At 47.5% G+C, this 115,343-nt stretch carries 110 protein-coding genes (1 of these 110 cut by a window edge); 47 read left to right on the top strand and 63 right to left on the bottom strand.

Annotated elements, in window-relative coordinates; genetic code table 11:
* The first annotated feature begins 253 nt into the window (after positions 1–253).
* Together DVO77_RS03155 and DVO77_RS03150 are read left to right on the top strand one after the other, a co-directional pair.
* Positions 254–661 (top strand): curlin, encoded by a 408-nt coding sequence (locus DVO77_RS03155; RefSeq protein WP_119977247.1) that lies wholly within the window; start codon positions 254–256, stop codon positions 659–661.
* Positions 662–680: 19 nt separating this feature from the next.
* Positions 681–2,177, top strand: coding sequence for a curlin (locus tag DVO77_RS03150; protein WP_119977245.1), 1,497 nt, complete (start codon positions 681–683; stop codon positions 2,175–2,177).
* Positions 2,178–2,307: 130 nt separating this feature from the next.
* Here DVO77_RS03150 and DVO77_RS03145 read toward each other — a convergent pair whose 3' ends face one another.
* The 6 genes from DVO77_RS03145 to DVO77_RS03120 form a co-directional block, all read right to left on the bottom strand.
* Positions 2,308–2,973 carry a response regulator transcription factor gene (locus DVO77_RS03145; RefSeq protein ID WP_110455811.1) on the bottom strand — a complete coding sequence of 222 codons (666 nt, stop codon included), beginning with the start codon at positions 2,971–2,973 and terminating at the stop codon, positions 2,308–2,310.
* Positions 2,974–3,260: 287 nt separating this feature from the next.
* Positions 3,261–4,061: a CsgG/HfaB family protein gene (locus DVO77_RS03140; protein WP_119977244.1), complete on the bottom strand. Its 801-nt coding sequence runs from the start codon at positions 4,059–4,061 to the stop codon at positions 3,261–3,263.
* Positions 4,062–4,448: a curli assembly protein CsgF gene (locus DVO77_RS03135; RefSeq protein WP_110455809.1), complete on the bottom strand. Its 387-nt coding sequence runs from the start codon at positions 4,446–4,448 to the stop codon at positions 4,062–4,064.
* Positions 4,449–4,459: 11 nt separating this feature from the next.
* Entirely contained in the window at positions 4,460–4,858 is a 399-nt protein-coding gene (locus DVO77_RS03130; RefSeq protein ID WP_162599159.1) for a curli production assembly/transport protein CsgE, read from the bottom strand.
* Between the two features lie 322 nt (positions 4,859–5,180).
* Positions 5,181–5,861, bottom strand: coding sequence for a single-stranded DNA-binding protein (locus DVO77_RS03125; protein ID WP_119977242.1), 681 nt, complete (start codon positions 5,859–5,861; stop codon positions 5,181–5,183).
* 77 nt (positions 5,862–5,938) lie between these two features.
* On the bottom strand, positions 5,939–7,306 hold the full coding sequence (locus DVO77_RS03120) for an MFS transporter (protein WP_119977241.1): 1,368 nt from the start codon (positions 7,304–7,306) through the stop codon (positions 5,939–5,941).
* A gap of 227 nt (positions 7,307–7,533) precedes the next feature.
* On the opposite strand from DVO77_RS03120, the gene uvrA reads away from it, so the two are divergent.
* From uvrA to DVO77_RS03105, 3 genes are all read left to right on the top strand, one after another.
* Complete coding sequence (gene uvrA, locus DVO77_RS03115; protein ID WP_119977239.1) at positions 7,534–10,359, top strand: excinuclease ABC subunit UvrA; 2,826 nt, start codon at positions 7,534–7,536, stop codon at positions 10,357–10,359.
* A gap of 144 nt (positions 10,360–10,503) precedes the next feature.
* The gene (locus DVO77_RS03110) at positions 10,504–11,541 is read left to right on the top strand and encodes a M20/M25/M40 family metallo-hydrolase (RefSeq protein ID WP_119977237.1); all 1,038 of its coding nucleotides are present in this window, start codon (positions 10,504–10,506) and stop codon (positions 11,539–11,541) included.
* A 234-nt stretch (positions 11,542–11,775) separates the two neighbouring features.
* Positions 11,776–13,584 carry a DEAD/DEAH box helicase gene (locus tag DVO77_RS03105; protein ID WP_110455803.1) on the top strand — a complete coding sequence of 603 codons (1,809 nt, stop codon included), beginning with the start codon at positions 11,776–11,778 and terminating at the stop codon, positions 13,582–13,584.
* A 224-nt stretch (positions 13,585–13,808) separates the two neighbouring features.
* Here DVO77_RS03105 and DVO77_RS03100 read toward each other — a convergent pair whose 3' ends face one another.
* The 4 genes from DVO77_RS03100 to metF all read right to left on the bottom strand — a co-directional run bounded on the left by DVO77_RS03100 (position 13,809) and on the right by metF (position 17,013).
* Positions 13,809–14,066, bottom strand: coding sequence for a cysteine-rich CWC family protein (locus tag DVO77_RS03100; protein WP_119977235.1), 258 nt, complete (start codon positions 14,064–14,066; stop codon positions 13,809–13,811).
* 101 nt (positions 14,067–14,167) lie between these two features.
* The gene (locus tag DVO77_RS03095; RefSeq protein ID WP_110455801.1) at positions 14,168–15,235 is read right to left on the bottom strand and encodes a c-type cytochrome; all 1,068 of its coding nucleotides are present in this window, start codon (positions 15,233–15,235) and stop codon (positions 14,168–14,170) included.
* Positions 15,236–15,246: 11 nt separating this feature from the next.
* Positions 15,247–15,807, bottom strand: coding sequence for a c-type cytochrome (locus tag DVO77_RS03090; RefSeq protein ID WP_249038099.1), 561 nt, complete (start codon positions 15,805–15,807; stop codon positions 15,247–15,249).
* A gap of 315 nt (positions 15,808–16,122) precedes the next feature.
* Positions 16,123–17,013 (bottom strand): methylenetetrahydrofolate reductase, encoded by an 891-nt coding sequence (metF, locus tag DVO77_RS03085; RefSeq protein ID WP_119977232.1) that lies wholly within the window; start codon positions 17,011–17,013, stop codon positions 16,123–16,125.
* 96 nt (positions 17,014–17,109) lie between these two features.
* Here metF and DVO77_RS19345 point away from each other — a divergent pair, with 96 nt between their 5' ends.
* Positions 17,110–17,235, top strand: coding sequence for a hypothetical protein (locus DVO77_RS19345; RefSeq protein WP_259650879.1), 126 nt, complete (start codon positions 17,110–17,112; stop codon positions 17,233–17,235).
* 151 nt (positions 17,236–17,386) lie between these two features.
* Here DVO77_RS19345 and DVO77_RS03080 read toward each other — a convergent pair whose 3' ends face one another.
* Positions 17,387–19,780 carry a bifunctional aspartate kinase/homoserine dehydrogenase II gene (locus tag DVO77_RS03080; protein ID WP_110455798.1) on the bottom strand — a complete coding sequence of 798 codons (2,394 nt, stop codon included), beginning with the start codon at positions 19,778–19,780 and terminating at the stop codon, positions 17,387–17,389.
* A 19-nt stretch (positions 19,781–19,799) separates the two neighbouring features.
* Entirely contained in the window at positions 19,800–20,966 is a 1,167-nt protein-coding gene (metB, locus tag DVO77_RS03075; RefSeq protein ID WP_119977230.1) for a cystathionine gamma-synthase, read from the bottom strand.
* Positions 20,967–21,189: 223 nt separating this feature from the next.
* Here metB and metJ point away from each other — a divergent pair, with 223 nt between their 5' ends.
* Both metJ and DVO77_RS03065 read left to right on the top strand, forming a co-directional pair.
* Positions 21,190–21,504: a met regulon transcriptional regulator MetJ gene (gene metJ / locus DVO77_RS03070; protein WP_110455796.1), complete on the top strand. Its 315-nt coding sequence runs from the start codon at positions 21,190–21,192 to the stop codon at positions 21,502–21,504.
* Between the two features lie 106 nt (positions 21,505–21,610).
* Positions 21,611–22,348 (top strand): sulfite exporter TauE/SafE family protein, encoded by a 738-nt coding sequence (locus DVO77_RS03065; protein ID WP_119977378.1) that lies wholly within the window; start codon positions 21,611–21,613, stop codon positions 22,346–22,348.
* A 59-nt stretch (positions 22,349–22,407) separates the two neighbouring features.
* Here DVO77_RS03065 and traF read toward each other — a convergent pair whose 3' ends face one another.
* Both traF and DVO77_RS03055 read right to left on the bottom strand, forming a co-directional pair.
* Positions 22,408–23,442: a conjugal transfer protein TraF gene (traF, locus tag DVO77_RS03060; RefSeq protein ID WP_110455795.1), complete on the bottom strand. Its 1,035-nt coding sequence runs from the start codon at positions 23,440–23,442 to the stop codon at positions 22,408–22,410.
* Positions 23,443–23,568: 126 nt separating this feature from the next.
* Complete coding sequence (locus DVO77_RS03055; protein ID WP_119977228.1) at positions 23,569–23,835, bottom strand: hypothetical protein; 267 nt, start codon at positions 23,833–23,835, stop codon at positions 23,569–23,571.
* 195 nt (positions 23,836–24,030) lie between these two features.
* Between DVO77_RS03055 and DVO77_RS03050 the strand changes: the two genes are divergently transcribed.
* The 4 genes from DVO77_RS03050 to DVO77_RS03035 all read left to right on the top strand — a co-directional run bounded on the left by DVO77_RS03050 (position 24,031) and on the right by DVO77_RS03035 (position 28,937).
* Entirely contained in the window at positions 24,031–24,360 is a 330-nt protein-coding gene (locus DVO77_RS03050; protein ID WP_110455794.1) for a c-type cytochrome, read from the top strand.
* Between the two features lie 48 nt (positions 24,361–24,408).
* Positions 24,409–26,121, top strand: a complete 1,713-nt coding sequence (locus DVO77_RS03045) for a DUF3373 domain-containing protein (RefSeq protein WP_119977226.1) — start codon at positions 24,409–24,411, stop codon at positions 26,119–26,121.
* Between the two features lie 79 nt (positions 26,122–26,200).
* Positions 26,201–27,568: a tetrathionate reductase family octaheme c-type cytochrome gene (locus tag DVO77_RS03040; protein WP_249038098.1), complete on the top strand. Its 1,368-nt coding sequence runs from the start codon at positions 26,201–26,203 to the stop codon at positions 27,566–27,568.
* A 211-nt stretch (positions 27,569–27,779) separates the two neighbouring features.
* The gene (locus tag DVO77_RS03035; RefSeq protein ID WP_119977223.1) at positions 27,780–28,937 is read left to right on the top strand and encodes a putative sulfate/molybdate transporter; all 1,158 of its coding nucleotides are present in this window, start codon (positions 27,780–27,782) and stop codon (positions 28,935–28,937) included.
* Positions 28,938–28,942: 5 nt separating this feature from the next.
* Here DVO77_RS03035 and DVO77_RS03030 read toward each other — a convergent pair whose 3' ends face one another.
* The 10 genes from DVO77_RS03030 to zapE form a co-directional block, all read right to left on the bottom strand.
* Positions 28,943–29,791, bottom strand: a complete 849-nt coding sequence (locus tag DVO77_RS03030) for a DMT family transporter (protein WP_119977221.1) — start codon at positions 29,789–29,791, stop codon at positions 28,943–28,945.
* 212 nt (positions 29,792–30,003) lie between these two features.
* Positions 30,004–30,414, bottom strand: a complete 411-nt coding sequence (locus DVO77_RS03025; RefSeq protein ID WP_249038095.1) for a DUF1090 domain-containing protein — start codon at positions 30,412–30,414, stop codon at positions 30,004–30,006.
* Between the two features lie 269 nt (positions 30,415–30,683).
* Positions 30,684–31,424 (bottom strand): 23S rRNA (guanosine(2251)-2'-O)-methyltransferase RlmB, encoded by a 741-nt coding sequence (gene rlmB, locus DVO77_RS03020; RefSeq protein WP_119977219.1) that lies wholly within the window; start codon positions 31,422–31,424, stop codon positions 30,684–30,686.
* Positions 31,425–31,453: 29 nt separating this feature from the next.
* Positions 31,454–33,907 (bottom strand): ribonuclease R, encoded by a 2,454-nt coding sequence (gene rnr / locus DVO77_RS03015; RefSeq protein ID WP_119977217.1) that lies wholly within the window; start codon positions 33,905–33,907, stop codon positions 31,454–31,456.
* 43 nt (positions 33,908–33,950) lie between these two features.
* A complete protein-coding gene (locus DVO77_RS03010; protein ID WP_110455788.1) occupies positions 33,951–34,571 on the bottom strand; it encodes a tetratricopeptide repeat protein in 621 nt (206 codons plus the stop codon).
* A 173-nt stretch (positions 34,572–34,744) separates the two neighbouring features.
* Positions 34,745–36,040, bottom strand: coding sequence for an adenylosuccinate synthase (locus DVO77_RS03005; RefSeq protein WP_110455787.1), 1,296 nt, complete (start codon positions 36,038–36,040; stop codon positions 34,745–34,747).
* A gap of 66 nt (positions 36,041–36,106) precedes the next feature.
* Complete coding sequence (locus DVO77_RS03000; protein ID WP_110455786.1) at positions 36,107–36,295, bottom strand: DUF2065 domain-containing protein; 189 nt, start codon at positions 36,293–36,295, stop codon at positions 36,107–36,109.
* A 114-nt stretch (positions 36,296–36,409) separates the two neighbouring features.
* On the bottom strand, positions 36,410–36,802 hold the full coding sequence (rpsI, locus tag DVO77_RS02995) for a 30S ribosomal protein S9 (protein WP_028762637.1): 393 nt from the start codon (positions 36,800–36,802) through the stop codon (positions 36,410–36,412).
* A gap of 14 nt (positions 36,803–36,816) precedes the next feature.
* On the bottom strand, positions 36,817–37,248 hold the full coding sequence (rplM, locus tag DVO77_RS02990; protein WP_110455785.1) for a 50S ribosomal protein L13: 432 nt from the start codon (positions 37,246–37,248) through the stop codon (positions 36,817–36,819).
* Positions 37,249–37,583: 335 nt separating this feature from the next.
* On the bottom strand, positions 37,584–38,690 hold the full coding sequence (gene zapE, locus DVO77_RS02985; RefSeq protein WP_119977215.1) for a cell division protein ZapE: 1,107 nt from the start codon (positions 38,688–38,690) through the stop codon (positions 37,584–37,586).
* 562 nt (positions 38,691–39,252) lie between these two features.
* Between zapE and degQ the strand changes: the two genes are divergently transcribed.
* Entirely contained in the window at positions 39,253–40,605 is a 1,353-nt protein-coding gene (gene degQ / locus DVO77_RS02980) for a Do family serine endopeptidase DegQ (protein ID WP_119977214.1), read from the top strand.
* A 150-nt stretch (positions 40,606–40,755) separates the two neighbouring features.
* On the top strand, positions 40,756–41,826 hold the full coding sequence (gene degS, locus DVO77_RS02975) for an outer membrane-stress sensor serine endopeptidase DegS (protein WP_119977212.1): 1,071 nt from the start codon (positions 40,756–40,758) through the stop codon (positions 41,824–41,826).
* 235 nt (positions 41,827–42,061) lie between these two features.
* Here the strand turns inward: degS and DVO77_RS18985 are convergent, their stop codons facing one another.
* From DVO77_RS18985 to DVO77_RS02940, 8 genes are all read right to left on the bottom strand, one after another.
* The gene (locus tag DVO77_RS18985) at positions 42,062–42,226 is read right to left on the bottom strand and encodes a hypothetical protein (RefSeq protein ID WP_162599129.1); all 165 of its coding nucleotides are present in this window, start codon (positions 42,224–42,226) and stop codon (positions 42,062–42,064) included.
* Between the two features lie 233 nt (positions 42,227–42,459).
* Positions 42,460–43,719, bottom strand: coding sequence for a UDP-N-acetylglucosamine 1-carboxyvinyltransferase (gene murA, locus DVO77_RS02970; protein WP_119977211.1), 1,260 nt, complete (start codon positions 43,717–43,719; stop codon positions 42,460–42,462).
* Between the two features lie 9 nt (positions 43,720–43,728).
* Positions 43,729–43,986, bottom strand: coding sequence for a BolA family protein (locus tag DVO77_RS02965; RefSeq protein ID WP_110455780.1), 258 nt, complete (start codon positions 43,984–43,986; stop codon positions 43,729–43,731).
* 13 nt (positions 43,987–43,999) lie between these two features.
* Positions 44,000–44,293, bottom strand: a complete 294-nt coding sequence (locus DVO77_RS02960) for an STAS domain-containing protein (RefSeq protein WP_119977210.1) — start codon at positions 44,291–44,293, stop codon at positions 44,000–44,002.
* Positions 44,293–44,949, bottom strand: a complete 657-nt coding sequence (locus DVO77_RS02955) for an MlaC/ttg2D family ABC transporter substrate-binding protein (RefSeq protein WP_373317376.1) — start codon at positions 44,947–44,949, stop codon at positions 44,293–44,295. Before DVO77_RS02955 ends, DVO77_RS02960 begins: the two co-directional genes overlap by 1 nt.
* A gap of 8 nt (positions 44,950–44,957) precedes the next feature.
* Positions 44,958–45,431, bottom strand: a complete 474-nt coding sequence (gene mlaD / locus DVO77_RS02950; RefSeq protein ID WP_110455777.1) for an outer membrane lipid asymmetry maintenance protein MlaD — start codon at positions 45,429–45,431, stop codon at positions 44,958–44,960.
* Positions 45,432–45,502: 71 nt separating this feature from the next.
* On the bottom strand, positions 45,503–46,288 hold the full coding sequence (gene mlaE, locus DVO77_RS02945) for a lipid asymmetry maintenance ABC transporter permease subunit MlaE (RefSeq protein WP_110455776.1): 786 nt from the start codon (positions 46,286–46,288) through the stop codon (positions 45,503–45,505).
* Positions 46,275–47,102, bottom strand: coding sequence for an ATP-binding cassette domain-containing protein (locus DVO77_RS02940; protein WP_110455775.1), 828 nt, complete (start codon positions 47,100–47,102; stop codon positions 46,275–46,277). Before DVO77_RS02940 ends, mlaE begins: the two co-directional genes overlap by 14 nt.
* Positions 47,103–47,268: 166 nt before the next feature.
* Here DVO77_RS02940 and DVO77_RS19105 point away from each other — a divergent pair, with 166 nt between their 5' ends.
* The 12 genes from DVO77_RS19105 to mgtE all read left to right on the top strand — a co-directional run bounded on the left by DVO77_RS19105 (position 47,269) and on the right by mgtE (position 56,575).
* Entirely contained in the window at positions 47,269–48,228 is a 960-nt protein-coding gene (locus DVO77_RS19105; RefSeq protein WP_204165081.1) for a calcium/sodium antiporter, read from the top strand.
* Positions 48,229–48,270: 42 nt separating this feature from the next.
* A complete protein-coding gene (locus DVO77_RS19100) occupies positions 48,271–49,248 on the top strand; it encodes a KpsF/GutQ family sugar-phosphate isomerase (protein WP_204165080.1) in 978 nt (325 codons plus the stop codon).
* A gap of 1 nt (position 49,249) precedes the next feature.
* On the top strand, positions 49,250–49,801 hold the full coding sequence (gene kdsC, locus DVO77_RS02930) for a 3-deoxy-manno-octulosonate-8-phosphatase KdsC (protein WP_110455774.1): 552 nt from the start codon (positions 49,250–49,252) through the stop codon (positions 49,799–49,801).
* On the top strand, positions 49,798–50,355 hold the full coding sequence (gene lptC / locus DVO77_RS02925) for an LPS export ABC transporter periplasmic protein LptC (RefSeq protein ID WP_110455773.1): 558 nt from the start codon (positions 49,798–49,800) through the stop codon (positions 50,353–50,355). The genes kdsC and lptC overlap by 4 nt, the downstream gene beginning before the upstream one ends.
* Positions 50,342–50,878 carry a lipopolysaccharide transport periplasmic protein LptA gene (lptA, locus tag DVO77_RS02920; protein ID WP_110455772.1) on the top strand — a complete coding sequence of 179 codons (537 nt, stop codon included), beginning with the start codon at positions 50,342–50,344 and terminating at the stop codon, positions 50,876–50,878. Before lptC ends, lptA begins: the two co-directional genes overlap by 14 nt.
* Positions 50,878–51,609, top strand: a complete 732-nt coding sequence (gene lptB, locus DVO77_RS02915; RefSeq protein WP_110455771.1) for an LPS export ABC transporter ATP-binding protein — start codon at positions 50,878–50,880, stop codon at positions 51,607–51,609. Before lptA ends, lptB begins: the two co-directional genes overlap by 1 nt.
* Before the next feature lie 130 nt (positions 51,610–51,739).
* Complete coding sequence (locus DVO77_RS02910) at positions 51,740–53,224, top strand: RNA polymerase factor sigma-54 (protein ID WP_119977203.1); 1,485 nt, start codon at positions 51,740–51,742, stop codon at positions 53,222–53,224.
* A 30-nt stretch (positions 53,225–53,254) separates the two neighbouring features.
* Positions 53,255–53,542: a ribosome hibernation promoting factor gene (gene hpf, locus DVO77_RS02905; RefSeq protein ID WP_110455769.1), complete on the top strand. Its 288-nt coding sequence runs from the start codon at positions 53,255–53,257 to the stop codon at positions 53,540–53,542.
* A gap of 2 nt (positions 53,543–53,544) precedes the next feature.
* Positions 53,545–53,988 (top strand): PTS IIA-like nitrogen regulatory protein PtsN, encoded by a 444-nt coding sequence (ptsN, locus tag DVO77_RS02900; protein ID WP_110455768.1) that lies wholly within the window; start codon positions 53,545–53,547, stop codon positions 53,986–53,988.
* Positions 53,985–54,839 (top strand): RNase adapter RapZ, encoded by an 855-nt coding sequence (gene rapZ / locus DVO77_RS02895; protein ID WP_110455767.1) that lies wholly within the window; start codon positions 53,985–53,987, stop codon positions 54,837–54,839. Before ptsN ends, rapZ begins: the two co-directional genes overlap by 4 nt.
* Entirely contained in the window at positions 54,826–55,101 is a 276-nt protein-coding gene (locus DVO77_RS02890; RefSeq protein WP_110455766.1) for an HPr family phosphocarrier protein, read from the top strand. Before rapZ ends, DVO77_RS02890 begins: the two co-directional genes overlap by 14 nt.
* A gap of 106 nt (positions 55,102–55,207) precedes the next feature.
* A complete protein-coding gene (gene mgtE, locus DVO77_RS02885) occupies positions 55,208–56,575 on the top strand; it encodes a magnesium transporter (RefSeq protein ID WP_110455765.1) in 1,368 nt (455 codons plus the stop codon).
* Positions 56,576–56,649: 74 nt separating this feature from the next.
* Here mgtE and DVO77_RS02880 read toward each other — a convergent pair whose 3' ends face one another.
* A complete protein-coding gene (locus tag DVO77_RS02880; protein WP_119977202.1) occupies positions 56,650–58,188 on the bottom strand; it encodes an FG-GAP repeat domain-containing protein in 1,539 nt (512 codons plus the stop codon).
* A 362-nt stretch (positions 58,189–58,550) separates the two neighbouring features.
* Here DVO77_RS02880 and rarD point away from each other — a divergent pair, with 362 nt between their 5' ends.
* Positions 58,551–59,462, top strand: coding sequence for an EamA family transporter RarD (gene rarD / locus DVO77_RS02875; protein WP_119977201.1), 912 nt, complete (start codon positions 58,551–58,553; stop codon positions 59,460–59,462).
* Here rarD and DVO77_RS02870 read toward each other — a convergent pair.
* Positions 59,430–60,032: a lipase family alpha/beta hydrolase gene (locus DVO77_RS02870; RefSeq protein ID WP_110455762.1), complete on the bottom strand. Its 603-nt coding sequence runs from the start codon at positions 60,030–60,032 to the stop codon at positions 59,430–59,432. The genes rarD and DVO77_RS02870 overlap by 33 nt on opposite strands.
* 117 nt (positions 60,033–60,149) lie before the next feature.
* On the opposite strand from DVO77_RS02870, the gene DVO77_RS02865 reads away from it, so the two are divergent.
* Positions 60,150–61,157, top strand: coding sequence for a class I SAM-dependent rRNA methyltransferase (locus tag DVO77_RS02865; RefSeq protein WP_119977200.1), 1,008 nt, complete (start codon positions 60,150–60,152; stop codon positions 61,155–61,157).
* A 209-nt stretch (positions 61,158–61,366) separates the two neighbouring features.
* Here the strand turns inward: DVO77_RS02865 and DVO77_RS02860 are convergent, their stop codons facing one another.
* A complete protein-coding gene (locus tag DVO77_RS02860; RefSeq protein WP_162599122.1) occupies positions 61,367–61,597 on the bottom strand; it encodes a hypothetical protein in 231 nt (76 codons plus the stop codon).
* On the opposite strand from DVO77_RS02860, the gene DVO77_RS02855 reads away from it, so the two are divergent.
* A complete protein-coding gene (locus tag DVO77_RS02855) occupies positions 61,545–62,714 on the top strand; it encodes an MFS transporter (RefSeq protein WP_119977199.1) in 1,170 nt (389 codons plus the stop codon). The genes DVO77_RS02860 and DVO77_RS02855 overlap by 53 nt on opposite strands.
* A 148-nt stretch (positions 62,715–62,862) precedes the next feature.
* On the opposite strand, the gene DVO77_RS02850 is transcribed toward DVO77_RS02855, so the two are convergent.
* The 3 genes from DVO77_RS02850 to DVO77_RS02840 form a co-directional block, all read right to left on the bottom strand.
* Entirely contained in the window at positions 62,863–65,265 is a 2,403-nt protein-coding gene (locus DVO77_RS02850; RefSeq protein WP_119977198.1) for a zinc-dependent metalloprotease, read from the bottom strand.
* An 85-nt stretch (positions 65,266–65,350) separates the two neighbouring features.
* Positions 65,351–69,046 carry a response regulator gene (locus tag DVO77_RS02845; RefSeq protein ID WP_119977197.1) on the bottom strand — a complete coding sequence of 1,232 codons (3,696 nt, stop codon included), beginning with the start codon at positions 69,044–69,046 and terminating at the stop codon, positions 65,351–65,353.
* A gap of 455 nt (positions 69,047–69,501) precedes the next feature.
* Complete coding sequence (locus tag DVO77_RS02840) at positions 69,502–70,896, bottom strand: PhoH family protein (RefSeq protein ID WP_119977196.1); 1,395 nt, start codon at positions 70,894–70,896, stop codon at positions 69,502–69,504.
* Positions 70,897–71,275: 379 nt separating this feature from the next.
* On the opposite strand from DVO77_RS02840, the gene rapA reads away from it, so the two are divergent.
* Together rapA and DVO77_RS02830 are read left to right on the top strand one after the other, a co-directional pair.
* Positions 71,276–74,182, top strand: coding sequence for an RNA polymerase-associated protein RapA (gene rapA, locus DVO77_RS02835; protein WP_119977195.1), 2,907 nt, complete (start codon positions 71,276–71,278; stop codon positions 74,180–74,182).
* Positions 74,183–74,691: 509 nt separating this feature from the next.
* Positions 74,692–75,507 carry a DUF3530 family protein gene (locus tag DVO77_RS02830; RefSeq protein ID WP_162924131.1) on the top strand — a complete coding sequence of 272 codons (816 nt, stop codon included), beginning with the start codon at positions 74,692–74,694 and terminating at the stop codon, positions 75,505–75,507.
* Positions 75,508–75,525: 18 nt separating this feature from the next.
* Here the strand turns inward: DVO77_RS02830 and DVO77_RS02825 are convergent, their stop codons facing one another.
* The gene (locus tag DVO77_RS02825; RefSeq protein WP_110455753.1) at positions 75,526–76,023 is read right to left on the bottom strand and encodes a YqhA family protein; all 498 of its coding nucleotides are present in this window, start codon (positions 76,021–76,023) and stop codon (positions 75,526–75,528) included.
* A gap of 136 nt (positions 76,024–76,159) precedes the next feature.
* A complete protein-coding gene (locus tag DVO77_RS02820) occupies positions 76,160–76,966 on the bottom strand; it encodes a crotonase/enoyl-CoA hydratase family protein (protein WP_110455752.1) in 807 nt (268 codons plus the stop codon).
* A 396-nt stretch (positions 76,967–77,362) separates the two neighbouring features.
* Between DVO77_RS02820 and DVO77_RS02815 the strand changes: the two genes are divergently transcribed.
* Positions 77,363–78,358 (top strand): response regulator, encoded by a 996-nt coding sequence (locus DVO77_RS02815; protein WP_110455751.1) that lies wholly within the window; start codon positions 77,363–77,365, stop codon positions 78,356–78,358.
* A gap of 12 nt (positions 78,359–78,370) precedes the next feature.
* Positions 78,371–79,345, top strand: a complete 975-nt coding sequence (locus DVO77_RS02810) for a GGDEF domain-containing protein (protein ID WP_110455750.1) — start codon at positions 78,371–78,373, stop codon at positions 79,343–79,345.
* Between the two features lie 76 nt (positions 79,346–79,421).
* On the opposite strand, the gene rraB is transcribed toward DVO77_RS02810, so the two are convergent.
* The 6 genes from rraB to DVO77_RS02780 all read right to left on the bottom strand — a co-directional run bounded on the left by rraB (position 79,422) and on the right by DVO77_RS02780 (position 84,111).
* A complete protein-coding gene (gene rraB, locus DVO77_RS02805) occupies positions 79,422–79,823 on the bottom strand; it encodes a ribonuclease E inhibitor RraB (RefSeq protein ID WP_119977193.1) in 402 nt (133 codons plus the stop codon).
* Between the two features lie 34 nt (positions 79,824–79,857).
* On the bottom strand, positions 79,858–80,589 hold the full coding sequence (locus tag DVO77_RS02800; protein ID WP_119977376.1) for a 1-acylglycerol-3-phosphate O-acyltransferase: 732 nt from the start codon (positions 80,587–80,589) through the stop codon (positions 79,858–79,860).
* Between the two features lie 207 nt (positions 80,590–80,796).
* The gene (locus DVO77_RS02795) at positions 80,797–81,591 is read right to left on the bottom strand and encodes a metal ABC transporter permease (RefSeq protein WP_110455748.1); all 795 of its coding nucleotides are present in this window, start codon (positions 81,589–81,591) and stop codon (positions 80,797–80,799) included.
* A gap of 67 nt (positions 81,592–81,658) precedes the next feature.
* Positions 81,659–82,573 (bottom strand): metal ABC transporter solute-binding protein, Zn/Mn family, encoded by a 915-nt coding sequence (locus DVO77_RS02790; RefSeq protein WP_119977192.1) that lies wholly within the window; start codon positions 82,571–82,573, stop codon positions 81,659–81,661.
* Positions 82,557–83,753, bottom strand: a complete 1,197-nt coding sequence (locus tag DVO77_RS02785; RefSeq protein WP_119977191.1) for a hypothetical protein — start codon at positions 83,751–83,753, stop codon at positions 82,557–82,559. Before DVO77_RS02785 ends, DVO77_RS02790 begins: the two co-directional genes overlap by 17 nt.
* Before the next feature lie 79 nt (positions 83,754–83,832).
* Positions 83,833–84,111 carry an ABC-type zinc uptake system zinc chaperone gene (locus DVO77_RS02780; protein WP_119977375.1) on the bottom strand — a complete coding sequence of 93 codons (279 nt, stop codon included), beginning with the start codon at positions 84,109–84,111 and terminating at the stop codon, positions 83,833–83,835.
* A 279-nt stretch (positions 84,112–84,390) separates the two neighbouring features.
* Between DVO77_RS02780 and DVO77_RS19340 the strand changes: the two genes are divergently transcribed.
* Positions 84,391–84,516 (top strand): hypothetical protein, encoded by a 126-nt coding sequence (locus tag DVO77_RS19340; protein ID WP_259650878.1) that lies wholly within the window; start codon positions 84,391–84,393, stop codon positions 84,514–84,516.
* On the opposite strand, the gene DVO77_RS18980 is transcribed toward DVO77_RS19340, so the two are convergent.
* A complete protein-coding gene (locus DVO77_RS18980; RefSeq protein WP_162599127.1) occupies positions 84,513–84,662 on the bottom strand; it encodes a hypothetical protein in 150 nt (49 codons plus the stop codon). The two genes, DVO77_RS19340 and DVO77_RS18980, sit on opposite strands and share 4 nt — an antisense overlap.
* Before the next feature lie 421 nt (positions 84,663–85,083).
* Here DVO77_RS18980 and DVO77_RS02770 point away from each other — a divergent pair, with 421 nt between their 5' ends.
* Positions 85,084–86,775 carry a mechanosensitive ion channel family protein gene (locus tag DVO77_RS02770; protein ID WP_119977189.1) on the top strand — a complete coding sequence of 564 codons (1,692 nt, stop codon included), beginning with the start codon at positions 85,084–85,086 and terminating at the stop codon, positions 86,773–86,775.
* A 140-nt stretch (positions 86,776–86,915) separates the two neighbouring features.
* On the opposite strand, the gene DVO77_RS02765 is transcribed toward DVO77_RS02770, so the two are convergent.
* Positions 86,916–88,637: a formate--tetrahydrofolate ligase gene (locus DVO77_RS02765; protein WP_119977188.1), complete on the bottom strand. Its 1,722-nt coding sequence runs from the start codon at positions 88,635–88,637 to the stop codon at positions 86,916–86,918.
* Between the two features lie 555 nt (positions 88,638–89,192).
* Positions 89,193–90,065 carry a MaoC/PaaZ C-terminal domain-containing protein gene (locus DVO77_RS02760; RefSeq protein WP_162924130.1) on the bottom strand — a complete coding sequence of 291 codons (873 nt, stop codon included), beginning with the start codon at positions 90,063–90,065 and terminating at the stop codon, positions 89,193–89,195.
* A 163-nt stretch (positions 90,066–90,228) separates the two neighbouring features.
* On the opposite strand from DVO77_RS02760, the gene DVO77_RS02755 reads away from it, so the two are divergent.
* Complete coding sequence (locus DVO77_RS02755; protein WP_119977186.1) at positions 90,229–91,014, top strand: methyltransferase domain-containing protein; 786 nt, start codon at positions 90,229–90,231, stop codon at positions 91,012–91,014.
* Here DVO77_RS02755 and DVO77_RS02750 read toward each other — a convergent pair.
* The gene (locus tag DVO77_RS02750; protein WP_119977185.1) at positions 91,011–91,895 is read right to left on the bottom strand and encodes a TraB/GumN family protein; all 885 of its coding nucleotides are present in this window, start codon (positions 91,893–91,895) and stop codon (positions 91,011–91,013) included. The two genes, DVO77_RS02755 and DVO77_RS02750, sit on opposite strands and share 4 nt — an antisense overlap.
* Before the next feature lie 49 nt (positions 91,896–91,944).
* Between DVO77_RS02750 and DVO77_RS02745 the strand changes: the two genes are divergently transcribed.
* The gene (locus DVO77_RS02745; protein WP_110455739.1) at positions 91,945–92,256 is read left to right on the top strand and encodes a prephenate dehydrogenase; all 312 of its coding nucleotides are present in this window, start codon (positions 91,945–91,947) and stop codon (positions 92,254–92,256) included.
* A gap of 47 nt (positions 92,257–92,303) precedes the next feature.
* On the opposite strand, the gene DVO77_RS02740 is transcribed toward DVO77_RS02745, so the two are convergent.
* The gene (locus DVO77_RS02740) at positions 92,304–92,840 is read right to left on the bottom strand and encodes a DUF3016 domain-containing protein (RefSeq protein WP_119977184.1); all 537 of its coding nucleotides are present in this window, start codon (positions 92,838–92,840) and stop codon (positions 92,304–92,306) included.
* Positions 92,841–93,128: 288 nt separating this feature from the next.
* Here DVO77_RS02740 and DVO77_RS02735 point away from each other — a divergent pair, with 288 nt between their 5' ends.
* Entirely contained in the window at positions 93,129–93,431 is a 303-nt protein-coding gene (locus DVO77_RS02735; protein WP_308444022.1) for a hypothetical protein, read from the top strand.
* A 304-nt stretch (positions 93,432–93,735) separates the two neighbouring features.
* On the top strand, positions 93,736–94,050 hold the full coding sequence (locus DVO77_RS02730; protein WP_119977182.1) for a hypothetical protein: 315 nt from the start codon (positions 93,736–93,738) through the stop codon (positions 94,048–94,050).
* A gap of 96 nt (positions 94,051–94,146) precedes the next feature.
* On the opposite strand, the gene DVO77_RS02725 is transcribed toward DVO77_RS02730, so the two are convergent.
* A complete protein-coding gene (locus DVO77_RS02725) occupies positions 94,147–94,656 on the bottom strand; it encodes a DUF4240 domain-containing protein (protein WP_119977181.1) in 510 nt (169 codons plus the stop codon).
* 146 nt (positions 94,657–94,802) lie between these two features.
* Here DVO77_RS02725 and DVO77_RS02720 point away from each other — a divergent pair, with 146 nt between their 5' ends.
* The 8 genes from DVO77_RS02720 (at position 94,803) to DVO77_RS02690 (ending at position 101,349) form a co-directional block, all read left to right on the top strand.
* Positions 94,803–95,216 (top strand): hypothetical protein, encoded by a 414-nt coding sequence (locus tag DVO77_RS02720; protein WP_119977180.1) that lies wholly within the window; start codon positions 94,803–94,805, stop codon positions 95,214–95,216.
* Positions 95,217–95,274: 58 nt separating this feature from the next.
* On the top strand, positions 95,275–96,072 hold the full coding sequence (locus DVO77_RS02715) for a response regulator (RefSeq protein WP_119977179.1): 798 nt from the start codon (positions 95,275–95,277) through the stop codon (positions 96,070–96,072).
* Positions 96,073–96,219: 147 nt separating this feature from the next.
* Positions 96,220–96,492, top strand: coding sequence for an HU family DNA-binding protein (locus DVO77_RS02710; RefSeq protein ID WP_119977178.1), 273 nt, complete (start codon positions 96,220–96,222; stop codon positions 96,490–96,492).
* A 412-nt stretch (positions 96,493–96,904) separates the two neighbouring features.
* On the top strand, positions 96,905–97,597 hold the full coding sequence (locus DVO77_RS02705; RefSeq protein WP_119977177.1) for a TorF family putative porin: 693 nt from the start codon (positions 96,905–96,907) through the stop codon (positions 97,595–97,597).
* Between the two features lie 373 nt (positions 97,598–97,970).
* The gene (locus tag DVO77_RS18975; protein ID WP_162924129.1) at positions 97,971–98,144 is read left to right on the top strand and encodes a hypothetical protein; all 174 of its coding nucleotides are present in this window, start codon (positions 97,971–97,973) and stop codon (positions 98,142–98,144) included.
* Between the two features lie 205 nt (positions 98,145–98,349).
* Positions 98,350–99,297 (top strand): HlyD family secretion protein, encoded by a 948-nt coding sequence (locus DVO77_RS02700; protein WP_119977176.1) that lies wholly within the window; start codon positions 98,350–98,352, stop codon positions 99,295–99,297.
* On the top strand, positions 99,297–100,262 hold the full coding sequence (locus tag DVO77_RS02695) for an ABC transporter ATP-binding protein (protein WP_119977175.1): 966 nt from the start codon (positions 99,297–99,299) through the stop codon (positions 100,260–100,262). Before DVO77_RS02700 ends, DVO77_RS02695 begins: the two co-directional genes overlap by 1 nt.
* The gene (locus DVO77_RS02690) at positions 100,255–101,349 is read left to right on the top strand and encodes an ABC transporter permease (RefSeq protein WP_119977374.1); all 1,095 of its coding nucleotides are present in this window, start codon (positions 100,255–100,257) and stop codon (positions 101,347–101,349) included. Before DVO77_RS02695 ends, DVO77_RS02690 begins: the two co-directional genes overlap by 8 nt.
* Positions 101,350–101,441: 92 nt before the next feature.
* Here DVO77_RS02690 and DVO77_RS02685 read toward each other — a convergent pair whose 3' ends face one another.
* From DVO77_RS02685 to arsB, 11 genes are all read right to left on the bottom strand, one after another.
* On the bottom strand, positions 101,442–102,899 hold the full coding sequence (locus DVO77_RS02685) for a methyl-accepting chemotaxis protein (protein WP_119977174.1): 1,458 nt from the start codon (positions 102,897–102,899) through the stop codon (positions 101,442–101,444).
* Between the two features lie 227 nt (positions 102,900–103,126).
* Positions 103,127–103,690, bottom strand: coding sequence for a chalcone isomerase family protein (locus tag DVO77_RS02680; RefSeq protein ID WP_119977173.1), 564 nt, complete (start codon positions 103,688–103,690; stop codon positions 103,127–103,129).
* A 135-nt stretch (positions 103,691–103,825) separates the two neighbouring features.
* Positions 103,826–104,686 carry a hypothetical protein gene (locus DVO77_RS02675; protein ID WP_119977172.1) on the bottom strand — a complete coding sequence of 287 codons (861 nt, stop codon included), beginning with the start codon at positions 104,684–104,686 and terminating at the stop codon, positions 103,826–103,828.
* Positions 104,687–104,759: 73 nt separating this feature from the next.
* Entirely contained in the window at positions 104,760–105,947 is a 1,188-nt protein-coding gene (locus tag DVO77_RS02670) for a DUF5692 family protein (RefSeq protein WP_249038093.1), read from the bottom strand.
* A gap of 60 nt (positions 105,948–106,007) precedes the next feature.
* Entirely contained in the window at positions 106,008–106,913 is a 906-nt protein-coding gene (locus DVO77_RS02665; RefSeq protein ID WP_119977171.1) for a hypothetical protein, read from the bottom strand.
* Between the two features lie 806 nt (positions 106,914–107,719).
* Positions 107,720–109,093, bottom strand: a complete 1,374-nt coding sequence (locus tag DVO77_RS02660; RefSeq protein ID WP_119977170.1) for an alanine/glycine:cation symporter family protein — start codon at positions 109,091–109,093, stop codon at positions 107,720–107,722.
* 1,529 nt (positions 109,094–110,622) lie between these two features.
* Positions 110,623–110,964 (bottom strand): hypothetical protein, encoded by a 342-nt coding sequence (locus DVO77_RS02655; protein WP_119977169.1) that lies wholly within the window; start codon positions 110,962–110,964, stop codon positions 110,623–110,625.
* An 8-nt stretch (positions 110,965–110,972) separates the two neighbouring features.
* Positions 110,973–111,266, bottom strand: coding sequence for a DUF3467 domain-containing protein (locus DVO77_RS02650; RefSeq protein WP_119977168.1), 294 nt, complete (start codon positions 111,264–111,266; stop codon positions 110,973–110,975).
* A gap of 1,225 nt (positions 111,267–112,491) precedes the next feature.
* Positions 112,492–113,739, bottom strand: a complete 1,248-nt coding sequence (gene arsJ / locus DVO77_RS02645; RefSeq protein ID WP_119977167.1) for an organoarsenical effux MFS transporter ArsJ — start codon at positions 113,737–113,739, stop codon at positions 112,492–112,494.
* A gap of 15 nt (positions 113,740–113,754) precedes the next feature.
* Entirely contained in the window at positions 113,755–114,765 is a 1,011-nt protein-coding gene (locus DVO77_RS02640; RefSeq protein ID WP_119977166.1) for an ArsJ-associated glyceraldehyde-3-phosphate dehydrogenase, read from the bottom strand.
* A 32-nt stretch (positions 114,766–114,797) separates the two neighbouring features.
* A protein-coding gene (arsB, locus tag DVO77_RS02635) for an ACR3 family arsenite efflux transporter (protein WP_119977165.1) crosses the window boundary here: on the bottom strand, positions 114,798–115,343 show its 3' portion. It continues 498 nt past the right edge of the window; the window shows 546 of its 1,044 coding nt (coding positions 499–1,044); its start codon lies beyond the right edge, outside the window; it ends in the stop codon at positions 114,798–114,800.

Here is a 115,343-nt window from a genome sequence, read left to right as displayed (position 1 = left end):
AGCCTTTAAGCCTTAAATATCAACAACTAAAAATCATTAAACGGTAAGGTATCGACGTTGTAGCCTGCCACAATAAGTAGACCTTTTTCTGATTGCAGCGCTCTGGCAGCCCTGTACCTTGACTATCTAACGCTGAATAGGATGCCTAGCTAGCAGCTAGCTATGTATTTCATCAGTGAACGTAAATAAAGAAGCTGCTTTTCTTTATTTATATCGAAAGCTTAAGGAGTGTTACGTGTCAGTAGTTAACCGAATGGGAGCCACGATTGCCCTCATATTGATCTCAGTCGCTAGCCAAGCAACTGAGCTTGATAGTGGGCTAAACGCCCTTCCAATAACACTGCAAACTCTACTTGAAAGCTCTGGACGAGAAAATGCCATCAAGCTAACCCAATTAGGTGTATTAAACCATGCATACCTAAATCAGTCGGGTGAAGGCAATATCACCAACCTACTCCAGGTGGGGAGCGGTAATCAGGCTCAGGTGATGCAATACGGTCAAGATAATGAGGTAGAGCTTCTGCAGGCCGGATTCGATAACCAAGCCAACATCACCCAAATTGGTAACGAGAATGTAGTACAGCTCAACCAGCTAGGAAGCGCTAATTTTTCAATTGAACAGATTGCCGATGGTGCAGCAATCACAATAACGCAATATTAAATACAGGGAGCGTCAAATCATGACACCGCAAATCAAAAAATCGTTAATCGCATTAGCTATCACCGCAAGCTTAAGTACTCAGGCTTTTGCAAGCACTAGCAATGAAGCTACCGTCAAGCAAAACGGTGTAGAACAAGACGCAATTGTACTGCAAACGGGTGATCTTAATATCGCCGATGTCAATCAAGAAGGGGCAGCACAAGCGGCCAGCGTCACCCAAAACGGTGATTGGCACGAGTCTTATATTGATAGCCGTGGTAATGACAACACAGTGGCGACAGAGCAAACCGATGACTGGCACGTATCGGATATCACTATAGAGGGCGATGGCAACGACGCCAGTGTGACTCAGTCGGTTTTTTGGAACCAAAGTACCATTGAAATCACCGGAAATGATAACCAGACCACAGTCTCTCAAACTGGCTCATTAAACGAATCGAATATTGAGCTCATTGGTGATAATAACAGCACAGATGTGAGCCAAGACGGTGACGAAAACTTCAGCGTATTTCGCGTTCAAGGTAACGATAACGATGGCACCATCATTCAGAACGGTAGCTCAAACCAAGCAGGGATGATCGCGCTCGACTTCAGCCCTAATATCGGCAATAACAATGATGTAAGCCTGACCCAAAATGGTGATTTAAACCTAGCCGGTGTTCGTGGTATCAACGGCGATGATAACACCATTGAAATGACTCAAGAAGGTATCTTCAACACTGGCTTTATCTATGCTTTAGAAGGGTCTGACAACGACATCGAGTTTGACCAAAACGGGGCTTTCAACAACGTGGTACTGCAGTTCAGCACGGGTGATGATAATAATGTATCTGTCCGCCAAGAAGGCTTTGGTAACTCAGTAGGTGATTCCTATGTCGCGGTTATCGATGGCAGTGACAACCGCATTGATATCATTCAAGAAGGTGATAACAACTTAGCTGAATTTGAAATCACGACAGACAGTAACGACGTTGATTTAGACCAAAAAGGGGATAACAACTATGCCGCTTTTGGTGCTTATGCTGGCGATGATAACGACTTTGATCTCTCTTCTACAGGCAATAACAACCAAATCCATGCGTTTGCTGCTGGCGAAGATAACGACATTGAAGTGTCTCAAGAAGGTGACGACAACTTCGCCTTCGTAGAAACCATTGGTGATGATAACGAAGTCGATGTGAATCAAGATGGTATTGGATTTAATGAAGCTATTGTTTCAGTTGCGGGTTTTGAAAATACCGATGTTACTGTGTCGCAAGATGGTGAACTTAACTTAGTTGATTTGATCATCACAGGTGATGAAAACTTTGCCTCAATCACTCAAACAGGTAGCGGTAACTGGGTTGGTGGTAACGAGGGGGTGAGTTCTTTCAAGGTATCGGGTGATGCAAACAGTCTCACCATTGCACAAACCGGTAATGACAACTTAGTAGAAGGCTCACAAACGGGTATGAATAACGTTATCAACGCAACCCAAATTGGTGACTTTAACGTAGCCACTATCGTACAAAACTAAAGTAGTTGTATCGGCTAACCTAAAAAGGAGCCTTTAGGCTCCTTTTTATTATCGCTGAATACTTTTTTATACCTCAATAAATAGAGATACCTAGCAACCAAAATGGGTTATTTATTGTGGGTTAAAATGACTAAGTTCTAAACTCAAAATGTGCTTGATGACTCTGTGCCCAACGCAAGAGTTCTACGCGATTGCGCGACTGGGTTTTTCTAAAAATAGAAGAGATATGAGCCTTAACGGTATGTTCGCTAATGCAAAGTTGATGAGCAATCTCTTTATTCCGCGCTCCACTAGCCACCAACTGAATGATCATACGCTCGCGCGCCGTTAGCATTTGCAACATAGATACTGTATCAGCAGGCATTTCATCACGAGAATCTAGCTTCTTAACTAGATGATTAAACGCCTCACTAATTAACACTCTGTCATACCAAAGTTCATTATCTATCATCTTGTTTAAACCCGTTAATAATAGATCCATGCCTTGATCATCAAACAGCAAACCTTTAATGCCTAATAACAGCGCCGATCTGGCATCTAAGGTTTGCCGATCAACTTGATATAACGCCACAGGGCCTTGAGAAATTAACCGAGCGGCCATTAACGGGATACCTTTACTGTCAAGTGCAGCCCCTTTTTGTGACACCAAAAACAAGCGGCGACGATCTTGAGCTACAACCAATTCGGCAGGCTTTTTGATCACTTGGGTATTGATACCGATAGACTCGGCTAAAACGGCTAAATGACACGGTGCAGCTACTTGATGAATAAAAACAAGTTCATCGATATTACTCATTAAATTCTCTCCCTGAATTAACACAGCCTAACAAGGCTTATTGGATCACTGATGCCCAAGTTAACATTAGCTACCGCCACAGATGATACATAACGATACAGAAAACACCAACGGTTAACAATCATGCAACACGGATACATCTAACCTTGCCTGACACGATATAGCGATACTCAACTAAGCCCCAATTAGATAAGATTAAAGATAAAAGAAGAAGTTAAGTTGAAGTGAAATGATAAACAATGGTGTGGCAAACAATATGTATCTGCCGCACCATTTTAATAAAAAAATCAAGAAGATAACGGATTGGCATCCGCTATTGATGCTTCCGACGGACTCCAGTAGCCCATTTTAATCCCTTTATCGACTAACTCTGACACTGCCAACTCAATGGCTTGTAAGACACAAAACTGTACAGGTTCATTGGTCGTAAAACCCACCTCAGCCTCTGCCAAACGATTTAAGCTGGTAAAACGCATCAAGCCTGCACGCATCTCCTGCGAAAACACTCGCTTAGTGGTCGACACCGACATCATCACTTTTCCTGTATGCACATCGACGGCTCGAAGATAAATCGTCACTTGATCTTCACGGTACATTTCAGAGGCACCAATACCGTAATATTCGACCCCTGCGCCACCGGTACTAATGTTAGTCTCGTAACTGATGATCCCCCCCTCTAAGAGTAACCGGGCATTGGTCAATTGCGGCACATCATCATTACTCACTTTGGGCGCTTGATTCTTAGTGATTTTACGTTCGGTTAACAGGTTCTGTAACCCCTCTCGCTCGACAGGCATAAACCACTTAGAGTCTAACAAGGTCTGTACCAACATTGAGGTGGCCCCCTGAGTCACCGCCGTAGAGAATGAGCTGACATTTTGCTGTGGCTTATATTGTCCCGTCTGATCTCGAAACGAGTAAACTGCTACTGGAATGGTGTATTTAGGGCCTGGTTTGGCGATTAAATCCTGCATCGTGCTACTAATGGGATTAATTTCAGCTTCAGTAATATTCAGCTCAGGTTTAGGCAGTAAGCTGCATGCCGATAGACTTAAACTCAAGAGTAAGATACTAACTTGTCTCATCATCTATCCCCCGTAAACTGGCATTTCAATCACGGTAACCTCACCTGTCGTTAAGTTGGTGATGGTCAACATCACCCCACCACCGATTGAGGCCACCTCAATCCTAAACTCACCAGTATCGTATGTACCATCGGTGATATCACCATTAGCAACTCCACGGGTAATGGTATTGAGAATATTACGCTCCAATGATTCTTTAAAGCGCGTGATAAAATCCTTTTCGTTACTGCCAGCCGTATTATCATTTTGTGCATTGGCTTTATTAAGCAGGTAAGAGCCATTCAATGCCGAGCCGCCAAAACTCGGATTAATCGGGGTATAGACCAGTTCAGTCGCCGAAACTGAACTAGATAAAAGTAGTATAGAAGCTATTAACATCCTGTTATTCATTATGATTATTCCTAATATCCTTGATTTTTATCAGCCAGTTCACCGGTGATAGCATTTGCTCTTGCCTGCGCAAGATAATCGATTGTCAACAAAATGGCCTGCTCAGCCCGCTCTTTAATTGGGCTAGCTCTACGACCAAAATGGGTTTTGTAGATGGTAACGCCATTAACTTCCAGCGTAAGTAAGGTCCCAGCCTGAGGGAATACCGTTTCATACAAGGTGACATTGAACCCTTGAGTGAAAGGCAGATCACGCCAATAACTGGCGTAGTAAAATACAAAGTCCTTCCCGAAACGAGTTACCGTACGGTCAATCACTAAACCACTAATCTCTATATCATTGTCTTGCGCCTGAATAGGTGTAACACAGCACAATATTAATAGTAGTAGCGCCGAAAACTTGGTTCGCATCATCATACCGCCCCTGTAACATCGCAACTTGACATTGGCTAAGGGCTACAGCAGCGCACATGCCCAACACCTACGCAAAATACGTTTTAAGGGGCTTACGCTAGCAGCAATTATCATTTTTTGGCAGCCCAAAACCTTACCAATGGGCTACCTGATAAAAATCTAGCATAAAGGAGTAATACTTTCGGGTAATGCAGGAAAGTCGATAACGACTAGGGTTGTGGCTAACTGCCGTAAAATTTAAGCAATAAAAAACCCAGCTTTTATGCTGGGTTTAGGTTACTTATACTAGTTAATCTTACATAACTATAATAACTGGGATCTAAAACGGGATATCGTCATCCCAACCATCATCCAAATCTGGAGTAAAGTTTTGCTGTGGCTGCGGCGCTGGACGCTGCTGTGGCGCCTCTTGCTGCTGCGGAGCCACTTGAGGCTTAGGAGCATAAGCGGGTGTTGCTGGAGCCGTTTGCTGCTGTGGCGCACCGTAACCTTGCTGAGGAGCGGCTTGTTGCGGTGCTCCATAACCTTGTTGCTGCGGCGCAGCTTGCTGAGGTGCTGGACGAGCAGCCGGGGCACCTTGAGCTTGCGGTGCATATTGATTTTGCTGTGGCGCATAACCACCTGCACTTTGCCCCATACCGCCTTGCTGACCACCTTGACCACGGCTGTCTAACATCTGCATTTCACTGGCATTAATTTCAGTTTTGTAACGATCTTGGCCAGTTTGCTGATCTTGCCACTTGCTGGTTTGCAGTTTGCCTTCGAGGTAAACTTTAGAGCCTTTCTTTAGGTACTCGCCCGCGATCTCCGCTAAGCGGCGATACATGACGATGTTGTGCCATTCTGTACGCTCTTGCACTTGACCCTGCTGGTCTTTCCAAGACTCACTGGTCGCCACTGTAAAGTTGGCTACGGCATTGCCATTTGGCATGTAGCGTACTTCAGGGTCTTTCCCTAAGTTACCGACCAAAATTACCTTATTGACACCACGACTGGCCATTGAAATCTCCTGCGATATTCTTACAAATCTAATATAAATACTGCTTAACGGGTGAGGTCTACTCAAGTCCCAAACAGTTAATTGACAGAGCCTAACACAGCTCGCGCTTGTCTCAAATCGAAATGCTCATCAACTTTCAAATAAGCGACTTTCTCCTCAAGTACCACGATAGCTTCAACGACGCCTGGAAGCTGTGACAGCTCGGTCGCCATGGATCTAGCCTGCTCTTTACCTTCAACTTCGGCTTCTAATGTATAGCTCTTTAACAGCACGGGATTCTCCATGCCTAAGGTTAATAGTAGCCAAATAAACATCAAGCCGAATGCTACGGCAAACACCCCCGCCGCGCCGACCCACTGGTAAGCACCGCCGCCGAGTAAACCACCACAAAATGCCCCTAAAAATTGGCTGGTCGAATACACGCCCATGGCTGAGCCTTTATCCCCTACCGGGCAAAATTTAGCAATCAAGCTCGGCAGTGAGGCTTCAAGATAGTTAAACCCAGTAAAAAACAGCACGATCGCAGCGCTTAGCACCACTAAGCTATTAGCAAATAATGCCATGGAAGCAAGTGCTACCATCATGATTAACAGGGCAATTTGAAAGGTGGCCTTGGTGTTTTTCTTTTTCACGCCAATGATGATCAGCGGCACCATAAGGAAAAACGCGCCGATAAAAGCAGGAAAATAGAGCATCCAGTGCTTTTCTTTGACTAACCCCGCATCGACTAAATCCAGCGGTAAGGCGACAAACACTGCAGTTAACACCAAATGCAAAATAAAAATACCAGCGTCAAGCCTAAACAGCTGTGGATCTTTAAGCATGGCTTTAAGCTTGGCCGGCGCGGCAACCGTATCGCCTTTTGGCGCTTGGCTAATGGGATTGGGCACTAATAACTGCACTATCACCATGCCCAGTAACGCCAAACCTGCTGTCATGGCGAATAACCCTGATAATCCAAGGTGCTGCGCGACAATCGGGCCAACCAGCAAAGAGAGCGCAAAAGAGAAACCGATACACATACCAATAATCGCCATCACTTTAGTGCGCTGTTCATCGCGAGTTAAATCGGCTGCTAAGGCTAAAACGGCCGCAGCAATTGCGCCCATCCCCTGCATAGCGCGCCCGGCAACCACCCCATAAATAGAGTCCGCCATGGCTGCAACCACGCTGCCGATAGCAAATACCAACAAGCCTATTAAAATAATTGGCTTACGCCCATATTTGTCTGACAAGATCCCCATAGGGATCTGCAACACGGCCTGAGTTAAACCATATGCCCCTATGGCTATCCCCACCCATAATGGCGAAAAGCCCTGTAAGTGTTGTCCATAAAGCGCAAACACAGGCATGATCATAAACAAGCCCATCATGCGCAAACCAAATACACTGGCTAACGAAAATGCGACTTTTTTCTCAGTCTTAGACAGTCCATTATTGGCCATTTTTCGCCCTGATATGAATACAAAAATAAGTCGCGCATGTTATCACGAAGCGTGGATTTAGCTCAAAAAGAAAAATATAAGATGCGATGTATATGTAGCTATTCAATCACAAAGCTATAATTGCTCGTCAACATTTCCCCTAGCGCTTTTGTGTGAGCTGGCTATGACCTGAGACAATTTTTATGCGATAATCAGTCTCTTTTTTATTCGGCCAATCAGAGAGACAGATGGACAAGATTGAAGTTCGTGGCGCCCGCACCCACAATCTAAAAAACATCAACCTGACAATCCCAAGGGACAAGCTGATCGTCATCACCGGCCTATCGGGCTCGGGTAAATCATCATTAGCCTTCGATACCCTGTATGCAGAAGGACAACGTCGTTACGTCGAATCCCTCTCTGCGTATGCTCGTCAGTTTTTAAGCTTGATGGAAAAGCCCGATGTTGATCATATTGAAGGCCTAAGCCCGGCCATCTCTATCGAGCAAAAATCCACCTCTCATAACCCGCGTTCAACCGTGGGCACTATTACCGAAATCTACGATTACCTAAGATTACTGTTTGCCCGTGTCGGTGAGCCAAGATGCCCCACCCACAATCAGCCATTGGCGGCGCAAACCGTTAGCCAGATGGTCGATAAAGTATTAGAAATGCCAGAGGGCAGCCGCTTGATGCTGCTCGCACCTGTGATTAACGATCGCAAGGGTGAGCACGTAAAGTTACTCGAGAGTCTAGCGGCACAAGGGTTTATTCGCGCCCGTATCGATGGTGAAGTGTGCGATCTGTCCGATCCGCCAACGCTTGAATTGCACGTTAAGCACACCATTGAAGTGGTGGTTGATCGCTTTAAGGTACGTGACGACATAGGTCAACGCTTAGCCGAGTCATTTGAAACGGCCCTTGAGCTTTCTGGCGGTATCGCCACTGTCGCCTCTATGGACGGTGATCTAGAAGAGCTGTTGTTTTCTGCCAATTTTGCCTGTCCACATTGTGGATACTCTATGGCCGAGCTCGAACCACGTATCTTCTCATTTAACAATCCGGCTGGTGCCTGCCCCACCTGTGATGGTCTAGGGGTGCAGCAGTTTTTTGATGCCGAGCGCGTGATAACCAACACTGAGTTATCCCTTGCTGGCGGTGCGATCCGCGGCTGGGATAGACGCAACTTTTACTATTTCCAGATGCTCAGTTCATTGGCCGAGCACTATAAGTTTGATGTCGAAGTGCCCTATGAGCAGCTCAGCGATAAAATTCGCCGTATCGTGCTACATGGATCAGGTAAAGAGAGTATCGCGTTTAAGTACATCAATGATCGCGGTGATGTCGTGGTGCGCAACCACCCTTTCGAGGGGATCTTAAACAATATGGACAGACGCTATCGCGAGACCGAATCAAATTCGGTGCGCGAAGAGCTGGCCAAATACATTAACACGCAGGCCTGTAATAGCTGTGGTGGTTCGCGTCTGCGCGAAGAGGCGCGTAATGTATTTATTGAAGATCTTAATCTGCCAACACTCACCGAATGGTCAATTGGCGAGGCGATGAGCTATTTTGAGCAGCTATCTCTTACAGGTCAGCGCGCGCAAATTGCCGAAAAGATCTTAAAAGAGGTGCGCGATCGTTTAGGCTTCTTGGTCAATGTCGGGCTTAACTATTTGAGCCTATCACGCTCTGCCGACACCTTGTCTGGCGGGGAGGCACAGCGTATTCGTCTCGCTAGCCAGATTGGCGCCGGTCTTGTTGGGGTGATGTATGTTCTCGATGAGCCCTCCATAGGTTTGCATCAGCGTGATAACGAACGCTTACTGCAAACCCTGATTCATCTTAGAGATCTAGGTAATACCGTTATCGTGGTCGAACATGATGAAGATGCAATCCGCATGGCGGATCACATCATAGATATTGGCCCAGGCGCGGGGGTTCATGGTGGCCAAGTGATTTGTGATGGCAGCTTAGATGACATCATCAACTGTAAAGACTCGATAACCGGACAATATATCTCTGGCACTAAGCAGATCCACATCAGCGAAACGCCAGCTCAATATAATCCAAAGCAAGTCATCGAGCTGTTTGGCGCAACTGGCAACAACTTAAAAAATGTTGATTTAACCATACCCGTAGGTCTGTTTACCTGCGTGACCGGGGTATCTGGCTCTGGTAAATCAACGCTTATCAACGACACCTTTTATAAGATCGCTCATCGTCAACTAAATGGTGCCACCGTCGATGAACCCGCCCCTTACAAACGAATAGAGGGGATGGATCATTGCGATAAAGTGGTCGATATCGATCAAAGTCCCATTGGCCGTACACCACGATCGAACCCAGCCACTTATACCGGCATCTTTACCCCTATTCGTGAGCTATTCGCCGCGACCCAAGAAGCCAGAACCCGTGGCTATAAACCCGGGCGTTTCTCCTTTAACGTCAAAGGTGGACGCTGTGAAGCCTGTCAGGGCGATGGTCTGATCAAAGTCGAGATGCACTTCCTCCCCGATGTGTATGTGCCGTGCGATAGCTGTAAGAGTAAACGCTATAACCGTGAAACCTTAGAGGTGCGTTATAAGGGTAAAAATATTCACGAAGTGTTAGAGATGACCGTTGAGGAAGCCCGCGAGTTCTTCGATGCCGTACCCGCCATTGCCCGTAAGCTACAAACCTTAATGGAGGTTGGTCTGTCTTATATCGGCCTTGGCCAGAGTGCAACCACCCTCTCAGGTGGTGAGGCACAGCGTGTCAAACTGGCCAAAGAGTTGTCAAAACGCGACACAGGCAAGACCTTGTATATCCTAGATGAGCCGACCACAGGCTTACACTTTGCTGATATTCAGCTCTTACTCGATGTACTGCACCGTCTCAAGGCTCACGGTAACACCATAGTAGTGATTGAACACAATCTCGATGTGATCAAAACCGCCGATTGGATCATCGATCTTGGCCCTGAAGGGGGCTCTGGCGGCGGCACCATTTTGGTCAGTGGTACACCTATGCAAGTAGCTGAGCATCCAACCTCCCATACCGCGCGCTTCCTTAAGCCTTTGCTCGAGGCTTAAACCTGCTCGCGTCCTTGTTATAGATAATTGCTCTTGATAAGCGCCAAAGCCAGAATGATAAAATTCTGGCTTTGGCTGTCTTTACCAATGGATTACGGCTAAGTTATAGCCTAGACCACCACCCAAGCTAGGTGTCCAGTGCCCATGAGAGTGCTCAATCCTGCTCGCATCATTACGCTCATCTCACTCTATTTCACCTTTACGCTGCTCCTACTCGGATGTAGCAGTACAGGCAACACTTGCCGCCGCCCTTTACCACTCACCTGGAGCAATCAGACTCTGCTACTCGAGGATGTCACCAGATTAAGTTCGCCCGCTTTTGCAGGGCGCAAAACTATGACTCCCGGTGCGGCGTTGACTCGCGACTATCTTATCTTACGTATGCAACAGGCGGGATTACTCCCCTGGTCAAGCTCCCTCGCTCCACTCACCATGGCACCAGCCAAACACCACAACCCGTTCGAACAGCACTTTAGCTATCAATATCAGTTTACTGAACGCCAAGGTGTCAACCTCATCGGTATGCTGCCTGCAACTCATGCTAGCGGTCAATGGCGGCTGATTGTCGCCCACTATGATCATTTAGGCATGAGAGGCAGTAAGCTTTACCCGGGCGCCGACGACAATGCCTCGGGGATCGCAGCCATGCTGGCGCTGGCTGAGCACGCCAAAAGCCAACAACGGCCCACAAATTTACTCTTTATCGCTACCGATGCAGAAGAGCAAGGGCTATATGGCAGCCAAGCCTTAGTCGCCATGCTACAAGATAACAACAGCCAACCTTCGATGTCACAGATTGAATTGGCAATTAACTTAGATATGGTTGGACGCCCCGACCGCTATCACACCATCTATCTAGAGGGGCGCAGAAACTTTAGCCAATTTGCAGCACTCCAACAACATTTAATGCAAGCGGTAGGCTTATGTATCAGAGCCAATCACCCGCCCGAAGCAGGCAAAACAATACAAAGGATAGACTGGTTAAGATCGTCAGATCATTATTCGTTTCATCAGGCCAAGCTTCCTTGGCTCTATTTTGGTATACCACCCCATAGCGATTATCATCAGACCAGTGACATCGCATCGAAGATAGATATTGAGTTTCTAGCGGCTGTTACAGAAACGGCTTACGAACTACTCATTATCGACAGTTATCTCTTAAATAACCGAGCAAAACAATAGATTAATTTGTTATTTATTAAAAAACAACTCACTGTTAATTATAGATTTTAGCTGTAAAGCCCCATGTTTACTACTAAAAATCAGACTTAAGTGGTAGCCAATATCCCAACTCACTGCTATAATAACCGGCTTACTGATACTTTTCGGTGCGGGAAGTCGACACGGGGTTGATTTTCTGTCTATAAAATCTTTAGTGCAGTCTCTGCACTTTGCTACACCACAAGGCTACAACCCATGTCATCCAATGAAAAAACTTTCCGCGAACTCGGTCTTGCCGAGCCTTTGTTGCGTGCTCTTGACGAGCTTGGTTACGAAAAACCAACGCCAATTCAGTCTGCTAGTATCGAGCCACTTATGGCTGGTAAAGACATTTTAGGTCAAGCACAAACAGGTACCGGTAAAACCGGTGCATTTGCGCTACCGCTATTAAATGCGATTGACCCTACGTCAAATACACCACAAATTTTAGTATTAGCCCCAACTCGTGAACTTGCTGTGCAGGTCGCCGAAGCATTTGGTAGCTATTCAAAATTCATGAAAGGTATGCACGTACTGCCCATTTATGGCGGTCAAAGCATGCATCAACAACTTAACGCATTGCGTCGTGGTCCACAAATCATCGTCGGTACGCCTGGCCGTGTAATGGATCATATGCGTCGTGGCACCCTTAAGCTTGATACGCTTAAAGCTATGGTGCTCGATGAAGCCGATGAAATGCTAAAAATGGGCTTCATCGATGATATCGAATGGATCCTAGAGCACACGCCTAAGCAGCGTCAGCTAGCATTATTCTCAGCTACTATGCCTGAGCAAATTAAGCGTGTTGCCAATAAATATCTTACTGAGCCAGCACACATTAGTATCGCTGCAAGTCATACTACCGTTGCCTCAATCGAACAGCGTTTCGTTCAAGTCTCGCAACACAACAAGCTAGAAGCGTTAGTTCGCGTACTCGAAGTTGAAAATACTGAAGGTATTATCATCTTCGTTCGTACACGTAACAGCTGTGTTGAACTGGCAGAGAAGCTAGAAGCTCGTGGTTATGCATCATCACCGCTCCATGGCGATATGAATCAGCAAGCTCGTGAACGCGCCGTTGATCAGCTAAAACGTGGTCAACTTGATATTATTATTGCAACTGACGTTGCTGCACGTGGTCTTGACGTTGAACGTATTGGTCACGTTATTAACTACGATATCCCATACGACACTGAAGCCTATGTTCACCGTATTGGTCGTACAGGCCGTGCTGGTCGTACTGGTATGGCAATTCTATTTGTGACCCACAGAGAGATGCGCATGCTGCGCACCATTGAGCGCGCGACTAAGAGTCGTATCTCTCCAATGGACGTGCCTAGCCCTGAAACAGTAACTGAGCGTCGTCTATCTCGTTTAGGCGAGCAAATTGCTGAGATAATCAGTAAAGACTCTCTCGATTTCATGAAGGGTGCTGTTGCGCAACTTTGTCAGCAACTGGAAGTTGATACCGAAGTTCTTGCTGCTGCATTACTACAGCAAGTTCAGAAAGAGCGTCCATTGCAGCTGCCTAACATCAACGAACGTCAACGTGATAGTCGTGATGAGCGTAGTACCCGTGAACGTGGTGAACGCGGTGATCGTGCACCTCGCGAACGTAACCGTCGTGATTCACGACCAACGCCAAGCAATCTAGGAACGGCTGATACCTTAAAAGATCACCCAGACGTTAAGATGTGTCGCTATGTTATCGACGTAGGTCGTGACCATGGTGTTGGTGTCGGTAATATTGTTGGCGCCGTAGCAAATGAAGCCAACATCGATAGCCGTTACATTGGACAAATCCAATTATTTGATTCAATGACCGCCATCGACTTGCCAGACGGAATGCCAAAAGATGTCTTACAGCACCTGAAGAAAGTGCGTGTATGCGGTAAGCCGCTTAACATCCGTGAAGCCGGCACCGAACTGCCAGCAAGTGCGGGTGATGACAGCCGTCCACCACGTCGCCGTAAGCCAGCTGGCGACCGTAAACCACACCGTAAGGGTGGTAAAGACAACGCTTAATAGGCCGAGTCTATCTCACTTAAAGCCACCATGCGTTAACATAACCTGTTGTGGCTAAATACGTGAGTTTACATCAACGCCAATGCGACAAAAAAGGAGCCAAATGGCTCCTTTTTTACGTTTCCCCCCAATAAGAATTATATTGCTGAAATTGGCTCGGTGTTATCAATAAGCACTGAGCATACAAACCGCAACGTCGCTATCCAAGCGCGCCTTTATCTATATCAATCTATCCGTTTCAATCCAGCCTGCTGCTCCGCCATTAATGCTGCAGCGCAAGCTTGGCAGAGACAGGCATCGCGGCGAACATTGACGGTCAGCGATGCCTTTGGCACAAAAACTTGACTATGACACCAACAGGTCTCACTAGGCCGTTGGTTGGCTACGGCGCACTCATTTGACTGCTGACATAAGGGGCATTGTATCGTGGCGTCCGATAATCCGTCTGACTGAGTCGGCGAATCCGCCTGTTTGTATATCATCTCTCACCATTTCCCATAAAAAAGGAGCATTAGCCGTTACGCTAACACTCCTCTCACTCAAGATTAATCAGCGTCGATGACAAGGCTGATTAACGTCAACATCACTTTTTATCAGGGTTCACAGGGTAAGATTGGCTACCTAAAACTGCGCCACCATTAACCGATTGACCGTAATAACCTTGGTGATTATGGTATTGCTTTTGTAACGCTTCAACATCACCCTTAAAGCGTGGATCTTGTGGGCGATCTTTCGAATTAATGTAGGCCGCAACATCCCAAGCTTGTTGGTTTGTCAGCTGAATACTCTTACCAAATGGCATATTCTCGTAAATGAAGTTTGCGGCAGTATTGACCCTATGCATGCCTGCACCCCAGTTAAAGCTCTGCGGCCCCCACAATGGCGGTAGGCTATAAACACCAGCAATGGCAAGCCCTTGGCCATCATCTCCGTGACAAGCTTGGCAATGCGCTTGGTAAACCGTAGCCCCACGCTCAGGTGAATAGGCTAACTCTGGTTTGTCAATCGGTGGAAATCCACGACCAGGAAGCTTAGCTAACTCATCAATATTCATCGCAGCTTTAACCGCCGCTGGTAGAGCAAAATCTTCACGCTTGCCACCTTTAAGTAACTCGGCATCACTCAACTCTGGCACTTCACCCGCCACTTGATATTGATCCATCAAGCCACTCATGGCTAACCAGTATGAATAAGCAGATAATGCCACTAACTCTTCACTGCCATTTGCAGGCGCTTGACCGTTCATCGAATAAGTAAAACAGCCTTGAATACGATCTTGGAAGCTATTGACCTTATCATTCTTCTTACGGTAAGCGGGATAAGCCATATAAGCTGCCCATAATGGTGATGCATTGGGTTTACGCCCAGCATCCATATGGCAATTAGAGCAGTTCAACTCGTTACCGACATATTTACCGCGTAACTGTTGGGTATTAACAAACAGCTGATAACCCTGTCTGACTTTATCACCAAATGCCCCTTGAGGAATGGCACTCATCTCTCTTGGGTTTAGATAAACGGTATCTTCTGACTTCGGCTTAACTTGTAATTCTGCCTGCTTGTCAGGTAACTCTGCGGCAATAACTAAGCTTGGCACACAGAGTCCAACCAACGCTATCAAAGCACTGCGTAGCGATTTAACATGATTCATGGTCAGACTCCCTATTTGATCTCGGCAAAATACTTGGCTAACGCATCAATCTCATCTGCGGTTAGCTTATTTGCAATGGAACCCATCATTGCATCTACATCACCCTTACGAGTGCCGGCTTGCCAAGCAAGTAATTGGGTTTTGATATAGCTAGCTTGCTGGCCTGCAAGACGTGGGAACTGGCCACCACCTACGCCCGAAGGACCATGACACGTGACGCACGCTGGGATCATTCTGTCCCAATCACCTTGGTACACCAACTCTTGGGTTGGGTCGCTATACACTGCGGCTTCACCACGAAGGTGAACAGTGACTTCTGGCACCTCTTGAGATGCAAAATAGTCTGCAACAGGCTTAATTGCATCACCTTGTAGCACCATAGACATAGGCGTCATGCTGACATTTTGGCGCTGACCAGTTTGGAACAACTTGATCTGCTGAGTAATATATTCAGTAGATAAACCCGCTAATCTTGGGCCTAATGGCTCAACGCCTTGCCCCGTAGGACCATGACATGTCCCACACAACTGTGCTGATGGCGGCATTGCCATTGGCTCTGCCAATAAAGGCATCGACAATAGCAATAAAGCCGAACCTAATGTTATCGATCTCATAATTATCCTCCCGATTATGACTGCTATTAATGATAGAGAGATTCGAACAATAAGGTAATGGATTTCATAAAAAAAAGCATAAAATATTCCTATAAAACATAAACGCATCCTTTTGGCAGCAAGATGTGTTCAAATGTCACTATAGCAATACAACTTATGCTCTATTGATGGGTACTCACGATAAATGAAACTATCAATCGCCATTAAGCCGGTAACGCCCCTCTATTAGCACCAGAGGCGCCCAACCACCGTAAGGGACGAATTGTCATGAGCTTATTTGCCCGGACGCACCCCTAAGGTATGGCAAATAGCATAAGTTAACTCCGCGCGGTTCAAAGTGTAAAAATGGAAATCTTTAACACCTTCACGCGACAGCACTTTCACCATATCGATCGCCACATTGGCACCCACCATCTGTCTTGTTGCAGGATCGTCCTCCAAGCCTTCAAATTGGCTATGTAACCAGCGAGGAATAGACACATTGGTCATGCCAGCAAAGCGCTTGAGTTGATTAAAGTTGGTGACAGGTAAGATACCTGGAATGATTTCAACGTCGATACCGGCCGCCACACAGCGGTCACGAAAACGTAAGTAAGACTCTACATCGAAGAAAAACTGCGTAATAGCACGGTTAGCGCCCGCATCAATTTTCTTTTTTAAATTAATCAGATCCGCTTGCGCATTGGTTGCATCAGGGTGACCTTCAGGATACGCGGCAACCGAAATATCAAAATCGGCCACCGATCGTAATAGACGCACCAAATCGTTAGCAAATCGGGTGGGCTTAGCGCTACCTTCAGGCAAATCCCCCCGTAGCGCGACTATGTCACGTATCCCTGAATTCCAATAATGCTTTGCCAGTTCGACTAACTCTTCATCACTAGCATCGACCAAGGTCAGATGCGGCGCAGCCACCAGATCGGTTTCTTTTTGAATGCGCTCAATCACGCCATGAGTGCGATCGCGCACGCCAGAATTCGCGCCATAGGTTACCGAGACGAACTTAGGCTTTAACGGTTCGAGACGTCTAATGGACTTCCATAGGATCTGCTCCATCTCAGGGGTCGCTGGCGGGAAAAATTCGAACGATACGTTAATGTCACCATTAAGCTCAGACAAGCTTTGGTTTAATGAATTTGCATGTTGTGCGTGGTGAAAAGCCATCTTTAATCCCTCAGACGTTCTATGATAGTAAATAGACGTTTGGACGTCTATATGTCCATATACTAGAGAAACTCAGTTTGAAGTCAAGTGTAAAAGTTGACCAAAATTAAAATAGTCTATTCATCTCTACAACAAACCGATTACAGCATGAGCGACATGATCAGCAACCCATTGTTACATAACATGTATTACCTGCTTGCCGACAAGGTATTGCCGATATAACTACCGGCTGGATAACAGACATTTTCCAAGAAAAAAGCGAATATTGTGGCATTGAGATGAAGTAGTAGATGCACTATATAGCGGCATTATCGACAAAAAAGCGGCCCAAGTGTTAACTTAGGCCGCCTAAGGTATGACGTCTGCGAAGAGGTTACTCTTGCAATAGATCGCGACAGATCTGCGCCAGATCCGATTGCACCGCAGCAGCGGTGACTTCACGGCCGGCACCTGGACCACGAATAATCAAAGGATTATCTTGATAGAAGTGACTACGAATCACAAACACATTATCGCCGGGCGTTAAATTAGCGTAAGGATCGTTGCGATCAACCCACTCAATCCCTACCTGTGCCGCAAGTTGAGCGTCACTGTGTTGCAAGGAGGCCACATAGCGCAGCACTTTATTTTGCTCCGCTGCCGCTTGATATTGGCGTAACATTTCAGCATCTAGCTCACTAATTCGTTCAATAAATTCAGCCAGTGGGATCTGCGCAAGATGCGGCGGCACTAAAGAGTGCAGTGCAATATCATCAAGCTCAATATCATGGCCTATCTCTCGCGCTAAAATCAGCAATTTACGCTGCATATCTCGACCCGACAGGTCGTCACGTGGATCGGGCTCGGTCAGCCCAAGCGCCTTAGCCTGCAGCACCAATTCAGAGAAGGGTTTAGTGCCATCGAAATGTTCAAACAACCAGCACAAGGTTCCGGAAAAAATCCCCCCAACCGCTTCGATGGCGTCGCCACTGTTATGCAAGTCATTTAAGGCATGTTGCACGGGTAATCCCGCACCACAACTGGCATTGTAGCGCCAAAAAAGTCGCCGATTATCCAGTTGCTGTTTTAATTCTTGATAAAAAGGTAAAGGCCCACTGCCTGCCAGCTTATTGGCGCTAACCATATGAATACCACGGGCAAAAAATGCTGGATACTGCAACGCCAGATCGGCGCTAGCACTGATATCTAACGCGACAAGTTCATCACATTCAACATGGCGTAATCGTTCAAACAGGTGGCTGTAATCCCAAGGGGTTGCTTGCTCATTAAATTGCTGCTGCCAGTGATTAAGATCGATATCGGTCTCGCTTAATAGCGCCAACTTAGAGCTCAATAAGCCGACTAACTCGACACTGACCTCAAGCTCCTTGTTTAATACCGGCCTTGCCCGCTTAAACAGTTCAATCCATGCATCACCAATATTACCAATACCGAGCAGTAACACCCCGATACGTTTACGCGGGCCAGCGCAGCGACGATGTACCTTTTGCGTCAATAGGCTCACCTGCCCCTTAGGAACCAAGGTGACCAAACTTAGGCCATCATTACACAATGGATGAGCATCGCGGCTTAATAGGCGCGAAAACCCCCGGCGATAAAGTGCAGCATCAGCACTGACTAGGGCCACTAAACCTAAATCTTGTCGCACCTCTAACGCATCGATCCCCAATACTTGAATATTGACTTCAAATATGGCCCGCGCTTGTTTTTCACTCTCGTGGGTAAAGGCGAGTTCCGCGCGACCAGACGCCGATGACCAGTAGGCCAAAGGAGCCAGTCCGGCCTTAGCAAAACACTCTAATAATTGAGGCAGCTCGGCATTAAAGCTTAAGCTAAATAATGACACGCTAGGTAAGCTAGTAACGACGGGCGCGCTGGCCGATAGGCTCTTAGGCGCGATCAGCGTGAAATCGGTATGGGGCGCATAACTCGAACGCACCGCTAGGCTCACGTTAGTGTCAAACAGTGGCTGCAAGGTGCGGTTATGCAGTACCGGCGAGCCAAGGTGTGCCAAGCGATTGGCCTCGGTTAATGACATGCTTTTGAGCAGGCGCGCATCGTTAATGCGATTGGGATCGGCATTAAACACCCCTTCCACATCGGTCCAAATGGTCACCCGCTCAATATTGGCTAAGCTGGCTAGCAAGGTGGCGCTATAGTCTGAACCATTACGACCCAGCAACAGGGTATCTCCCTTATCATTAGCACAGATAAACCCGGTGATCACTAAGCGTTCATTAGGGTGAGCATTCAGCATCGCCTGCACTTTTTGCTTTGATTGCCCAATGCGGATCTGCGGTACCGCGCCTTCATCGGCCACCAATAAAGTACGCGCATCCACATCGACCGCCCCAACACCGGACTCACGCAGCAACGCGGCAAGTAGACGTGACGACCAGCGTTCGCCAAAACTGACCACTTGATTGCGTTGATAATCGCTCAGCTCGTCAAGAGAAAGTAGCGTGCTGAGTTGGGATTTATCGGTCGATAAACGCTCGCGTAAGCTGCGAGCCTGTTCGTTAGATAACAGCTGCTCGATCAGATTTTGTTGGTAACTGATCAACACTTGCAGCTCTTCTTGCCACAGCAAACCTGACTCGGTTAGCTCAAGTAATTTATATAAAAAATTAGTACTCTTGCCCGCAGCAGAAACCACGATAAGATCATCGCTATGGCCATGGGTGAGTAATATATGAGCGACACGGCGGTAACAATCTGCATCCGCTAAACTAGAACCGCCAAATTTATGCAAATGACATCGTGTCATTTTTTGCTCCTCAATACCTTTAACAACTTACCGCGATAGCCGCATCTAAACCCGCTTGAATATCTGCCACCAGATCATCACCATCTTCAATTCCAACAGATAAACGAATGAGGGTATCTTTTACCCCAGCCTCTACACGCGCCGCTGGCTCCATCGCTCTGTGGGTCATGGTAGCAGGAACCGCCACTAAGCTCTCTACCCCACCCAAGCTTTCGGCTAAAGAGAAGTATTCTAACGCATTTAAAAAGGCAATAAGCTCTGCTTCACCACCTTTTAACTCAAAACTGAGCATGGAACCAAAACCTTTTTGCTGTTTTAACGCAATCTCATAGCCTGGATGATCCGCCAAGCCTGGATAATACACCTTATCAACCGCGCGATGACGGGTTAGCAAAGCTAACACCTGCTGTGCGTTGGCTTGATGCTGACGCATTCTCACCGCGATTGTTCTTAAGCCGCGTAAGGTCAAATAGCTATCGAAGGCTGAGCCGGTTAAGCCTAAGGTATTAGACCACCAATGTAACAGCTCACCCACTTCAACATCTTTAGCGACAACCGCGCCGCCGACCACATCGCTATGTCCATTGATATATTTAGTCGTTGAGTGGATCACTATGTCAGCGCCGAGCAACAGAGGCTGCTGCAAGATAGGCGATAAAAAGGTGTTATCGACCACCACTAGCGCCCCCACTTCATGGCTCTGGCTCGCAATCGCTGCGATATCGACCACGCGCAGTAATGGATTTGACGGGGTTTCTAACCAGACCATTTTAGGTTGACGAGCAATAACGTCTGCCAAAGCAGCGGCATTCGTTTGGTCAACCACCGCCAGTTTAAATGCCCCTTTCTTGGCGAGGTGGGTAAATAGTCGATAACTACCGCCATAGCAATCGTGTGGCACCACGAGTAGATTATCGGGCCCAAGCAAGCTGGTCACTAAGGTGATGGCCGCCATGCCAGTACAGGTCACTATGCCTGCCGCGCCACGTTCCAGCTCTGCTATGGCGTCGGCCAAAATACAGCGAGTCGGGTTACCCGAACGGCTATAATCAAAATCTCTCGGTTGTTGATGACCATCAAAGGAGTAATTGGTCGACAAGTAGATGGGGGGGACTACGGCACCATATTGAGTGTCGGATTCAATCCCTCCACGCACAGCTGCCGTGGCTAATTTACGCTCAGTCATCTTTTACTCCTAAAGTTAAATCGGCGGCAGTCATCTATACCATAGAGATGTCTGGACGTCTAAATGTACCTAAGGGAAGCGGTAGCGTCAACAACTTTAGACGTTTAGACGTCCAAGCATGTAGAAATCTATTTGCAATTAACAAAAATTAGAGGCAATAATTTGACTGTACCCGGTAAGGGTATAAAATCTGCCCCGAATTTGAGAATTAACAGGTGAGTCAATGACTGAGTGGAATGGCGATTATATCAGCCCCTATGCTGAACATGGTAAGAAGAATGAGCAAGTGAAAAAAATCACTGTCTCTATTCCCCTCAAGGTGCTTAAGATTTTAACCGACGAACGCACTCGTCGTCAGGTGAATAACTTACGCCACGCCACAAACAGCGAATTGCTTTGTGAAGCTTTTTTGCATGCTTATACTGGCCAACCTTTACCCCATGACGATGATTTGTCAAAGGACAAACCTGACAGCATTCCAGCCGAAGTGAAAAAGCTGATGACTGAGATGGGCATCGAATGGGAAGACGTCGAGTAAATCGACTTTACCTATCATGTTTTGCTAGAGAGGGATCGCACTGCGATCCCTCGTCTTTATCACCTCTAAACACACTAGAATCTATGGTGACATAGTGCCCGAACTTTTGATTGACCCCGTGCTTCTTGGCCTAGCGTCGCTGATCATCTTTATTGGCGCCCTAACCCAAAGCCTAATCGGTTTCGGCTTAGCCGTTGTCGCCTCACCATTACTCTACCTTGTCGACCCAAGCCTAGTACCCGCTCCAGTGATTATGATGGGCTTTTCTATCGCCTTACTGACCCTACTAAGAGAGAGACGCGCACTGGAGTTTAACGGCTTACAATATGCTTTGCTGGGGCGTATCCCTGGCGGCATATTAGGCGCCGCCTTATTATTGCTCGCACCACAGCCAGTGTTAGGCTTGGTCATTGCGAGCATCGTTGCTTTAGCCGTGATCCTGAGCATTTTCAAATTACACCTGCCAATTAACCGCAGCAATCTTTTTATCGCGGGGGTGCTGTCGGGCATTTTTGGTAATATCGCCGCCATCGGTGGGCCGCCAATGGCTATTTTACTTTCGGGCAAAGACGCCAAACAATTTCGTGCGGCGTTATCGGCGTTCTTCATCTTTAGCTCAATGATCGCATTAATCATTTTGGCCTTCAGTGGATTACTCACGCTACGTCATCTGTATCTTTCGGTGCTCTTACTGCCATCGGTACTACTAGGGTTTATCGTTGCTAATCGTATTGTCGGCGCTGTCGACAAACGAAAAACACAGCTTTTAACTCTGGTATTATGCAGTCTAAGTGCACTTATCCTGGCAGTAAAATCGATTATCGAACTGAATATAACGAGCTAAGATAGCCGTCCGCTAGCTCACAGGTCTAAGCCAGACAAACCTAGCAAGACAGGTCAACGTTAGAAGTGATATGAGGTTTGAATCACGCCGCCTATGGTATCGTCGCTGCCAAATAACCCAGTTAAATCAAGATTAAAGGTGCGACCGATACTAAAGCCAGTGCCGACAGAATACAGGTCAATTGTAGTATTGTTTAAATCATGACGATAACCCACCCGCAGTGCCAACCAATCGGCGGTTTTTAGCTCTCCTGCGAAACGCCAATATTGTGTACTCGCCACCTCATCAAAGCGCTGATAGTCATTTAAATCGATATCGGTAGTTAGGCTCAGATTAGCCCAATCATAAGCAAGCCCTGCGGTATACAAAGACTCAATTCGATAAGTAAATTGCCGCCCTAGCGTATCAATCGTTTGTTGCTTGTGGTTGAAAAGATTGCGTCCCGACACCCCTAAGGTCAACCCTGCCGTAGGCTGTATCGCTACGCCAATATCAAAATTAAATACCGTATCGTCATAAGAATAGCGAACATCATCAGCGTCATCGACATTAAAATTGTTAGCATTCACAACATAGTTGTAAGTGTCAATGCGCTGCATTTTAGGCGAGATCCCGACCGCGATAGGCATATTGACAATTGACAGGGGGAAACTCAACGCAACGCCAATATCAGACACACCGCCCGCAACAACTGCCCCTTGAGAGTCTAACTCTGAGATAGTTGACGAGCCATTGACATCAAGGTTATTTAAATTATCCAGATCAATTTGGGAGACAGCAGCAACGCCTACAGCATCTATATAAGTCTTATAAAACAATGCCATTGGCATCTTAACAGTGGGTAAGACAAAGGACACACCCAATCCAACATTATTGGTGTAAGCTCGCTCACCATGCAGTGACTGAAGCTTACCACCACTGTCCTTGCTGGCATCTAAGGCTATTAATGCAGGGTTAATAAAGGCGGTACCTTGGTGATTGGATGAAGCTACACCCATGGCATCGCCATGGGCGTCATAATGTTGCTGTGCAGCAAAACTAATACTAGCAACACTCATCAGGGTGATTAACACGATTATGCTAAGGCACTTCATTCCCTTTCCCCCGAACCATGATATTTTTAAGCGTGTCGAAATGTTTATACGCTCGATTTTTAAAGATAGTTCATTTATCAAGTTCTGAATGATGTGCTTAGTAAAAATACTGCAATTTAGTGCTATTTAATCTCTAGTTGCACTGACGTCGATGGTCCATCCCCTTTTATTAGGCGTAAAAATAGCTGAAGTGATGGATATTGCCCCCCATAAAAAACCTCTTTCACCTACTTTAGACGGCATATTGATACCATCTAACAACGCCCCCCCTTTAAATAAATTAACAAGCTTATTGATATCGCTAACGTTATTTAGCAGATGATGAACATCTAAAGTGTGATTCACCTCCACCAGCAATTGATAGCCTAAATCGCCTCCCCATAAAAACAACAAAACACAAAAACCATTAAATATAGATACTTACATAGCATCAATTAGATTTTTATCAATGATATTTTTATCAATTAGATTTTTATTGTAAAAGTGATCAACCTCAAATTCACATCTCACCCGCTTGAGTAAGATCTTTAACAACAAACGCTCGATTTGTTTAACAAAAAAATCACCACGGGCGGTGATTAAGGAAAGATGATGAAAAACATAGTCAAGATAACAACGTGTATCATGCTCACATTCTCGTTAGGCGCCCAAGTATATGCCGTAGAAGGTGGCAACCCGAAGAAAGGCAAACACCTCTACAAGAAAGAGTGTAAAGCCTGTCATAGCAAAGGCGATTCGGGCGGTGAAATCACCCCGATGAGCAAAACCATGAGCCAGTGGGATCGTTTCTTTAAGAATGACCAACACAAGGTTAAGCCTGAAGTTTTTGAACAACTCTCCGAAAAAGAACGCTTGGATATCCAGCAGTTTCTCTATGACCACGCGGCAGACTCCGATCAACCACAAACCTGTGGTTAAGACTCACTAAGCCCATCGACTGCGCACCTCGCGCGACGGAGAGATAAGATGCGTACACTACTATCGATACTTATTGCCAATGCATTAGCCTTTTCTGGCGGTGCTTACAGTGCCGACCAAGAGCAACAAAAGCTGGCAGACTTAAAACAGCAACTAGCTGAGTTATCGCAAGAAATTGACGATATTAATAGCCGCGTAGACCAGAATGAGCGCCACACGGCACTAGACAGAATCCAACTCACTGGGGATTTTCGTACTAAGGCTCATTCACTGCATTACCAAAATGTCACTTGGAACCCTGCCATCAAAGTTGACTTCAATGATTTTGGCCAAAAAGCCATGTCTGGCGCCTTTGGAATGCCAAACGATGCCAACTCGCCATTAGGCAAGATGTTAAGCGCCAACCCTGAATTAGCCAGTGCGTTCCAAAATGGCATGTTACAGGGGGTAATGCCTTATGTGCTTGCACCTAAATCGGTACAAGATATCGATAACGATATTTTCTATACCACCCGCCTCAGACTCAATCTAAAAGCCAAAGTATGGGACAACGTTGGCTTTTCAGCTCGATTAAGCATGTATAAAAACTGGGGTGACTCGACTGGCACCCAAGTATTTGATTCATGGCGCTCGTTCACCATGGATGGCAGTAGTAGTGGCAATACCAGCGGTGATTGGCTCAGAGTCGAGCGCGCCTACTTCGATTGGAAAAACATCGGTGGCACCAACACCTATCTTTCTATCGGTCGTCGCCCCTCAACCTACGGCCCACCATCACATTACAGAGAAAACGAGAAGCGCGGTGGCACACCGTCGGGTCACTTAGTCAACTTTAACTTCGATGGCGCCACCTTAGGTTACAACTTAGGCGAAATCACAGGTATCGATGGCCAAGTGGTCCGTTTCTGTTACGGCCAAGGCTTTGAGTCACAATGGGGGAATGGCGAAATGTTTGGTGATATCGTCACCAAAGATACGCATCTAGGGGGTTTTAATATCGACGCCATCAACGACGGTAACCACTTCCTGCAATTTACTCTGTTTGGTGCCAAAGACATTAACGACGGCTTCAAAGGCACCATGGCTTTTCCAACTCAACTGGCAGGCATTTTTGCCCCAACCATGTACCAAGATATGCAGAAGTTTGACAACTTCAACTTTCAAACCCGGGTACAACCTAGTGGGGTGATTGGCGATATGTATTTAGGGGGTGTCGGTTACGCCTATGAAAGCGATGAGGATATGAAGCTATTCGCCTCTTTTGGCTGGACACGAGCCGAAGGCAACGGCAATGCCGGTATGTTTGGCGGCATGTTAAGTGATGCGGTATTTGAAGCACAGGTCAACGCCGACGGCAGTGAAATTATCATGATGCCAGACGCCGCCGATAGCGCCGACACTAAAGATGGGTACGGCGTTTATGTCGGCATCCAAATTCCGGCGCCTTACGGTAAGTTAGGCCTGGAATATAACTACGGCTCTAAATACTGGACTCCGTTTACTCAAGCGCAAGACGATCCAATTGGCAGCAAGCTTGCCACCCGTGGTCATGTTGCCGAAGCCTATTACCTGTTTGATATCAACCCACGTATGTTCATCAAACTGGCAGGGATTTATTACGACTATGAATACACAGGTAGCGGTACCCCTGTTGGCGCGCCGCAAAAAATTGATGATGTCATTGAAGGCACCGCTTATTCGATGCTCCCTGTGGTCGACACCGCCTTTGACATCAATGCCTCGTTAACAGTCAACTTCTAAACTTAGACTATTCCCCGGCGCTCGCCGGGGGTAGGGATAACCGATGAAACATCCACGCTTTTTAATCTCAATAATCGCCATGGGGCTATTGGGGCTGGCCAGCGCCAATGCCGCAGACAATCCCCATAAAGATGCCATTGCAGGCCCCTTTACCCAAGGGTCACAAGTCACGGCACAATGTGTTGAGTGCCATGAAGATCATGCTAAAGACTTTATGAAATCATCCCACTGGACATGGGAATTGGAACAAGTACTTCCTGAACGCACGGTTAAACGTGGCAAAAAAAACGCCATCAATAACTTTTGTACCTCAATTTCGGGTAACGAACCCAGATGTACTAGTTGCCATGCGGGTTATGGCTGGAAAGACGACAGTTTCGACTTCAGCGACATGACCAAGGTCGACTGCTTGGTCTGTCACGATACCACAGGGACTTATATTAAAGATCCAGCCGGTGCGGGTGAAGCGTTAGCCAAGGTCAACCTTGAGCGCGTAGCGCAAAATGTCGGTATGCCAGTACGAGATAACTGCGGTACTTGCCACTTCTATGGCGGCGGTGGAGATGCGGTTAAACATGGCGATCTCGACTCCTCGATGGCTTACCCAGATAAGGCAACCGATGTCCATATGGACAGCGATGGCAACGACTTCCAGTGCCAAACCTGCCATGCTACCGAGCAACATCAAATCAGCGGTAATGCCATGGGTGTATCACCAGGCGGCACTAATGACATTGGCTGTGAAAGCTGCCATGAAGCTGCGCCTCACAGCAACAAACGCCTTAACACCCATACCGCTAGCGTGGCTTGTCAGACATGCCATATCCCCTTCTTTGCGCGCAATGAGCCTACGAAGATGAGCTGGGATTGGTCTACTGCAGGTAGCGATCAAGAAGAAACCGTCGATGAAAATGGCAAGCACACCTTTATGAAGAAAAAAGGCAGCTTCGTTTGGAAGAAGATGGTGGCTCCTGAATATGCTTGGTATAACGGCAAAGCCGATGCCTACATGGTCGGCGATAAAATGGACCCCACCAAGATAACTAAACTGACTTACCCCATAGGCGATATTACCGACGCTACCGCTAAGATCTATCCGTTCAAAGTACACAGAGGCAAACAGATCTACGACAAGAAACAAAATATCTTTGTCACGGCCAAGGTTTATGGCAAAGGCGGCTACTGGAAAGACTTCGACTGGGATAAAGCCGCGAAGTTAGGTATGGAAGCTAACCAAGCATTAACGGAGCAAGGTATCAAGTACAGTGGCGAACATGGCTTTGCTGAAACCGAAATGTGGTGGCGTATCAACCATATGGTATCGCCATCAGATCAAGCCCTTAAATGTAACGACTGCCACAACAAAGGCACTCGCATGGATTGGCAAGCCTTAGGTTATGACGGCGACCCAATGAAAAACAAACAAGGAGTCAGACACGAAAAATAGGTCTAGATTCATGAGCGCTACCGCTAACAGGTAGCACCGTTATCGCCTTAAGCCATATGGCCAATTCGACACAGTTTTTTTATCGAGTTGGCCATTTTGTCTCACACCCTCGTCAACCATGGCTATATAAGCTGCTTAATCCTATGAATAACCACAAAAAATGTGGCATTAAAATTGCGTTATTAAGAGACCATTTTCTGCGGCAAGCTATATGAGTTGTAATAGCAACAGATTGAAATACATTAATCAATTTACAGGTGAATTCGGCGGAGCTTTTGCCGATTTAGGCACTTTTTTACCTTTAGTGCTGGGGCTTATCGCCCTGAACCACTTCTCAGCTCAAGGGATCTTTATCGGCTTTGGCCTGTTCGCCTTATTTAGCGCCTTCTACTACCGCAGGCCGATACCTGTACAACCGATGAAGGTGATTGCCGCGCTGGTCATCGCCCAAGGGTTAACCCCCGGCATGCTGCAAGCCAGTGGCATGATGATGGGCGGTATTTTACTGCTGTTAGCCTACAGCGGTGCCATTACCTGGATGGCTAAACAGTTGTCACCCGCCATCAGTATTGGTATACAGCTGGCCATAGGTTTACAACTGATTTGGATGGGCGCCCAGATGATGAGCGACACCTGGCTCATCGGCATCTTGGCCTTTAGCGCCCTGTTTGCTAGCCGTTTCTTACCCCTGCCCTACCTTGTGATGCCTTTAGTGTTAGTGCTCGGGATTGTATGGCAATATTACAGCGGCTTCGCCCCTAGCTTTACACTCGCGGCCAGCAACGATTGGCAACTGGGCTGGCCCAGTATGCAAGAGTGGACCTCCGCTGCCGGATTATTAGTCCTTCCGCAGCTGGCACTGACACTCACCAATGCGGTGATCGCCACCTCGGCAATGGCAAAAGAGAAATTTCCCCACGATGCCAATCATCACACAGACAGATTCTCACCTAAACGACTCGCCACCAGCTCTGGCTGGGCCAACCTGCTATTAGCGCCTTTTGGCGCAGCCGCCATGTGCCATGGCGCAGGAGGGCTAGCGGTGCAATATCATTTTGGCGCCAGAACCTGGCTCGCTCCCGCCCTATTTGGTAGTAGCTGTCTACTCATCGCCCTATGTTGGGGTGAGGGTATCGCGAGCCTACTGTCACTTATCCCCTTAGCGGTGCTGGGCAGCTTGCTTGCTATTGCAGGAGTACAATTGGCATGGTCAAAACGCTTTATCGACGGCAAACCCTTTTGTATTTTTGTCATCCTCTCGACTGCGGCGGTGTGTTTATTTGTCAACACGGCAGCAGGCTTAGCGGCAGGAATGATATTAGAGGTGGGACGTCGTCAATGGCATACCATTAACGATTTACGTTCGTGAACAGGTTAACGCTGTGGCACATACTGCTTAGCAAGCATCACCAGCAATACGCCACCAAGTATCATGACTGAGGCGAGTATTAATGGCTTGGATAACGGCTCATTGATGAGCACCACACCGCCAAAAGCAGCCAAAAGCGGCACTAACAATTGCACTGCGGACGCTTGAATCGCCGTTAAGCCTTTAAGCGCCGCATACCATATTGCATAGCCTATACCCGATGTTAACCCACCAGATAATATCGCCAGTAACACGCCCTCAATTGACAGTAGCCTAGATTGATAACTCACGGCCAATAAAACCAGTACGAGTGGTAAACAACGCATAAAATTGTACGCGGTATCGCTCATAGGATCGCCACTCCCTCTGCCCACCAAGGTGTATCCTGCCCAAGCGACACCTGAGAGTGCCATCAATATAAACCCACCCAAAGGTGGCGTCGATATGCTGGGCAGCAACAAATAAACCAAGCCTAAAAACGCCAGCGCGACCCCGCTCCATTCAAACCAACGCAACCGATAACCTTGGGTTAAGCTCGCGCCAATCATGGTCAGCTGCACCAGCCCAAATAAAATTAACGCCCCAGTACCTGTGTCAAGCGAGACATAGGCGAAAGAAAACGTGACTGCATACAAAAATAACATGAGCGCAGCACGCCAGCTGCCCTTAGAGACCCCTGTAGCTTTTTTGGGGATGACCTTTAGGATAAACAGGAGTACTGCTGCGCCAGACACCAGACGTATGACACTAAAACTGGCAGCATCAATAGCGCCCTCGCCCAGCGCCAATCGACACAATACAGAATTACCCGCAAACGCCAGCAAGGCTAACACTGTATATAAAATTGTCGTCATCGGGCAGGGCTCCTTTGGCATAGCTCACTGACAGCCTTTTATCATCTAAGCATCCTTAAGATGACCCCCGATACATGAGCCTTAATGAATGCCCAATCGCTAATGGCTATCACAATGAGCACCACGCTAGCATAAGCCTATGGCCAATCCTATCCTACTAAGCGCTACCCTTAGCACCATAACCTTAAATCACATTAACTGGTGACTCACTATCATTTAAGGCTGGATAATTCCGCTTCTAGTTGCTGCAACTGCTGCCGCTCACTCTGCAGTTTATGTTGATACTTCATCACCTTGTCTTGTTTGCCTTCGGCCTTGGCTTCCTCTAATGCTTGGGTATACTCGGCAATATCTTGGTTAACATCGTCAATATCCTCAATCAACTCCTGGCGTAACGATGCATTGTTGCAGTTAGCTTTAGCCTCTTCAAGTGCCTTAGTTAACCCATTAACTTTATGGTAGTTATTCTGTTTTTTAGCCTGTGCTAGCTGGGTTTCAATTTCACAAAATTTCCTTTCACAACCGATTAAATGAGTGCAATCGCTCGATGCCATGACAACCGACGATGGCAACAGCATTAAGGCCGAAACCGCTAACATCTTTTTAATACTTAATATTTTCATCGATATAACCTCTTTATGGTGGCACTAGCTAATAATAAATAGGGTTGCTGACGCTTATTTCAAGATCAACAGTAGCACCTTGTTTGGCAATATTACCGAACTCACTGCTCGACAAGAACCTCGTTCAAATATTACTGAAAGCAACATTAGCCTCATGCCAGAAACAAAGATGCCGATGAAGCTAATCCTCATCGGCATCTATCAACACTATTGGCTAAAAGCTATTGCCAGCTAATGGCCAAATCAACAATTGACCATCAAATTGGCGGTTAGCTAATTCTTTGGCGAACCGCTTCAAATAAACAAATCCCCGTCGCGACCGATACGTTTAAACTCGAAACGCTGCCCGACATTGGGATAGAGGCAAGTGAATCACAGCTCTCTCGAGTCAAACGACGCAGGCCTTTATCTTCGGCGCCCATGGCGATGGCTAGCGGTCCTTTAAGGTCGGCTTGATACAGATTATGCTCGGCTTCGCCTGCTGCACCAATGATCCAAATCCCCTTGTCTTGCAGGCTCTTCATGGTACGTGCGAGGTTAGTCACCTGAAACAGTGGCACCACTTCAGCCGCGCCGCATGCTACCTTGCTAACCGTTGGGGTTAAGCCAACCGAGTTATCGCGTGGCACGATGACACCGTGAACACCTGCGGCATCAGCGTTACGTAAACAGGCCCCCAGATTATGCGGGTCGGTAACGCCATCTAGGATGAGCAAAAATGGGGTGTCGGTCTTTTCCACTAAGGCTAACAGATCGTTGTCGTTAAGCTGTTTAACCGCTTTAACGCGAGCCAAAACCCCCTGATGTTGGGTGCTACCCGCCTTCTCATCGAGCGCCTTACGCGATGTTTTTTGAATCGACACACCATACTGGGCGGCGATTTCAAGTAGTGGGGTTAAACGTTGATCATCACGACCTTGCAATACCCACATCTCAATCACACGTTCGGGACTATGGTTAAGCACTGCTTCAAGCGCATGAATGCCGAAGGTGATATCTTGTTTTTTCATTAATATATTTTCTCTTATTACTGCGCTTATTACTTAGTGACTTTACGCTTTACTGGCTTACGTTTTTTGGCGCCAGTTTTGGCTGCATCCGCTTTGGCTTTAGCTGCACCGCCTTTAGCCCCATTGGTTTTACGCTTGACGCCTGCCTTAGGCGTACCGGCTGCGGCCTTAGCGCTACTGCGTCGAGGTTTGCGGGCCGTTTTATCGCCAGTCCCTTTACCTTGCTTAGCACCTTCAAGGTTAACCCGTTCACGGGCGGTCAGCGGCTTATTACTCTTACCTCGCCTTGGCGAGCGCCCTTCATCACCAACCATCACAAGATCGATTTGGCGATCATCAAGATTCACGCTGGCCACTTTAACCGTCACCGGGTCGCCAATCTGGTACACCTGACCAGAGGCTTCGCCCACAAGGCGCTGACGCATATTATCGTAATGATAATAATCGCCACCTAAGCTAGAAATATGTACTAAACCATCAATAAACAAATCACTTAGGCGTACAAACAGACCAAAATGAGTCACCGAAGCGATCACTGCTTCAAAGGTATCCCCCACATGATCTCGCATAAACTCACATTTAAGCCAATCGCTAACATCTCGGGTCGCTTCATCGGCGCGGCGTTCAGTGGTTGAACACTCTTCGCCAAGTAGATCTAGCTCTTCAATCTGATAATGATAACCCCCATCTGGAGTCCATTTATCTTTGCCTTCCCCTCGCTCCTTGGCTAATAGATAGCGAATGACGCGGTGCAAGATAAGGTCAGGATAGCGGCGAATAGGCGACGTGAAGTGGGAATACTCCTCTAGCGCTAATCCAAAATGCCCTTGGTTATCTGGAGTATAAGTAGCTTGACGCATCGAGCGCAGCAACATTACCTGTATCAGTTCGGCATCTGGGCGGTCGGCTATCTGCTCCATTAAGGCTTGGTAATCACCAGGAGTAGGCTCTAAACCGCCGCCCATGGTCAATCCACGCTCTTTAAGGAAGTCCTTAAAATTAGTGAGTTTTTGTTCAGATGGCGCCTCGTGCACCCGATACAACACTTCACCTTTATGCTTTTGCACAAATTTAGCCGAGGCAACGTTGGCCAAAATCATACATTCTTCAATGATTTTATGGGCCTGATTACGATGACGCGGCTCAATACGCTCAATCTTACGATCGACGTTAAACACAAACTGGGTCTCGGTGGTTTCAAAGGCAATGGCGCCGCGCTTAGCGCGGTTTTGCTCTAAGACCAGATACAAAGATTGCAGCGTCTGTAGATGCGGGAAGATAGGTTTAAGCTCATCGCTCACCTCACCACCTTCGAGCATATCGGCAACTTGGGTATAGGTTAAACGCGCGTGAGAGTGCATCACCGCTGGGTAAAACTTATAACCCGACAGTTTACCTGTGGCTGAGATGGTCATTTCTGCGACCATGCACAAGCGATCGACCCCAGGATTGAGTGAGCACAGGCCGTTTGACAGCTTCTCAGGCAACATAGGGATCACTTGCGATGGGAAGTAAACCGAGTTACCCCGCGCACGCGCCTCTTGATCCAGCGCCGATTCGGTGCGCACATAATGACTCACATCGGCAATGGCAACCCATAAGCGCCAGCCACCGCTTTTTTTAGTTTCGGCATAAACGGCATCATCGAAATCGCGAGCATCTTCACCGTCAATGGTCACCAAAGGCAACTTACGCAGATCGACACGACCTTGCTTTTCCTCTTCGGTTACCTCATCGGGGATCTTGCGCAGTTTCTTTTCGATAGCGCTCGACCAAGTGTGGGGAAGATCGTAATTACGTAATGCAATTTCTATCTCCATACCGGGTGCCATCTCTTTGCCTAACACTTCAACCACTTTACCGGCAGCCTTGATATGGCGACCTGGGCGACGGGTTAACTCGACCACCACTACATCGCCTTGACGGGCGCCGTTGCGATCTTCGTTAGGGATTAAAATCTCTTGGGTGATACGTTTGTCATCGGCGATGACAAAGGCCATGCCTGAGTCGATATGAAAACGGCCCACCAATGGGGCGGTGCGCTGATGAGTTAGGCGCACAATACGTGCTTCGCCACGCCCTTTTCTATCGACGCCAGCTTTTTGAGCTAAAACCTTATCACCGTGAAAATACATCAACATGTCACGGTTATTGATATAAAGGTCATCACCCCCTTCGTCGAGCTTCAAAAAGCCAAAACCATCGCGGTGGCCAATCACAGTACCGCTGAGTAGGTCCATGCGCTCAGGTAAGCCATAGGCTTGCCCGCGCGTAAAGACTAGCTCACCATCACGTTCCATCGCACGTAGACGACGACGCAATGCTTCTAATTGCTCTTCATCAACAATGTTGAGTGCAGATGCAATTTTTTCGCGATTGAGGGGTGATTTCTGTGAGCGCAAGTATTCTAAAATATACTCACGGCTAGGGATGGGGTTGTCGTACTTCTGTTGTTCACGCTTTAAATGCGGATCGTTGATCATTCAATATCCAAAATGTCAGCCCATGCTTAATTGCTTGGGGCAATTACCGGGATCTCAGATGCTCCTGCTTTGCCCTCTTAACTGCACTGGCGGGCATTTTTGCTTCTAGCACCATCAATAATTGTAAGGCTTGTTGTTTCGTCGCCTCATCACTAAATACATCATTGTATAGCCAATGATAACCCATTTCGTAATCTCGTGGGCTACCATAGCCTTCGCCAAACAATCTCACTAACATCATACGTGCAGGAAGATCGCCACTGGCGGCAGCAGGCAGTGTGTATTGCACTGCACGCTCTTTATCTTGGATGACAAACTTACCATCTCGGTAATATTCGGCAATCCTAACCATGGCTTCGGCGCTACCTTGTTCGGCGGCATCGCGAAGCAATGAAATACCCCTTGGCGGATTGGCGGTCACGCAAATCCCATAATTGAGCATTTCGGCCCAAAGGTACTGATACAACGGTTGTTTCAGCACTTCGGCACGGGCCTCGATATCTTGCAGTAACTGGCAGTCGTCACTGGTGACTCGAGTGAGATACGATTTATCTCGTATCATATCAATCAATTGTTCTTGGCTGTAAACTTCAACAGCCTCGGTATCTGCGTAGCTGGTTAAAGATAAGGAACTCAAAATAATAAAGAATAACAATCGTAGCATAACAAAATTCTCTATATCGATTTCGCGCCCAGTATCACCTGTAGGAATACAGTCATTGGGCAGTATAACTTATCTTATCGGCAGCAGCGCATATACCTTAATAACGCTCGGCTATATATAGCCGTTTCTTTTACCTGACTCAATAAAAAGGCCGCTTAACGCGGCCCTTATTATTAACTAAACGGATTCACTAGAATCATGGTCTCGTTTCTATCGGGACCCGTTGAGATAATATCGACTGGCGTTTCCAGCAACTCTTCAAGACGCTTAATGTAGTTCAATGCCGCTTGTGGCAATTGCTCAACAGAAGTAGCGCCGAAAGTGGATTCACTCCAACCTGGCATGGTTTCGAGTACAGGTGTTACCTGATCGTAACCTTCAGCCGCCAGAGGAGTCGTTGTTGCTACGGTACCATCTGGGTATTGGTAGCCAACACAGATCTTAACTTCTTCTAGTCCGTCTAAAACGTCTAGTTTAGTTAAGCAGAAACCGCTAACACTGTTGATTTGCACGGCGCGCTTCATTGCGACAACGTCTAACCAACCTGGACGACGCTTACGACCAGTAGTGGCACCGAACTCGTGACCCTTAGTACCTAAGTAGTCGCCGATTTCGTTTTTCAATTCTGTTGGGAAAGGACCTGCACCAACACGAGTAGTGTATGCCTTCATGATACCCAAAACGTAATCTAGGTGACGTGGACCAAATCCTGAACCCGTTGCAACACCACCAGCGGTAGTATTAGAAGAGGTTACAAACGGATAAGTACCATGGTCGATATCTAGTAACGTGCCTTGAGCACCTTCAAATAGAATTGGTTCGCCAGCTTTGCGTGCCTGATCAAGCAGCTCAGATACGTCTGTACACATGCTCTTCAAGTAATCAGCAATTGCTAGAGCATCTTTCAATGTCTCTTCGTAATCAACTGCTTCGCACTTGTAGTAATCAGTCAGCATGAAGTTATGGTAAGCCATGACTTCTTTCAGTTTAACGGCAAACAATTCTGCATCAAACAGATCGCCTACACGTAAACCGCGACGAGAGACTTTGTCTTCGTATGCTGGACCAATACCACGACCCGTAGTACCAATAGCATTATTGCCACGCGCTTTTTCGCGAGCGACATCTAATGCGCAATGGAATGGAAGGATCAAAGGACACGCTTCAGAGATAAGTAGACGTTCCTCTACAGGTACGCCACGCTCTTTAAGCATGTTGATCTCAGTCATCAGAGCGTCAGGTGCTAGCACCACGCCATTACCAATAATGCATTTTACATTATCGCGTAAAATCCCTGATGGAATAAGATGAAGAACGGTTTTGTCACCATCGATTACCAGTGTGTGACCCGCATTGTGGCCACCTTGGTAACGAACGACATATTTGGCCTGTTCGGTAAGTAGATCGACTATCTTACCCTTTCCTTCGTCACCCCATTGGGTGCCGAGAACTACGACGTTTTTGCCCATTATTTGCTGCAAGGTAGTGGTTAAAACGGGATTTTAGCAGATCTTAGGGGGGAAGTGGCAAGTAATTTATGAAAAAATAATCAATATGATCACCCCAGCAGTGACTAAACTACCACCCAACCTCTGAAGAAGGCTTTGATTTTGATTGGAAATTTCTTGTAAGTAAGCACGCCAACGATTAGGGAATAATAAAGGCCCAATACCTTCGATAACCAGCACTAAACCGAGCGCAAGCATGATTAATTGCAGTGACATAAACAGCGTTCCTTAAACAGGACAATGAAATAATCTCAACGCTAAAAATAGCAGAATTTAGTCATAAAAAAACCCAGCATAATGCTGGGCTTTTTGAATTTTCGAAGCGAAATATTAACGCTTAGAGAATTGTGGCTTACGACGTGCTTTACGTAGACCCACTTTCTTACGCTCAACTTTACGAGCATCACGGGTAACGAAACCAGCAGCGCGTAGAGATGGACGTAGAGCTTCATCAAGTTCCATCAGTGCACGAGTGATACCGTGACGGATTGCACCTGCTTGGCCAGTGGTTCCACCGCCTTTAACAGTTACATAGATGTCTAGCTTGTCAGTCATTTCAACTAGCTCTAGAGGTTGACGAACAACCATACGAGCAGTTTCACGACCAAAGTATTCGTCAAGTGGACGTTGGTTCACGACGATGTTACCACTACCTGCTTTAGCGAATACGCGAGCAGTTGATGTTTTGCGACGGCCAGTGCCGTAGTACTGAGTTGCAGCCATTTGCTTAATCCTGTTTAGATATCAAGAACTTGAGGTTGTTGTGCAGCGTGGTTATGTTCTGTACCAGCGTAAACTTTAAGTTTACGGAACATGGCACGTCCTAAAGGACCTTTAGGTAACATACCCTTAACTGCTTTCTCGATGATCATTTCAGGCTTATGATCTTGCAGCTTTTCAAAGGTGATCTGCTTGATGCCACCAATGAAACCAGAGTGCGAGTAGTACACTTTGCCTTTCGCTTTATTACCAGTAACAGTAACTTTCTCAGCGTTGATAACGATGATGTAATCGCCAGTGTCAACGTGCGGTGTATACTCTGGCTTGTGCTTACCACGTAAACGGGTAGCAATTTCAGTAGCGATACGACCTAAAGTTTTACCTTCAGCGTCAACAACATACCAGTCGCGAGTAACGGTTTCTGGTGTAGCAGTAAAAGTAGTCTTCATTTACAAAAACCCAATGTTAAAATTCTGTCTCACATGCCGTCATTCATTATTAAATAACAACACAAAAAGTGCCATTCCCCGCCCCTTCGAGCAAAGAATAAGGCTTTACAACTTCCACCGTATAGATGGAGTAACGAGGGCAGGTCGCGAATTATAGACAAAGCTGAGTTAAAAATCATCTAATTTTTTAGCTAATTTAAATGATTTACCCAGCGTTACGCTAATCGCACTTAGGTAACGAATAAATTAATCGTTATTTTGATTACCTTACTCATTATCGCGCCATTCATGACGCGTAACTCATTGGGATAATCAACGTTTATAAACCGATATCTTTAAGGGAGGTGTTCCAATGCTAAATAATCATGGGATTGCATTTCAATAAGGCGTGAGCGACAGCGCCTAAATTCAAATGAGAGTAAACCCTCGGTATAGATCTGTTCCAACTCAACTTCAGCCGAGATGATTAATTTTACGTTGCGCTCATAAAACTCATCGACCATGGCGAGGAATCGCCGAGCAATATCATCGCCTGTCGTATTGCTACCCATCTGCTCTACTCCGCTGAGCAATACCGTATGATAAAGACACGCCAACTCCATATAATCGCGCTGGCTACGGGGACCATCACACAGGTCTCGAAAGTTGATGAGCAGCACACCTTGCGCTTGCTGACGTATGGTGATTTCGCGGCCATCGATATCAATTGGCGCGTAAGATATTTCTGACTCTGGCGCTAACTGAGCAAAATAACTCAGCAAATTTTTATCGGCCTGTGGATCAAGGGGGTAGTGGTATATTTCGGCTTGCTCTAAAGTGCGCAAACGGTAATCGATACCACTATCAACATTTAAAATTTCACAATGTTTATTAATCAAGGCTATCGCCGGTAAGAAACGGGCACGCTGCAGTCCATTTCGGTACAACTCATCGGGAATAATATTGGAGGTAGCAACTAATACCACTCCTTCAGCGAAGAGGGCTTCAAATAACGTACCGAGCAGCATAGCATCGGTAATATCAGAGACGAAAAACTCATCAAAACAGATCACCTGATAACGTTCGGCCATCCGCTTAGCAATCACCAATAAGGGATCTCGTTGACCTTTTAACCCATCTAAATCTAAGTGGATCTGGTGCATGAAACGATGAAAATGGGCACGCAACTTTTTATCACCCGGCAAGGCATCATAAAAGGTGTCCATCAAATAGGTTTTACCACGCCCCACGCCGCCCCAAAGATATAGGCCTTTGACTTGGGAAGTTGATTTACCCATAAAACCAAATAATTTTGCCAATCCTTTAGGCGGCTGCTGGCTTACTATCAGTTCATCATAGACACGTTGCAGCGACTTAACCGCTTGATCTTGAGCGGGATCATGGGAGAAATCTGTTCGCTGTAGATCTTGCTGGTAATGCTCCCAGGGAGTGAGATGTGACACGTGAAATATTCTCTTCTATCCTTAAATCAACGAGGCGATGTTAGCACGAGCAATGCTAAATCTCATAAATATCTACTTAATTCGATCTAGTCAACATCAAGCAACACCCCAACCTAAATCACTGATTAAACTAGCTAAACCATTGAAATGCGTTCATTTAGATTTAAGGCGCATACGTTGTACGTTAGTCTAAAATAACAACTACACTAGAACGGCGATACACTTAATGAGTGGCGCCTCTACAAATCATAACCACATTGAGGGATGACTCGGCGGCAAGGATTCAGCACTTTTAGGTAAGCGTACCTAAGTCATACCGCTCAGATTAAAGACAGCAAAACAGTGCCATGAAATACTCGCCACAAATGCAATACAACCATTAGCAAGGTGCTAAATGAATGGCAAAAAAATTAACCTTTGTTAATCAAGCTGAACTTTGCGTAATCGAGTACAGTCGGAGTGAGTAGCAGATTTAAGATTAATGACTTGATATGAGATAAATCAACCTTATATCTATGATTATCATAAGTCCATTATCCCAACTATTGGAGTCATGACATAAATGAAAACAAAATTATCACTACTATCAGCAGCGTTATTAGGTGCTAGCCTCATGGTGATGCCTGTCGTCTCTCAGGCAGCGATTCCATTAGCCGTGGGTGGTCAAGAGCTCCCAAGCCTAGCCCCTATGTTAGAAAAAACCACCCCTGCGGTGGTAGCCGTGGCGGTATCGGGAACCCACGTATCTAAGCAACGACTACCCGATGCGTTTCGTTATTTCTTTGGCCCTAATGCCCCACGTGAACAAGTACAAGAACGCCCATTTAAAGGCTTAGGCTCTGGGGTCATTATCGATGCTGACAAAGGTTATATCGTCACCAATAATCACGTAATCGATGGCGCAGACGAGATCTTAATCGGCCTACATGACGGCCGTGAAATTGAAGCTAAATTAATTGGGGCGGATGCCGAATCCGATATAGCCCTATTACAGATAAAAGCGAAAAACTTGGTGGCATTAAAGCGTGCCGACTCTGATGAACTTAGAGTAGGTGACTTTGCCGTAGCCATTGGTAATCCCTTTGGTCTTGGGCAAACCGTCACTTCAGGTATTGTCAGTGCCATGGGTCGCTCTGGACTGGGTATTGAGATGCTAGAAAACTTCATTCAAACCGATGCGGCTATTAACAGCGGTAATTCGGGTGGAGCCCTAGTCAACCTTAATGGCGAACTTATCGGTATCAATACTGCGATTGTGGCTCCTGGCGGCGGTAACGTAGGTATTGGCTTTGCGATTCCAGCCAACATGGTCAACAATCTCGTTGAGCAGATCATCGAGCATGGCGAAGTACGCCGTGGAGTACTTGGTGTCAGTGGACGCGATCTCGATAAAGCCCTAGCCGAAGGTTTTGGCTTAGAAACCCAACATGGTGGTTTCGTTAATGAGGTGATGCCAGATAGCGCCGCCGATAAAGCGGGTATTAAGGCTGGGGATATTATCATCAGCGTTAACGATAAACCCATTAAGTCATTCCAAGAGTTACGCGCCAAAGTCGCCACCATGGGAGCGGGCGCCAAAGTGAAATTAGGGCTTATCCGTGATGGCGATAAAGAAACCGTAACCGCTATCCTAGGTGAGGCTAATCAATCAAGTGAAACCGCAGCAGGAGCCGTACACCCTATGCTAGCCGGTGCAACACTTGAAAATGTGAAGAGAGGTGTTGAAATAACCGAAATAGCCCAGGGCTCTCCTGCGGCAGCCAGTGGCTTGCTCAAAGGCGATATTATTGTCGGTATAAATCGTACCCGAATAGATGATCTTAAAGCCCTTAAGGCTGAGCTCAAAGATGTTAGTGGTGTAGTCGCATTAAAGATATTGCGTGACGGCAATAGCCTCTACCTCGTATTACGCTAAACACGCCCCCAATGAAGGAGGTGATAATCCCACTATCGCCTCCTTTGTTTTTTACTGGGATTATATTGCGGCAATAACCTGACATAGCTAATAGTGCGCTATAAATAAACATGTTAATCTTACTCAACTTTTCTCCTACTTCATCCAATAATGACTCTTAAAGACACTGCGATATATATTGGCAAAGCTGTATTTTTTGGGCTGATCATGGCTGGCGTCTTTTTGATCCTTACCCCCCTGCTGACTGGACAAGATTCGAATGGCAATCTGTTTCAATCGCGCGGCAAACAAGGTATTGAGCTGTCATTTTCACACGCTGTTCGTCGGGCAGCTCCCGCTGTCGTGAATATCTACAGCCTGAGCATAGACCAAAATCAACCATTAAATTCTGGAGCGCTACAAGGGCTGGGCTCAGGCGTTATCATGAGTAAAGCGGGCTACATACTAACCAATTACCATGTGATTAAAAAAGCCGATGAAATCGTGGTCGCTTTGCAAGATGGTCGCAAGTTTACCTCTGAAGTGGTGGGCTCTGATCCTGTAACCGACTTGGCAGTCTTAAAAATAGAAGGTGATAGTCTACCGATCGTCCCTATTAACCTAGAAATACCCGCACAGGTGGGTGATGTGGTATTAGCCATTGGTAACCCATACAATTTAGGCCAAACCATTACACAAGGGATCATCAGTGCGACGGGGCGCAATGGCCTCAGCTCGCGTTACCTCGACTTTCTACAAACCGATGCAGCCATCAATGCAGGTAACTCTGGCGGGGCGCTTATCGACACCAGCGGTCAACTGATTGGCATTAATACCGCCGCATTTCAGGTGGGTGGTGAAGGTGGTGGACATGGGATTAACTTCGCGATCCCCATAAAATTAGCCCACAGCATTATGGGTAAGTTGATAAAAGATGGTCGCGTCATCCGTGGTGCATTAGGTATTACAGGCGAACCTATCAACCCCGTGATGGCACAAATTCTTAATCTGCCCGATCTGACAGGGGTATTGATAACCGATATTGATCGTCAAGGCCCTGCCGCATTTGCCAAGCTCAGACCCAGTGATGTGATAACCAAGTTTAACGACGAAGTGGTGCCAGGCGTTGAGATGCTGATGGACAGAATTGCAGAAACCCCACCGGGGACCAAAGTCACTATGACCATCATACGTAACGGCCAATACTTCGATGTACCCGTGACAATAGGTGAAAGCATTTAGATAAATGTGTTTAGGTGAAAGCCTTGCCTAATTGCGGTGTCATCAAGCCTAAGTTGATGGCTAACAGTCAGTGAGTACGTAAGACTCATTAAGGTCAGCAGTTGCTGACCTTAACTATGCTAGTGGTCACAGTCCCCCTAACGTCTTAAATAAAACCCGCTCAACTAACAACCTAGATTCAAGTAAAATTGCAGGCCTAGCTTAATGGGTTGCCATCGCCCTATTAATCTGAGTACTACTTCTTTTGTTCGCGATAAAATAGGTACAGCCAAAAGCTACATTCGAGCAGCACACCAGCGACGATAAAGAGCAATGCACCTAAATGAAGGCCTATGACATAACAGCCCAATGCCGCTAGCAGTAACACAATTAATATCATTATCCTTTTGCCGTGTGTCATATACTCTCCTTAGTATGATGAATCCGTCATATTAGCCTAGCATTATCAACCCTCATTTTAAGTCATTGTTATTGATAGAGTAGTGACAAAAAGTGAAGTGACATATCCACCTTAGCCTACTATGACACACTCTGTATAGCATTGACTTTGACAGCAAAATAGGACACTCGATAGCAAAAAGCCACCTAACTACCGGTGGCTTTAATACTCATGCAAACGAATCGCTAGGGGGATTAACTCACTCTCACCACTTCACCACCGAGCCCTTTAAACTTATCTTCGATATGCTCATAGCCTCTGTCGAGATGATAAATACGATCGACCGTAGTGATGCCATCGGCAACTAAACCCGCAATGACCAAGCTGGCAGAGGCGCGTAGATCTGTCGCCATCACCTGAGCGCCATTAAGCTTTTCAATACCTTGAATAATACAGGTATTGCCTTCAAGCTCCATCGTCGCCCCCATACGGATAAGTTCAGGAACATGCATGAAGCGATTTTCAAAAATCGTTTCTGTAATGGTCGCGGTACCATCGGCTAAGGCGTTAAGCACGCAAAATTGCGCCTGCATATCGGTAGGGAAACCAGGATAAGGCATGGTCTTGATATTCACCGCCTTAGGGCGTTTACCTTGCATATCGAGTTCAATCCAATCATCACCTGTACTGATATGCGCGCCGGCATCTTCAAGTTTGGCGAGCACGGCTTCTAGGGTTGACGGATCGGCAGCACTGCAGCGGATCTTACCGCGCGTTACCGCTGCCGCAACCAAGAAACTGCCCGTTTCGATACGATCAGGCATGACACGATAGTGACAACCATTTAATTGTTCGACGCCTTGAATACGAATAGTGTCGGTACCTGCGCCACGAATATTCGCGCCCATAGCGATTAAACAGTTGGCAAGATCGATCACTTCTGGCTCACGTGCGGCGTTCTCAATCACAGTCTCACCATCGGCAAGTGCGGCGGCCATCAATAAGTTTTCGGTGGCACCAACGCTGATCATATCCATAAAGATATGTGCGCCTTTTAAGCGGCCATCGACACGTGCCTTGATGTACCCCTCTTTCACCTCAATTTTAGCGCCCATCTGCTCTAAACCATGCAGATGCAAGTTAACTGGGCGCGCGCCAATAGCGCAACCGCCAGGCAATGACACATCGGCAGTGCCATAACGTGCCAATAATGGGCCTAAAATTAAGATCGAAGCCCGCATGGTTTTCACTAATTCATAGGGCGCACAAAACTCATTAAGATGAATAGTAGAGATGGTGATTTCGCCACTGTCGTCCCGCTTAACATCAGCCCCTAAGCAACGTAATAGTTCGCAGCTGGTATTAACGTCTCTGAGATTGGGCACATTGCTGACGACAAAATCTGTCTGGGCTAAGACACCCGCCATCAAAATGGGCAGCGCGGCATTTTTGGCTCCAGAAATAACAACTTCACCGGCCAATGCACCACTGGCCTGAATTTTTAGTTTATCCACAATGACTCTCTACGCTGGCATGTTGAAGATTTTTTCACGCTTCCATTGCGTTGGAGTAAATGCATTTATCGTGATGGCGTGCAATGCACCGCTAGTCACTTGTTCCATCAAGGGGGCATAAATCATCTGCTGCTGTTTCACTCGGCTAGCGCCATCGAAACACTCACCTACGGCAACAATTTTATAATGGGTGCCATCTTGAGTCACGTGTACTTCTTCTAGAGATAGCGCTTCTGTCAGAAGCTGCTCAATCGCTTTACATTCCATGAACGGGTAACCTTTAATTGGCTTCTTCGACGAAGAAGTCTTGTAAATCATATAAATCAATCAATTTTTGTAATTGCAGCGGTGCCTGGCTCAAGGTTAATGAACCACCGCCTTGACGCTGTTGTGCCATCAATTGCAGCAGCAATGCCACCCCCGCCGTATCGGCATAGGTGATACCAGATAGATTGAGCTGCGATACCTCTGAAGTGAGTAACTGCTCAACCTCAGGCCAATGCGCGATCACCGCTTGCTGTGACAACTCGCCGCACACCAAGCAAGTGCTGCCTTCGTTGTTAAACATCAGCATTACAGCTTAGTCTCCAATTTGCCTAAGCTAATGTGGTTACTGGTGTGCGTCAGTAACTCTTCAATCACCGAATCAATACCATTTTGGCGGATCAAGTTAGAGATTTCAGCACTCTTTGAAGAGAGTAAACTCACCCCTTCAGCGACAAGATCAAACGCCTTCCAGCTATCGTCTTTAAGGCGACGTACTCTAAACTGCAGCTTAATAGGCGGACGACCTTGCTCGATAATCTGTACATTGACGTCGACCATTTTTTCATCGGCAAAACTTCTTGCCGGCGCAAATTCCACTTTCTGGTTCGTATACTCAGTAAATGCTTGAGCATAGGTGGCGATTAAGTAGGTCTTAAAAGCCTCGGCAAAACGATCACGTTGATCTGGCGTGCTCTGACGTAAATAGGAGCCCATCACCTTGTAAGCAGCATATTTATAATCGACATAAGGCATCAACTCATCCGAGACTATCACCTTAAGGTGGTCAGGATTGGCCTTAATTATGTCAATATCCTGATGAAAACGGGCAAAAGTCTTATTGGCTACCGATTCCACCATGGCATAGGGATTTTGGGTATTCACCTCTGGGTCGGCAGCATAGCTGACAGAGCTAACTAAATACGCCATGCAGGCAAAAATGACTTTGCATAACTGTTCCATAATGATCCCTATTAATTGTCTTTCGATTTAACACTATATAAAAACTGGCCGATCAGATCTTCGAGCACTAACGCGGAATGGGTATCGTCGATATAGTCGCCCTCTTGCAGCATGCCAATATCGTCCATCACGAATCCGGGGGTCAGCCCTAAAAACTGTTCACCTAATAAGCCTGACGTTAAAATAGACAGGCTACTGGTTTCAGGAAACTGCTCATACTGCTTATCCATCGCCAATTCAACCACGGCCACCAGTTCAGTTGGATCTAAGCTGATTTGAGTCACACGTCCAACTACAACACCACCGACTTTAACTGGTGAGCGCACTTTAAGACCACCAATATTGGTGAATTTGGCATATAGGGTGTAATGGCTTTGCCCTGGTTTAACTTCGATGTTAGCCACATTAAACACCAACACTAAAAACGCCATCAAACCAGACAAAATAAACACGCCCACTAATAGTTCAATTTTCCGAGTCAACATACTCTCATACCACTCAATTCTATACGTACCGCGATGTGCGGTACATTAGTTCATCCATAAACAAACAATAATTAACTGCCAAACATCATTGCAGTTAACAGAAAATCTAACGCTAATACCGCTAGGCTCGATTGCACCACGGTCTGGGTGGTCGCTCGGCTGATCCCCTCAGGATTTGGGATCACATTATAGCCTCGATACAAGGCTATCCAAGTCACGACGACAGCAAATACTAGGCTTTTAATTACGCAGTTAACGATATCTTGGCGCCACTCGACCGATGCCTGCAAAATAGACCAGAAGCTGCCGCTATCGATCCCTTTCCACTCCACTCCGACGATATGACCACCGTAAATCCCCACGGCGGTAAACATTAATGCCAGTAACGGTAGGCTTATCACCCCAGCCCAAAAACGAGGAGCGATGATCTGCCGCAGCGGATCGATGGCCATCATCTCTAGGCTCGACAACTGCTCGGTGCTCTTCATTAAGCCAATCTCAGCCGTCAAAGCTGAGCCAGCTCGCCCAGCAAACAGCAATGCGGTGACGACGGGACCAAGCTCCCTGAGTAAACTCAGCGCCACCATAGGCCCTAGGCTATCTTCGGTGCCAAACCCCACCAAGATATTATAGCCCTGCAGCGCAAGCACCATACCGATAAACAAGCCAGAGACCAAGATGATCACCATAGATTGCACACCGATAACGTACAACTGTTTGATTAGCAGCGGGATACCTTTACGCGGCTTAGGCACTCTCGCAATCGCCCCCCACAACATCAATCCTGCGCTGCCAAGCCCAGTCACGCTGGCTATCGCACTACGGCCGATACCAGCAATGTGATCAGTTAAGCTCACCTAACATCTCCTTTTGGTAATCTGGAGCAGGAAAATGAAATGGCACTGGGCCATCAGGCTCCCCACCAATAAACTGCTTCAACTTTGGATTATCGGCCAGCCTTAACTCTTCAGGCGTACCATGAGCAATAATGCGCTTGTCGGCCAACACATAGACATAATCGGCAATCCCCAGCACCTCTTGCACATCGTGAGATACCACGACAGAGGTCAAGTTAAGTGCATCGCTTAACTCCCTGATAAGCTTGACTAATACTCCCATAGAAATTGGATCTTGGCCCGCAAATGGCTCATCATATAAAATCAGTTCAGGCTCTAAAGCGATGGCTCTAGCCAATGCCGCACGTCGCTGCATACCACCAGATAACTCACTGGGCATCATCTTCGCCGCGCCGCGCAGGCCTACGGCCTCTAATTTCATCAACACAATGCGTTTGATGATAGCCTCGGGTAAGCCTGAGTGCTCACGCAAGGCAAATGCGACATTGTCGAATACATTCATGTCGGTAAACAGTGCACCACTTTGAAATAGCATACTCATACGTTTACGCAGCTCAAACAGCTCACTGCGACTGCATTGATGCACATCGATACCATCGACTTTAATATTGCCGCGATCGGGCTGTAATTGACCACCGATTAACTTAAGCAGGGTGGTTTTCCCTATCCCACTAGGACCCATAATAGCGGTGACTTTGCCTTTCGGGATCGACAGGCTAACATCTTCGTAAATCACATGAGAACCGCGACTAAAAGCGAGATGTTCAATCTCGACTAGCGGCGTGGCGTCATCATCTGCTCGTTCATTGATCATTGTAAGACCTATATGTTCCATGATAAATCGGCACAAAAAGAGACAAATTGTACGTAATTGACCTATTGTGCACAACTGAATCGACACTATCTTGCCGCAATACTTTCAATTTTGTTCAAATCCAGCGAAAATGCGCAGCAGACACTCAAACAAAAATGAACTTTTAATGCTTTTTAATATTTTCTTACTGCTCGCTGGATTAGCCACTCTAGTATGGAGTGCTGATAAATTCGTTTATGGTGCCGGGGCCTTTGCCCGCAATTTAGGCCTCCCCCCCATGTTAATTGGTTTAACGATTGTTGCCATGGGCAGCTCGGCGCCAGAAATGTTTGTCGCCGCGACAGCATCAATGGAAGGCATGACCGATACCGCCATTGGTAATGTATTAGGCTCAAACATCGCCAACATCAGTTTGATTCTCGGACTCACCGCCCTACTGGGTGCCATCACCGTTAGCTCGCAAACTTTAAAGCGTGAAATTCCTATGATGCTGGCCGCCACTGTGATAGCAGGGTATTTCCTGCATGACGGACAACTGACGCGCATTGAGGGTGCGGGCCTAATGCTGCTGTTTTTAGCCTTAATGGGCTACCTGATTTGGCATGCTATTAATAACAAAGAAGCCGATGTGTTAGCCGATGAGTCTGATAGTGAAATCCCCAAAGATGTCCCGACAATCAAAGCCATACTCTGGTTAGTCGTCGGCATTATTTTACTGCCGTTATCGGCCGATTGGATGGTCAATGGCGCCGTGGGTATCGCTAAAGCGTACCACTTATCGGACCTGGTGATTGGTCTCACCATTATCGCCGTCGGTACCAGTCTGCCAGAATTAGCCGCCTGTGTGGCCGGGGTACTGAAAAAAGAAGATGATTTAGCCATAGGCAACATCGTCGGCTCGAATCTATTTAATATTTTAGCAGTACTCGCGCTGCCTGCATTGATCGCCCCTGGTGCTGTCGATGCCGCAGCCAGCACTCGAGACTTTTATATGGTATTGGCGACCAGCAGTGCCTTAGCCATACTGATCCTATTAACGGGTAAGTCGCGTCAGCTCAAACCTTGGCACGGCGGAGTGTTGTTAATGAGCTTTATCGCTTATCAGGTACTGGTTTTTCAATCCTAATGACAGGTCTGGCCCAAACTGATTTTTAATAGAGAGAACAAGATGGTAGATGCAGATCAACTACGCCAATGGGGGCGCAATGTTATCGATATCGAGCGTAATGCCCTCGATAATCTATATCAATATGTCGATTCAAGCGAATTTGCTAAAGCATGCCAGTTAATTCTGAAGTGCACCGGCAAAGTGATCGTGATGGGCATGGGCAAATCAGGCCATATCGGCAACAAGATTTCTGCCACATTAGCCAGTACTGGCACCCCTGCCTTCTTTGTGCATCCCGGCGAAGCCAGCCACGGCGATCTCGGCGTTCTGAGTGAAAATGATATTGTTCTTGCCATTTCCAACTCGGGGGAAGCCAGTGAAATTTTAACCCTAATGCCGGTAATAAAACGCATGGGGCTGCCAGTGATTGCGGTAACAGGCAAACCCGACTCCAATATGGCAAAACATGCTATGGTACACCTGTGCATCGAAGTGCCAGAAGAAGCTTGTCCACTTGGGCTAGCGCCGACCTCCAGCACCACAGCGACCTTGGTGATGGGCGATGCACTTGCTGTGGCACTGTTGCAGGCTAGAGGCTTTACTAAAGATGATTTTGCACTATCGCACCCTGGTGGCAGCTTAGGGCGTAAATTGCTGCTAAAAGTCAGCGATGTGATGCACCAAGGCGATGAGCTGCCCATAGTGCCCCAACACATCTGCATTACCGACGCATTATATGAGATCTCTAAGAAAGGTCTCGGCATGACCGCAGTAATCGATGACAATGCTGTATTGGTTGGTATCTTTACCGATGGCGATCTGCGCCGCGTGATCGATGCTGAAGTCGACCTCAGAACCACCGCCATCAGCGAAGTCATGACCCAAGGCTGCGTTACCGTTACCGACGGTATTTTAGCTGCTGAGGCGCTTAACATAATGGAAGAAAAGCAGATTAATGGCTTAATTGTGACTAACCTTCAACAGCAACCCATTGGCGCACTCAACATGCTCGATATGGTTAAAGCAGGAGTGATTTAAAATGGCGCATCAAGGTTTTTACGGCCCTATCACTGACTCAGTCTGGCAAAAGGCTAAACAGATTAAACTGCTAATTTGTGACGTTGACGGCGTGTTTTCTGACGGGCTAGTTTACATGAGCAACTCTGGCGACGAGCTGAAAACCTTCCACACTCGTGATGGCTATGGCGTTCGCTCGCTACTGACTAGCGATATTCCTGTGGCCATTATTACCGGACGCAAATCGAAAATTGTCGAAGACCGTATGACAGCCCTTGGCATTAGCCACATTTATCAAGGTGTCGACAACAAGCTCATTCCCTATCAAGAGTTATTAGCTCGCTACCAAGTCAGCCCACAACAGGTGGCTTATATTGGCGATGACATGGTCGACCTCCCCGTGATGCAACAAGTCGGTTTGTCGGTGTGTGTCGCCGATGGTCACCCTTATGTTAAACAGCATGCCGATATGGTCACTCATATTAAAGGCGGCCACGGCGCGCTACGTGAATTAACCGACCTGATTTTGCTGAGCCAAGATAAGTTTGACTCGGCCCACGGTATGAGCATATGAACAGAGTCACCCTGGCGATTATCGCGTTTTTTGGTACCGCTTTAATACTCTATTGGCAGGTACAGTCCAAGCACGGCTCACAAGCATTGCTGCTCGACGCGTCCGATCGTCCAGATTATGTGATTAACAACATCAATAGTGTGCAATACGACGAGCAAGGTAAGCTTAATAGCCGCGTCTCGGCTAGCCATATGGAACACTATGCCGAGCGTAATATCACCTATTTTACCCAGCCCATCTATCTGGTCTATCCCGATAACGGCGATGCACAGTGGCGGTTACGCTCGGCTAGGGGTACATTAGACAAAGACAGTGGCAGAGTCATCTTAGAAAATAATGTCATTATTGACGCCATTAGCCCTGAAGAGCCCATCCAAACCATAGAAACTAACTATATGGAGTTGGATCTCAACACCATGATCATGACATCCGATCGAACCATTCGGATCACCGGTAACGATTTTTTAATTACTGGCAAAGGCTTATATGCCGATCTCAATGCACAAAAAGTACGACTGACGAGCCAGGTAGAAGGAACATATGAAACTAAATAATCTTATTCTTGCAGGCCTGTTAACCATGGTGAGCTTGCAGAGTGCGGCGAATGAAACTGACCTGCTGCAAGAGGTTAAGATTTCAGCCGCGAGCCAAGAAGCTGATATTAAAAATAATCAGATTATCTTTAATGGCCCAGTTGAGGTAACTCAGGGCTCGATTAAAATTTTGGCGGATGAATTACGTGCGTTTACCAAAGAAAATAGTAGTGGCAAAATCTTAGTGGCCACAGGTAAGCCAGCAACCTACACACAGGTGATGGAAAACGGCCGCCCTGCGTCAGCCAGCGCCAATGAGATCCGCTACGAACTGTCGACTCGCACCTTAACCCTTATCGGCAATGCCACCCTCGAACAAGAAGGTAGCCAAGTCACGGGTAATCAAATTCGCTACAACATAGAACAGCAACAGTTGATAGCTGAAAGCACAGGTAGCGATCGCGTGATCACCATCATTCAGCCTGAAAATTACCAAGACAACAGCAACAGTCAGCCCCAAGAACAGCCCAAGCAGGAACAGTAATGACAGAGATGACGCTAAAAGCGGTTAATTTAGCCAAAAGCTATAAGAGCCGCGCCGTGGTACAAGATGTCAGCTTAACCGTGCGTACAGGGCAGATTGTCGGCTTATTGGGCCCTAATGGCGCCGGTAAAACCACGACCTTTTACATGGTTGTTGGTCTGGTGCAGAGTGACAAGGGGCGCATTTTTATTGATGATGATGATCTCACCCTAGATCCTATGCATCTGCGCGCTCGCAAAGGAATTGGCTATCTACCGCAAGAAGCCAGTATTTTCCGTAAATTATCGGTGCGCGATAATATTATGGCGGTATTACAAACCCGGCGCGAGCTCAATAACGATGCGCGCGAAGAGGAGTTGGAGCATCTGCTAGAAGAGTTTCATATCACCCACATCCGCGATAGTCAGGGGATGGCACTGTCAGGGGGTGAACGTCGACGCGTCGAAATCGCCCGAGCATTAGCCGCCAACCCTAAGTTTATTTTGCTCGACGAACCCTTCGCTGGGGTCGATCCCATTTCAGTTATCGACATCAAAAAAATTATTGAGCAGTTGAAAAACCGTGGCCTTGGGGTATTGATCACCGACCACAACGTACGGGAAACATTGGATGTGTGTGAGAAAGCCTATATTGTCAGCCACGGCAACTTGATTGCCGAAGGAACACCCGCAGAGATCTTAGATAACCAACAAGTTCGAGCGGTGTACTTAGGGGAACAATTCAAGCTATAGTTAACGTTATTAGCGCTCAAGGTAAAGGCGAAACCGCTTTTACCTTAGTAAGTAGATCATTCGCCTTAGCGGTTTAATACCGGAGGCAGCTTTCTCACTTTAGAATTAGAAACAAGGGAATAGCAGTACGATGAAAGCGTCACTTCAGCTCAAAATGGGTCAGCATTTAACCATGACGCCCCAGTTGCAACAAGCTATCCGCTTGTTACAACTGTCGTCATTGGAGCTGCAGCAAGAGATCCAGCAAGCACTAGAGTCTAACCCTCTACTCGAGTTAGACGAGGAGCAAGAAGGCGCCAATATCGACTCAGAACAAGAGCGTAATGACAACTTCGACACCGATTACAATGAGCAACGGCAAGTCGACTCTAGTGAAGACAATTCGAGCTTAGAAACCTCCGATGCGCTCAACCAAGACTCTATGCCCGATGAGCTGCCCGTCGACACTACATGGGATGAGGTCTACACCGCATCACCTAACTCCAGCTCTGGTGCGATGCGCGACGATGACATGCCATTTCAAGGGGAAACCAGCGAAGGCCTGTATGAGCACCTCGAATGGCAAAAAAACCTCACCCCCTTCTCTGACAACGACCTCGCTATCGCCACCGCCATCATTGACGCCATAGACGAGCGAGGTTACTTGACGCAGACTTGCGACGATATTCTTGAAGCCATGGGCGATCCTGAAATCGAGCTCGATGAAATTAAAGCGGTATTAAAGCGGATACAACATTTCGATCCTATCGGGATCGCTGCCAGAGACCTCAGCGAATGCCTGATGATCCAACTGGCCCAATACAGCTCCGACACCCCGCATATCGACAATGCCAGACTCTTGATCCGTGATTACTTAGATCTGATTGCCGGGCGAGATTTTCGCCTATTGATGCGTAAGACCAAACTGAAAGAAGATGAACTACGCGAGGCCATAGCGCTGATTCAAACTCTTAATCCACGCCCAGGGCTAGCCATTACCGCCAGTCGTGATGAATACGTGATCCCCGATGTCACAGTTAGCAAGAAAAAAGGTCGCTGGGTAGTCGAGCTTAATCCCGATAGTATGCCTAAGATTAATGTAAACCAACATTATGCCTCAATGGCACGCAGCACCAAAAACCAAGCCGATGGCCAGTTTATTCGTGGTCACCTGCAAGAAGCTAAATGGTTTCTAAAAAGTTTAGAGAGCCGCAACGATACCTTACTCAAGGTCACCAACTGCATTGTCGATTTCCAGCAAGGGTTTTTCGAGTTTGGTGAAGAAGCGATGAAACCTATGGTGCTTAATGATATTGCCGAGGCGGTCGAAATGCATGAATCGACCATCTCGCGGGTCACCACCCAAAAGTATATGCACACGCCAAGAGGGATTTTTGAGCTAAAATACTTTTTCTCCAGCCATGTTGGGACCGACGATGGTGGCGAATGCTCTTCTACTGCGATCCGCGCTTTTATTAAGAAGCTAGTCGCCGCAGAAAATCAAAAGAAACCCTTAAGTGACAGTAAAATGGCACAACTGTTAGCCGAGCAAGGTATTCAAGTCGCTAGACGCACGATAGCAAAATATCGTGAGGCGATGTTTATACCGCCGTCAAATCAACGTAAAAGCTTATAATCAACAACTGGAAACCGGAGGAATCACTTTATGCAAATAAATCTGACTGGGCACCACATTGAGATCACCCAATCTCTGCGCAACTATGTTGAAGAAAAGTTTACAAAGCTTGAACGGCATTTCGATCAGATCAATAATGTCCACGTGATATTAAATGTCGAAAAATTGATGCAAAAAGTTGAAGCAAAGTTACATCTTAGTGGTGGAGAAATATTTGCAACATCAGAGCACGCGGATATGTATGCCGCGATAGATTCCCTGATCGATAAATTAGATCGTCAGGTCATTAAACATAAAGAGAAGCTAACAAAACATTAACGATGGAACTTAGTACCATCCTGCGGCCGGAGTGCACAACCTGCGCCACTCCGGGCAGTAAGAAAAAGGTACTGGAACTTATCAGCGACTTGGCCGCTGTCCAGTACCCCACCCTTTCCTCTCAAGAGATTTTTGAAAGCCTTTTGGCGAGAGAGAAAATGGGCAGCACAGGTATAGGCAATGGTATCGCGATCCCTCACGGACGGCTGACGAATATTGAGAAACCCGTCGCCGTATTGATTAAATGTGCGGAGCCAATTGCATTCGATGCAATTGATAATCAGCCGGTCGATATCCTCTTTGCATTACTGGTTCCCGCAGAGCAATGCGAGCAACACCTTAGCACTCTCGCCGCGATGGCAGAGAAATTAAGTGATAAAGCTATCATCAAACAGCTAAGAAAAACCCACGACGAAGCAGAACTGTATCAGGTGATCACCCAATGAAATTGGTAATGGTATCTGGGCGCTCAGGCTCAGGAAAATCGGTAGTCCTTAGGGTACTGGAAGATCTGGGCTATTACTGTGTCGACAATCTGCCACTGCAGATGATGGACTCGCTGCTCAGTCAGCTTAAAGGTAGAAATGAACTTGTTGCGATTAGCGTCGATGTGCGCAACATGCCCAGCGAAGATATCCAGCTTGAAAAGCAGCTAGCGAATCTTCCTAAAGATACCGAATTACTGAGTTTCTTTCTAAACTCTTCTGACGATGTATTGCTCAAACGCTACAGTGAAACCCGTAGGTTGCATCCACTATCACGCTCAAAAGTCTCCCTTAAAGAGGCGATACAGCTTGAAGGCAAAATACTCGAGCCTATCTCCAAGATGGTCGATCACTACATAGATACTTCGACGCTTAACATCTATGATTTAAGCGATAAAGTACGCGAGATCTTACTGGGCACCGTGGACAAGGAGTTAGTGATTAATTTTGAGTCGTTTGGTTTTAAATATGGCATGCCAAGTGAAGCTGACTTTATGTTTGACGTGCGTTTTCTGCCCAACCCTCACTGGGAATCAGAGTTACGCCCGCTGACAGGTCTCGACCAACCAGTACAACAGTTTTTAAGCCAACAGCCGCTAGTGAACAAGTTTATTTGGCAGATAGAGAATCTGCTCGAAACTTGGCTACCGCACCTTGAGCGCAATAACCGTAGCTACTTAACTATCGCCATTGGGTGTACTGGTGGTCAACATCGTTCCGTGTATGTGACCGATCAACTGGCCAAACTGTTTAATAAAGGTAAGCATAAGGTCCAGGCGCGCCACAGAGAACTGCAGCATGAGCAAGCTTGAGCGTCAACTAACCATCTGCAACAAACTGGGACTGCATGCGCGTGCCGCTACCAAACTGGCGGTATTAGCCGCTCAGTTTGATGCCCAGGTCACCTTAATTCAGGGGGATAAGCAAGCCTCTGCCGCCAGTGTGTTGGGGCTATTAATGTTAGAAACCGGCTTTGGTAAAACCATTACCGTCACCAGTGAAGGCCAAGATGCGCAAGCGGCACTCGATGCCATTAGCGCACTGATTGACGCAAAATTCGAAGAAGCCGTATAATCGCCCCGCCTCGAGCCTAAACGGCTCATATCATTCTATAATTATCCCGAGTTCAGGTTACTTAGCCAATAACCTATGTTGTCGCGCTATTTTTCAAGGGGAAGCCATGCCGATCGAAGTGTTAGATAATGAAACTACAGATCAACGTTTACAGCAGCTAACGCAAGCCCTAAGCAGTGGCATGTTTGTCCATGTACGCAGTATGCTGCACGACATGGCGGCCTCAGATATCGCCTTTATTTTAGAGTCTTCTCCACCGCGTGCGCGACAAGTATTATGGCAACTTATCGATCAAGCCCATACGGGTGAGATTCTCGATGAACTCAGTGAAGAGCTCAAAGATCAATTTATTAGCCAGATGAGTCCTGAGCGCGTAGCTAAAGCCGCCGAAAATATGGATACCGACGATCTGGCCTACATACTGCGCAGCCTGCCTGACAGCGTATTTAATCAAGTACTGCAGTCGATGCGCAGCCAAGATAGGGCGCGAGTCGAACAGGCACTGTCATACCCAGAAGACACCGCCGGCAGCCTGATGAACACAGATACGGTCACCCTAAGGCCAGATGTGAATGTCGACGTGATCCTACGTTACCTACGTATTCGTGGTGAACTCCCCGAAGCCACCGACACCCTATATGTGGTCGACAAACACGACAGTCTACTCGGTGGCGTAGCGATCGCCGATCTACTCACCTGCGATCCGAATGCATCGGTGCGCGACATCATGAACCAAGATCTTGAAGGGATCCCCGTGGGTATGCACGACAGTGAAGTCGCGCAGCTATTTGAACGCCATGACTGGGTATCGGCACCTGTGGTCGATGAAAAAACCAATAAACTGCTTGGGCGGATCACCATAGATGACGTTGTCGATGTGATCCGTGAAGATGCTGAACACTCTATGATGGGGATGGCCGGGATGGATGATGAGACCGACACCTTCGGCCCGGTCCTTAAGAGTACCTTTCGGCGCTCACTCTGGCTGACGATTAATCTATTTGCCGCACTGTTGGCTGCGTCGGTTAGCAATATGTTTGAAGGCACAATCGAACAATTTGCCACCATTGCGGTATTAATGACCATAGTGCCCAGCATGGGCGGAGTGGCTGGTAACCAAACCTTAGCGCTGGTGATCCGTGGTATCGCGTTAGGACAGATAGGTCAAAGTAACTCACGTTGGTTAGTTGGCAAGGAGTTAGCCATCGGTTTTCTTAATGGTCTACTCTGGTCCATTTTGGTGTTTGCTGCCGTGTGGCTATGGAAAGGCGATGTCGCCCTAGGCGCCTTAATTGGCGGTGCCATGTTGATCAACATGACGGTTGCGGGGTTTGCCGGCGCCACTATCCCGCTACTGCTTAAAAAGTTTAATGTCGACCCCGCACTGGCGGGTGGCATGGTACTGACCACCGTCACCGACGTGATCGGCTTATTTGCATTTTTAGGCTTAGCCACACTCTACTTGTTGCATTAGCTTGTTAGGCACCGCTCGTTGTATCGTGGCTTAAGCGGTGCCATTTAGCTTCTTCACCGAAAGTTCAACCATGGCTACTGCGCCATGATAACCATAAACTGCTGCTGCAATGCCTGACGGTCTTCACGGCCATATTTAATAATAAGCTCATCTTTACCGTCATGATTGAGATCACTCACGGTGAGCATTTCACCATCACGGGGTAGCTGTAGCTTGAGTGTTTCATCGTTACGATTAAACAGGCTGTCACTCGGCTCCCCTAAATGCACTGTGAGCGCCTGCTCGCCACCAGAGAGCAAGAGATCTTGATAACCATCGCCGTCGATATCAGCAAAAGTCACCACAGGTTGCCCCGTTTGTCCCGAGGTTAAACTAAAGCTTAGCTCCACCTCTTTGGTGATATTGGGTTTACTGGCAAAGCGGCTACTGGCGTCACTTTTAAATAAGTGTACATCTTGGTCAATACTCCCCGACACCAGCGCGCCGATGATCTGCGACACACCAATATCGAAACCCGATACCAGCACTTCATCGACCTTATCATTATCGATATCCACCAGCTCAAAACCCGTTAAGGTGCCCTCGGCGCGGATCACGCTGCTAGGCACCTTGGCAAACTGCAGCTTGTCTTTAGTTTTACCGCCTAAGTAAATTTCATAATCGTTAACCCGATCCAGCACTCCCGAACTCTTGGTATAGCGCACCACCATATCTGCCACGCCATCATGGTTAATATCGCCCAAATGCTCGACCTTTCGATAGACTAAATTACTTTGATCCAGCGCCTCACCATAAGCATCACGTTTATTCCACCAATCTTGACCGCTGATAGCCAAGCTCACGGGGAGGTAGTTGGCCAACACAGTAAACAGGCCATCATCTAACTGGTAATACACTTCAAATTCGCCTTCAGCCACCTTAACAATATCATCACGACCATCGAGATTAAGATCGGCAAAATAGAGGCGAGCCTCGGTATACTTAGCGCCATTGGCATACAGTAGCATCTGCGGCTGAATGGGTAATATTTGGGTGATGTAGCGATTATCGGCCTGCTGTATCAATAGTGTACTCTGATTAAAACTACTGATAATAAAGTCATCCAACCCATCACGATTAAGATCGCGCACAAAGCGCCCGCGGGAGATAAAATCGATCCGAGAGGTCAATATCAATGGCTCTACCGTCATTAACGGCGCAAATTCAACTTGGTTACCGTGCAACTTTAATGTCCATAATCGGTCACTAGAGAGAAAATACAGTGCTTGTAGGGCATCGCTGTTTTCTAGGTTATCCGCCGAGATATCGAACGCAAACAACGCATTGGGCAGAGGCTGTTTTACCCGCTGACGATATTGCTTCACTTCAGTATCAAACGCGTACACCCCCAGCCAGCGTTGATGTTTATCATCGACACCGATAGCCACTAACTCTTTACCAGAGTCTGGCAATAAGTTGACCGATATGATGGGATGAGTGATGCGAAAGCCCGCATCTATATGGTGCGAATACAATGATAGTCGGCTGTTGATCGATGCGCCCTGCGCTGTAGACAGAGCAAGCAGCAATATCATGGCAAGTGACCATCGCAAACCGATTTGGGCTATGTTCATGTAAAACTCGCTCCTTTAATTGCCTAATATCAACTTAGCTAATCTACCGACTCACGGGCAAAAGAAAAGCAAAGTTAACTACTTGTTACAAACTAAATGCCCTGCTTCCTTTCGCTAGGCACATTCCTAATAGCCTGATAAGTTGCATTAGGTATTTAAATTTGGCGTTAATCACTTAATTTTAAAAGAGAGAATATCGCTCTTGTACGTATTTGCACCTTAGTCTTAAACCGTGACTGGCTATCGTGACACAATCAAAAAGTGACTCAGATCACGGTTAATGTATAGCACCAATGCGAGAATCCGCCGCGTTAATGCTAGCCACTTTTTCACCACAAATAAGCTCAACACGTCGGAATATTATGCACAGCTCAACTCGCAGCACATTTGAAGGCAACGCCTTGGCGCTCGTCTCTTTTTTACTTTGGGGACTATTACCGCTTTACTATCAATACCTGCCTAATGCCGATATCAATGAGATGCTGGCCATCAGGCTACTCTTCTCGGTGCCCTTTATGGCATTCGTGTTTATCATGCTGCGCCGGCCTCTACCATCAATGCGCCAGTTAATGGCTCATAAGCGTTCGCTTGCCTTGTGTGGTCTTGCGTCGTTAATAATGTGTATCTCTTGGTACAGTTTTACTTGGGCCATCACCCATGGTCAGGTGCTCGCGGCCAGTTTAGGCTTTTTTATTAATCCGCTTTTCGCCATCGCCTTGGGCGTACTGTGTCTCGGCGATAAACTGTCACAAGCACAAAAATGGGCGGTAATCTTGGGGATTGCAGGCATCAGTTACATGGTATTTCACTATGGTGAGCTACCTTGGCTGGCATTATTGATGGGCGGTTTCTTTGCTCTTTACGGCCTGTGTAAAAAATTTATTCACTTTGACTCGCTCACCTCAGTCACTATCGAAGCGGCGCTATTGGCGCCCATTGCGACAATCTACTTAATTTGGCTGATATTTACCGATCAAAGCAGTGCCTTATCAGGCTCAACCACCCAGCTACTACTTTATATTGGTTCGGCGCCAGTCACTCTGCTGCCGCTTATCTTCTTTGCGCTCGCGATTCGAGCCACCAGCCTGTCGATGATTGGCTTAATGCAATATATCGAGCCAACCATACACTTTCTGTTAGCCGTACTGGTCTTTAATGAACATTTTGATCAGGTGAAGGCGGTGAGCTTTGCCCTGATCTGGAGCGGATTAATCCTTTGTTCACTAGAGGCTTTGCCGACATTAGGTCGCCGTTTGTCCACCTTTAGAAAGTAAAGCTAGCATGGCTATAATCTCATCGACCACCCGTTGGCTAAAGATCATCGATAGGTGCAATGGCACCTTAAAGACCTTATTTATCGCCAGCGGCCAGTGAGAACTTCGGCTCGGCACTATGGTCAGATCCAGCGGCGTACGATAGGAGAAGAGCGGCATATTGGCAATGGGTTGCTGCACTTCGTCGAGCAGCTTTAGCAACTCGCTATTAGGCCGCAACTGCCGCATCCCTTTAGAGGGATAAGGTAGAAAAGCCAAGTAGCTGCCTTGATGTGGTGATGAGATAGAAAATAACGCCTCGGTTCGCGCCGCGCCGCCAAGTATCTGCAGATAATAGCGGGCGACAATACCGCCCATACTAAAGCCCACCAGCACGATGTTATCGTCGGTGCCAAAACGCTGCTCAATGGCTTGTTTCAGTTGCTGCGCGGCGTGCTCAATGCCGTGACGGCCATCAAAGGGCGCCAGTGTAGGCGCAAAACACTCATGTCCTTGCGCCGTTAACTTATTGCGCATCCAAGCCATCACATGGCCCGTGTTAAAAATGCCATGAATTAACACCACCTTCATTACTACCTCCTACGTCATAGCCTTGCCTTGACGATAAGATTATCGCCCGCTTATTCGCGATATTTGCTATCATTGCCGCTTTGCTCAAGCATATCATCGAATACGGATCTCCAAGCTATGTCAATCAACGATTTGTTAGCCAAGGCGCTACACCAACGAGCGCAGTTGATTGCTGACGCAAAAATCAATAATACCAATTGCTTTCGGGTATTTCATGGCACAGTCGAGGGCATTAATGGCCTCAATATCGACCGCTACGGCAATGCTTGGTTAATCCAAACGTTTCATCAAACCTTAAGCGATGATGAACTCAATCAGATCCGCGCCGCCTTAAGCCAAATTGACCCGCTTGTGGTGATCTATAACGACCGATCCAACAAAAACTCGCGGATTCTCAACCCGCTTGACGACACATTAGAAGCCTTTGCCAATACCGAACAACAGATGCAGGAAAACGGTATCCATTTCACCAGCAAGCTGCGTCACGAAGGACAAGATCCGCTCTTGTTTCTCGATATGCGCGCCGGCCGTGAATATGTACAAGCCAATAGCCAAGATAAAACCGTGTTAAACCTGTTTTCTTATACTTGCGGTATTGGTACTGCGGCCGCCGTTGGCGGCGCCAGCCGTGTAATGAATGTGGATTTCTCCTCGTTTGCCTTGGCCGCTGGACGTAAAAATGCCCAGCTCAATGGCGTTGAAGCGGTATGTGAGTTTGTACAAAGTGATGCCTTTCCGGCCATGCGTCAGCTCGCGGGGATGCCAGTGGGGGGACGACGCAATCAGAAGTTGCCTAACTACCCTAAATTACCTCAAACACAATTTGATTTAGTGTTTCTCGACCCGCCAAGGTTTGCCAAGAGCCCCTTTGGCACTGTGGATCTGATTAACGATTATCAAAGCCTGTTTAAACCCGCCATGCTGGCCACTAAAAGTGGTGGCACCATAGTGTGCTGTAATAATGTCGCTAAAGTCGACCGTCACACTTGGTTCGACGCCCTAAGCCGCTGCGTCGAAAAACAGGGACGTAAGATCAGCCACGCCACTTGGTTAGCTTGCCACAGTGACTTCCCCTCTTTTGATGGCAACCACCCACTAAAAATGGTGGCGCTGCAAATAGCATAAATCAACCTTTCCCTTAGCGGCTGGTTACCACAACAAGCCGCTTAAACCCTCACTTTAAACCTTTTGCTACCAACATCCACATCAAAACGAGTTTATCAACACTCTTTATCACCATCTACGGCGATATACCGCAAGCAAACCACTAAAAACAAGCATTAATAAATTAACAATAAAACATCATTAGATAGCAAAGCGTTTGACCTTCACGCTCAATAAACCTGCTCTAAATAGCAATTTGAAGTTAAATTTTCATCATTGATAAAAATTAACTTTACTTCGTCATCGAAGCGCCCTACATTCGCCGCCAAATTAAACAGTAACAAATAACCACCAACAAGCATATTGGCATTCAAGTGGCTATTTATCACATTAAACTCGGAGGTTCTAATGGTAGAATGCGCTGCTAGCTGCAAATCGAACAATCCTGCAGCACCTGTCATTGGGCTGTCTTTTTTTGCTATAGCCTCGGGTTTTTTAATGAGCCTAATTCCACTGTCGCTAACGGCATTTGAACTGGATGTCGCTCTAGCCCCTTGGTTAGCCAGTGTGTTCTATCTCGGCCTGCTCATTGGCGCGACGAGTATCGAGCGCGTGGTGGCCAAAATTGGCCATCGCTTGGCTTTTATCCTGTTTCTGGGATTATTGATCGCCAGTGTTATGACCCAGCTGTTGATCCCTAGCGCCGAGTTTTGGTTGGCGGCACGCTTTATTGCCGGTATCGCAGTCGCAGGCGTATTTGTGGTGGTCGAGTCATGGTTATTAATGGCCAGCACGCCTAAGGCGCGAGCCAAACGCCTTGGCATATATATGACCTCGTTATATGGCGGTAGTGCCGTGGGACAATTAGCCATAGATCCACTCGGAACGACAGGTGCAGCGCCGTACCTGTTTGTTATCGCCTTGCTGTTTTTGGCTATTTTAGCGCCCTTGTTAATTACCTCTGGGCAGCCTGAGAGCCAACATCAGCAAAAGCTGCCATTAAAAGAGATAAAATCCTTGAGTCGTCCGGCCATGCTGGGCTGCTTAGCATCAGGCCTATTACTGGGCCCCATTTATGGCTTGATGCCTATGTATATTGCCAACCAACCTGAGCAGGCTGAACATACTGGCACCTTGATGGCCAGCATCATTTTAGGCGGTATGCTAGTACAGCCGTTGGTGAGCTATTTGTCGACGCGGATCGGTAAGAGCCTGTTGATGGCGATGTTTTGCCTTATCGGCGCGGCGGCTGTGCTCGGGATAGTACAAGCAAGCAGCTTTGTGCCTTTGGTGATAAGTTACTTGGTGTTAGGCGCATGCAGCTTCGCGCTCTACCCAATTGCGATCACCTTAGCGTGCGATCTGTTACCTATGGCGAAAATCGTGTCGGCCACCGAAGTGATGTTACTGAGCTACAGTGTCGGCTCTGTGTTAGGCCCAGTATTGGCGGCAAACTTGTCTGATGCGACCGATGGTGTGGTGTTTTACTTGGGTGGCTGTTTAATTACCACCTGTATTTATATGCTCATCAAAAGCATGGAAAACATTCGCACTGGTGACACCCCAATCGCCGGATAAGCCACAATTAGCGGCTCGCCATCTACCCTAGATGATACAAGGAGATGGCGAGACCGTCAGCGCTTTTTCTCAGGTTCGATAGCGTAAGGAATTATTGCGCCAGCAGGGAAAAAGCTTAGCTGTGCAATCCTCTCCTCGTAAGAGCCCCTTAAATGGGTGAGCCTGGCGGCAAGCTCAGCGGCTGCTTAATTAACCTCACCTTGGCATCTAACAACCCTTGCTCAACCCCTTGCCTGAGCCATTCAAAATGCGCGGCTTCAAAATCGCTGCTGCGTTTCACCTTACGGCTTAACTGCTTGAGTGCATATTGCAAACGGTCATTGAGTAAGGCCTGCACTTCGGGTGACGTCTGTTCATTATGGTAACTGGCTATTAGCTCATCAAAGACCACCGCATTGACGCGCATCCATACACCAAGATCGGCACCCGATGGGCTATCGCTATAGGCGGTCACGCCCAGTAATCGGTCGACCAAATTAATCACTGATAGCTGTTCTTTATCGGCCAAATAGGCCTGACTGACGCGATTAAGCCGCCAAGGCGACAACAAGGCTTGGGCCACATGGCGGCTCAGTACCTCGGCCATACCAATCGGATCAATCACTACCCCATTCGCCCCTTGGAAACTCTCGCGCGTGGCGCGGTAATTGCCCGACTTAGGCACAAGCTGCTCTATCACCTCGGGCGGCACGCGCAATGCGTCCATGCTTAGGGTCTGTAACAGACTGTCTAAGGCTTCTTGTTGCAATGCGGGGGCTAAATAATGCCAGCTTTGACCCAGCTCAGAAGCCCCATAGTGATAATCTGTGCCACCAATAAACTTCGCTGCGGCGGTAATTTGATAACGAGTTAATAGGTAGATGGGCACAAAAGCATCCCGTAGCTCACCAAAGGGCTGCCCAGCTAACAAGGCCTGATGAGAAAATTGCTCAATCGCCTTGCTACGCACCGCAGCAAGACGGTTAAGCTCGGCCACGGGATCGTTACCATTGTCCCATAAGCTGGCATAGGCATTGCTGGCGTTTTGACCGCGTGAATCCGCTTCACCAATATAACGCAGCCCTTGGCGCTCGACCTCGCTCATCAGCGCCGCCAACTTACTGGCCTGATTGGGCTCACTATACTGGCCATAACCATAGGCGATGGCGTACCTGTCCCACGGCCCTATTCCCTCACCGTAGGGCTGACTAATCTCAATGTTATCGCCATTGAGGGTGATCTTTGGATGGGGATAATCCATAACCGAGGCATTGTCGTTAGTCGATGCGGCAAAGTTATGGTCAAGCCCCAAGGTGTGGCCCACTTCATGAGCCGCTAACTGACGAATACGGGCTAATGACAGCGCCATACTGGCTTCTTCTGCGCTAGCCCTATCAGGCCAACCGGCGGTGAGTCCGCGGGCAATCAGGTGATCTTGCCGTACTCGCTGGCTTCCCAGTGTGACATGCCCTTTGATAATCTCACCGGTACGCGGATCAGTAATGGCGCTGCCGTACGACCAACCACGCGTGGCACGGTGCACCCATTGGATCACGTTGTAGCGTATATCTTGCGGATCGGCATCTTCTGGTAACAGCTCAACCTTAAAGCCATCAATAAAGCCCGCCTCGGTAAAGGCATCTTGCCACCAACGCGCCCCATCGAGTAACGCCGAGCGAATAGGCTCTGGCACACCAGGGTCGAGATAATAGGTGATGGGTTTAACCACTTCCGATGGGGCATCACCGGGGATCTTTTTCTCTAGGCGGTGGCGTAACAGATGACGCTTGACGATATCCCTATCGACCTCGGCCGCATAGTCGAGATAAGCATCTGACAAATAACCGCTCATCGGATGATAGGCTCGTGGGCGATAGTCGTTGTCTGGTAAGGCAACAAACGAGTAACGCAAACGAATAGACAGGTGGTGCGCATCGGGTGTCACCTTTGCCACTTGGCTGCCCGCCTTGGCGCCTGTAAAGGTGAGTAACACATCGACATCGCTATTTTGCTCAAATGACTTTACCCCTTGGGGTAACACCAATGATTTGTCAGTGTCGAGGCGATAATCCCCCTGCTGCGTCTCTTTAAGGGTGCTGCTAATGCCGTGCAGATCGCTTAACAGTAGCGCGTTTATCGCCACCAAAGGACGCTTACCAGGTACTACTTTGCCGCGCCACAGCACCGACTCGGCAAAGGCTTCGTTAACCGCGCGCACCTCCGCTTGAGCCTCGGTCTCGGCGCGGTAATCAGTGTTAAGCTGCTTTAAAATTAAATAGGGGCCATGTCGCTCAAACTGCACCATACGGGTGGCGCCCAGTTGGCCGCGATCTAGCCCTATGTCATTGGATCCTACACCATGGGGCAGGCTGGTAATGAGTAAAAAGGGCTGACGGAGTCGGTTGGCTTCGAGATAGAGTTCGCCAGAATCTTGCTCATAATAGAAATTAATAAAGCCATTAGCCGCCTGACTCTGTTTGATCAAGTTGGCGCTATTATCCGTTGCAGCCATGACGTTGACCGCCGGACTTAGGGCCAATACCACGGCCAGCGCTAATGTTGAGGGCTTCATTTTATCTCCTATTGTTGGCGTGCTGGCAAAGCACGCATATCCATTATGGGTTATCCGCTGAGCTAACAAGCTGCAGTTAACGGCACTACTGCGGTTGATTAATCCAATGGGTTAAGGTGTCGAACAACTCATTAAGTACGATGGGCTTAGTAATATGCGCGTTCATACCTGCCGCTAAGCTTTTTTCACGATCGCCCGACATCGCATGGGCGGTCATGGCGATAATAGGTAACTGCTGCGCCGAATAACGCTCGCGCAGCAGCTTAGTGGCGGTTAACCCATCCATCACTGGCATCTGAATGTCCATCAGCACCGCATCATAACGGCGCTTCTCTACTCGCTCTATCGCTAGCTGACCATTTTCGGCCACATCCACTTCATAACCCGCACTCTTAAGCAATTCGGTCGCCACCTGCTGGTTAATAAAATTATCTTCCACCAGTAGGATCACCCCTGAGGCTTGATTGTTGCCCAGTTTAGGTGGCTCAGGCAGCGGAGCGAGTTTAGGCTGATCGATGAAGGCACCGATGATCTCATCGAACAATGCCGATGCCTTAAACGGCTTTTGCAGCATGGCGTAAATATTAAGCTCGTCCAAATCCTCTTTTAATGGATCTGAGGCATAAGCGGTCATCATGATGATCACCGGCCGTTTAGGTAAACGGCCATCGGCGACCATAATGTCGAGTTCTCTGACCACTTCCACGCCATCCATTTCGGGCATCATCCAATCCACTAGCAGCAGATCCACCGGATCACGCTCGAGCTTATACAAGGCCTCTGCGCCGCTTGAGGCGGTCTCAACGTTAAAGTGGAAATCACGCAGCACGCTGGAATAGATCTGTAACGCCGTCGGGTTGTCATCGACCACCAAGGTTTTTAAATTACCCAACACCTCTGGCACCACCAAAGGCTTAACCTCCGCCTCGGCGGCGATCTCGAAGCTGATGGTAAAGCTAAAGGTACTGCCTACCCCAAGCTCACTTTGCACCTGCATAGTACCGCCCATCATGGAGACCAGATGTTTACTAATCGATAAGCCCAATCCGGTGCCACCATATTTACGCGTGGTCGAGCCATCGGCCTGTGCAAAGGCATCAAATAAGCTCTCTTGCTGCTCTTTGCTAATGCCGATACCCGTATCGCGCACCCAAAACTTTAGAGTGATACGGTGATCGCGCTCGCCCACATCTTCGCACCCCAGTTCAATTTCACCGCTTTGGGTAAATTTAACCGCATTACTGAGCATGTTCACCAGCACCTGCCCAAGGCGCAGCGGATCGCCCTCTAAGATGAGGCCCGCGGTGACTGGGGCGTATAGCAGCAGTTCGACCCCTTTTTCTTGGGCATTGAGCGCATTGAGATCCAGTGCATGATCCAGCACCTTATCCAGCGGGAAGGCGACCTTTTCTAACTCAAGTTTACCGGCCTCAATCTTAGAGAAATCAAGAATATCGTTAATGATCCGCAGTAAGGATTGCGCCGAGAAACTGGCTTTATCGAGATAATCGGCCTGCTGTGGTGTCAATGAGGTGCGGCTCGCCAATTGCAGCATGCCGATAATGGCATTCATGGGCGTGCGGATCTCGTGGCTCATATTGGCCAAAAACTCACTCTTGTACAGGTTGGCCGATTCAGCATCTTGCTTAGCTTCAAGCAGCGCCACCTCGTTGCTCTTATGACGAGTAATGTCTTTGTGTGTACCCACCATCCGCTTGGGTTGGTTGTCGCTAGTGAATTCCACTACCCGACCTCGGCTTAGCACCCAGTGATACATGCCGCTCTTACCGCGCATTCTAAACTCAATATCGTAGGCACCAACCGGATTGGCTAAGTACTCATTGCGATACTCTTCGACACGGATGCGATCGTCAGGGTGGATCAACTCGTCAATGGTTGACACTAAAGCAGGAAACTCATTGGTTTCATAACCTAACATCGAATAGTAAGCCGGATTACAGATGATCTGCTCCGAGTCCAAATACCAATCCCATAGACCATCTTCTACCGCATCCATCGCCAGATGGTAACGCTCTTCAGATAAGCGCAGCTGCTCTGCCGATTCATATTCGCGTGTCACATCGCGCCATACGGCAATCAACCCCAGCAGCTCACCACGGCGGTTGTAAAAGGGGATCTTAAGGGTATCGAGCAGTACTGGCTTACCCGCCAGCTCCACTTTTTCTTGATAACGCAGCGGCGTACGCTCCGACAGCACGCGTTCATCTTCGGCCCGGATACGAATGGACTGCTCACTTGAGGTCATTGCCTGCGAGTCTTGGCCTATCATCTCACTTTCGGTATAGCCTAGCATCCGCTCGGCAGACTTGTTACAGCCAAGGTACTTGCCTTCTTTGTCTTTAAAGACAATCGCTTCGGGAATAGAATCTAGCAAGGATCGCAGTAAAGCGTACTCGCGCTCTCGCCGCTCTGTGGTCTCTTTCAATCGCGCCGTGCGCCGCGCTACCAAGTTATCGAGACGGCGATTTTGCTCGGCTAGGTGACGAGTATATTGTTGGTTCTCTTCAAAAATACGGCTCACCAACTGGAACCAAGGCTCCCAGCCCGGAGTGATCTTCTCTGGCGGCTTGCGCGGCTCTTGAGAGCAGCCTTCGAGATGGCTCAATAAACGTGATGCAGGATTAACAAACGAGCGGCGAGTCTGCCAATGCACTATGGTCACCAGCACCGACAAGGCGATCACTACCAACAAAAACGTCAGCTCTAACTTTTCCCACGAATCTTTAAACAGCTCGTTTTGATCTTGCAGGTACAATAAGCGCCACGGCGCATTTTGCAATGCCACCGAGTGGATATAATACCCATTACGCATAATGCCATCATGGGCGTCAAACAGCTCAGATTCTGGCACCGAATGTAGCGCCGAAGGGATCTTCTGGCTGATGTGATATACCCGGTTGATATCGTCGGTATTCATACCGCTATGCGACAAAATATTGTTTTGCTGATCGAGCAAAATTACCGTGCCCGGCATCTTAAAATAGAGGCGGATCTGCTTGTCGAGTGATGACAACGTCATGTCTAAGTTAATTGAGCCGATAAACTCATCTTCGAGGTACACCGGCACGCCGACTGTGGTTAACAATCCCTTGCCATTGGTCTCGACATAGCCTGGGCTCCACGCCACACTGCGTTGAGGGTTCATTGCTGGCGTAACAAGTTGAAACTGCTGTTTATTTAATAGTTCATCTCGAAAGCGCAGCTCATCAGAAGGCCAAGGGTAATAGGACATCATTCGATGCTTAGAGATGTAATAAACTGAGGATGCTTTAGGGGCGGCTTCGGTCGCCACCGGGAATGACAAGGAAAGCTCAAACAACATTTCGAGCTCTTGATAAAACTTATCGCTGCGGCCATCGAGCGAGCCCGCGCCAGTAATACGTCCCATATTGGTAAATGGCTTACCGCTTTTAGCGTAACTGGGTTCTAGGGTAAAAAATTGGCCACTTTCATTAAACTTTTCATATTGAGGTAGCCGCTCGGTTCGCACCAACTCACCGAGCTTAAGATGATCCACCGCGACATTTCTCAGACTCTTTACCGCCCGAATACTCGACTCTAACAGCAGGTCGATTTGCAACACATGACGCTCGACTAACTCTTCGCGCTGGGTCATCATCTGGGTCTTTTGCCGCTCAAAGAACACCCACGCCGTCAGCAATGCCATAATAATCACACCTATGTAGGTGTAAAACACGGCGCGATTATAATTTTTCTGGATCGGCGACTTCAGCTGTAAGTCGGGTTCTGTCGGTTTCATCGATTACCTTTAAGAACAAACGCATGCCATCATGGTTCGCAATGATGGCACTGAATATTGTCCCTATAATATCAGGAACCTAAGCCATTGTAATACCAAACTGATCTAGGAATGCCAAAGTCGATATCGTTAGTTATTTCAATTAATTAACTGATATTAGTCGCCACGACTGGCTAGCTTAGTTGTTCGATAAGGCAAGTTTAACGCTTGATGACGACAAGACTCACCCGCTTGAGAGCCGCTAAAACATGCTAAACGACGGGCATTCTTGTAAAAGCAATATCAGCCATTGCGAGCAAAAACAGCTAACACGGCCAGGCACATCATCATGACAACAATTTCACGCCGACGAGCCAACAGGCACCATAAAGCGAGCTTATATTCATCCAATAAGAGATAAGGCGCGTCGACAGGCTCGGCGCACCATAATCCCCTTATATCTCACATCACTGGGATTATAAATTTTCCTCGGCAAACTCGGCTAAACGTGAACGCACCACACCGTTAAGATAGACATTGGCACTGCCATCAAAGTTTTTAAATCGCTCCACAATATAGGTTAATCCTGAGGTCACCGCCGTTAAGTAGTTCGAATCGATCTGAGCCAAATTACCGCTGCAGATCAGCTTAGTGCCTTCTCCCATCCGAGTGATCATGGTTTTAATTTGTGATGCGGTCAGGTTTTGGCACTCATCGAGTAATACCACCGAATTTTGAATCGACCGTCCGCGCATAAAGTTAATCGATTTAAATTGGATATTGGCCTTATCCATGATGTAGTTCATGCTACCGCTGGGGTTCACATCATTTTTATGTAGCACCTCGAGGGTATCGGTAATGGCGGCAAGCCAAGGCGCCATTTTTTCCTCTTCGGTGCCCGGTAAAAAGCCTATCGACTCGGCAATTTCAGGGGTGTTACGGGTAACAATGACCTTGTCATATAAACCGCGTTCGACCACCATCTCCAGTGCCGCCGCCATGGCCAGCAGCGTCTTACCGCAACCGGCGGGGCCGGTTAAGATCACCAGATCGATATCGGGATCGAGCAAGGCTTGTAGCGCCATGCCTTGGTAGATATTTTTCGGTTTGATCCCCCAGGCATCGAGGTGCAATAAGCGATCGCGCCCCAGATCGAGGATCTCCAGCTCGTTGCCATCATTACACAGTACTCGGCCACAAAAGTTAGACTCCTCATCGATGAGATATTGATTAACGTAGTAATTCTCGTCCCCCACTTCACCAAGCGGCACACGATGAACCGTATGACGCCCCTGAATTTCGGTATTAACATGCTCTTTGCGGGCCCAAAAATCACCATCGAATTGATGAAACCCTTTGGTGAGAAAGCGAATATCATCGATCAGCTGATCGGTACGATAATCCTCCACCAGCATAATTCCCGCGCCTTTGGCCTTAAGACGCATATTGATATCTTTGGTGACCAGCACCACTTTTCGAGGATGATGCAGTTTTTGTAGGTGTAATGCGGTGTTAATGATGAGGTTGTCGTTATTATCGCCAGGCAACGACAGCAGGGTAGATTGCAGTTGATGATCGGGGAAAATAGAGAGAGAACCAACGGCGTCGCCATGACCTTCGCGTTTAGGTAACGCGACCCCTTGTACTATCTGTTCTGGGGTGATTTGCCCCCCGAGAATATCTTCTAGCGCCCTGATAGCGACTCGAGCATCTCGGCTCACATCACGCTTTCTGTCTTTGATCTGGTCGAGCTCTTCCAGAACGGTCATGGGGACAACTACATCATGCTCTTTAAACGAATAAATCGCTAAAGGCTCGTGTAGTAACACATTGGTATCCAGTACAAACAACTTCTTGTCGTCTTGTTCCATGGGCGCCTCCACTTGTGCGTTGGGGTTAATTTAGACTAAGCACATGCTGCGATAATTAAGCATCTCCTGTGATGAATAGGCTGGACTTTACCGACCCAAAAAGCGCCGATGTCACTTCATACTGACACCAAAATCTTAAGGCATCAATCGATAATTTATCCCGCAGAGCCCTACTCATCATGCCTAAGCCTGATCGCCATTGATGACACTAAGATGACAAGAGCGCTCAGATAAAAACCGATCGCACAATTTGTATTCTCACCAGATAGCCATTAGGCTTTTAAGCTGAGGTGCGGCGGGCATTTATGTTCGACATCATAGTCCCGATTGGATAACATACGCGCCCTTTCGTGATTCACCCTGTAGATGAGAATTTGTAATGCCCTTTTCCTTAGGTCAACGTTGGATTAGTGATACCGAATCAGAACTTGGTTTAGGTACTGTTGTTGGATTAGAAGACCGTATGGTCACCGTCATGTTTCCTGCCACAGATGAAAACCGGATGTTCTCACGAGCTGACGCGCCCTTAACGCGTGTGATTTATAATCCAGGCGATACCATCGAGAGTCACGAAGGGTGGAGTTTAACGGTTAGCGAACTCGAAGAGAAAAACCAGCTGATCATCTACCACGGTATCCATAGCGAAACTGGTGAACAGGTGAGCCTGCGAGAAACCCTGCTCAACCACAATATTCGTTTTAATAAGCCGCAAGATAGACTCTTTGCTGGCCAAATCGATCGCCTTGACCGTTTTGGCGTGCGCTACCAGAGCCAACTGTTACGCCATAAGCTGGCCACCTCAGATCTACTTGGGCTACAAGGCCCACGTGTAGGATTGATCCCGCACCAGCAGTGGATAGCCCATGAAGTGGGGCAACGTTTTGCGCCGCGTGTCTTACTGGCCGATGAAGTGGGTCTAGGTAAAACCATCGAAGCTGGCCTTATCATCCATCAACAACTGCTTACCGGCCGCGCCGAGCGCATCTTAGTGATCGTGCCCGATACCTTGCGCCATCAATGGTTGGTCGAGATGCTGCGCCGCTTTAATTTGCGCTTCTCAGTGTTTGATGAAGACAGATGTGTCGAAGCATACGCCGATAACGACAACCCTTTTTACACCGAACAGCTAGTGATCTGCTCTTTAGAGCTACTGCGTAAAAAGAAACGCTTAGAGCAAGCCTTAGACGCTGACTGGGACTTAATGGTGGTCGATGAAGCTCATCATTTAGAATGGAGCGAAGAGGCGCCAAGCCGTGCTTATCGCGTGGTCGAAGCCCTCAGTGAAGTGGTGCCTGGTGTATTACTGCTGACCGCGACTCCAGATCAACTCGGTCATCAGAGTCACTTTGCCCGTTTACGCCTGCTCGATCCCGATCGTTTTTACGATTATCAAGCCTTCCTTAAAGAAGAGGCCAGCTACAAAGAGGTCGCAACCGCAGCCGACCAACTGAGCAAGGGGGCTACACTCTCAGATGATGCCGTGGCCAGCTTAACCGAGCTGTTAAGCGAAAAAGATATCACCCCTGCCCTGCGCCTTATCGAAGATGAAAGCCTCGATGCCGACCAACGCCAAGCGGCACGCGAAGAGTTGTTACAAGAGCTGCTCGACCGTCACGGCACTGGCCGAGTGCTGTATCGTAACAGCCGCGCCTCGGTCAAAGGCTTCCCGACACGTATTTTTCATGCTCACCCACAGAGCATGCCAGAGCAATATGTGACCGCGGCAAGAGTGTCAGCCATGATGGGCGGCCAAAGCGATCTCAACAACAAGGTCAAACAAGCCCTTAGCCCTGAAAAAATGTATCAGGCCTTCGAGAGTGATAGCGCCAGTTGGTGGAAATTTGATCCGCGCGTCGATTGGTTAATCGATTTCCTTAAAAGTCATCGCAGTAAAAAAGTGCTGATCATCGCCAGCCAAGCCGAAACCGCCCTTAGCCTTGAAGAAGCGCTGCGCACCCGTGAAGGTATTCAGGCGACCGTATTCCATGAAGGCATGTCGATTATCGAACGCGATAAAGCCGGCGCCTACTTTGCTCAAGAAACTGGCGGAGCTCAGGCCTTGATCTGCTCCGAAATTGGCTCAGAAGGACGTAACTTCCAGTTTGCTAGCCATCTGGTGTTGTTTGATCTGCCCCTTAACCCCGATCTACTCGAGCAGCGTATTGGCCGTCTCGACCGTATTGGGCAGGCTAACGATGTCGAAATCCATCTGCCTTACCTTGAACGAACCGCTCAAGAGAGCCTGATGCATTGGTACCACAAAGGGTTAAACGCATTCGAACAAACCTGCCCCATTGGCCATATTCTGTTTAATGAGTTTTCACAAGAGCTGCTTACCCAGCTGGTTTATCAAGATGAAGACCAATTTACTCAGCTACTTAACCATACGCAAACACGTTATAAAGAGCTGAAAAAAGCCATGGAACAGGGCCGTGATAAACTGCTGGAGATCAACTCACATGGCGGTGAGAAAGCCAAGAAATTGGTTGAAAGTTTAGCGGCGCGTGACCAAGATACTCAACTGATCGGCTCAGTTATTCGCCTATGGGACATCATAGGAGTTGAGCAGGAAGACAGCGGCGACAACGCCATTGTACTGCGCCCCAGTGAACACATGATGTTCCCCACCTACCCAGGCCTACCCGAAGATGGCATCACGGTAACCTTCGATCGTGAGATGGCCCTGTCACGCGATGATATTGCGCTGATAACCCAAGAGCATCCGTTAGTGCAGACTGGGCTGGATTTGATCACCTCTTCAGAAACGGGCACCACCAGCGTGGCTATCTTGAAAAACAAGGCGCTACCTGCGGGGACTATTTTCTTAGAGCTTATCTATATGGCAGATGCATCGGCGCCAAAATCGAGCCAGTTGTATCGCTATATGCCGCCAACGCCAGTGCGTATTTTACTGGATAAAAATGGCAACAATCTGTCTGATAATGTCAGCTATGAAAGCTTCGACAAACAACTGAGTGCGGTGAATCGTCACATTGCCAGTAAACTGGTTAATGCCTCGCAAACCATTTTGCATCCCTTGTTTGCTAAGGGTGAGACCTACGCCGAGGCCGAACTAACACTGCTAGCCGAGAGCGCTAGAGCCAAGATGACCAGTCAGCTAACAGCCGAACTTGAACGTCTCGAATCGCTCAAGGCCGTTAACCCCAACATCCGTGATGAGGAACTTGAACACCTAAAATCACAGATGAGTGAGCTTAATGGGTATTTAGATGGTTGTTTATTGCAACTCGATGCCGTGCGCTTGGTGTTGGTGAGTCACGCTTAACCCACATAGGGTAAGCTGACACGATAACAAAACGCTGGTTTGACACGCTCATCCAGCGTTTTTTTATGCTGTATTCTAGGGCCTGTTGATCTTGCAAGGTTGTTTTTACAGCGAATTGTGGGGGTATTTATGCAAGGCAGAAGCTTTGTGGTGTTACTCTACATACAAAGCTGAGAACGCAGTAGAAATGACCAACAAACGCTGGTCGAGGGCTTCGGCTAAAAACGTTTTACTCTTTGTGAAGTGCATTTTGCTTAGATGACTAGGTTGCAATTCACTCGCCTCGATTTAAACGTTTTTGTCTCGAACAAAATTCAACCAGCAAAGATCAACAGGCCCTAGGCTTGCTACCCAACAAGCATGGCGATGTTTGAACACATTTCAGCACAAGACACGGTTTTAATTTACACCGTAAAAATGCGATGATGCTCGCCGGAAAATGATTCAGGCTTAAGGTATCTATGAGATCGGTTATTAAATGCGGCCTATTACTATGGGGTTGCTCTTTTTTGTTCGTCAGCGTATGCAGCCAAGGCGCGCAACCAAGCTATGACTATTTGCCCGCGAATGAAGTCACACAGCTTGATCTGGGCGAGCAAACCAGCTTGGCATTGGTGCGCAGCTGGCGCGGTCATCATCAATATGGGACGGCCATCTTATTAGCCGATCTGGGGCAGCATGCCGATCCTAGCGGCGTGACCGCCTATCTGCGACGCCACCTTAATGATAAAGGCTGGGCCACCATCAGTTTAAGCGCACCACATGCTGCACCAACAATTAATCACAAGACAGATGCAGAGGAGATCAACAAGGCTGGAGAACAACAGCTGGTACTCAAGGCTACACAACGTCTGCCTCACTTGAGTCCTGATGAATGGCAAAACCTAAGACAGCAGCAGAATAATCAGTTCATTCAAATAATGGATCGGCTCGATGCCTTAGGGCAACCCTATCCTGGTAAACGAATGTTAATCGCTACCGATCAGAGCGCAGGATTAATGATCCAGCTGTTATATGCAGGCACATTGCCTAAGCCAGATCTACTCGTGCTGATCAATCCTTACCTCACCCCAGCACAAGACAATGCCCACTTAGCAGAGCAACTGGCACAGCTGGCCATTCCGGTATTAGATATTTTGTCGCCAGACGCGACGCCAAACGCCATCGCCACCGCAGCTGAGCGACGGGCGCTGTCGCCGCAAAACCAGCCGCTACGCTATCAGCAGCAGCCATTGGCGCTTAACTTAGACCAACCTAGTGCTTGGCAAAATACCTTAGCGCTGATCGATGGCTTCGCACGGCGCATCGCAAAAGCGTATCCGTAACGATGCGCTAGCGCCGAGTTACTTTTTATCTTTACTCAGCATCAACGCCAATGCCACCAGTACCACTATGATGCCCATATAGAGCAGCTCCAGCATGGAGGTAGGTTTCATTTCGCTAAAGTAAGAAAACACCTTGATGATTAACATCATCAAAATGACTTTACCCAGCTTGCTCTTTAATGAATCGATACTGCTGATCACTAAGATTTTCCCCCCCGCAACACTGTCTTCAGCGGCCTGCAGATTACTGATAAACAACTCATATAATCCAAAGGCAAATATCAGTAATACAGAACCAAGCAAGAAGGTGTCTAAAATCTCAACCACCACCATCACCAAATCATTACGGATATCTAAACTCCCGCTAGTGACATAGGCATACAGCAATTCGAGCATGTGAAGCATATCTTTAATACCCATGATAAACACCGCAAACGCGGCAACCACACAGGCAAACACCCCAACGATCACCGTCAGGCGGCTATTCCAAAGAAAACGTTCAAATAGCGGTCTCATCTACCATTCCTAAAGCATAATAAAATTAGCAGGATAGTAGCTGCCACTCGAGCAGACGTCTCCTGCAAGCGCTGGGGAGTGTGATCCGCGTCACTGACTCATTGCTATGCCAAACCGCGAGAGACACTAAAAAGAACTACCACCAAGACTGCCGATGACGATAGGGACGCTGTGGATCTTTGGTCTGCCTAATCGCCGCGATCAGCCGATTTTTGCCCAACAAGAGTGCAATTTGACTCATAGATTCTCGCCGTAGCAAGCTGCGCTCACTGGCGCGCCAATTAGTATTAATACTGCGCTTAATCGCCGCGTTAGCATCTGGCGAGGTATCACATAACTTGGCCGCCAAGGCTTGAGCCTGAGCCATAGGCTGCTCACACACTTGAGTCAGTAGGCCATATTCATGGGCTTGCTTTGCCTCAATCACATCGGCCGTCATGGTTAGCAGCATGGCGACATCTTTTGATACTAACTCTCTCAGACCAACCAAACCGGCCATATCCGGCACTAAGCCCCATTTAGCTTCCATGATAGATAAACGACACGCAGGGCTGGCAATGCGCATATCGGCTCCTAGGGCGATTTGCAGTCCACCGCCATAACAGATCCCCTCTAACACGCAGATCACAGGTACAGGTAACCGACGCCACCCAATGGAGACCTGCTGAGCTAAATTGGCGTTTCCTGGTAACCACTTAAACAGTAACTTGATCGCTTGCTTGGGTGATTTCATTACGCTTGCCACATCGAGACCCGAGCTAAAGTTGCCGCCACTGCCCGTTAAGATAACGCAGCGCACACTGGGATCTTTGGCGATTTTATGCTGCACACGTTTAATAGAGGTGAACATGGCGTAATTAAGCGCATTGTATTTTTCAGGGCGGTGTAGTTCGACAATCGCAATGCCTGAATCTAGGGTCAAATTGACATATGGGTGCTGCATTCCTTTACTCCTAAAAACCAACTGGTCTGTCCTCCCAAGATGCTAACACAGTTGGTACATTTATCTAAAATAGATAACATCAGGTTATTTTTTTGGCGTAGGTCAAAAAGTGACATTTTGATTTCTTTTTTAAATCAAAGTGATCGATAATGACTAATCAGTAGTACCGACTATCTATGGTATGCTGGCTATTTACGGTAAAACAAGACGTAGACCCTTAAACGCATTGATGACCACTTTGAGTCTTCTTTATGATCGCGTCATACACTGGCGCTCCTAGGGTTTCTAGGATGAACCAAAGAAAACAGCCCTTTCCATTAAGTGTATTTAGCAACACAACTCACTAATTTTAGTGTTATCTTCATTAGAAGGGCAGATTAGGATGTTAGAACTAGCATGTCGATCCCAGTACTTATATGCGATGACTCTGCACTCGCAAGAAAGCAGATGGCACGAACACTTCCAAAAGAATGGGATGTGGACATTCACTTCGCCGCCAACGGTGCCGAAGGCATAGAAGCCATTAGAGCCGGTAAAGGTGAAGTGGTCTTTCTTGACCTCAACATGCCGGTTATGGACGGTTATGAGGTGCTAGAGATCATTCAAAAGGAAGATCTCCCCGCCCTTGTCATTGTAGTTTCTGGTGATATTCAGCTTAAAGCACATGAGCGTGTCAAAGCCTTAGGGGCTCTGGATTTTATTCAAAAACCAGTCAGCGCCGAGGCCATTAGCCATATTTTACAAGAGTATGGCATCTTAACCATAGCCACAGGCGATGGCATTAACGACAGTCCAATGATCGAAGTCGATCTAAGGGACGCCTGCCAAGAGGTAGCTAACGTTGCTATGGGGCGGGCGGCCGATCTGTTAGCCAAGTTGCTCGATGTGTTTGTGTTATTGCCGATCCCCAATGTTAACGTGCTCGAGGTCAGTGAGCTCACCATGACGCTCAAGGCGACCGAAGAAAACGGCACCATCTCCGCGCTATGCCAAGGATTTATTGGTGCTGGTATTGCTGGCGAAGCCCTCTTACTGTTTCACGACTCCTCATTTCAAGACATGGCCAAATTGATGGGGCTCGCCAACCCCGAAGATGCCAATACTGAGATTGAAGTGATGATCGATACCGGTAACGTGCTTATCGGTGCATTTCTTAACGGGATTTCCGAACAGCTACACATGAAATTTAGCCAAAGCCATCCAGTCGTGCTTGGCAGACATTGCACAGTGAACGATCTTATCCATGATAACGCCGAAAAATGGGCCAGAACCCTAGCCATGGAGATCAATTACCGTATCGAAGGCCACAATATTCAATGCGATCTGCTGCTGCTATTCACTGAAGAATCGTTACCGACGCTTAATTATAAGCTCGGTTACTTGCTAGATTAGTTGGATAACACCATGACCTATGACAAAAGCACAATGAACGAACTGCATTGGCTCATCGATATGGTGCAAACCATCGAGGTGGGGTTAGTGGTATTAGATCGAAACTACGACATTCAACTGTGGAACGGCTTCATGGAGAACCACAGCGGTATCTCGCCCAATTCGATAAAAGGCGCCAACCTGTTCGAGCAATTTGAATACCTACCCGCCACTTGGTTAAAGCAAAAGATGGAGTCGGTATTTCTATTGAAAAACCGCGCCTTTATCAGCTGGGAGCAGCGACCCTATGTGTTTAAATTTAATAATTATCGGCCGATCACTGGCCGCGCCGATTTTATGTACCAAAATGTCACCTTACTACCACTCTCTTCACTCACAGGGCAGATAACCCACATCAGCATGATCATCTATGATGTAACCGATGTCGCCATTAACCGCCTACAGCTCAAAGCGGCCAATGAACGCCTAGAACATCTCAGCCAAACCGACGGCTTATCCCAGCTACACAACCGCCGTCATTGGCAACAGTGCATGCAACATGAGTTTGACCGCCATTCACGCTATGGCTCGCCCACCACCTTAGTGATGTTCGATATTGATCACTTTAAGCGCATCAACGACACCTACGGCCATATTGCCGGAGACAAGGTGATCCAACACGTGTCGCACATATTAAGGCAATCACTGCGAGAAACCGACTGTGCAGGCCGATATGGTGGTGAAGAGTTCTCGGTGATCTTATCGAACACCAGCGCCGAAGATGCACTTAAATTTGCCGAACGCTATCGTGAAAAAATCGCCGCTTCACAGATGCGTTACGAAAACGCCAAAATCAGTGTCACTGTCAGTATTGGCATTTGCGAAATACTGCCCGAGTTTGATAACAGCGCGCAGTGGTTAGCCAGTGTCGACAGCGCCTTATACCTAGCAAAGCAAGCTGGGCGTAATCGTTGCGTAATCTACCGCCCACGGGCCGAAATACATTAAGAGCGGCTAAACACTAAAAAGCCCCAGTCTCCGTTAAAAGACTGGGGCTTTTTATCACAAAACGCGCCGCGACTGATTAATGAAAACGTGCTTCATCTGAGTCATCTTCATCGTCTTCGATCTCATCACCAATAAAGTAGGTGCCCCAACCGTCATAATCGACTTTCTGCTTGGCCGCTAACAATATCAGCTCTTCACAGGCTTTATCGAGTAATCCCACTTCAAGCTTATGGTAGGCGATTGCATCGAAACAAAAGATAACCGAGCCATCATCTAGCTCCATCTCTTCAGCATCGTTAACTTCGTAACCCATTTTAAAGGCTTCAACTGCGGCCTTTTCTAGGCGATCAAAGTTGGTCGCTGAGAAATGGTGCTCGATAGTGTACTCAGCATCGGGCTCAGAACCATCGGCAAGAATCGCCTCAACGATCTCTTGATTCTCTTGTTTCTGTTCCTGTAACTGACGTTCTTTAGACATGGATCACTCCGAAATTAACAATAATTAGGCTCAGTTAAACGGCTTTTTTAGCCATAAGAGCCGCAGCTTCTTGGTTTAACTGGGTTAACTTTTCCGCCATCATGGCATGGATACGACTTGAAAGCTCTTTTACTTGCCCCTTAGCAAGCCCTTTAGTCTCAATCGGCTCCATCACCTCAATAATCACCACGCCATTATTCCAGCGATTGAGTTTGATGTGTTCTTGATTGGAAGCCAGCACTGGTACCATAGCGACACCGGCTTCAATGGCGGTATGAAACGCACCAGATTTAAAAGGCAATAACCCTTTACCGCGCGAGCGCGTGCCTTCAGGGAAAATCCACACAGATAGGCACTTCTCTTTAATTTTCTGCGCCGTTTGCGCCATGGTTTCAAAGGCACGATTACGGTTTTTACGATCGATTAAAATATTACCCGACAACCAGTAGATCTGCCCAAAAAAGGGGATCCACGCTAAGCTCTTTTTACCCAAACTCACCGTGCCTTTTGGCACTGCAGCCGTATGAGTAAACATATCAAAATTGTTTTGATGATTGGCTAAATAGATACAAGGCTCTGATATTGCAGCTTTTGATTTGCGCAATACCACTTTGACACCCAATATGGGCGCTGCCCAAGAAAAAATGGTAGCAAACAGGTGTACATTATCTCGATGACGCGGACGCAATAAGCAGTACAAGCCACCAAACACAAACGCCAGCAATAACATAATTGCCAAAATCAATGACCTCAAGATTAACAGCACAACATACTCCTGTGATTTTAGTGGCCGCATTATACCAGCAAGCAAAAATGACTTACACCTGTAGCCTGAAGATTTAATCTCACTTTCATCTTGATGGTTTTTGTTGGCAAAAATGGGTTCTATCAAACTGAATTTAAAAACAAAAAAATAGGCCAATCATGCCTGATCAGCCTATTAGATAGATGTCTCACTTTATAACTATCTATTTTACGAATTAGCAGATACCTTTTTAATCGAACTAGAGTCGAAAAACAGCCCATGCAACAGCCGAAACAGTATCGCACTCAACGCCAATGTGGCGACAATGGCCGCGCCGCTGGGTAGATCTAAACTCGCCGATAATATTAGCCCTGCACCATAACCCGCAACCCCTACAACATAGGCCCAAGCCCACTTAGCCTTACCGCTATATTTGTTCACTGCCAAGGCGGGCAAAATAAGCGAGCTAAACACTAGATAAACCCCCACAAGCTCCACAGACAAGGTGATCACTAAGGCAAACAGTAAATAAAACCCTGCCCCCTCGAGCCAACTAGGCTTAATGGCAATCGTACCCAACACCAATAACGACACGATTGCTGGTAATACTAGCTGCGACCAATTGACCCACAATATCTGTCCCGACATCAACTGATTGAGCATTTCACTGCCGTGAGGATCGCTTGCAAGCAATAACATAGCGGCGACTGCCGATAACACATAAAAGCAGCCAATCATCGCTTCCAGCTCATCGGCCATTCGCTTAGATAACCAAGCGATAACCCCCGCTCCCATTAACGCAAATAGCGCCGGCATCCACACATTAGAATAGGGTAGATGTTCAATCTCGTGCTGAGTGTGAGCAATAATCGCCCCCAACGCCGCTACTTGAGCAATGGCCAAATCAATAAAAATAATGCCGCGCTTTAGCACTTGGCTGCCCAGCACGACATGAGTCGATAGCACGAGTAAACCAGCCGCAAAGGCGGGCAATATGATGGATAACAGATCTAAATCAAACATGGTGTGTACCTAAAGATGCAACCCTAATAGCGCCTATGCATTCACACACAAAGGCGCTAGGGTAAGCTTATGGTTGGCTGTAGCTCAACAATAAGGTGATGACACTTTGATAGAGTGAAAACAGATCGTCGCTGTCCTCATTGCCACCAACCGACATAGGTAATACCTGCACAGGTAACGTGGCGCGCTCCCCAAGCCAATGAGCACCACGCTCATCTTGATACGACGCCACTATGATGGCCATCACATCGCCTTGTTGTGCACGATGTTGTAGCTCGGCTAAATGCGCCGTCGTTGGCGCAAGGCCAGGCTTAGGTTCCAGATCGCCCACCTGCTCGATACCTAACCAATTAAATAGGTAACGAAAACTACTGTGGTAGGCAATCACTTTTTGCCCCTTCAGCGGCGCAGCTAACGCTTGCCACTTCAACGTAGCCGCCTGCCAACGGGCGCTAAAGTCTGCCAATGCCGCATCGTACTGCGTCTTCGAGTCTGGCTCTAGCTGCACCAGTTTGAGGTGCAACGCCTCGGCCACCTTGAGCAGACGCTCTGGGTCAAAATGCAGGTGTGGATTGCCCTTGGCATGCACATCTCCCATGCTACGATCGACACTTTCAAGCCTATCTAGGGTCTCAATATGATCGGCAGCAAAAAACAAGCCTTGATCCGTTGAGCGTACCTTGGCATTCGCCGACTTCATCTGCAACATAGGCAACCAACCCACTTCAAGATCGGCACCGGCGCACACCACCAGATCGGCCTGACGCATCTTAGCAATCAGACTGGGTCTGGCCTGCACTTGATGCGGGTCTTGCATGGCTGTGGTAGCCGAGTAGATATTGGCCTCTGGTGCCAGCTCGTGAACTAATGCCGCGTATTCGGGTTCACAGGCAAACACATTGAGCGCAGCTTGTGCAGCACTGCTGAGCGTCAACGCGACCGTCAGGCAACTGGCTTGAATCACTTTAGAATTGATGCGCACTGTGAGCCCCCAATGTCATAACATATTGTAGCGTTATCAGGTTATCATCTTCGATACCATCAAAATTGGTGCCATTTTGATGGGTATATTGCAATCGCACCGTAGAGAAGTGGCTATGATGCCACGCCAAACTGACCTCGGTTTCCTTGAGCGATTGTTCATGGAAATGATCGTCATGCAGCTCCTGAGTATCTACGCGACCATAGCGCAGACCCGCAGACCAATTGGGGTTAAATTGATACACAGAGCTGACATACCAACCCGTTTGATCATCGGGGAGATGCTCCACGCTATGCGCATCGGCGAGCTCATGCGCCGCTAACGGCGCAAAATCGCTCACCTGGAAGTACTCGCCACTGAGCGTAAGGTGTTGGTATTTGTAGTTACCCTTAGGTGCCCATTTATAGACAAAATCAGCCATATAGGTATTTTCACCAGTGTACATTGCGCTATGGCTATGGCTGTGATCGTGGCTGTCTTCGATTACAACGTCTTCATCGTGGGCTTCATGGGCTGTTAGGCGACCATTTTCATTACGTAAATAGCTTAACCCCAGCTGCCAAGAACTGCTTATCCCTATATCACCACCCAACTTGGTGTAGGCGGTATAGACACCAATATTGTCGAATTCACGCTCGCCATGCTCATCTTCGGCGCGCATGCTTTCTCCCTTAAAGGCTTCGACACCCATGGTCCAGTACAGATCGGTAGGCGCAACGTAGTCGAGTCGTGCCCCATCATCGAAATAATGGCTGCCTAGGAATGCACGATATACCGCAGGGCGATCGGCAAAGGCATCGGTATGCACATGCTGATTATTTAAATAACCCACATCCGATAAGAAACGACCGGCACGCACAGAAAACCCAGCTGGCATGGATAAGGTTTGAATAAATGCCTCTTCCAGACCCACTTCAGTTTCACTGCCGTGGGTTTCTAAAACCGCGGTTAATTTGCCATAAAAAAGATCATCGATGTTGGCACTCAATGCCAGTTCGGTATGACCAAGGCCAAAGCCCTCTTCGCGTTCAGCCATCGGCCGTTCGGCACTTTGATAATAGCCGTCGAGCACAGCACTGATAGCAGGATTAGAAAGAGTGGCATCTTGCGCGCTCGCCACAGTAGATACACAGGCGCAGGCCGCTGCCAGCACCGTCATACGGGGATTAAAGTTTGTCATAACATCTCCAAAAAAACAGGCATAGCTCTCTGCCGTCAATCGACAGAGAGAAATAGTCAAAAATATCTAATAGGACTATCTAGCGTGCGGGAGGCGCTCGACTGTGGAAATAGCTAACGTGAGAACGCAATGTCGCATATACATTATCGACATAAGGTTCAAAGGTGCGTGACGGTAGGGTAAAACTAAAGTCACTAACTGGCAGGAGACTGTTGAGCTGTATTTTTTGAATACAGAGGGTGCAATGGTTTTTGGCACCATCATCAACATGTTCTAGGCTATGAGCTGGCGCAGCGACAGACAAGCAGAACAATACAGCACTAAGCCATATCGCTACTCCTCTTGCTATGCCTTTCATCGCCAATGCCATGGTATTAACTGCCGTTCCAAACTGAGATGACAAAATTTTTCACCAAGTGTATGGATTGACTCAATGAAGTCAAGCAACAAATGGCTTGGTCTATCCGTCAGTTGTAACAAAAATTAACGCTCAAACCAGTGCGCTAAAGCATGCGCGAGATCACTGACTGTTAGTGGTGAATTAAGTCTGACTTAAGCAATATTGACTAGAATTAGACCATTGAGTGAAATCGCCCCAAACCTAGATTTCAACGACTCCAGCAAGGAAACAAACAGTATGAAGGAATTTCTACGCGAAAATTTCAAGATGATTTTTTGGACATCGGTTTTCTTTATTGCGGTCCTCGGCGGTATCTATTACGTTGAGGCGGCGCTCGAAGCCCAAGTACAAGTCATCGACTAGTCATTTACCGCTGTGGTGGCGCCGTTCACCACAGCAATATGGCAAGAAAGATCCATCAGATAATACCATTGGCATTGCTCACCATAAGCCTCAGCGGATTCGGCACAGGAACTGTTAACGATACTTTTGCCTATGCGCACTGTCATCTATGGGCGTCATTTCGGGTGCTTGCATCACTTTTAGTTGATCCATCATATGACTTATCAATAGCGTGATTGTAGCGATAACGGCTATGGGTGTAGTGATATAACGCAGGTCTGAGGCAAAATACCCCCCCAACAAAACCGCAACGGTCAGATAAAAGCTGCCAATCTTTAATAATGTTAATAGCACACTCCTACCCAGCCACGCTTGGCAATGGGGACATTGAATTTGTGCGTTCACCCCTTTACCTCGCTGAGCCTTTAAACTATCAACCCCAAACGTTTTATGACAATGTGTACACAGCACAACAAGACTCTATGATGAAATTTACGGCAGTTTAACAGATCATAATTAAATGTCGCAGTTATGATTTTGGGGTCATAATAAGGGGACTGACAATGCCCATATTAAAGGACTTAATTTATGCTGCGCACAGCTTTGTTAATATTAACGCTTGGCCTCACCTTACCGGTAATAGCCGCTTCCGCCGAAACCAATTCACCACCAAATAAGATACAAGTCGTTAAAACATCGCCACAGAGTGACGCAGATAACCAAGACGACCCTATTAACAAGCTATTACACTTACAAAAGTTGATCGCCACCGATATTAGCCAGCTTCACCATGCTCAAGGCGAAATGAAACAATTTACCGAGTATCGTATTCGCGAACATGCGACTCGCTTTCATCAACGCCTCGCCATATTGATGGAAGATGATGAGTTCGATAAATCGCTATTATTACCATTGATCCAACCTTACCTGACTTTTATTGACCAGGTCAGTGCTTACTATGCCGACGACATCCACCGTCTTAAATCGCAACTGGGTAAAGATAACGATAATCAAACCATGCTTGCGTTAGCCAATCGAGAACGCCAGCAAGATGAGATGCTCAATGCCAAGTATGACATCCTCACCTGGTTGAGTCAGCTGGGAGAAAATGTTACCGCCGCCAAGGAGGAGTTAACCCAAACCCTCATTAAACGAGGCGATATTCTCAATAGTCTAGTGCTGTTTATTCAAGATAAATTACAGTTTGCTGTCGATGAAGTTGCCGAAGCCGGTAAAGATGTCACCAGTGAGCAAACCACTCGAGTGTTACACCTTAAAGAGCGCTTAGCGCTCACCAGCAGCAGTCTCTCTAGCACTATCGGCCTACTCGATGCACTAAGACAAGACACCACCATCTTAAAACAGACGCTATTTAGCATCTCTGGCGATATCACCCAAGATGTACTTAACATTAATGTGGTGAGTACCTTGCTAGAAGAGTGGTGGGATAAAGCCAAAACACAGCTGATAGACAACGGTCCTGGAGTCATGTTTAAGCTGTTTATCTTTATGCTGATCCTATTTCTGGCAGGCCTCGCAGGTAAAGCGGTTAAACGTATTAGCAGACGGGCAGTGAGTAACTCTAAGCTGAAATTTAGTAAGTTACTGCAAGATTTCTTCGTGTCACTCTCAGGTAAAGTCGTATTTGCGCTGGGATTAATGGTGGCCTTGTCGCAACTGGGATTTGAACTCGGCCCCATCCTAGCCGGTTTTGGTGTCGCGGGTGTCATTATCGGCTTCGCCTTACAAGAAACCCTGTCTAACTTTGCCTCCGGCATGATGATCTTAATCTATCGCCCCTACGATGTGGGCGATCTGATTAATGCCGCAGGCGTAACGGGCAAAGTGAGCCAGATGAGCCTAGTCTCAACCATCATTAAAACATTAGATAACCAAAGGTTAATCATCCCCAATAACAAAATTTGGGGCGACACCATTAATAATATTACCGTTGAGCATCAACGCCGAGTCGATATGAGCTTTGGCATAGGTTACGGTGATGATATTGAGAAAACCGAGCAGGTGCTAAAATCGATCGTCGATAAACATCCTAAGGTACTCGCCGACCCAGCACCGACCATAAAGCTGCATACCCTAGGCGAATCATCGGTAGACTTTATTGTGCGCCCATGGGCCAAACCTGAAGACTATTGGGATGTGTATTGGGATATTACTCGCGAGGTGAAAATGCGCTTCGATCAAGAAAACATCTCAATCCCATTCCCCCAGCGCGATGTGCACATTTATCAAACCCAGCCAAGCGCTTTACCAAGCGAGTAACGCTGTGTAACCGGCAGAATAGCTGGCCGCAATAATGTCAATCAAGCGACACACAGCAAAAAGAGGGGGCGATAATCTCGCCCCTCTTTTTAGTTAATTTATCCCACAGCGGGAACGCTAATGCAGATCATTAATCGACGTTATGCCAAACCAACAATCTCATTATGCTGATTAATATCAATGTTCAGATACCCAGGTCGAATACCTAAGCCCGGCATTGTCATCACCTGTCCGACCAAGGCGGTAATAAAGCCCGCTCCCGCACTTACCTTCAGCTCACTTATCGGTAACTCAAATCCTTTAGGCACCCCTTTGAGTTTAGGATCGTGGCTAATCGACAACGGCGTCTTCGCCACGCAAATGGGTAAATGTTCAAAGCCATGACGTTTAAGATGAACCAACTGCGCCTGCGCCTTAGCAGATAACTGTATGCCGGATGCGCCGTAACCCGCCTCGGCAATGGTCATTAGCTTGGCTTCAATGCTCTGCTCAAGCGGATACAAAAAACGAAATTGATTTGGTGCCTCAGTGGCCTGCACCACCACCTCGGCTAATGCTTGGGCGCCCTGGCTGCCTTGAGTAAAAGCATCACACACCTCGCAGCCAAATACCCCTTGCGCCATCACCTGTTCACGCAACCAGGTAAGCTCCTCAAGGGTATCGCTTTGAAAACGATTTATCGCCACCACCACAGGCACACCATATTGCGCCACATTATTGATATGCCAGCGGAGGTTATCGAATCCGGCCGCCAATTTAGCTGATTCGCTCGTGTCGCTCTGACATGCTTCTGCGTGCGATTTAAGCGCCTTCACCGTCACCACTATCACCGCAGCATCTGGCGTTTTACCCGCCTGACGCGCCTTAATATTGCAATATTTCTCAAAACCCATATCTGAGCCGAAACCGCCTTCAGTCACCACAATGTCGGCCAACTTTAAGGCGATGTCATCGGCAATGATGGAAGAGTTACCGTGGGCGATATTAGCAAAAGGCCCGGCGTGAATAAGACAGGGAGCGCCGCTTAAGGTTTGCATTAGGGTCGGGGCGATAGCTTCGCTCATGATCACCGTCATGGCCCCCGCCACACCTAAATCCTCGGCGGTAATCACCTCGCCTGCCGTATTGTGGGCTAACACAATACGGCCGATCCGCTGGCGCATATCTTGTAAATCGCGACTTAGAGCCAAAATCGCCATTAATTCTGACGCCGCGCTGATATCGAACCCACTGTCGTGCTCTGGGCCATTGCCCAGCGCATTGGGCACATTAGCGCCTAACCCCACACGGATATGACGTAGGCTGCGCTCATTTTGATCCACCACCCGACGCCAAGCAATGCGGCTAGCATCGATATTGAGCGGCGTTAACCCCGACTGCACGGCAAAGGCCTCTGCACCCAGACGGTGCTCATGATACAGGCGCGCATCAATCGCAGCAGCGGCTAAGTTATGGGCACTAGTGACCGCATGAATATCGCCCGTAAGATGTAAATTAAGCGACTCCATCGGCACCACTTGCGCTAAGCCACCGCCAGCTGCGCCGCCTTTGATGCCAAATACGGGCCCCATACTGGGTTGACGAATACAGGCGCAGGCCCGCTGACCTATTGCCTGTAACCCTTGGGTTAACCCTATGCTGGTTACCGTTTTTCCTTCGCCAAAGGGAGTTGGAGTGACGGCTGTCACTATCACCAATTTACCATCACGGTTATCCGCCAGTCGCTGCTTGATATCTAAATTAACTTTGGCTTTATAGGCGCCATAAGCAATTAATTCAGATGGTAAAATACCAAATTGTTGCGCAATAGCCTCGATGGGCTGCAACTCGGCTCGGCGAGAGATATCGATATCAGACAGCATAGGCAAACTCCTATTATAAAAATCACTTGAAAACGATGAGCTAGGTCGAATATAAAATAAAAACAACTTACTACAAACCAATTCATTGGCTCGCAGTCAGTTAATTAAGGGTTTATGAATCTAAATCAATATATTGCTCTAGCGCTGGCCTGTATCGTTCGAGCTGAGGAATAGGCAAGCACTGGTGCATGACAGCTTTGGTACTTTATCGCTAAGGGGTAGCAAGAGTGCCGCTGGTTGCCGACTCCTTGGACACCTTAGTGAATCAAACATACTTAAGCCTTGATGTGCCCCCATTAAACCTTCTGGAATTGATACAATATGATACACAGACTCAGCCTCGCTGATCCTAGCTAAACCATTTATCGACACAGCCTATGCCGAGCACATCGAAGCAGAAGCGATTAAATAAGCTACAGGGGGTAGTCTAGAACAAACGTCTATGGGGCATTGCGCGCCTTACACTTTCAACGCTGTTGATGTGCTGAGCTCAAAAAAAAAACAAAACAGCCAGCATGTGTGCTGGCTGCTTTATGAAGTATTAATAGCTGAGTGCTAATCGTGAAAGCTGACTCGGCCAGATAGATGCGGCCGTCGCCCTTTACCATCTCTGAGCTCGAAGATTAATCCCGTTTCTGGATCATTCTCGGCGCCAAAACTCACCTCTGCTGGCATAAATAATGGCAGCTTAAACTCCACATCCACGGTACAGGCTTTGTCACCGATTTGTGGCATCAAGGCCGCAATACTGCGCGCTTTGGACCACATGCCATGAGCGAGAACGCGGTCAAAACCAAAACGTTTTGACAGCACAGGATGCAGATGGATGAGATTATAATCGCCAGATGCCTTAGCGTAACGCCGCCCAAGATCTTCACTCAAGCGCCAATTAAGCGGAGCATCCCACGTCATTGGCGTGGCTTTAGGTGGCCGCACTCGGCGACCCACACTGTCGATACGATAGAGGTAAGTCGACAATGACTCCCACACCAATTCATCACCGACAAAAGCTTTAGAGGCCAATTCAAATTCTAACCCTGAATCAGTTATCTGGCTGCTTTGTAAGCAGCAGTCTATATGAAACGACTCATTCACAGTCAATTGACGATATTGGGTGATGCTGTTTTTCAGGTGGATCATTCCCAGCAGTGGAAAAGTGATAGCAGGGTGAGTAAAGATACTCGCATGCAGGCGAAACGCCATGACATAGAGATATGTCATGGGCAGATGCTGGCCATCAAACTCAAAACCACATACTTTGGCATACTGGCGCACCTTGTCGGCCGACACGCTAACATCACGGCAAGTGATGCAAATGCGCGGCAAAGGCTGCTGATCCCAACCGGGTTTACGGCCAAAAAAAATCTTGCGATAAAGCGACAGCAACGACGGTACCGCTTTCAAATCAACACAAATATCTTTATTCACGCGCTCAAAACCCTTCAACATTAACTAAATCGAAACCGGACAATTATACCTTAAAATCACAGTTTGCACCTAAAAGGTTACGCCGGCAGGTGCCAAGCCAGTATGGCTATGGCAAAATATCGCTTCTTTATCCGTAGTGCTTAACAGCCATTGGTAGCCGGTAATGCAAGACAAAAACTTTGATTCACTCGCCAGTAAATTTGCTAAAAATATCTACGGTACACCTAAGGGCGAGATACGGGCCGCTGTGGTGTGGCGTGATATCACAGAAGCACTAAGTCATTTCAATGGCCAAAAATTACGCATCTTAGATGCTGGCGGTGGCTTTGGGTTCTTTAGCCAAAAACTGGCGAAGCTCGGCCACCAAGTCACCTTGTGTGATATTTCAGCCGAAATGCTGACGCTGGCGCGTGCGCAAATAGGCGAATATGACGCTAAGCATTCATGCCAACTCGATATCACACTAATCCACGCCCCGATACAGGCACTAACCTCAAGTGAGTATGGCCAATTCGACTTGGTGCTGTGTCATGCCGTAGCCGAGTGGCTCAGTGATGCCGAGACCACCTTGGCTGCACTGGCTCGACTCGTAGCTCCTAATGGTTTATTTTCGCTGATGTTTTACAACAAAGAAGCGATGCGTTTTCATAGTCTTATCTCGGGTAACTTCGATTATGTAGCAGCCGATTTTAAGGTAAAGAAAAAAGTCGGCTTAACCCCTACCCATCCTCTGTATATCGATGACGTTAAACACTGGCTTGATAAGTGGCAGATGCAGCTGGTGTCACAATCGGGTGTACGGGTGATCCACGACTACCTTAAAACCCATCAGCCTGCCAACTCCGACTTTCAGCAGCTGCTGAATATGGAGCTAACCTATTCTCTGCACCCAAGCTATATCGCACTGGGCCGTTATGTTCACTTTATTGCTAAATGGCGAGCTGATTAATCACAGGCTTGCTGCCAACAATTTTGTAGCTTCGCCTTAAATTGCTGCTGCATGATGGCACCTATGCTCTTATCTCCCACCACATGGCCTGCGCCCACCACAATAAAGAGTGGCGCTGGCGTGGTGTCTTGGGTCATTAAGTCGGCAATTTTACGACTCATGGCTTGATTACGTTGCCAGAGCATTTTGTCTATCAAATGGGTATCATCACCTTGTTGCATCTGGCCTACCATTAACTGGTCTATCGCGGTTTCATCACCGGTGCGCCACGCTGTTATCAACGCCAGCATCTCTTCATCAGGCGCATCAATGGCCTCAAACACCATCTCCCACTGAACTTGGGGATCGAAAGACGCCATTAACTCAAACTGAAATTCACCGCTTTCAAGCTCAATCACGGGGCGCTGCCCATTTTTTTGCGTCAATATTTGCTCCACTCCCCACTGCGCTTGATAACCGAGTGCATCAAAACGCATCACCCCCAGCTGCATTGCTTGCATCCAAGGAGCGTAAGGCTTCAGGGCACTGCAGGTGGCCTCATTTGCTTGACAAAAACTCGCCATTCGCTGCGTCGTGGCTTCATCTTGTTGCAGCGACGTTAATCCATAACGACGGATCAAGTTAACGGCATCAGCTTGTGTCACGTCCACCTCCACCACTAGGGCTCCAGCCTTAGCAAAAACGGCTTCAATTTGCGGCGCCATAGGATAGAAGTCTTCTCGTCCAACATGGATTGAACCTAATAAATAAGCGGTCTTACCTTGGTAATTAATCTGATAAAACGGAGGCTTATCTGTTACTGCTGCCCTAACATCCTCACTGTTAAATAGCCCCACTAGCAAAACCATTAGCAGTAAACACCAACGTTGACTTGTTGCCATCAGGCTAGCCCCTTATAATTCGCTCAAATTTTATGATTAAGAGGCTGTTATGCCACACTCTCAACTGATAACGCAACTGCAAGAAAACCTTCAGGTCGCTTATCGTCAAGCGATCGACGCCGATGCTAAACTGGATGAATTGAAAAAAGCGGGTCACGCTAAGTTCGTGGCGATCTTCACTCAAGATCAAGGCTTCGAAGCTCAGAGCAACCGCTTTAGCCCCTATGTGCAAGAGTTGGCGCAAGAGATGACACAACTGCCCACAGATACTGACGCCTTAGCGCCAGCATTGGAACAGTTTGTCCGAAAACTAGGGGTGTTACTGCAAACCTTGCAAGCCTTTAAGGCTCAAGCAAAATAATTTATTCCAACCAGTATGCCCGTCGCACCAGCTTTAAAGCTTAGATTTTAAAGCTTAGGTGCGACCGTTTTTTGCAGCCAATCGGCTAACATCTTCGATTCGTATCGCAAGGGTCTATCGCTCGCCACGCCAATCGTTTGCATAAAGCCAAGATCGGTGAGTTTTTCATCGCCCGCCATAATCACTTGATCACCTTCCAATATTTGGTAGCTAAAGGTCATGCGCGGCGGGTAGAGATCTTTCACCACTCTAATATCGCTCACACTAGCGCCAAAGGTCGGCCTAACGTCGCCAGCCAAATCGAGATCGGTCACGACCAGCAATAACTTTTGATCTGGTTTTAAGGCTTTACTCGCGGCTTTATTAAGGTTTTTGGTTAAGGTTTCAAAGGTGCGCAGCTCATAGCGCGACTGAATGTCTCCCACCGCTTTGACATCGCGATAGTTATCCACCCCTTGCCAAGTAATGTTAACTATTCCAGCCTCGGTAACTGGATCGGCTTGCACCTCCTCGGCGCTGACATTGAGGGACACAAATGCGCCGATCACTATTGCAGCAAGTAATGGTAGCGTGGACAATCTCATAACAGCCTCCTTTAGGCCAAACCCGATTAGGTTCAATATAGCAACTGTACAAAAGCTAACCTGAATAATAGCTTAATGCAAAGCTAACAAGGGGCTATTTGTCTTTTGTGGCGTAAAAATCGCCTTAAGCATGCTGTCAATTCGTTGAGCTGTCCCATTAAGTATGCATATCGCGCGGCGATAAAAAACGTTGCTAAAACAGTATTGCTAAAGCATCGTATGCAGCCAAACGCTAAGCCCATTAAGTAAGCAGCCAAAAATCAGCTTACACGCCTCACCATGGAGACCATGATGCAAAAACACTTACCATTGTTAGTGATCATACTGCTATTTTCAGCGGCTGCTATGAGCTTAATATGGATAAACCAAACCCAGCAAACCTCGGGGCCTGAAACTTGGTCAGCCTTCATTTATACCCAAGGTTTTAATTCCGGACGTTATCAGAAACAAGATGACTTTGAGGATTATCCCAGCTGCAAAATATTTGCCGAGCAACAGGCTCAGGGAGATGTGGTGTGGGAGTGTGGTTTACGCTGTCGATTTGATTCAAGCCGCCAAGGGTTCCAATGTGAAACGATGCGCCGCGATTAACGGTTTATTCAATACTGAGAGAACACCATGACTTAGGATTGCCTTCAATCTTGGGAGCGCTTCGCTGCTTTCTACCAAGCCACCAGCTCCCCTTAACCTACTCCATTAAATGCTTGCTTGTTTTTTGTTCAGCTTTTATTCAACCATCTTAGGTTAATCTTTGTGCAACCACTAAATCATTAAGTGCATTTGCCCCCCTTCAATGCGATGAGGGGACTGCTTGCAACTTGAAATCATTTATCGATTCAAACAGTAATAAACGGCTGCAGATAGCAAGCCTGACGACACATTATTGGAGCAAATTATGATACACAAACTGATGACAACAACACGAGTCAACTATTCAGGCAAGCTGGCTCTTATCGCAGCCCTTATCTTTGCCCTGGCTATTTCATCTCAAGTGAGTGCAGAGCCCTTATCCGCTGACGGCAAAGCCGCAGTAGAGCAACACTTTGCAAGGCTAGCGCAACAACAGGAGATGAGTGACGAGCAACTTATTGGCGGCATAGAAACGACACTTGATACACAAATAACCCAAGTTGAACAACGCTTTATGAAAGAGACTTGCACCAAACACCAACGTCATTACGATCGACAAAGCCAAACTTGTTATGAGTAACACCTACGCATAACCAATGTGCCGTTATCTTGCCCCGTACGAGCTTGGGGCAAGCGACACTCTATAACAGAGCTGCTAGCGCAAGCGATAGAACATTTAAAAAGGAAAACGTGCACTTAGGCGGGGATAAGTAGCCTTAAGCTGTTTCTTTTTATGGGAAAATTTCTTACCTTGCGGCGTAGCCTGACCCGAAGGCACAAAAGGTAACTCCTCACCAGTGCGATCTTCAAATATCTGCCCCGCAATCAAGTCATATTCTTCGATAAAAGGGTAAGCGTAGCCATCTTTCTCAGGCCATTGCTGCAAATCTCCTAGTGCATCTGGATCTTGTAGCACGCTCTCAAACCACTCTTCACCGAGTGAGATCAAGAAACAGCGAAACTCGGCAAAACCATATTCACTATCACAGCCAGTCACAATATAAGCAGCGCCCCAGATTGACCATTGATAAGCACGGCGCATCTGCTGCGAAAAATGTTTATCGAACGCCGCCAACTCCTCATCCGTTAATGACATCAGTTGCTGTTTGAGGTTATCGGCCAAGCTCTGTTGATCTTGCTCTGGACGGCTACGGGTTACTAATTGCCAAAATTCAGTGTCTGTCATGTCGCTCTCAACCAATCAAAAATCGGCACTATATTAACCCAACCCAAGCCAATGGGCAGCTACGCAATCGGGATTAGCGTAAATAGTTGGACTAATGCAGAGGTTTTTTCTACACTCGCTGGCAAATTTTTAGCCGACGAATCGCCATGAAACGACCCCACTTAGCCATGTTACTGCTTATCTGTTTATATCTGGTTACCTCTGTCATCGCAGTATGGCGCACCCTAGCGACCCAAAGTTTAGATCTGTTTACTATCGGAGTGATCCCCGTCGTAATTGGGCTACTGCTGCGCGCCGAATGGGCCGGCTTGCTACTTAAAATTTACATAGCCATTCAAACGATTGCGTTTAGTGCCTTAGGGATGACGGCCGTTATCGCCTATCAGATCACCCCCGAAGAGGTAAAAGTAGTCTTTAAGGGGCAGCAGATCTCGATTCCCTTAATCGTAGTGGTGGTGAGTCTACTCTTGCTATTTCAGTGGTGGGTCGCGTTATCAAAATCAACCAAAGCCTATCTCAGCCGAGCTGAGCAGGCAGGGCCACCAGTTGCTAAACCTTAAGCCTTCAGGTAATTTAAAAACCTAAATATTTACAATTACTAAGCCGAGATCCTTGACTATGGCCACCCTATCCCCGAGTGAACTCTCCATTTTGTTGATTGAGCCTTCAGACACCCAGCGTAAGATCATTACCAGCCGTCTCAGCCAAGAGGGTATTAGCAATATCCAAACCGCCAGCACACTTGCGCAGGCTACGACCATTATCTCGCGTCATCAACCCGATTTGGTCGCCAGTGCGATGCACTTTGAAGATGGCACCGCCTTAGAACTGCTCAATACTTTGAAACAGAATCCAGCCTTTTGTGATATTCAATTTATGCTGGTATCGAGTGAGTGCCGCCGTGAGCAGCTGGAGATCTACCGCCAATCTGGTGTCGTGGCCATCTTACCTAAGCCGTTTTCGTCAGAGCATCTTGGCAAAGCACTCAATGCCACTATAGATCTGCTAAGCCATGACGAGCTCGATCTGGATCATTTTGATGTACACAACATTCGGGTTCTGGTGGTCGATGACAGCAAGATGGCGCGTAATATTATTCGCCGTACCATTACTAATTTAGGGTTAAAACTGATCACCGAAGCTAATGATGGCGCCGAGGCCATCGCCTTGATGCAAGACAATATGTATGACCTTGTGATCACCGATTACAATATGCCCAATGCCGACGGTTTAGCACTGACTCAGTTTATTCGTAATCACAGCCAGCAATCTCACATTCCCATTCTGATGGTGTCATCTGAGGCTAACGATACTCACCTCAGTAACGTGTCTCAAGCTGGGGTCAATGCCTTATGTGACAAGCCTTTCGAACCACAATTAGTCAAACAATTGCTTTACTCTTTGCTTGATAGCTAAAATTTTACTCAATTTTGGGCTAAAGCCCCACGGTTCAACATAAAACCGCTTTCATTATAGGAATGCTTATGGCATGTTAGTTCCAGCAATTGCAAGTACCTAATGTAATTGATGTTACTAAATCTACGGAAAGAAGAGACTATCCAAATGAATAAAACTGAACTGGTTGCAAAAATAGCTGAAAGTGCTGAACTGACTAAAGCTGAAGCTGGACGTGCATTAAAATCTTTCGAACAAACCGTAGCGGAAGCGATGAAGAACGGTGAGAAAATTTCTATTGTTGGTTTTGGTTCTTTTGAAACAACAAGCCGCGCTGCACGTACAGGTCGCAACCCACAAACTGGCAAGGAAATTCAAATCCCTGCAGCGACAGTACCTAAGTTTAAAGCTGGTAAAACTCTAAAAGATAGCGTTAACTAAAAAACGGTTTTATCTTTGTAAAAGCCTCCTGATTAGGAGGTTTTTTTATGCCCCCCCCCCCTCGCTATAATTATCCGGTCACGCTTTTGGCCAAAGACCGTTTCTTCAATGCTATGACTTTTGATGAACAAAACGGTTTACCTCAATTCACACCATGTACCAGCCCATGGTGTCCCATCAGTTTAATAGATGACTTGTTGAGTTGACTCAAGGTTATCGCTGCACCAAAACGGTGCCTTTATGCCTATAAAGCCCCCATCTTGGTTCACACCACTGCAGCTTAAAAATACAACTAACTGAAAGTAATCATATAAATTATTGGCATGGGGTTAGCAGTAGCGTAAGCACTACCTAACAATACTCATAATAATACGGCTAGGTAGTATCCCTATACCAATAAAAAGGAATGAGTATGAACACAGCACTTCGAAACCTAAGCCTGCTCGTAACAACCATGATGTTAGCCGTTCCCGCCAGCGCAGCCGTCACTGGCAATGTGGGAGTGACCTCCAATTACTTGTGGCGCGGTGTGACGCAAACCGATGATGGTGTGGCCGTGCAAGGGGGAATGGATTACGAACACGATAGCGGCTTTTACCTCGGCACCTGGGCATCAAATGTCGACTTCGGTGACGACACCAGCTACGAAATTGATTTCTATGGTGGCTATGCCGGTAGCATCACTGACGATCTAGGTTACGATGTCAGCTATCTCTATTATGCCTACCCAGATAGCGACGCTAGCATTGACTTTGGCGAACTCAAAGCCGCGATCAGCTGGAAATGGTTTAGCCTCAGTTACTCTTATGTGGTTAACGCCGATGACGATGTCGCCAGCGCTCCGTTAGATAATGACGATATGAGCTATGTGGATGCGGCGGCTTCATGGCCACTGTCTGACAGCTTGTCATTAACCGTGCATTACGGCTACTCGAGTGGTGATGTGGTGAACGCTTGGTTTGGCGAAGACAGCTATAGTGATTACTCGATAGCGCTGAGCAAAGACACTGATGTGGGCAGCTTCTCTTTCTTGGTTAGCGATACTGATCTTGAAAATGACGACCCAAAAGTGGTGCTCGGTTATAGCTATAGTTTTGATCTATAAGCTTTAGCGCTAATTTGTGATCTGCTCCTAGATGCGCCGCCGCTAATATTGCGACCGGCGCAATTCAACGAACAATAAAAAACCTATATAATCAAACAATTAACACACCAAAATCATTGTTTTGCACGCAATTGTTCACTTTAAAGTATAAATGCAATTGTGTTAAGCCGATCTCAAAATACTCCTAAACTCCCTGCTACCTTTCTCATTAGCGCTCACTAATGTGCAACTAACTCATTGAGCTATCTGCTAAAGCATTACGTAGCGCCGGTAACTATCGCTTTGACTTTATGTACTAGCCAAAGCTTGTGGTACCGATGGGCACACTCTACGTGCTACGCGGTACTCAATGACAGTGATGAAGGAATCCGCTATGCCTCAATTACGTGATGTTATTCCCAACGATGCAGAGATTGAAGCCATGACCGCCCCTAAAAACCCTAAAGCGGCTTGCGAGTTACAACGTAGACGCGAAGTGAAAAAACGTTTAGAAGCCCTGCTCGAACAGGCGCAGCTTAAACGGGCGATGGGAGGCGATTTTTACTGAACAGCCCCAAGTCCACCCAAGATAGATCCTACCAAGAATACAGGGGCGCCACTCCTCGCCCCTCCTCATCAAACGTTACGGACGTACTCGCATTTCAATGCAGCAGATGTCTCCAAAGAGTGATCCCCATATGGCTAAACGTTAAAGGGTGCTATCTTAAATAACATATTGATTATTAATTCACCCTAGTGCTTATGAGGTTGAAATGAACCCCACTATCAACATCGCTCTGGTGTTTATCTTACTCTGCCTTACAGGCTGTCGGCCCAGTCCACCAGCGCAGGCGCTAGGCACCCTTGAGCGCGATCGTATTTTACTGCGTGCCACCGCCGCAGAGCTGATCACCACACAGCCGATTAAAGAGGGCAGCGTGGTACAACAGGGCGATCTACTACTGCAGCTCGATAACCGCAAAGCCGGCACTAAGGTGGCGATAGCCGATGCGCAATGGCAACAAGCACGCAGCTACCTGCTACGCCTCACTAATGGTGAACGCCCCGAAGATATCGCCAGCGCCCAAGCCAGTGTGCAGCGCGCTAACGCGGCCAAGGTACAGGCAGACAAAACCTATCAACGTACCTATCGCCTCAAACAACAGCAACTGGTGAGTCAATCGGAACTTGATCAAGCGATCGCTAATCGCGATCGCGCCGAAGCCGAGCTGCATGTGGCCGATGAAAACCTCAGTAAACTGCTGGTCGGTGTGCGCCAAGAAGATATTCAACAGGCGATCGCGGCCATGGACGCTGCGGCCGCTAACTTGCAACTGGCGCAGCAAACCTTGGCAGAGCTCAGCATAGTGGCAACCCGCAATGGGCGCCTCGACAGTCTGCCCTTTAATGTCGGTGAGCGGGTGCCCAATAATGCGGTGGTGGCCGTGATACAAGCCGACAACGCCCCCTATGCGCGGGTTTATATCCCCGAACCCAATATGGCGACGTTGCATGTAGGGCTGCAGCTTAATGTCTATGTCGATGGTCTTGATACGCCACTGACTGGCACCTTACGCTGGCTGAGCAAAGATCCCGCCTTCACGCCTTACTATGCACTTAACCAACAGGACAGATCCCGCCTAGCCTATTTAGCAGAATTTACCCTGTCTGACGCCGCACAGTTACCCAGTGGCATCCCAGTACAGGTGGAGTTACCTTGATGAGCCCAAGCAGTCAATTGGCGATCGATGCCCGTGGCATCAGCAAGCAATTTGGTCAGCTTGAGGCGGTATCCAATCTTAATCTGCAGGTACAACAAGGGCATATTTACGGTTTTCTAGGCCCCAATGGTTGCGGTAAGTCCACCACCATACGTATGCTCACCGGGCTGATGACCCCCACTCATGGCACCATCACCTGCCTTGGCCTGTCGATCCCACAGCAGGCGGAGCAACTGCGCAGCCGCATTGGCTATATGACACAAAAATTCTCCCTCTATGACGACTTAACGGTAAAGGAGAACCTGCGCTTTATCGCCGATATTTATGGCCTCAGCCCCAATGCCTGCAAGCGTAAAATTGACCAGCTGCAATCGACCTACAACTTAGTTCCTCAAACAAATCAACTGGCTGCCACCTTAAGTGGTGGCCAAAAACAGCGCTTGGCATTGGCCTGCGCCTGCATTAACAACCCAGAGCTGCTGTTTCTCGACGAACCCACGTCAGCGGTCGATCCTCAAAATCGACGCGACTTTTGGGAGCAGCTGTTTGACCTTTCAGAGCAAGGCACCAGTATTTTAGTCACTACCCACTATATGGATGAGGCCGAGCGCTGCCACCAGCTGGCGATAATGGAGCAGGGACACATTCGCGCCAATGGTAATCCGCAAGCCTTACTGGCAAAGATGGAGGTAAATGTACTAGAAATAACCGCCAACAATTTACGCCAACTGAAAAGCCAGCTCAGCCAATTAAGCCAGGTACGCAGTGCCGCCCAACTAGGCGATCGGCTAAGAGTATTGATAACCAAAGAGATTAACGATCCCACCCAATGGCTCAAGCAGCAATGCAGCACGCTTGATGAGCGCAATATCAGCCATGTGAATGCCAGCCTAGAAGATCTGTTTGTCACTGTTACAGGCAAACATCCGCATAATGCAGGAGCGCCAGATGACACTCATGGCTAGCCTACGACGCATTAAAGCAATTACCACCAAAGAGATGCGTCAGCTTAAGCGCGATCGCATCACCTTCGCCATGATAGTGATGATCCCGTTGATCCAATTGCTATTATTTGGCTACGCCATCAACACAGATGTTCGCAATGTGCCAGTTGTGGTGGTCGATCAGAGTGAATCTGTGGATGGGCGCTGGATTGTTGAGGCCATCAGGGCCTCACAAGTCGTCTCAATCGAAGGCTATTACGCCACCGCCACCGCTGCCGAGGCTGCCATTACCCGCGGCGAAGTGCGCGCCGCGCTGATCTTGCCGCCTAATCTCGAACATAAACAGGCCAATAACGAGCCTATCGGCCAATGGATCATCGATGGATCAGATACCATGGTGGCCGCCGCGATCAGCCAACTGCGTAACATGCCATTAGCGCACATCAGCGACCAGCCCCTAGCCAGCTCCCCCACCTTCGAAGTCGCCCTGTTTTATAACCCAGAGCAACGCTCGGCGGTGAATATCGTCCCGGGTTTAATTGCCGTTATTCTGACCATGACGATGATCTTATTTACTTCGGCGGCCATCGTCCGTGAGCGAGAAAAAGGCAATCTAGAGCTGCTGATCACCACCCCAATCAAACCTCTGGAGCTGATGCTAGGTAAAATTTTACCCTACATTGTTGTGGGGCTTATCCAGATGAGCATCATCTTGGGGCTCGGGCATCTGATTTTTGATGTGCCTTTAAACGGCACCATTGCACAGCTATTACTGGGCACCTTACTGTTTATTGCTGCCAGTCTCACCTTAGGCTTGATCATCTCCACTATCGCGACAACCCAGCTGCAAGCGATGCAGATGACCATCTTTATTATCTTGCCGACCATCTTACTATCGGGCTTTATGTTTCCGTTCGAAGCCATGCCTAAACCCGCACAATGGATAGCCGAACTCCTGCCCGCCACCCACTTTATGCGCATTATCCGCGCCATAGTGCTGCGCGGCGGCCAATTGAGCGATCTGCCATTTGACACCCTCTGGCTGCTTGGCTTTACCCTACTGGGGATCATAGTCGCATCACTGCGATTTACTAAGCGGTTAGATTAACCTAATGACATTAAAGATAAAAAAGCGCCCTAAGGCGCTTAATCAATAAGGAGTGGAGTAGCGAATAGCCATAAGCATCAAACCTAGTGTGGCTAAGCGTGATGACACGCCACCACAGCGGTTAAGCTACTGGCGAGTGCCTTTAAACTCTCTACGCGTTTTGCCAGTTGCTCAGCTTCTATTGCTACAGACTCTGAAACTTGATTGGTATTGACCACGCTGGTGGCAACCTCACTGCTGGCACAATTAAGCTGGGCTAACGCCTCGCCCTGCAGGGCCATCAAATCGGCGAGTTGATTAACGTCGTGCACCACACTGGCAACCTGCTCAATAATTTGAGTCAATTCGCCCGCGGTGTGTTCTATGGTCTGCTGGCCCTGTAACACTTCATTGCGACTGCTTGACAGCAATAAACGGATCTCAACCGCTGATTGATTACTCTTGGCCGATAACTCCCTAACTTGCTCGGCCACCACCGCAAACCCGCGACCGTATTGCCCGGCTCTCGCGGCCTCAATGGCGGCATTCAATGCCAGCAAGTTTGTCTGATCGGCCACCGAAGTAATAAGATCGGCTACCGAGACGATTTTCTGATTGCTATGTAATATTGCCGCAATCGCATCGGTAGAGGCCACTAACGACTGGGCACTGGTCTGTGCTTGGCTATCGATAGATTGGCAGCGCTGCTTTAACTCCTCCATAAACCGTTCCGATTGCGCCATATCTTCAGTCATGCGATAAACCTGCTGATTCATCTCCTCAGCCGCACTCGCTTGGGATTCACAGTTGACATTAAGTTGATTCACTTGACTATGCAAAGCTATGGCCTGCATATCGAGATCGACCGCCACCTCGCTCAGTTCTGTGGCATCTTGATTGGCTTGAGTCAATACTTGGCCTAAACGCTGCTCCCCCGCCAACGCCTTAGTCGCGCTCGATTCAATCTCTTGCTGGGACTTTGCTTGCGCCTTATTCGCCGATTGCCGTGCTGCACTGGTAAAGCCTTGAGCCACCACGATAACGACTAACGGTAACACCATGCCACTCCACGCTTCGACCGCAGCGCCCGTATCCGACAGCGCTATCGTAGAAACAATCTGGTCGTTCAAACCTTGATGTACCATTACCGCCGACAGTAAAATGACCACCACACTCCAAACTGTCGCCAGCGTTAATGATGCCGTAAGAAAAAAGGCAATAATCAGCACGGCAACCCACAGACTTTGACTCGATTGTAAGATTCCGCCCCCTTGATAGATCACATTAAGCGCATGCAGCACCATGCCGAAAAAGCCCAAATTTAATGCTAAGGTGATCTGTTTTAAGAAGCGGATGCAGCCGGCGGCAATGATCTCGACAGAGATTAAAACAACAGAGGTGATCATCAACAGCGTATGGGGCTGTTGTGTCCACTTAAACAGGCTATATAGCCCGGTAAAAAAACACAGCAGAGTAAAGAAGAGTACCGTATCGACGGCCCTTACCTGATCTGTGGTCCATTCATGGTGTCTGGGAAAAAATAGATAACGCCACAGTGATAATGGTGTCATAAGCTTTTATCCTATCCGAATAAGCTCGGAAAATGGGCGATCATGATGTGAAAATAACGCCAGATAAATAAGTCAGCCTGCTTGCCGTTAACCCCAGCGAATATCAATGCCCACTACCGGGTGAGCGTGAATAGTGAACATTGATGAGAATGCGTGGATACTCATAAGTATGATTGTTAACGGCTTCTCAACCGCTAGGGTCTCGGGCCAACAAGCTGACTTGAACCTTAGCCTTTAAGCATCTCTTTTTTGAGATCTTTATCGGTTGGATTGTTACCAAGCCAGATGGCTAATACCGCTTTACGGAAGGTTTCGCCACTGGTGGTAGACAACTCTTTGCCATTCTTGTAGCTGATAATGCCCTGACCCGGAATGCTCACCAAGGTGAATTGATCCCCCTCTTGAATCGGCTCGGCAAACGTCGAGATAAACAACTTAATACTGTCAGCTATCGGCGTCGTGTCACCACCTGTGGCGCGGTTAAAGCCGTCATGCATCGCTTCTGTCATTTTTTCAGAGGTGATCATGCCAGAGGTAATATTGAGCCTGATCGCAGCAATTTGGTCACCATCAACCACTTGTGATGCTTGCTCTGTCTGCTCTACGGTGTAGAGGGAGCCGACGTAAAGATCCATAAAAAACTTACTGCGCACCCCAGCGCCATTAAGCTGTAATACTTGATCTTGCGAGCTCATCGCATCGAGCAGCTCGACCCCCCCCACTTCTGCAGCCGAGGCGGAAGAGGTGCTCAATAACAGTGCACTGGCTAATAACAATATATTCTTCTTCATCTTTCACTCCATCGATATCAACATGTTAACCAATGTGGATCGCCACTGTACCTCAGGAACAACGACAGCCAACCGGTCAAATAAAAAGCACTAGCGCCAAACTTGGGGAGCAAACGCTAGTGCAGGGATCACAACCTAAAAAGCGTGGTTGTATTCAATCCAATAACTGTCGTCAGTGCTGTCGCTGTTATCTGTTTTGTAGTTAACGCGAAAGTTTTGACGTTTATTCATTTGATAAGCCACAGATATTTCGCCAGAGAAGCTGGCCATCTGTAGGCCACCATCCATCACATCATCACTCCAGCCCTTACCTTGTAATTCGTCGGTATAGGATGCGCTCACTAACGTCCACCAGTGGTCATTAAAGGCATAACGCGCGTAGACCATCCCCGTCATAATGATCGATGGCACATCAATACCGCTACTCGATATCGCCGTGCTGCCCACCATATTCGGTGGCAAAATTTGCGACATATTGTCTTCAACCACTACCGCACCCGCATACAGAATGGGCCAGATATAGAAGTTGTCGGTGACAGGAATGGTCATCACTGGACCCGCTTGAATTACCGCCATGTTGCCGTAGAAAGGATGGTCAGCCAAAATCGCATCAATCGACCAACCCGTGCCATTAGTGGTGTTAATGGTGCCATAGCGTAAACGGAAAGATCGCTTACTGGTCTCGTCGTTAAAGGTCGGTACCATGCCGTAGTCAGGGTGGGCTAGCATACCGGTAAACTGCGGCGTTTTATCGCCTTCATCAAACAGGTTTTTCGCTTCGAAAATGATCCCGGTTTTTTGCCCTGAAGTGGCGGTCTTTTCCGACAACATCAACTGCCCCTTAATGTTCATCCCTTCACTACCATAAGAGGCACCAAGCGAGGTATACACATCGGTTGGATTGGACATATCGATCTCGGCATCATCTGCCGCCATCGCACTGAAACCACAAGTCATTGACGCCAAAACCGCTACACTTAAAAGATGCTTTTTCATAATTGACTCCATCGTCATAATTTTATCTATTTGTTTTAAATACCAATTAAAATAACTTATCAATTTACGGCGGTTAGCTTGCCGTGGTGAGTGCTTGACGACGCTTCCATTTACCAGTGAAGAACACATAGGCATAAGCACTGTTAATCACAAAACTAGCTGCGCCAGCGGCGAGCATGAGTTCATCATTACGTGGCATGGGCACCACGTTGCTTTCGTACATAAATGGGCAGCTGAAGTAGTACATGAATGACCCCGCTAACGTGAAGGCGCGAGCCTGTAACCAAGTGCCTTTTTTGATAAACAATGCAGGTAATGTTGCCGCGATGAGCACCATCATTTGGGCGGTAGCGGAGCCGGGGAAATTGAGGTAAACAAAGACGATATTCCACACGTCATAGGCGATGATCCAGAAGGTAGTCATGGCTGGCCAAATCATATCTTGTTGCTTAGATTTGTCGGCATAAATTTGCGCCCAGCCGGCCAAGGTAATAATAGAAAGCACACCACCAATGGCATTCAGCACGTTGGCGAGGTTGCCCATGCTGAAATCTTGCATGACCGCTTCAGTGATATTGATAGCTAAGAAGGCGGCTGCGCCAAATTTGGCCCACTTCATATCTCCGACCTTGGTAAAGCGGATTAGGGTAAATAGCGCTGCAGCACCGACCACAGAGTAGAGCTTGACCCACTTAAACCAATAGGTCACACCATAGCTAGACCACAGCGGGATCAACACGATAGGTAAGATAAACCACAGTAGGTAGTTACTGTATTTAAAGCGGCGGCAGATCTCGTTGAGGATCATCAAGCCAATTAAAACAAGCAGTACGTGGCCGAAAGCCCGGTTTTGATACCACTTATGAATATTAAATCCATCACCATCAAGGCTAAACCGAATAGTCTCATCTTCGACAAAACTCATTTTTGCGCCGTCAAAGTCTTTGATTAACGAGTCTGCTTGGCTGGTAATCGTCAACTCATTACCCGCTAACGACCAGTGTTGAATTTCACTATGGTTAAAACCACCAGACTGCTTGGTCACTTCAACGGTGTCATCGGTACCAAATTCGAGACGATAAAAAAGACTCCCCTCACCTGGCTTACCATCTCGTGTGCCTTGCCAAATTTGGCCTTGGATTTTTGCTAGATTCTGTGATGAATCTACCGGGGCGTCTGCATAGGTCGCTGCGCTGCATAGCATCAGGAACATAGCAAACATGGTGCTGATTATGTTTCTCACCCTGAGTTTCATATTCATTACTCTCTCAATAGTGACGCTTAAGTGATGGGCACCACCTTAGCGGTGCCCCCTTTGTTATTAAGCCGTGGTTAATTTTTGCTGTTTTTCGGGTGTGTCTTTGTAGTAGTCATTCAGCATTGGCGGCTCGTTGTCACCTGTGGGTGGCTCGCCTGTGGGGCTAGTGCGTTTCTTATAGAAGTACCAGATGGCAAATGGGATATGCAGTACAAGGTTAATCGCGCCCCAGTACCACAACACGGTGTCATTCGCCCAGCTAGATGAATCCATCACTGGCGTGAAGATATCAGCGTTGGCACGAACCAAGATGTGGAAGGCCAAGGTGTACACTCGAGCGATAATATAGAGCTCAGGTCTTCCCTTAATGATGGGGTAAAGTTCAGCTGCGATTAAGATACAGAATGAACTTGCGAAGAAGCCTGGGTTTTCGCCAAAGACGAAAGCAAGGTTCCAAGTGGTATATAGGAAGTTCCACGCCGCAGTTGAATAGAACAACAGATCATTAGGCTTATCACGACCAATTACCCAATACATGCGCTGGCCATTCTTATAACGAGGGAATGGGATCGTGATACACAGAATCACGCCACAGATCGCATTGAAATAGTTTGCGGTTGCAAAATCTTTTGCGGTCGCTTCAGCAATGTTGAGAAACAACACGGCGTACAACACCTTAAGTACCCAATCGCCCCTAAAGAATTGCAACACGCGGTTTGGATTGTCGTAGTAGAGATATGCGATGCGTGCACCACCCACCACAATCGCTGTTGGGATCAACACACTCACCGTCTTCACCCAACGGAACCAACCATCTAAGTTGTCGGCCCATAACGGCGCCGTAAGTAGTGACAACAGCCAAAACGCAGCTGTTAAACGAGGTGTACGGCGCATGCCTTCCACCAACACAAGCAAGAACACAATATATCCGCTCATCGAAACAATATATTGCCAGACAGGTATGTCCATAACGCCTCCTGAGTTTAAATGATTCAGGTTGGCGACAAAATTGACGTTGACCTGAACAATTATCGATAGAGTAATTACTCTAATCTAGAGTCTTTACTCTATTTTTTCTTTTTAGCACTTAATGTGAGTTAACTCACATTGCGATAAAGTTCAGGCACCAAAATGTGAACATTTAGATGGCGGTTGTGATCTTGGTAACAAAGTTGATGAGGTTTAATTAATAAATGATAAACAGATGTAACGGTCGCGCAGACAAAGAGAAGCAAAACCCACTTTACAGCCAATAAATGTGATTTAATTATGTTTTTACTTAAATTAAATCAATAAAAATCAACAATATAATTTAACTTCAGTTATTTTTAATCTTTTTGTCTGCTAAGGTGCCATCAGCTGAATATAGCGAGGTGGGATACATATTGAATTTACATTAGGTCATCTGCCATTGGCTTAACCCATTTAATTTTTCGCATAAACGCCTATTGCACCGTAGTAGATAGACAGAAATCGAGCCAAAGTGTTAACAACCCAGCGATATAGCATGATGACGTTCTATTAGCCGCCCTATGCTTCAAATGCGATAAAAACCTAATAGTGAGCGAATCTGTTGGCCACTTAATGAGTCCTTGCTTGGCTTTATTGGTCGGCACCAAGATTGTCTTAACTAGAGAACAATACGACGCAACATTGGTTGTGCGCTGAATCAATATTGAGCGTAAAGTGACGCCTCAAGCACAATTAGATTGGTGCTCTGCAGCAAACTTTACCCACAAAAAAGCGCCTTTCGGCGCTTTTTGCTCAGCAAATAATTAGGCTTTCGCTTCGGACTCTTGCTGACGCTTCTTAAGAAAGTATTCCCGCGTGAGACGAAACACTACAGGGCTCAGCAGCGACAGCGCGATAAGGTTAGGGATCGCCATCATGGCATTAAGCGTATCGGCCAGTAACCAGATAAAGTCCAGTGAACTCACCGCGCCTAGCGGCACCACTAACACCCAAATCAGCCTAAAGGGCTTAACCGCACGAACACCTAATAAATACTGCACGCATTTTTCACTGTAAACGCTCCACCCCAAAATCGTGGTAAAGGCAAACACCGACAGTGCGATCGCTACAATATAATTGCCCATAGGCAAGGCATGAGAAAAAGCAAATGAGGTCAACGCCGCACCATTTTCGCCTGAGGTCCACGCACCTGACACCACAATCGCCAACCCCGTGATAGTACACACCACTAAGGTATCGATAAAGGTGCCCAGCATAGCAACCAAGCCTTGCGCCACCGGATTATTGGTCTGCGCCGCCGCATGGGCAATGGGCGCACTACCTAAACCCGCTTCATTCGAAAACACACCGCGCGCCACACCAAAGCGGATCGCCGCCCATACCGCTGCGCCAGCAAAACCACCTTGAGCGGCCACCGGATTAAAGGCGCTGTGAATAATTAATGCAAAAGCGGCAGGCACTTCCTCGGCATACACCACCAGCACTGCCAGCCCGGCAGCAATATAAAACAGCGTCATTAACGGCACCAACTTACCCGCCACATCGGCAATACGTTTAATCCCCCCCATCAATACCGCGCCAACCAACACCATTAAGATAGCCCCTGTCACCCAGTTCGGCACCCCAAAGTTACTGCTTAACGCATCGGCGACCGAGTTAGCCTGCACCGTATTACCAATACCAAAACCGGCAAACGAACCAAACAAAGCAAACGCCGTGCCTAGCCACGCCCACTTAATGCCAAGACCATTTTTGATGTAGTACATAGGGCCACCAATATGGTTGCCGTTATCGTCGACTTCACGATATTTAACTGCTAATACCGCCTCAGAAAACTTGGTGGCCATCCCCACGAGAGCCGTACACCACATCCAAAATAACGCCCCAGGCCCGCCAATAAAGATGGCTGTCGCCACCCCGGCAATATTACCCGTACCAATAGTCGCCGACAGCGAGGTCATCAAGGCATTAAACGGGCTTATCTCGCCCTTCATGTTTTTATCTTTGTCAGGGATGCGTCCAGACCACAGCAGTTTAAAGCCCGTCCCAAGCTTTAAAATCGGCATCAACTTTAAGCCAAATGAGAGAAATATGCCCACGCCCAAGATCATCACCAGCATGGGCACACCCCACACCACACCGTTGATCATTTTGACAAATTCTGTAATACCTTCCATTGAAACCTCATCATTTTTATCGTTATTCTTGGTGATCTACGCCACTATTGATTGACTGCACCTCAGAGTACAACGAAAGCCACGTAAAATGAAAGTAAGGAATGTTAACGACTTGAAACAAAAAAGGAGGGCGATTAGATTCGAATGACAGGGTTAAGCGTTAAATAAATGCCCAGCATTCTTATATGATGACAAGGCAAGGCCAAATAAAATTTAACTAAAAAATTTAAGTAGTTAGATACTGATTATGGAAATTTCAAATCAATTTTGCAGAATCAACCTCAACAGCCCATATAGAGCAAGGCTGTAACAAATAACATTCGTTACAGCCTACAAGATTTAGCTATTAGGTATTAATACAATTAATATAGATAACTTTCTAATCCTTGTTTTATATCTGACATTCAACCTAATTAACTTTATAAACCAGCACCTTATATTAGTATCAATTTAGTCATTCTCGATCGTGGCCACCTTTATCATTCGCTCATACAAAGGATACCCAGCGTTTGATTATGTTGTACTTGTGCTGGCATTGGGTCCTTTATCACTATTGAGAACACTCTTTTTTAAGCCCATGGTTACAAAATCCACTGTTAAATCTCGACCTAAAATTATCAGCAATGAGATCTGTCCCAGGGGTGGACAGCATAAAATCAGCTACAAACAGGTTTGCATTATTTGTGAAAGCCAGATTTAATTTTATCAATATATTTTGCTTACACCATAGCGAGCTAGGACTGGCTATAGCAAGTTATCCCTATCTTCGATTTGATCTTGTCAGAAGGTTTTGAGACAAAAATATGTTGGTCTTCGAATGAAGGTGTTGGCTTTTTTTGGCTTGTAGCATTTAGTCGAGTTAGTTTTTATTTATTGATGATAGCGTTAACCTTCATGGCAACCAATTGCTTGCCGCAGGCCTTTCGTGCAGGTGCTTCTTCGGCACCGCTGTAACCCCAATACCTAGGCGCTTTGCGATTTCATCCCTGAAATCGAAGGCCTCAGCCGCACCTACACCGAGTTCTTAATCTCTTCGATTTGACCTTACTAGTGTCACTCGGACAATCAAAAGCTAAATTATTTTTGGACAAAAGTATCTTGGCCTTCGAATGAAGGTGTTGGCATTTTTGGATTTTGCATTTGGCTGAGTTGGTTTTTATTTATTGATGGTAGCGTTAACCTTCATGGCAACCAATTGCCTGCAGCAGGCCTTTCGTGCAGGTGCTTCCTCGGCACCGCTGTAAACCCATCCTTGGGCGCTCTGCGATTTCATCCCTGAAATCGAAGGCCTCAGCCGCACCTACACCGAGTTCTAACCCTCTTCGATTGGGCGTTACAGGTGTCATTCTGGGCATTAAAGCTAAATTATTTTTGAACCAAAGCTTGCTAGGCCTAATGTTCTAATTAGTCTGTTTCAGATTGATATTTGTATAGATTAACGCCGCCCACAGCGGCGTTTTGTGGAGTGGAGCAATTGTGCTATCGAGCACAATTGAGCCACATAACCAACGTCCCACTGTTGCGCCTTGTTAAATTTTTGTGCTTGAGTTTCCAACGTTTTTATTTGTCCCCGAGTTGGTAGACTTCGATGTATATGATGGAGTGGTACTGGTTGGAGTAGTTGTTGCCTTTAAAGTTTTAAGCACTTGCTCTTTATTATCATTTGTAAGCCTACCAGAGAAATTTATACCTTCGGCATCAGTTTCAACTTTCAAATGTGCGTTATGGTTTTTAGGGCCAAATTTGTGCCATAGCCAATTACCGAAATAACCAGCAGCGCCGCCTAAGAGAAAACCCCAAATAAAGCCAGCTGTATTGAACAGCATGCTCGCCCAATTTACTGGGTTTTCTGACTCAATTTGGTCAGACATAGAGCCTCCTATTTCTTGGGCTCTATGTTCTCAGGAATTTCACCGAACATTTCTTCATATCTTTTGACTTGATCCTCTAGAACTTTGGCAAAACGTTTCATGTGTGAAGGCGTTAGTGCAACTCGAGCTACAAAAGCACCACCCGTTGAGTTCATGTTTAAAAAGTCAATTGCAAACTCTTCTGCAGCAAAGTGTGCATTGATGTTGTTTGAAAAAGATACAGCTTTTAAGTGGTCAGGTAGAAATACAGGAATACCATCCACTTTCTGTTCATCTTGGTTTTGATTTTCATTGCTTGACATCTTTATCTCCGTTTTGGGAAAAATTTAACGATCTAGTTCACGAGCCGAAGGTCTCGTGTAACGGCTTGTTCTTTACTTTCGGAGAGAGGAGGTTATCGCTACTCAATCCGTGAGCTCATATTCCATGCCCTTGGGGCTTAATTGATGCCCCCCTGCGGCGTGAGGGAAGCTTCGCTTCTTTACTTGAAGTAAATTGCTGGTCTCTTTGAAAGCTTCGCTTTACGAGCCTTAGCAAGTGTCTTCAAGCTATCATAAATGAGGCGTTTCTTCCATCGCGTTTGGCTCTATCTATTCCTTCAGCTAGACTTAAATATCACTTCTTTTTTGCTAAAAATCGTCTACCTCAGGTCAAGAACAGCTTATTGAATAGCAGCTCAATAAACTGCTGCCTAAAATTTAACTTACAGCAACTATGACACTCTAATGCATTGAAATAAATCGATAAGTCAACATCACTTTTAGAAAAAAGTATGAATCGCCCACAAAACTGAACGAGTTTATGTGGAGGTCTCTACAACAAATTATTAAATCACAACAATTCAACTAATTATAAATTTTCAGGCAGTTTATCGAGCATAAAAAACAAGTTTTTTGCTCTGTTTTCTAGCGCGCATCGAACGTAGCGAACGTTTGTTAGCTTTGAACTAGCGGCTCACACCAAGTGAAGCTAAATCGAAGAAACTTTCGATACCAAGTGTAAACGCGGCTGCGGCCTTTGCCAGCAGGGATGCTGGCGTAGAGCCCACAGGGATTGTGCTTGCGGCGTGTCGCAGAAGTGTTTGCACATAAGCTCACCGCAGGTGATAGATTGCCATTAAGGTGCGTCTTCAAAGCACATCAATAAATAAAATGCAGCCAGCCGCTACTCAAAAAAATGCTAAACCTTCATTTAAAGGCCAACAAACTTTGGGGCAAAACCAAATCGAAGAAATTGAATGGCTCAGTGTAGATAAGGCTGAGGGTATCGAAAACAGGGACATTTTCGCTAAGCGGTCATGGATGGCGCACAACGATATCCCTATCTAAAATCCAGTTCGGCAATCCCTGTCTCTCGTTCGTGGGCTCGAAGCTACGCTTCACTCACCGTGCCGCAGAAGTGTTTACACATTAGCCTGCTGCAAGCAATTAACTACTTTGAAGATAAGATTTCAAACACACTTTCCAAAAAAATTCAGCCGAACGCTACTAAAGCTAATCCAAAAAATGCCACACCTTCATTTCAAGGTTATCGCCTTGGTAGCCATACACTGATTAGCGTCGTTAATCCCAGTAATAGCGTCGAGATCCACAGGCAAACCATCAAGCCAAATGCCTGATACACCCAGCCCGACAGCAAGGTGCCTAGCAAGCGGCCAAGGGCATTGGCCATATAGTAAAAACCGACATCGAGCGACACGCCATCGTCACTGGCGTAACTGACGATAAGGTAGCTGTGTAAGGCGGAGTTTACCGCAAAAACGGCGCCAAAAATCAACAAACCTATCAGTAACGTCGCTTGCGCATAAGGCGCAGCACACAGCGTCATCAGCAGCGCGATACTCGCTGGGATCAATGTCAGCAAGCTCGCCCACTTAAGTGCGGCCCCGCCATCAGGCACCTTGGCGACACTCAAGCCAATGCTGCCATGGCCTGTGCTAGTTTGGCCTGTGAGCTTGGGAGCGATGCTCTGCACCGCGCCATAGCCTATCACCCACAGCGCCAGAAAGCCGCCAACCGCCGCATGTCCCCAACCAAACTGGCTGGCTAAATAGACCGGCAGCGCCACCACAAACCACACATCTCGGGCGGCAAACAGACACAGGCGCGCGGCAGATAAGATGTTTATCGAGCGGCTTTTAGAAAACAGCTCACTAAATTTGGGCTTATTTTTTGCCTTGCCTAAGTCTTGCTTAAGGTTAACGATACTGAGCAGCCACACAATGCCCAGCAGCGCTGCCATTAACCCTATGGCACCACTAAACCCAAGCAGTGACAGTAACGCGCCACCTAAGAAAAACCCTAAGCCCTTGAGGGCATTTTTAGAGCCCGTTAGCAGGGCAATATAGCGGTATAACCTGCCCTCATCGCCCTTAGCCACCAGCATTTTTACGCTGCTCTTGGCGCTCATCTTGTTGAGATCTTTAGCGATCCCAGAACAAGCCTGGCTTGCCATAACCCAAGGGACGGTGAGCCAAACACTGGGCACCAGTAACATTGCCAGCGCCGCAACTTGCAGCCCTAATCCCATATTCATGGTGCGATTAAGCCCAAGGCGTGCACCAAGATAGCCACCCACTAAGTTAGTCACCACACCAAAAATCTCATAAAAAACAAATAGCATGGCAATCGACAGCGGCGAGTAGCCTAACTGATAAAAGTGTAGCACCACCAGCATGCGCAGCGCGCCATCGGTGAGCGTAAATGCCCAATAGTTTCCCGTGACAATAAGGTATTGGCGTATTTCAAACGGCAATGCGCGAACTGTGGCGAACATCTAATATCCTTACTATTACGCTTTGTCTACGCGCCCGACCATTCTGACCAGCTCGGCGGTGCGATTGGCATAGCCCCACTCATTGTCGTACCAAACATACAGTTTAAGCTGGGTATTGTTGATCACCATAGTCGACAAGGCATCGACGATAGCCGAGCGCGGATCTGTCTTGTAATCCACCGACACCAGCGGGCGCGTTTCATAGCCTAAAATACCGTTAAGCTCAGCTGCAGCCGCCTGTTTAAATAGGTCGTTCACCTCGGCGACGGTGACAGGGCGCAGCATCTCAAACACGCAATCTGTGATGGAGGCGTTAGCCAATGGCACCCTGACCGCATGGCCGTTTAGTTTCCCCTTAAGCTCAGGAAAAATATGGGTGATCGCGGTGGCGGAACCTGTGGTGGTCGGAATAAGTGATTCACCGCAGGCACGGGCACGGCGCAAATCTTTATGGGGCGCATCTAAGATGGTTTGCGTATTGGTAATGTCATGAATGGTGGTCATCGAGCCATGTTTTATGCCTATCTGCTCATGCAGCACTTTAACCACTGGGGCTAAACAATTGGTCGTGCATGACGCAGCGGTGACGATAGGATGCTTGGCGGCGTCATACAGCTGATGGTTAACCCCCATGACGATATTCAGTACGCCCGCTTCTTTGACAGGCGCCGTCACCACCACACGTTTAACACCTTGATCTAAATAGGCTTGTAATAAGGCTGTGGTTTTCATCACGCCCGAGGCCTCAATCACCACATCACATGCCGACCAGTCGGTGGCGGCGATGGTGCTATTCATACTGGTCGCTATCCGTTTATCGCCAATGACAATATCGCTCCCCTCAGCAGCCGCTTCATGAGACCAGCGACCATGGATAGAATCAAATGTTAATAGGTGGGCTAAGGTAAGCGCATCACCGGCGGGATCGTTAATCTGTACAAATTCGATATCGTCCCACGTCCACGCGGCCCGAAGCGCCAAACGCCCCATGCGGCCAAAACCGTTAATGCCGACTTTAATTGTCATGTTACTCTCCTGAAAAGGGCAATTCTGCTCGGTTAATGTTTAGATGCGGCGCCAATGGCCCGCTGGTATTTTGCTTTATCTCGATTGACAAATGCCACTAACGACAACATCACCGGCACTTCGACCAGCACGCCAACCACAGTGGCTAACGCCGCGCCCGAATGCAGGCCAAATAGTGAAATAGCTACCGCAACGGCGAGTTCAAAAAAGTTAGAGGTGGCGATCATGCACGCAGGACCTGCGACATTTTGCGCGATATTCAGTTTTTTCGCGGCAACGTAGGCAATAAAGAAGATGCCATAGGTTTGGATAAGCAGCGGAATGGCAATCAGGGCAATGTTCTGTGGCTGAGCTAATATGGTCTTGGCCTGCAAACCAAATAACAGTATGACGGTGGCAAGGAGGCCCAATATCGACCAAGGTTTAATGCGACCAATAAAGCCATCAACTCGCTTTGTGCCACCGCGGCGATTTAACCACTGGCGTGTTATCACTCCCGCGATTAAGGGCAGCACAACATATAACCCCACAGAGATTAACAGGGTTTGCCAAGGCACCTGAATATCGCTCACCCCAAG

It is taken from the genome of Shewanella algidipiscicola, from assembly GCF_003605125.1.
In the GTDB taxonomy this organism is placed as follows: Bacteria; Pseudomonadota; Gammaproteobacteria; order Enterobacterales; family Shewanellaceae; genus Shewanella; species Shewanella algidipiscicola.
The sequence above is the reverse complement of the archived record's forward strand: the minus strand, read 5'-3'. Positions and strand labels throughout refer to the sequence as shown.

Excerpts from the sequence above, each read along its gene's own strand:
- DVO77_RS03040 (WP_249038098.1), top strand. The coding sequence starts at position 26,201 with ATGGGGCTATTGGGGCTGGCCAGCGCCAATGCCGCAGACAATCCCCAT.
- DVO77_RS02860 (WP_162599122.1), bottom strand. The coding sequence starts at position 61,597 with ATGACAGGTGCTGCAGGATTGTTCGATTTGCAGCTAGCAGCGCATTCT.
- rlmB (WP_119977219.1), bottom strand. The coding sequence starts at position 31,424 with ATGAAAAAACAAGATATCACCTTCGGCATTCATGCGCTTGAAGCAGTG.
- degS (WP_119977212.1), top strand. The coding sequence starts at position 40,756 with ATGACTCTTAAAGACACTGCGATATATATTGGCAAAGCTGTATTTTTT.
- DVO77_RS03155 (WP_119977247.1), top strand. The coding sequence starts at position 254 with ATGGGAGCCACGATTGCCCTCATATTGATCTCAGTCGCTAGCCAAGCA.
- DVO77_RS03140 (WP_119977244.1), bottom strand. The coding sequence starts at position 4,061 with ATGATGAGACAAGTTAGTATCTTACTCTTGAGTTTAAGTCTATCGGCA.
- DVO77_RS03045 (WP_119977226.1), top strand. The coding sequence starts at position 24,409 with ATGCGTACACTACTATCGATACTTATTGCCAATGCATTAGCCTTTTCT.
- DVO77_RS02780 (WP_119977375.1), bottom strand. The coding sequence starts at position 84,111 with ATGAAAGGCATAGCAAGAGGAGTAGCGATATGGCTTAGTGCTGTATTG.
- DVO77_RS03150 (WP_119977245.1), top strand. The coding sequence starts at position 681 with ATGACACCGCAAATCAAAAAATCGTTAATCGCATTAGCTATCACCGCA.
- DVO77_RS02865 (WP_119977200.1), top strand. The coding sequence starts at position 60,150 with ATGTCAATCAACGATTTGTTAGCCAAGGCGCTACACCAACGAGCGCAG.
- degQ (WP_119977214.1), top strand. The coding sequence starts at position 39,253 with ATGAAAACAAAATTATCACTACTATCAGCAGCGTTATTAGGTGCTAGC.
- rplM (WP_110455785.1), bottom strand. The coding sequence starts at position 37,248 with ATGAAGACTACTTTTACTGCTACACCAGAAACCGTTACTCGCGACTGG.
- DVO77_RS02735 (WP_308444022.1), top strand. The coding sequence starts at position 93,129 with ATGATGCAAAAACACTTACCATTGTTAGTGATCATACTGCTATTTTCA.
- DVO77_RS03110 (WP_119977237.1), top strand. The coding sequence starts at position 10,504 with ATGAGAGTGCTCAATCCTGCTCGCATCATTACGCTCATCTCACTCTAT.
- DVO77_RS02870 (WP_110455762.1), bottom strand. The coding sequence starts at position 60,032 with ATGAAGGTGGTGTTAATTCATGGCATTTTTAACACGGGCCATGTGATG.
- DVO77_RS02880 (WP_119977202.1), bottom strand. The coding sequence starts at position 58,188 with ATGAACATAGCCCAAATCGGTTTGCGATGGTCACTTGCCATGATATTG.
- DVO77_RS03100 (WP_119977235.1), bottom strand. The coding sequence starts at position 14,066 with ATGATATACAAACAGGCGGATTCGCCGACTCAGTCAGACGGATTATCG.
- DVO77_RS02655 (WP_119977169.1), bottom strand. The coding sequence starts at position 110,964 with ATGTCTGACCAAATTGAGTCAGAAAACCCAGTAAATTGGGCGAGCATG.
- ptsN (WP_110455768.1), top strand. The coding sequence starts at position 53,545 with ATGGAACTTAGTACCATCCTGCGGCCGGAGTGCACAACCTGCGCCACT.
- DVO77_RS03035 (WP_119977223.1), top strand. The coding sequence starts at position 27,780 with ATGAGTTGTAATAGCAACAGATTGAAATACATTAATCAATTTACAGGT.
- DVO77_RS02965 (WP_110455780.1), bottom strand. The coding sequence starts at position 43,986 with ATGGAATGTAAAGCGATTGAGCAGCTTCTGACAGAAGCGCTATCTCTA.
- kdsC (WP_110455774.1), top strand. The coding sequence starts at position 49,250 with ATGGCGCATCAAGGTTTTTACGGCCCTATCACTGACTCAGTCTGGCAA.
- DVO77_RS02755 (WP_119977186.1), top strand. The coding sequence starts at position 90,229 with ATGCAAGACAAAAACTTTGATTCACTCGCCAGTAAATTTGCTAAAAAT.
- DVO77_RS02640 (WP_119977166.1), bottom strand. The coding sequence starts at position 114,765 with ATGACAATTAAAGTCGGCATTAACGGTTTTGGCCGCATGGGGCGTTTG.
- DVO77_RS02675 (WP_119977172.1), bottom strand. The coding sequence starts at position 104,686 with ATGAAAAAGCATCTTTTAAGTGTAGCGGTTTTGGCGTCAATGACTTGT.
- DVO77_RS02770 (WP_119977189.1), top strand. The coding sequence starts at position 85,084 with ATGCTGCGCACAGCTTTGTTAATATTAACGCTTGGCCTCACCTTACCG.
- DVO77_RS19340 (WP_259650878.1), top strand. The coding sequence starts at position 84,391 with ATGAAGGAATTTCTACGCGAAAATTTCAAGATGATTTTTTGGACATCG.
- DVO77_RS19100 (WP_204165080.1), top strand. The coding sequence starts at position 48,271 with ATGGTAGATGCAGATCAACTACGCCAATGGGGGCGCAATGTTATCGAT.
- DVO77_RS02815 (WP_110455751.1), top strand. The coding sequence starts at position 77,363 with ATGTCGATCCCAGTACTTATATGCGATGACTCTGCACTCGCAAGAAAG.
- DVO77_RS02940 (WP_110455775.1), bottom strand. The coding sequence starts at position 47,102 with ATGATCAATGAACGAGCAGATGATGACGCCACGCCGCTAGTCGAGATT.
- DVO77_RS02700 (WP_119977176.1), top strand. The coding sequence starts at position 98,350 with ATGAACCCCACTATCAACATCGCTCTGGTGTTTATCTTACTCTGCCTT.
- DVO77_RS18980 (WP_162599127.1), bottom strand. The coding sequence starts at position 84,662 with ATGACAGTGCGCATAGGCAAAAGTATCGTTAACAGTTCCTGTGCCGAA.
- DVO77_RS03135 (WP_110455809.1), bottom strand. The coding sequence starts at position 4,448 with ATGAATAACAGGATGTTAATAGCTTCTATACTACTTTTATCTAGTTCA.
- DVO77_RS03080 (WP_110455798.1), bottom strand. The coding sequence starts at position 19,780 with ATGACACGATGTCATTTGCATAAATTTGGCGGTTCTAGTTTAGCGGAT.
- DVO77_RS02850 (WP_119977198.1), bottom strand. The coding sequence starts at position 65,265 with ATGAAGCCCTCAACATTAGCGCTGGCCGTGGTATTGGCCCTAAGTCCG.
- lptC (WP_110455773.1), top strand. The coding sequence starts at position 49,798 with ATGAACAGAGTCACCCTGGCGATTATCGCGTTTTTTGGTACCGCTTTA.
- DVO77_RS18975 (WP_162924129.1), top strand. The coding sequence starts at position 97,971 with ATGCCTCAATTACGTGATGTTATTCCCAACGATGCAGAGATTGAAGCC.
- rarD (WP_119977201.1), top strand. The coding sequence starts at position 58,551 with ATGCACAGCTCAACTCGCAGCACATTTGAAGGCAACGCCTTGGCGCTC.
- mlaD (WP_110455777.1), bottom strand. The coding sequence starts at position 45,431 with ATGTTGACTCGGAAAATTGAACTATTAGTGGGCGTGTTTATTTTGTCT.
- DVO77_RS02960 (WP_119977210.1), bottom strand. The coding sequence starts at position 44,293 with ATGCTGATGTTTAACAACGAAGGCAGCACTTGCTTGGTGTGCGGCGAG.
- DVO77_RS02890 (WP_110455766.1), top strand. The coding sequence starts at position 54,826 with ATGAGCAAGCTTGAGCGTCAACTAACCATCTGCAACAAACTGGGACTG.
- DVO77_RS02845 (WP_119977197.1), bottom strand. The coding sequence starts at position 69,046 with ATGAAACCGACAGAACCCGACTTACAGCTGAAGTCGCCGATCCAGAAA.
- DVO77_RS03010 (WP_110455788.1), bottom strand. The coding sequence starts at position 34,571 with ATGCTACGATTGTTATTCTTTATTATTTTGAGTTCCTTATCTTTAACC.
- metB (WP_119977230.1), bottom strand. The coding sequence starts at position 20,966 with ATGACTGAGCGTAAATTAGCCACGGCAGCTGTGCGTGGAGGGATTGAA.
- DVO77_RS02660 (WP_119977170.1), bottom strand. The coding sequence starts at position 109,093 with ATGGAAGGTATTACAGAATTTGTCAAAATGATCAACGGTGTGGTGTGG.
- metJ (WP_110455796.1), top strand. The coding sequence starts at position 21,190 with ATGACTGAGTGGAATGGCGATTATATCAGCCCCTATGCTGAACATGGT.
- rraB (WP_119977193.1), bottom strand. The coding sequence starts at position 79,823 with ATGTCTAAAGAACGTCAGTTACAGGAACAGAAACAAGAGAATCAAGAG.
- DVO77_RS02670 (WP_249038093.1), bottom strand. The coding sequence starts at position 105,947 with ATGAATATGAAACTCAGGGTGAGAAACATAATCAGCACCATGTTTGCT.
- DVO77_RS03145 (WP_110455811.1), bottom strand. The coding sequence starts at position 2,973 with ATGAGTAATATCGATGAACTTGTTTTTATTCATCAAGTAGCTGCACCG.
- DVO77_RS19105 (WP_204165081.1), top strand. The coding sequence starts at position 47,269 with ATGCTTTTTAATATTTTCTTACTGCTCGCTGGATTAGCCACTCTAGTA.
- uvrA (WP_119977239.1), top strand. The coding sequence starts at position 7,534 with ATGGACAAGATTGAAGTTCGTGGCGCCCGCACCCACAATCTAAAAAAC.
- DVO77_RS02725 (WP_119977181.1), bottom strand. The coding sequence starts at position 94,656 with ATGACAGACACTGAATTTTGGCAATTAGTAACCCGTAGCCGTCCAGAG.
- DVO77_RS02785 (WP_119977191.1), bottom strand. The coding sequence starts at position 83,753 with ATGACAAACTTTAATCCCCGTATGACGGTGCTGGCAGCGGCCTGCGCC.
- DVO77_RS03120 (WP_119977241.1), bottom strand. The coding sequence starts at position 7,306 with ATGGCCAATAATGGACTGTCTAAGACTGAGAAAAAAGTCGCATTTTCG.
- DVO77_RS03025 (WP_249038095.1), bottom strand. The coding sequence starts at position 30,414 with ATGAAAATATTAAGTATTAAAAAGATGTTAGCGGTTTCGGCCTTAATG.
- DVO77_RS03030 (WP_119977221.1), bottom strand. The coding sequence starts at position 29,791 with ATGACGACAATTTTATATACAGTGTTAGCCTTGCTGGCGTTTGCGGGT.
- DVO77_RS03005 (WP_110455787.1), bottom strand. The coding sequence starts at position 36,040 with ATGGGCAAAAACGTCGTAGTTCTCGGCACCCAATGGGGTGACGAAGGA.
- DVO77_RS02665 (WP_119977171.1), bottom strand. The coding sequence starts at position 106,913 with ATGGACATACCTGTCTGGCAATATATTGTTTCGATGAGCGGATATATT.
- DVO77_RS02695 (WP_119977175.1), top strand. The coding sequence starts at position 99,297 with ATGAGCCCAAGCAGTCAATTGGCGATCGATGCCCGTGGCATCAGCAAG.
- hpf (WP_110455769.1), top strand. The coding sequence starts at position 53,255 with ATGCAAATAAATCTGACTGGGCACCACATTGAGATCACCCAATCTCTG.
- DVO77_RS02810 (WP_110455750.1), top strand. The coding sequence starts at position 78,371 with ATGACCTATGACAAAAGCACAATGAACGAACTGCATTGGCTCATCGAT.
- lptB (WP_110455771.1), top strand. The coding sequence starts at position 50,878 with ATGACAGAGATGACGCTAAAAGCGGTTAATTTAGCCAAAAGCTATAAG.
- DVO77_RS02855 (WP_119977199.1), top strand. The coding sequence starts at position 61,545 with ATGGTAGAATGCGCTGCTAGCTGCAAATCGAACAATCCTGCAGCACCT.
- DVO77_RS02680 (WP_119977173.1), bottom strand. The coding sequence starts at position 103,690 with ATGAAGAAGAATATATTGTTATTAGCCAGTGCACTGTTATTGAGCACC.
- DVO77_RS02910 (WP_119977203.1), top strand. The coding sequence starts at position 51,740 with ATGAAAGCGTCACTTCAGCTCAAAATGGGTCAGCATTTAACCATGACG.
- mgtE (WP_110455765.1), top strand. The coding sequence starts at position 55,208 with ATGCCGATCGAAGTGTTAGATAATGAAACTACAGATCAACGTTTACAG.
- rapA (WP_119977195.1), top strand. The coding sequence starts at position 71,276 with ATGCCCTTTTCCTTAGGTCAACGTTGGATTAGTGATACCGAATCAGAA.
- DVO77_RS18985 (WP_162599129.1), bottom strand. The coding sequence starts at position 42,226 with ATGACACACGGCAAAAGGATAATGATATTAATTGTGTTACTGCTAGCG.
- DVO77_RS03000 (WP_110455786.1), bottom strand. The coding sequence starts at position 36,295 with ATGTCACTGCAATTAATCATGCTTGCGCTCGGTTTAGTGCTGGTTATC.
- DVO77_RS02740 (WP_119977184.1), bottom strand. The coding sequence starts at position 92,840 with ATGAGATTGTCCACGCTACCATTACTTGCTGCAATAGTGATCGGCGCA.
- rnr (WP_119977217.1), bottom strand. The coding sequence starts at position 33,907 with ATGATCAACGATCCGCATTTAAAGCGTGAACAACAGAAGTACGACAAC.
- DVO77_RS03095 (WP_110455801.1), bottom strand. The coding sequence starts at position 15,235 with ATGAATCATGTTAAATCGCTACGCAGTGCTTTGATAGCGTTGGTTGGA.
- DVO77_RS02745 (WP_110455739.1), top strand. The coding sequence starts at position 91,945 with ATGCCACACTCTCAACTGATAACGCAACTGCAAGAAAACCTTCAGGTC.
- DVO77_RS02765 (WP_119977188.1), bottom strand. The coding sequence starts at position 88,637 with ATGCTGTCTGATATCGATATCTCTCGCCGAGCCGAGTTGCAGCCCATC.
- DVO77_RS02710 (WP_119977178.1), top strand. The coding sequence starts at position 96,220 with ATGAATAAAACTGAACTGGTTGCAAAAATAGCTGAAAGTGCTGAACTG.
- DVO77_RS02690 (WP_119977374.1), top strand. The coding sequence starts at position 100,255 with ATGGCTAGCCTACGACGCATTAAAGCAATTACCACCAAAGAGATGCGT.
- DVO77_RS02720 (WP_119977180.1), top strand. The coding sequence starts at position 94,803 with ATGAAACGACCCCACTTAGCCATGTTACTGCTTATCTGTTTATATCTG.
- DVO77_RS02840 (WP_119977196.1), bottom strand. The coding sequence starts at position 70,896 with ATGGAACAAGACGACAAGAAGTTGTTTGTACTGGATACCAATGTGTTA.
- DVO77_RS03130 (WP_162599159.1), bottom strand. The coding sequence starts at position 4,858 with ATGCGAACCAAGTTTTCGGCGCTACTACTATTAATATTGTGCTGTGTT.
- DVO77_RS02795 (WP_110455748.1), bottom strand. The coding sequence starts at position 81,591 with ATGTTTGATTTAGATCTGTTATCCATCATATTGCCCGCCTTTGCGGCT.
- lptA (WP_110455772.1), top strand. The coding sequence starts at position 50,342 with ATGAAACTAAATAATCTTATTCTTGCAGGCCTGTTAACCATGGTGAGC.
- rpsI (WP_028762637.1), bottom strand. The coding sequence starts at position 36,802 with ATGGCTGCAACTCAGTACTACGGCACTGGCCGTCGCAAAACATCAACT.
- DVO77_RS02820 (WP_110455752.1), bottom strand. The coding sequence starts at position 76,966 with ATGCAGCACCCATATGTCAATTTGACCCTAGATTCAGGCATTGCGATT.
- DVO77_RS02715 (WP_119977179.1), top strand. The coding sequence starts at position 95,275 with ATGGCCACCCTATCCCCGAGTGAACTCTCCATTTTGTTGATTGAGCCT.
- arsJ (WP_119977167.1), bottom strand. The coding sequence starts at position 113,739 with ATGTTCGCCACAGTTCGCGCATTGCCGTTTGAAATACGCCAATACCTT.
- DVO77_RS02650 (WP_119977168.1), bottom strand. The coding sequence starts at position 111,266 with ATGTCAAGCAATGAAAATCAAAACCAAGATGAACAGAAAGTGGATGGT.
- DVO77_RS03090 (WP_249038099.1), bottom strand. The coding sequence starts at position 15,807 with ATGCCTTTATTGGCAGAGCCAATGGCAATGCCGCCATCAGCACAGTTG.
- DVO77_RS02825 (WP_110455753.1), bottom strand. The coding sequence starts at position 76,023 with ATGAGACCGCTATTTGAACGTTTTCTTTGGAATAGCCGCCTGACGGTG.
- DVO77_RS03125 (WP_119977242.1), bottom strand. The coding sequence starts at position 5,861 with ATGGCCAGTCGTGGTGTCAATAAGGTAATTTTGGTCGGTAACTTAGGG.
- metF (WP_119977232.1), bottom strand. The coding sequence starts at position 17,013 with ATGGCTTTTCACCACGCACAACATGCAAATTCATTAAACCAAAGCTTG.
- DVO77_RS03105 (WP_110455803.1), top strand. The coding sequence starts at position 11,776 with ATGTCATCCAATGAAAAAACTTTCCGCGAACTCGGTCTTGCCGAGCCT.
- DVO77_RS02705 (WP_119977177.1), top strand. The coding sequence starts at position 96,905 with ATGAACACAGCACTTCGAAACCTAAGCCTGCTCGTAACAACCATGATG.
- rapZ (WP_110455767.1), top strand. The coding sequence starts at position 53,985 with ATGAAATTGGTAATGGTATCTGGGCGCTCAGGCTCAGGAAAATCGGTA.
- traF (WP_110455795.1), bottom strand. The coding sequence starts at position 23,442 with ATGAAGTGCCTTAGCATAATCGTGTTAATCACCCTGATGAGTGTTGCT.
- DVO77_RS02730 (WP_119977182.1), top strand. The coding sequence starts at position 93,736 with ATGATACACAAACTGATGACAACAACACGAGTCAACTATTCAGGCAAG.
- DVO77_RS02750 (WP_119977185.1), bottom strand. The coding sequence starts at position 91,895 with ATGGCAACAAGTCAACGTTGGTGTTTACTGCTAATGGTTTTGCTAGTG.
- DVO77_RS03050 (WP_110455794.1), top strand. The coding sequence starts at position 24,031 with ATGATGAAAAACATAGTCAAGATAACAACGTGTATCATGCTCACATTC.
- DVO77_RS02685 (WP_119977174.1), bottom strand. The coding sequence starts at position 102,899 with ATGACACCATTATCACTGTGGCGTTATCTATTTTTTCCCAGACACCAT.